Annotated in this window: 65 protein-coding genes; 31 read left to right on the forward strand and 34 right to left on the reverse strand. The window is 52.5% G+C overall.

Annotation, left to right across the window (positions count from 1 at the left end):
- Positions 1-26 precede the first annotated feature (26 nt).
- From ACAW87_RS22755 to ACAW87_RS22790, 8 genes are all read left to right on the forward strand, one after another.
- Positions 27-1661, forward strand: a complete 1635-nt coding sequence (locus ACAW87_RS22755; protein ID WP_370725954.1) for a hypothetical protein — start codon at positions 27-29, stop codon at positions 1659-1661.
- A 1-nt stretch (position 1662) separates the two neighbouring features.
- Positions 1663-2403 (forward strand): glycosyltransferase, encoded by a 741-nt coding sequence (locus ACAW87_RS22760; protein ID WP_370725955.1) that lies wholly within the window; start codon positions 1663-1665, stop codon positions 2401-2403.
- Between the two features lie 10 nt (positions 2404-2413).
- A complete protein-coding gene (locus ACAW87_RS22765; RefSeq protein WP_370725956.1) occupies positions 2414-3418 on the forward strand; it encodes an STELLO glycosyltransferase family protein in 1005 nt (334 codons plus the stop codon).
- A gap of 110 nt (positions 3419-3528) precedes the next feature.
- On the forward strand, positions 3529-4605 hold the full coding sequence (locus tag ACAW87_RS22770) for an NADH-quinone oxidoreductase subunit G (RefSeq protein WP_370725957.1): 1077 nt from the start codon (positions 3529-3531) through the stop codon (positions 4603-4605).
- A gap of 87 nt (positions 4606-4692) precedes the next feature.
- The gene (gene nuoH / locus ACAW87_RS22775; RefSeq protein WP_370725958.1) at positions 4693-5850 is read left to right on the forward strand and encodes an NADH-quinone oxidoreductase subunit NuoH; all 1158 of its coding nucleotides are present in this window, start codon (positions 4693-4695) and stop codon (positions 5848-5850) included.
- Between the two features lie 99 nt (positions 5851-5949).
- Entirely contained in the window at positions 5950-6510 is a 561-nt protein-coding gene (locus ACAW87_RS22780) for a NuoI/complex I 23 kDa subunit family protein (RefSeq protein ID WP_207329917.1), read from the forward strand.
- A gap of 119 nt (positions 6511-6629) precedes the next feature.
- The gene (locus ACAW87_RS22785; protein ID WP_370725959.1) at positions 6630-7187 is read left to right on the forward strand and encodes an NADH-quinone oxidoreductase subunit J family protein; all 558 of its coding nucleotides are present in this window, start codon (positions 6630-6632) and stop codon (positions 7185-7187) included.
- A gap of 62 nt (positions 7188-7249) precedes the next feature.
- Positions 7250-7381: a hypothetical protein gene (locus tag ACAW87_RS22790; RefSeq protein ID WP_370725960.1), complete on the forward strand. Its 132-nt coding sequence runs from the start codon at positions 7250-7252 to the stop codon at positions 7379-7381.
- A 147-nt stretch (positions 7382-7528) separates the two neighbouring features.
- On the opposite strand, the gene ACAW87_RS22795 is transcribed toward ACAW87_RS22790, so the two are convergent.
- Positions 7529-10513 (reverse strand): FAD-binding and (Fe-S)-binding domain-containing protein, encoded by a 2985-nt coding sequence (locus ACAW87_RS22795; protein WP_370725961.1) that lies wholly within the window; start codon positions 10511-10513, stop codon positions 7529-7531.
- A 499-nt stretch (positions 10514-11012) separates the two neighbouring features.
- On the opposite strand from ACAW87_RS22795, the gene ACAW87_RS22800 reads away from it, so the two are divergent.
- The 8 genes from ACAW87_RS22800 to ACAW87_RS22835 all read left to right on the forward strand — a co-directional run bounded on the left by ACAW87_RS22800 (position 11013) and on the right by ACAW87_RS22835 (position 32161).
- Positions 11013-14045 carry a SusC/RagA family TonB-linked outer membrane protein gene (locus tag ACAW87_RS22800; RefSeq protein ID WP_370725962.1) on the forward strand — a complete coding sequence of 1011 codons (3033 nt, stop codon included), beginning with the start codon at positions 11013-11015 and terminating at the stop codon, positions 14043-14045.
- Between the two features lie 60 nt (positions 14046-14105).
- Positions 14106-15575 (forward strand): RagB/SusD family nutrient uptake outer membrane protein, encoded by a 1470-nt coding sequence (locus ACAW87_RS22805; RefSeq protein ID WP_370725963.1) that lies wholly within the window; start codon positions 14106-14108, stop codon positions 15573-15575.
- A 123-nt stretch (positions 15576-15698) separates the two neighbouring features.
- Positions 15699-16262: a hypothetical protein gene (locus ACAW87_RS22810; RefSeq protein WP_370725964.1), complete on the forward strand. Its 564-nt coding sequence runs from the start codon at positions 15699-15701 to the stop codon at positions 16260-16262.
- 66 nt (positions 16263-16328) lie between these two features.
- Positions 16329-19694 (forward strand): VCBS repeat-containing protein, encoded by a 3366-nt coding sequence (locus ACAW87_RS22815; RefSeq protein ID WP_370725965.1) that lies wholly within the window; start codon positions 16329-16331, stop codon positions 19692-19694.
- A gap of 479 nt (positions 19695-20173) precedes the next feature.
- Positions 20174-23239 (forward strand): SusC/RagA family TonB-linked outer membrane protein, encoded by a 3066-nt coding sequence (locus ACAW87_RS22820; protein WP_370725966.1) that lies wholly within the window; start codon positions 20174-20176, stop codon positions 23237-23239.
- A 61-nt stretch (positions 23240-23300) separates the two neighbouring features.
- Positions 23301-24857 (forward strand): RagB/SusD family nutrient uptake outer membrane protein, encoded by a 1557-nt coding sequence (locus ACAW87_RS22825; protein WP_370725967.1) that lies wholly within the window; start codon positions 23301-23303, stop codon positions 24855-24857.
- A 244-nt stretch (positions 24858-25101) separates the two neighbouring features.
- Positions 25102-28605 (forward strand): VCBS repeat-containing protein, encoded by a 3504-nt coding sequence (locus ACAW87_RS22830; protein ID WP_370725968.1) that lies wholly within the window; start codon positions 25102-25104, stop codon positions 28603-28605.
- A gap of 151 nt (positions 28606-28756) precedes the next feature.
- Positions 28757-32161, forward strand: a complete 3405-nt coding sequence (locus tag ACAW87_RS22835; RefSeq protein ID WP_370725969.1) for a VCBS repeat-containing protein — start codon at positions 28757-28759, stop codon at positions 32159-32161.
- Positions 32162-32432: 271 nt separating this feature from the next.
- Here the strand turns inward: ACAW87_RS22835 and ACAW87_RS22840 are convergent, their stop codons facing one another.
- The 14 genes from ACAW87_RS22840 to ACAW87_RS22905 form a co-directional block, all read right to left on the reverse strand.
- Entirely contained in the window at positions 32433-33731 is a 1299-nt protein-coding gene (locus ACAW87_RS22840; protein WP_370725970.1) for a serine hydrolase, read from the reverse strand.
- 121 nt (positions 33732-33852) lie between these two features.
- Entirely contained in the window at positions 33853-35628 is a 1776-nt protein-coding gene (locus tag ACAW87_RS22845) for a hypothetical protein (protein ID WP_370725971.1), read from the reverse strand.
- A gap of 161 nt (positions 35629-35789) precedes the next feature.
- A complete protein-coding gene (locus ACAW87_RS22850) occupies positions 35790-37409 on the reverse strand; it encodes a RagB/SusD family nutrient uptake outer membrane protein (RefSeq protein ID WP_370725972.1) in 1620 nt (539 codons plus the stop codon).
- A 20-nt stretch (positions 37410-37429) separates the two neighbouring features.
- Positions 37430-40768: a SusC/RagA family TonB-linked outer membrane protein gene (locus ACAW87_RS22855; RefSeq protein ID WP_370725973.1), complete on the reverse strand. Its 3339-nt coding sequence runs from the start codon at positions 40766-40768 to the stop codon at positions 37430-37432.
- Positions 40769-40924: 156 nt separating this feature from the next.
- Entirely contained in the window at positions 40925-42013 is a 1089-nt protein-coding gene (locus ACAW87_RS22860; protein ID WP_370725974.1) for a FecR family protein, read from the reverse strand.
- 62 nt (positions 42014-42075) lie between these two features.
- The gene (locus ACAW87_RS22865; RefSeq protein ID WP_370725975.1) at positions 42076-42696 is read right to left on the reverse strand and encodes an RNA polymerase sigma factor; all 621 of its coding nucleotides are present in this window, start codon (positions 42694-42696) and stop codon (positions 42076-42078) included.
- A gap of 17 nt (positions 42697-42713) precedes the next feature.
- Complete coding sequence (locus ACAW87_RS22870) at positions 42714-43478, reverse strand: cupin domain-containing protein (protein WP_370725976.1); 765 nt, start codon at positions 43476-43478, stop codon at positions 42714-42716.
- Between the two features lie 225 nt (positions 43479-43703).
- On the reverse strand, positions 43704-45206 hold the full coding sequence (locus ACAW87_RS22875; RefSeq protein WP_370725977.1) for a glycoside hydrolase family 32 protein: 1503 nt from the start codon (positions 45204-45206) through the stop codon (positions 43704-43706).
- A 118-nt stretch (positions 45207-45324) separates the two neighbouring features.
- Positions 45325-46218, reverse strand: coding sequence for a carbohydrate kinase family protein (locus ACAW87_RS22880; RefSeq protein WP_370726017.1), 894 nt, complete (start codon positions 46216-46218; stop codon positions 45325-45327).
- On the reverse strand, positions 46218-47543 hold the full coding sequence (locus tag ACAW87_RS22885; RefSeq protein ID WP_370725978.1) for a sugar porter family MFS transporter: 1326 nt from the start codon (positions 47541-47543) through the stop codon (positions 46218-46220). The genes ACAW87_RS22880 and ACAW87_RS22885 overlap by 1 nt, the downstream gene beginning before the upstream one ends.
- Positions 47544-47900: 357 nt before the next feature.
- Positions 47901-50693, reverse strand: a complete 2793-nt coding sequence (locus ACAW87_RS22890) for a hybrid sensor histidine kinase/response regulator transcription factor (protein ID WP_370725979.1) — start codon at positions 50691-50693, stop codon at positions 47901-47903.
- Positions 50694-50797: 104 nt separating this feature from the next.
- The gene (locus ACAW87_RS22895; RefSeq protein ID WP_370725980.1) at positions 50798-51736 is read right to left on the reverse strand and encodes a 3-oxoacyl-ACP synthase III family protein; all 939 of its coding nucleotides are present in this window, start codon (positions 51734-51736) and stop codon (positions 50798-50800) included.
- 226 nt (positions 51737-51962) lie between these two features.
- The gene (locus ACAW87_RS22900) at positions 51963-53081 is read right to left on the reverse strand and encodes a glycosyltransferase (protein WP_370725981.1); all 1119 of its coding nucleotides are present in this window, start codon (positions 53079-53081) and stop codon (positions 51963-51965) included.
- Positions 53078-54181 carry a hypothetical protein gene (locus ACAW87_RS22905; protein ID WP_370725982.1) on the reverse strand — a complete coding sequence of 368 codons (1104 nt, stop codon included), beginning with the start codon at positions 54179-54181 and terminating at the stop codon, positions 53078-53080. The genes ACAW87_RS22900 and ACAW87_RS22905 overlap by 4 nt, the downstream gene beginning before the upstream one ends.
- A 181-nt stretch (positions 54182-54362) precedes the next feature.
- Between ACAW87_RS22905 and ACAW87_RS22910 the strand changes: the two genes are divergently transcribed.
- Positions 54363-55931, forward strand: coding sequence for a T9SS type B sorting domain-containing protein (locus tag ACAW87_RS22910; RefSeq protein ID WP_370725983.1), 1569 nt, complete (start codon positions 54363-54365; stop codon positions 55929-55931).
- A gap of 152 nt (positions 55932-56083) precedes the next feature.
- Here ACAW87_RS22910 and rimO read toward each other — a convergent pair whose 3' ends face one another.
- On the reverse strand, positions 56084-57424 hold the full coding sequence (gene rimO, locus ACAW87_RS22915) for a 30S ribosomal protein S12 methylthiotransferase RimO (RefSeq protein WP_370725984.1): 1341 nt from the start codon (positions 57422-57424) through the stop codon (positions 56084-56086).
- 185 nt (positions 57425-57609) lie between these two features.
- Between rimO and ACAW87_RS22920 the strand changes: the two genes are divergently transcribed.
- The gene (locus ACAW87_RS22920; protein ID WP_370725985.1) at positions 57610-57762 is read left to right on the forward strand and encodes a hypothetical protein; all 153 of its coding nucleotides are present in this window, start codon (positions 57610-57612) and stop codon (positions 57760-57762) included.
- Positions 57763-57852: 90 nt separating this feature from the next.
- Here ACAW87_RS22920 and ACAW87_RS22925 read toward each other — a convergent pair whose 3' ends face one another.
- The 9 genes from ACAW87_RS22925 to msrB all read right to left on the reverse strand — a co-directional run bounded on the left by ACAW87_RS22925 (position 57853) and on the right by msrB (position 69262).
- Entirely contained in the window at positions 57853-58263 is a 411-nt protein-coding gene (locus ACAW87_RS22925; protein WP_370725986.1) for an HNH endonuclease, read from the reverse strand.
- The gene (locus tag ACAW87_RS22930; protein WP_370725987.1) at positions 58260-58499 is read right to left on the reverse strand and encodes a hypothetical protein; all 240 of its coding nucleotides are present in this window, start codon (positions 58497-58499) and stop codon (positions 58260-58262) included. The genes ACAW87_RS22925 and ACAW87_RS22930 overlap by 4 nt, the downstream gene beginning before the upstream one ends.
- Positions 58500-58703: 204 nt before the next feature.
- Complete coding sequence (locus tag ACAW87_RS22935; RefSeq protein WP_370725988.1) at positions 58704-60479, reverse strand: ABC transporter ATP-binding protein; 1776 nt, start codon at positions 60477-60479, stop codon at positions 58704-58706.
- 127 nt (positions 60480-60606) lie between these two features.
- Positions 60607-62010: a sensor histidine kinase gene (locus tag ACAW87_RS22940; protein WP_370725989.1), complete on the reverse strand. Its 1404-nt coding sequence runs from the start codon at positions 62008-62010 to the stop codon at positions 60607-60609.
- Positions 62007-62699: a response regulator transcription factor gene (locus tag ACAW87_RS22945; protein ID WP_370725990.1), complete on the reverse strand. Its 693-nt coding sequence runs from the start codon at positions 62697-62699 to the stop codon at positions 62007-62009. The genes ACAW87_RS22940 and ACAW87_RS22945 overlap by 4 nt, the downstream gene beginning before the upstream one ends.
- 250 nt (positions 62700-62949) lie before the next feature.
- Positions 62950-66081 (reverse strand): efflux RND transporter permease subunit, encoded by a 3132-nt coding sequence (locus ACAW87_RS22950; RefSeq protein ID WP_370725991.1) that lies wholly within the window; start codon positions 66079-66081, stop codon positions 62950-62952.
- A 164-nt stretch (positions 66082-66245) separates the two neighbouring features.
- Entirely contained in the window at positions 66246-67331 is a 1086-nt protein-coding gene (locus ACAW87_RS22955) for an efflux RND transporter periplasmic adaptor subunit (protein WP_370725992.1), read from the reverse strand.
- A 7-nt stretch (positions 67332-67338) separates the two neighbouring features.
- Complete coding sequence (locus tag ACAW87_RS22960; protein ID WP_370725993.1) at positions 67339-68589, reverse strand: TolC family protein; 1251 nt, start codon at positions 68587-68589, stop codon at positions 67339-67341.
- 169 nt (positions 68590-68758) lie between these two features.
- Positions 68759-69262: a peptide-methionine (R)-S-oxide reductase MsrB gene (msrB, locus tag ACAW87_RS22965; RefSeq protein ID WP_370725994.1), complete on the reverse strand. Its 504-nt coding sequence runs from the start codon at positions 69260-69262 to the stop codon at positions 68759-68761.
- Between the two features lie 52 nt (positions 69263-69314).
- Here msrB and ACAW87_RS22970 point away from each other — a divergent pair, with 52 nt between their 5' ends.
- Positions 69315-69785 carry a RidA family protein gene (locus tag ACAW87_RS22970; protein WP_370725995.1) on the forward strand — a complete coding sequence of 157 codons (471 nt, stop codon included), beginning with the start codon at positions 69315-69317 and terminating at the stop codon, positions 69783-69785.
- 96 nt (positions 69786-69881) lie between these two features.
- Here the strand turns inward: ACAW87_RS22970 and ACAW87_RS22975 are convergent, their stop codons facing one another.
- The 4 genes from ACAW87_RS22975 to ACAW87_RS22990 form a co-directional block, all read right to left on the reverse strand.
- The gene (locus ACAW87_RS22975; RefSeq protein WP_370725996.1) at positions 69882-70502 is read right to left on the reverse strand and encodes a DUF4142 domain-containing protein; all 621 of its coding nucleotides are present in this window, start codon (positions 70500-70502) and stop codon (positions 69882-69884) included.
- A gap of 64 nt (positions 70503-70566) precedes the next feature.
- On the reverse strand, positions 70567-71454 hold the full coding sequence (locus tag ACAW87_RS22980) for a flavin reductase family protein (RefSeq protein WP_370725997.1): 888 nt from the start codon (positions 71452-71454) through the stop codon (positions 70567-70569).
- A 71-nt stretch (positions 71455-71525) separates the two neighbouring features.
- On the reverse strand, positions 71526-72218 hold the full coding sequence (locus ACAW87_RS22985; protein ID WP_370725998.1) for a hypothetical protein: 693 nt from the start codon (positions 72216-72218) through the stop codon (positions 71526-71528).
- Positions 72209-72727 (reverse strand): DUF6452 family protein, encoded by a 519-nt coding sequence (locus tag ACAW87_RS22990; protein WP_370725999.1) that lies wholly within the window; start codon positions 72725-72727, stop codon positions 72209-72211. Before ACAW87_RS22990 ends, ACAW87_RS22985 begins: the two co-directional genes overlap by 10 nt.
- A gap of 135 nt (positions 72728-72862) precedes the next feature.
- On the opposite strand from ACAW87_RS22990, the gene ACAW87_RS22995 reads away from it, so the two are divergent.
- A complete protein-coding gene (locus ACAW87_RS22995; RefSeq protein ID WP_370726000.1) occupies positions 72863-73564 on the forward strand; it encodes a 3-keto-disaccharide hydrolase in 702 nt (233 codons plus the stop codon).
- 96 nt (positions 73565-73660) lie between these two features.
- On the opposite strand, the gene ACAW87_RS23000 is transcribed toward ACAW87_RS22995, so the two are convergent.
- The 5 genes from ACAW87_RS23000 to ACAW87_RS23020 all read right to left on the reverse strand — a co-directional run bounded on the left by ACAW87_RS23000 (position 73661) and on the right by ACAW87_RS23020 (position 78321).
- Positions 73661-74509, reverse strand: coding sequence for a TlpA family protein disulfide reductase (locus tag ACAW87_RS23000; protein ID WP_370726001.1), 849 nt, complete (start codon positions 74507-74509; stop codon positions 73661-73663).
- 23 nt (positions 74510-74532) lie between these two features.
- A complete protein-coding gene (locus ACAW87_RS23005; RefSeq protein ID WP_370726002.1) occupies positions 74533-74928 on the reverse strand; it encodes a DUF1573 domain-containing protein in 396 nt (131 codons plus the stop codon).
- A 52-nt stretch (positions 74929-74980) separates the two neighbouring features.
- On the reverse strand, positions 74981-75607 hold the full coding sequence (locus tag ACAW87_RS23010; RefSeq protein WP_370726003.1) for a bacteriocin fulvocin C-related protein: 627 nt from the start codon (positions 75605-75607) through the stop codon (positions 74981-74983).
- 141 nt (positions 75608-75748) lie between these two features.
- Positions 75749-76831 (reverse strand): chorismate synthase, encoded by a 1083-nt coding sequence (gene aroC / locus ACAW87_RS23015; RefSeq protein ID WP_370726004.1) that lies wholly within the window; start codon positions 76829-76831, stop codon positions 75749-75751.
- Between the two features lie 107 nt (positions 76832-76938).
- Positions 76939-78321, reverse strand: coding sequence for a BatD family protein (locus tag ACAW87_RS23020; protein WP_370726005.1), 1383 nt, complete (start codon positions 78319-78321; stop codon positions 76939-76941).
- A 228-nt stretch (positions 78322-78549) separates the two neighbouring features.
- On the opposite strand from ACAW87_RS23020, the gene ACAW87_RS23025 reads away from it, so the two are divergent.
- From ACAW87_RS23025 to aspS, 11 genes are all read left to right on the forward strand, one after another.
- The gene (locus ACAW87_RS23025) at positions 78550-78768 is read left to right on the forward strand and encodes a hypothetical protein (protein WP_207329826.1); all 219 of its coding nucleotides are present in this window, start codon (positions 78550-78552) and stop codon (positions 78766-78768) included.
- A 301-nt stretch (positions 78769-79069) separates the two neighbouring features.
- Positions 79070-82477 (forward strand): preprotein translocase subunit SecA, encoded by a 3408-nt coding sequence (secA, locus tag ACAW87_RS23030; protein ID WP_370726006.1) that lies wholly within the window; start codon positions 79070-79072, stop codon positions 82475-82477.
- Between the two features lie 292 nt (positions 82478-82769).
- Entirely contained in the window at positions 82770-83096 is a 327-nt protein-coding gene (locus tag ACAW87_RS23035; RefSeq protein WP_370726007.1) for an ArsR/SmtB family transcription factor, read from the forward strand.
- 44 nt (positions 83097-83140) lie between these two features.
- A complete protein-coding gene (locus tag ACAW87_RS23040; RefSeq protein ID WP_370726008.1) occupies positions 83141-84052 on the forward strand; it encodes an arsenite methyltransferase in 912 nt (303 codons plus the stop codon).
- A gap of 11 nt (positions 84053-84063) precedes the next feature.
- Positions 84064-84513, forward strand: a complete 450-nt coding sequence (gene arsN2, locus ACAW87_RS23045) for an arsenic resistance N-acetyltransferase ArsN2 (protein ID WP_370726009.1) — start codon at positions 84064-84066, stop codon at positions 84511-84513.
- Between the two features lie 53 nt (positions 84514-84566).
- Positions 84567-84986, forward strand: coding sequence for an arsenate reductase ArsC (locus ACAW87_RS23050; protein WP_370726010.1), 420 nt, complete (start codon positions 84567-84569; stop codon positions 84984-84986).
- Positions 84986-86065: an ACR3 family arsenite efflux transporter gene (arsB, locus tag ACAW87_RS23055; protein WP_370726011.1), complete on the forward strand. Its 1080-nt coding sequence runs from the start codon at positions 84986-84988 to the stop codon at positions 86063-86065. The genes ACAW87_RS23050 and arsB overlap by 1 nt, the downstream gene beginning before the upstream one ends.
- A 35-nt stretch (positions 86066-86100) precedes the next feature.
- Entirely contained in the window at positions 86101-86604 is a 504-nt protein-coding gene (locus tag ACAW87_RS23060) for a peptide deformylase (RefSeq protein WP_370726012.1), read from the forward strand.
- Positions 86605-86741: 137 nt separating this feature from the next.
- Positions 86742-87344, forward strand: coding sequence for a NifU family protein (locus tag ACAW87_RS23065; protein ID WP_370726013.1), 603 nt, complete (start codon positions 86742-86744; stop codon positions 87342-87344).
- Between the two features lie 218 nt (positions 87345-87562).
- Positions 87563-89011, forward strand: a complete 1449-nt coding sequence (locus ACAW87_RS23070) for a DUF5723 family protein (RefSeq protein WP_370726014.1) — start codon at positions 87563-87565, stop codon at positions 89009-89011.
- Between the two features lie 155 nt (positions 89012-89166).
- Entirely contained in the window at positions 89167-90918 is a 1752-nt protein-coding gene (aspS, locus tag ACAW87_RS23075; RefSeq protein ID WP_370726015.1) for an aspartate--tRNA ligase, read from the forward strand.
- The last annotated feature ends 73 nt before the right edge of the window (positions 90919-90991 follow it).

Below are 90991 nucleotides of genomic sequence, written 5' to 3' on the forward strand. Positions count from 1 at the left end.
TTGCAATTCCATTACCACTACCCATTATGCCTACTGGACGAGTGAAGGATTTTGCGGGCATCCTTTTTGTACTGCTAAGTAGCTTAGTGCTGACCTATAAAATTACCCATCGTATCGACGTTGTTGCTACCGACGACGATGTCTATTTTCACAATGGGCTCATTGCTACCTGGCAACAGTTACCGCCCATTCAGATGGCTCCGCTATTTAGTGCCTGGTACCTCTTTATTCATCAGTTCACTGGCGACGTTATCAATACCTATTACGTAAGCTGTCTGTTGCTCTCTATAATACCCGGTCTTTTATTCTACAGTCTGCTACGGAGTTTGACAGTGAGTGTGCTAATCAGTGCCGCTCTGGCTATCTGTTTTTTATTTTCCCAGCTTAACCTGCCGTTGCAACCTAAAGTATCGGTTTTTACCATGCTTTTTCTGATGGTGGGTCTTATCATAGCCAATTATCAGAAAGGGCCGGTTACTAAGTTGACCACGGCTGCCGGTAGTGCCCTGTTGGCTGCCTATGGCCGCCCCGAATTTTTCCTCTCGTTCCTGCTACTCTGCTTGATTGCCTTAGGGTATTATGTCTGGCAACGCCGACGTACTGCTCAAAAGGTGCCCTATGCGTTGCTTGGCATTATGAGCATGGCGGCTTTGCTGGTCATTTTTTTGGGTTCGCCTCTGGCCGGAGGGCGGAGCATTATTGCTTTCGGGCAACATTTTGCGCTCAACTATTCGGTTTGGCACCCCGAAATCCCGGCTTCGCCCTGGATGCATTCATCCTTGTTTATCAAGCACGGCTTTGGCCGGGAGGTTACTTCTATGACCGACGCTTTTTTCCTGAATCCGGGTCTTTTCATGCAGCATATTGGTGCCAATGTGGTCAATTTGATCAAGATTACGGCGACCAACCTTTTCGATATACTCATCAATCCCTGGCTGTCGATGTTCGTTTTTCCCGGACGGCGCTATGTGCTGATTGCGTTGGCACTGTTGTTGGTTGGCCTGGTAAGCTGGCCTCAGACATGGCGGAGCGTACGGTTGCGAGTAGCTCAACACGGGTGGTACTGGCTGTGCGTAGCCGTAATGCTCGTTTCTTCCTATATATCCTGCGTTCTGATTTATCCGCGCGAGCATTATATCCTGTTTCAGATGATACTTTACCTGAGTGTAGCAGGAATTTTGCTTCATTCGGTTGTTTTTCGCCCCTTACCTGCTCTCCCTGAACTGGTTCGTTATGGTGCCTTTGGCGGTGTATTGCTCTTCTTTCTCCTGCCACACTGGCGGGTAGCGAACCAGCCTAAACCAACACCAACGGCCGATTTGTTGCATTTTCTGCAAAAAATACCGGTAAATGGTGGCATCAGCATGACCGGTAACGACCCGTTGATGTACAATCTTTATCTGGGCGACAACTGGCAATTTTGGTACCTTGAACGGTATTATCCTAAAAATATGAAGCAATTCTTCGAGCAGTTTAAGATCAATTGCATTCACATTCGGCCCGACATGCTGGAGACGTATAAAAATGACCCTTTCTTCACAAATTTGATCGCCAATCCGGCAATGCTGAATTTTGTCCGGTATAACACAGGCAAAGCTGACCAGTATGTATTGGTTAGAAACCAATCACTATCTCTAGCCTCTACTCCCCACCCTTACTGACGTGCTTTTCTACGAAAATAACTTCGCCATTGTAACACCGATGGCGAACGAAGAGAAAGAATTTGCTGAGTATACCTCGGCACTGGCCAACGAATTAGACAAGCTACAGTGCGGGTGCGTCTATATGGTAATTGACAGTGTTACCAAAGACCAAACCCTCGATCTGGCCAGAGCCCTGTCGGCGCGTGATAAGCGGTTCGTAACCATTTGGGCCCCCGAAAATCGAAATATTGTCGACGCTTACTTGCGGGGGTACCGTGAAGCCCTGAAAAATGGTCACGATATTATTATCGAAATGGACGCGGGCTTATCTCACGATCCACGGGCAATTCCAATGTTTCTGCGAGTACTGAACGAGGGCAATGAATGCGCCTTCGGTAGCCGGTTCATCAACGGGGGGTCAATATACCAGTCTAATTTCAAGCGTACATTCCTCTCGAAGATTGGCACCTATATGTCGAATATCTTGCTGGGAAGTAGTATGCAAGATATGACATCCGGTTTTCAGGGATTTCATGCCAGCACGGTAGCTGAGTTTACAGCCTATCCATTAAAATCGACGGCCCATTTTTACCAGACAGAATTACGTTACCTGCTACGTAAGAAGCGGTTTGCCGAGATTCCCATTCATTACCGTGCGCCTTCGCCCAGTGTGTCAGAAAAAGCGATTAAAAACTCATTGTCTACACTTTGGTATTACTTTAAGCTACGCCTTGCGGGCAAACCAGCGCTGATCGAGTAAGTAAAAAAATATGAACGATAATACATTTTTAGTCATCACCTCGATTTCGGCACCCAATGCCGTATTAACCGATTGTGCTGACCAGTCAGTAGCCCACGGCGTACAATTCGTAGTGATGGGCGATACCAAATCGCCCGCTCAGTTCGACCTGTCGGGATGCGATTTCTGGGATATTGATCGTCAGTTGACGTTGCCTTTTTCGTTGGTCAATGACCTGCCAACACGCCACTACGGTCGGAAAAACCTGGGGTATCTGGTAGCCATGCAACAGGGGGCCGAAGTGATTCTGGAAACCGACGATGACAACTACCCGCGCGCCCCTTTTTGGGAAAACCGGCAACGTACCCACTCTGCTCATAATCTTACCGAAACGGGTTGGACAAACGTCTATAAGTACTTTACCGATAAGCACATATGGCCACGCGGCTATGCGCTGGAACACCTGCATGACCCACTTCCCGAATTGCCGGGAATGACCGACGTGCTTTGCCCTATTCAACAGGGACTGGCCGACGAAAACCCCGACGTCGATGCCATTTATCGGCTGACGTTGCCGCTTCCGGTTTCCTTCGACAAACGGGATAACGTAGCTCTGGGGAATGGTGCCTGGTGTGCGTTTAACAGCCAGAATACCACCTGGTTCCCGGAAGCATTCCCGCTTTTGTATCTGCCATCGCACTGTAGTTTCCGGATGACCGACATCTGGCGTAGCTACGTAGCCCAACGGGTAGCCTGGACCTGTGGCTGGAGCATTCTGTTCCACAACGCCACCGTTTGGCAAGAGCGGAATGAGCATAACCTGATGCGCGATTTTGAAGATGAGGTTAGCGGCTACACACAGAACCTGAAGATTTGTAGTGACCTGGCGGCATTAGACTTGCCATTGGGGACCGAACATATTCACGATAACCTGCTGCGCTGCTATCAGTTACTAACCGATAAGAACTACGTGGGTAAGGCCGAAATGCCTCTGGTAGAAGCCTGGGTATCTGACCTCCGAAAGTTGGGTTTCTGACGGTTGAATCGTTATTTTTGCAATAAAGAAAAGTCGTTTGCCAGAGTAGACAACTTTTCTGTCGTTCTATAATTGGCTCCCCTTTTGGGCAAGCGAACTGCCTTCACAACATGGTTGATAATCAAGTTCAGTTAGTTAAAGTAACCGTCGACGGCATTGAGGTCGAAGTTGAACCGGGAACTACTATTCTTCAGGCAGCCCGTAAGATTGGTCCCGAAGTAGCACCGCCGGCTATGTGCTATTACGAACCCCTGAAAGGGAGTGGTGGTAAATGCCGCGCCTGCCTGGTACGAGTAGCAGCCGGATCGACCAAAGATCCCCGGCCTATGCCCAAGTTAGTTGCTTCGTGCATTACGCCTGTTCAAGATGGTATGGTAGTTGAGAACTTCTCGAATCCAGCCGTATTGGAAGCCCGTAAAGGGGTTGTCGAGTTCTTACTCATCAACCACCCGCTCGATTGCCCGGTGTGCGATCAGGCTGGCGAGTGCGACCTGCAAAACTTCGCGTTTGATCACGGTGCGGCACAAACCCGCTACGAAGAGGAACGCCGTACGTTCGAGAAAAAAGACATCGGGCCGTTCATTCAACTGCACATGACGCGCTGTATTCTGTGCTACCGTTGCGTGTATACCGCCGATCAGATCACCGAAAAACGGGTGCACGGCGTGCTGAACCGGGGGGATGCATCGGAGATAGGTACGTATATCGAAAAAGCGATCGATAATGATTTCTCGGGTAACGTGATCGACGTTTGTCCCGTAGGTGCCCTGACTGATAAAACGTATCGCTTTAAAAACCGGGTGTGGTTTACCAAGCCCGTTGATGCTCACCGCGACTGCCCAACCTGCTCGGGCAACGTATCGCTCTGGTATAGGGGCAACGAAGTAATTCGGGTAACGGCGCGCAAAAACGAATGGGGCGAGGTGAAAGAGTTTATCTGCAACACCTGTCGCTTCGACAAGAAAGAAACCACCGATTGGGTGATTGAAGGACCAACCAAGATCTCGCGGGCGTCGGTTATTTCAGCCAATAAGTACCGTAAAGATCTGACGGTCCCATCATTCGGAGCCAAACTGGCAGCTGCTCAGTACAAACCCATCGACGATGCGCGGGATACCTCACAATTAGATATCCAGCAATTACCACCCGAACGGTTTGCCCCAACACTTCCTTCGGCAAAAGAATAGATTTTAGACATTGGATTTTAGATATCAGACTTTTGTACAAGTAACGCTAGTCCAGCATCTAAAATCCAGCATCCATCGCCCTTACTAATGGATCTTACCATTCTCATCATTAGATCGCTCGTCATTCTGGCCATTTTCGGAATAACGCTGCTGATTGCCACTTACTCAACCTACGCAGAACGTAAGGTGGCGGCTTTTTTGCAGGATCGCATCGGGCCAAACCGCGCGGGACCGCTGGGTTTGCTTCAACCCATTGCCGATGCGGGTAAAATGTTCTTTAAAGAAGATTTTATCCCGGCACAGGCCAGCAAATGGCTGTTCATTCTAGGTCCTTGTTTGGCCATGCTTACTGCCCTGATGTCGAGCGCCGTTATTCCATTCGGCGATAGCATCCGCTACGGAAGTTACGACGTAGCTGTACAAGGCATTGATGTAAACGTGGGGATTCTCTACGTGTTTGGCGTGGTTTCGCTAGGTGTGTACGGCATCATGATTGGCGGTTGGGCCTCAAATAACAAATTCTCGTTGCTGGGTGCTATCCGGGCCGCTTCGCAGAACATTAGCTATGAAGTGGCGCTTGGCCTGTCGATTATTGCTATTCTGATGATGACCGGCTCGCTGTCGTTACGGCACATCGTGGATGAACAAGCTAACGTTTGGGAGTGGAACGTATTCACACAACCGCTGGGCTTTATTATTTTCCTGACCTGCGCCTTCGCCGAGTGTAACCGTACCCCGTTTGATTTGCCCGAGTGCGAAACAGAATTGGTGGGTGGTTACCACACCGAATACAGTTCTATGAAACTGGGCTTCTACCTGTTTTCGGAGTATATCAACATGTTTACGTCATCGGCAGTGATTTCAACGCTGTATTTCGGCGGGTTCCACTACCCGTTCATGACGCAGGTACACGATGCGCTGGTAGGTTCATTGGGTAACGTGGCCGGGCACAACGTGGCTACGCTGATCGGTACAGTCGTTTTCTTCGGTAAGATATTTTTCTTTATCTTCTTCTTTATGTGGGTACGTTGGACAGTGCCCCGGTTCCGCTACGATCAGTTGATGAACCTCGGCTGGAAATCGCTGATTCCGTTATCCATCCTGAACGTGATTCTAACGGGTGCCGGATTGCTCTACAACATAAAGTACGCAACCTGGTTAATTGTCATTGTGATGGTGGTATTAGCCGCTACCAACGCCATCAAAGCACCACGCCGACGCCCTGCTGTGTTGCCGCAAGTTTAACTAAGTTCAATGTCTAAAGTCTAACGTTCAATGTTGCGCTGCCAAGTGGCCAGAACAGGCTACATTGAACGTTAGACGTTGAACTTTAGACCGCTAAAAATGCTAACGAACCGATCAAAACAGGTCAGTAATAAAGAGATGACGCTGGCCGAGCGGATGTATCTGCCCGCCATTCTTGGTGGACTGGCCATCACGATCCGGCACTTCTTCATGAAGAAGGCGACCATTCAGTACCCCGAAGTAAAGCGGTATCTGGGACCAGTTTTCCGGGGTCATCACGTGCTGAAACGCGACGAACAGGGCCGTGAACGCTGCACAGCCTGCGGTCTGTGTGCCGTTGCCTGTCCGGCCGAAGCTATTTCTATGGTAGCTGCCGAGCGGAAAAAAGGGGAAGAAACGCTGTACCGCGAAGAGAAGTATGCCGCGGTGTACGAAATCAATATGTTGCGTTGCATCTTCTGCGGCCTCTGCGAAGAAGCTTGCCCCAAACAAGCTGTTTACCTTCGTCACGACCGGATGGTGCCCGTAGTAACCAGCCGCGACGGAGTGATCTACGGTAAAGATAAACTTGTTGAAAAACTCGACGACCGGTACGTTCGTAATAACCCGGATGTTAAAGCAACACCAACAGAGCCAACCCTGTCTCGTTCGGTAGCTTAATTGTGCGTTTGTAGTTTGTTGTGTGTGGTTTGTGGTTGCGCTGCTGAGTCACGAACTGGTAGCCTTGCCGCGCAACCACAAACCACAGACAACAAACCACAAACTATAAAGACAAACACATGAATCAATTCGACTCTTTCCTGGCTCACCTGAAGACGTTGACCGCCGCCGGTTATATGTTTTATGGTCTTGGTCTAGTTACCCTGCTGAGCGCGATCACGGTGGTGACGGCCCGTAACCCAATCCATAGCGTACTGGCGTTGATCTTTACGTTCTTCTGCCTCACAGGCCACTACATGTTGCTGAACGCTCAGTTTCTGGCGATCGTCAACATTATCGTATATGCCGGGGCTATCATGGTACTGTTTCTCTTCGCCATCATGTTCCTGAACCTGAAACAGGATGATGAAGAATCGAAAGTGACGCTGGCCAAAACCGCCGGTGTGATTGTAGGGGGCGTACTCATGGTATTGCTGCTCTCGATTTTCAATGCGGCCCCCGTGGGTACGTACAACCCAGGTACGTTCGACGCCCAGACCGGACTGGTCGAACGCCTCGGTATAGTGCTTTACAGCGATTATATTCTGCCGTTCGAGCTAGCCTCAGTGCTGTTTCTGATTGCTATGGTCGGCGCGGTTATGCTGGGTAAACGCGAATCGGGCGATCCGCATTTCTGAACACAACTGCACCGATTTTTACGTAACGAAAGCTGCCTAAGGGCAGCTTTTTTTTTATAAACATGACCACCAACGCACCTAAAACACTCCGCCTTCTTCTGGGCGACCAACTCAATAGTCAACACTCCTGGTTCAGGGAAGTGAACCCCAACGTCATTCGGTATGATTGGCATGATGTACCGCGTTTAGGATAAGATGAAGACCGCTGACAAAATCGCCATTCTGGAACAGGCGCAAACGTACCTGACACAACTAGAGACTCTGTAGCACAGCAATAACCTGGCAGAACGTACCTACAGAATAGTTGTCTGTGAAACGGTCTGGTGTTTTAGAGTTAAGGGTTATTTCAGTGCCTCGAACAAAATTTCGGCCGGGTGTTTGGCCGTGCGGTGGGCACCGTCGTGAATCTGATGACGGCACGACGTACCTGCGGCGGCAATGATTACGTCGTCGGCTTGCTTCCGAACGGTTGGCAGCAAGACCAATTCGCCAACTTGCATCGATACATCGTAGTGCTCTTTCTCATACCCGAAAGAACCCGCCATCCCGCAACAGCCCGAGGGAATAATCTCAACGGTGTAATTTTTGGGGAGTGATAAAATACGCTTACTTGGCACCAGCGACGAAACGGCTTTCTGCTGGCAATGTCCATGAAGCTTGATTAACCGTTTTTCATCCGTAAACAGGGTGGGGTCAATGCGGTTGGCATCCAGTTCGCGCGAAATGAACTCTTCAAAAGTCAGTGCATTTTGGGCCAGTGCACGCGCGTCGTCGGCCAGTGAAGCATCGACCAGATCAGGATATTCGTCGCGGAAGGTAAGAATGGCCGATGGTTCAATGCCTACCAGCGGTGTTTCGTCGGTGACAATGTCGCGCAAATCGCGCACGTTCCGGTCTGCCAGCGTTTTGGCGTATTTTAGCATACCCTTCGAGAGAGCCGCCCGTCCGCTTTCGCCGTGATTGGGAATAACTACGTTGTAGCCAAGTCGCTCCAGCAACATAATCGCTTTCTGCCCAACCTCAACATCGTTGAAATTGGTGAACTCATCACAAAACAAGTTTACTGTTTTCCGTCTGCTGTCTTCTGTTGCGCTGCTTTGGGGCGAAGCAACGGAAGACTGTAAACTGTAAACTGTAAACCATTTTTTAAGCGTCGTTTTCCCCATCAACGGCATGGTGCGGTCGGGGTGGAAACCGACGAGGCGGTTGGCAATGCGGCGGAGCGACGACGTACCCAGCACTGCATTCCAGGCCCAGGGTACGTAACTGGCGATGCCGGAAAGCCGGGCAAAATTGGCGATCAGCCGCGATCGGATGGGTACGCCATTGGCATCGTAGTAATGTTGCAGAAACTCCGCTTTCAGTTTGGCCACGTCAACGTTCGACGGGCACTCTGATTTGCAGGCTTTGCACGATAAACACAGGTCGTATACCTCCTTGATCTCTTTATGATCGAAGCGGTTTTCTTTCGGCGAGCGGGTCAGCATTTCACGCAGAATGTTGGCCCGGCCCCGTGTGGTGTCTTTTTCGTTGCGCGTAGCCATGTAGCTGGGGCACATTGTTCCACCCGACAGTTCTGTTTTCCGGCAATCGCCCGAGCCGTTGCACTGCTCAGCATGTTGCAGTACCGTCTGGTTGTTATACCGGAAATATGTCTCGAAGTCGGGCGTTTGCTGGTCGGCTTCGTAGCGTAGGTACGTATCCATCGGCGGTGTATCTACCACCTTACCCCGGTTAAAAATGCCTTCCGGATCCCAAAGGTGCTTTACCTGCCGCATGAGCTCGTAATTATGCGCACCCACCATTTGCGGAATAAACTCGCCGCGTAGCCGACCGTCGCCGTGTTCGCCCGAGAGCGAGCCGTTATACTTCTTCACCAGCGTAGCAATCTCTTCGGCAATCATCCTGAACTGACGATGCCCTTCGGCGGTCTTCAGGTTGATGATGGGCCGTAGATGCAATTCCCCCGAACCAGCGTGGGCATAGTGCACGGCCGCCATGTCGTTTACCGTCAGAATTTCGTTGAACTCCCGGATAAAGTCGGGTAGGTCGTGTACATCAACGGCGGTATCTTCAATAACGGCCACGGCTTTTTCGTCGCCGGGCAGGTTCCCCAACAGGCCGAGGCCAGCTTTGCGGAGAGTCCAGATCTTTTTGGTATCGTCGCCAAACAGCAGCGGATAGTGATAGCCCATGCCCGCCGCCCGCATTTCGGCTTCCATCTCGGCAGCTGTTGTCTCAATTTCTTCCCGCGTAGGTTTCGAGAGGTCAACAACCAGAATAATGGGGAAGCCGTCGGTTGGGGTTTTCTGGACGAAGAAGCTGTTTTTACGCTGTTCCGGGTTCGAGTCGGCCCGTTCCAGAATAATATCGTCGATCAGTTCAACAGCTTGGGGCTTATACTTCAAGGCAACCAGTGTGGCACGCAACGATTCATCGATGCTATGGCAATGCACACAAACTAGACCCTGCTCTTTAGGCGGTAGCGGCACCAGGTTCAGCTTGATCTCGGTCATGAAGCACAGTGTGCCTTCTGAACCGGCAATTAATTTGCAGAAGTTAAACGCCTCGCCGCCGGGTGTATAGGGTTCGCAGTTGAGTAACTCATCCAGCGCGTACCCCGTATTACGCCGTTCGATGCTTGCTTTCGGGAATTGGCTGCGTATTTCCTGCTGATTGGCCGGATTGGCCAGCATCGCGTTTGTTTTCAGCAGAATCTGATCGGCCAGCGTTGCGCTTCCGTTCTTGCGGCTTGCTTCACCAACGGACTTCATAAAATCCCAGCTGTTTTGACTGGAAAACTCCACTTCTGACCCATCAGACAGCAACGCTTTCACGGATAGCGTGTGCTCGCGGGTTGCCCGGTATACCACGGAGTTAGACCCGCAGGAATTGTTGCCGACCATGCCGCCAATCATGGCCCGGTTGGCTGTTGATGTTTCGGGGCCAAAATAGAGGCCGTATGGTTTCAAAAACAGGTTCAGTTCGTCGCGCACCACCCCCGGCTGAACACGTACCCAGCGCTCGTCCGGGTTGACTTCCAGAATCTTGGTGAAATACTTCGATACATCGACCACCACGCCGGCTCCTACTACCTGCCCGGCGAGCGACGTACCTGCGGTGCGGGGAATGAGCGATACTTTTTCCTGATGCGCTAATTGAATAAGCGCTTTCAGATCAGTAACAGATTTAGGAATAGCTACTGCCAACGGCATTTCCCGATAGGCCGAGGCGTCGGTGGCATAGAGTGTACGGAGTGTAGAGTCGGTAAAAAAGTCACCCTCAAACAAAGGAGGGGGCAACAGGGAAGGAGCAGTACGTGTCATGTGACCTGAACAGTCTCAGACGCTACTGATATAGGAGGTATCACCCGCGCCCAACGACTTAATTGAGGGCATAAATTTAACCATAACTGAGTCAAGTGCGAAATATAGCTAACTACTCAATATGACTATTTTTAGATAATAGTTGATCGTAATAATAAGATAATTAATTATAAATCAATGGTTTAGTGAGTATAAATGCGTCGTATGTAGGTTAATACTTATCGTGTTTCTGTATTATTCGAGGTTTTATTGAGTACTATTTTAGCCTTACCTCATCTCATATTGACCAAAAAGAATTTGTACCTAAAGAATTAATTCTTGTAATTTGTCGGTTCCTTCATCTATATACTCAATATTTTATGATTGAAGTGCTATAAAACGGAGGCTTACATGGTCTGATAAGCACCGAATGTAGCAGTTATACTTACCTTATTGGGTGGTACGGAAGAAGGAGTATTTATTACCACAAAAACTTTTACTAACCATTTTTAACAAACCTATGATGGACAATTCCTACTCAGTAGGTTACGCCACTATTACCAGGCGTATGCAGTCCGTTCGGTCGTCTCTTCAGTTGGGACTACTGTCGGTGCTCATGCTGTTTCTAATGCTGAGCAGCCAGTTATCGTTTGCGCAGGATAACAGCGTAACGGGTAAAGTATCAGACAATACCGCACGGGGTTTACCCGGCGTTAGTGTCAGTATTAAGGGTACCACACGGGGTACAAACTCAGATGCTGATGGAAACTTCAGGATCGCCGCTCCAGCCAACGCAGTGTTGGTATTCAGCTTTGTTGGCTTCGAAAGTCAGGATATCGCGATCGGTAACCGGTCGACGGTTAACGTGACCCTCCTCGAAGACAATAAAACGCTGAACGAGGTGGTTGTTATCGGTTACGGTACAGCCAAGAAAAAAGACCTGACCGGTGCTGTGAACACCATCGGTACAAAAGATTTTAATAAAGGCATTATCACGTCGCCTGAGCAACTGCTTCAGGGTCGGGTACCCGGTGTGGCTATTACGCAAAACAGCGGTGAGCCAGGTGGTGGTATCAACATTCGTATTCGGGGTACGTCGTCGGTTCGGAGTAACAACAACCCACTGTTCGTAGTGGATGGTGTGCCCTTGAGCGGTGGCGAAACATCGGCCGGTGGTGATAACTCAGGTATCGGTTCAACGGCAGCTAAAAACCCGCTGAACTTCATGAACCCGGAAGATATTGCCAGTGTCGACATCCTGAAAGATGCATCGGCAACCGCTATCTACGGTTCACGGGGGGCCAACGGTGTTGTGCTGATCACGACCAAAAAAGGCAAATCGGGTAAAGGCAGCCTCGAGTACTCTCCCTCGGTTGGTTTTGCTACGATTACTAAAAAATACGATCTGTTGAGTGCTGAGGAGTACGCCAAACTCCAGCCTACCCAGGATCAGGGTGCTCGCGTTGATTGGCAGGATGCCCTCTTCCGGACGGGTGTGACCAATCAGCAGAATCTGGCCTACGGTGGTGGCGATGGTGCCGGTGGCAACTACCGCTTCTCATTGGGTTACCTCGATCAGGAAGGTATCATGGAGCGTAGCAAAATGAACCGGGTATCAGGCTCGTTCAACGCCAACAAGAAGTTTATCAACAATAAACTGAACATTGGTGTACAGGTAACGCTGTCTGAAACGAAAGATGCCAACATTCCCGTAACAGACAACGCTGGTTATCAGGGTGACTTGTTGGGTGGTATTCTGAAGTCGAACCCAACACGGGCCATCTACAACGCTGACGGTACATTCAACCAATCTGTAAACATCGCTGAGCCAAACCCACTGGCGCTGATCGGTTTATCGAAAGACAACACCAAGACGCTGCGTACCCTGGGTAACATCAATGCTGAATATGAAATTTTAAGCGGCTTGAAGTTCAAGGTTGTTTACGGTTTTGATAAGTCAATGTCGTCGCGAAAAGCGGCTTTCTCACGTGACCTGCTGTATCAGGACATTCAGAAGGTTGGCCGTTTGATCATGAGTGATATCGAAATTGATAACACCCTGCTTGATGGCTACTTCACCTACGACAAAGAGTTTGGTAAAGTATCGGTAAACGCCCTGTTGGGTTATGAATACCAGAGCTTCGATAACTTCTTCAAGCGCACCACGGCTACTAACTTCCGTACGAGTAATCTTGATCTGATGATCAACAACGCGGCATCGGCCGATAACTCGAAAGGGTTCGGTAGTTTGCTGGCAAACTCGGCATCAACGCGCGACGAACTGCAATCGTACTTCGGTCGTGTAAACGTTGGCTTTGGCAAAGTGATGGGTACAGTTACCCTGCGTGCCGACGGTTCTACCCGTTTCGGTCCTGGCAAGCAAACGGGTTATTTCCCATCTGCAGCTGTTGCCTACAAACTGAGCGACGAAGCGTTCATCCCGAAGAATATTTTCTCTGACCTGAAAGTACGGGTAGGCTATGGTATAACGGGTAACCAGGAGATTCCGCATAACCTGTATCAGCAGCGTCAGCGGTATAGCGATTGGGGTGGTAATGCGGATGCAACTAACATCAGCGGCGGTGGCCTGAACGACGTAGCGTTCCCGAACCCAGATCTGAAATGGGAGCAAACAGCACAAACCAACATCGGTATCGACTTCGGTATTGCCGGTGGTCGTGTAACGGGTAACCTCGAATATTACTCGAAAAATACCACTGACTTATTGATTCAGGTGACGTCGGCTCAGCCTGCGCTTTCTCCATTCGTTTGGAAAAACCTGGATGCCAACGTAATCAATAAAGGAGTTGAGCTTGGTTTGAACGTAGCTGCCGTTGACAAGCCACAATTTGGCTGGGATGTGCAGTTCAACGTGGCCTACAACAAAAACGAAGTGCAGAACTTTGCCGGTCTGATCAATACGGGCGCTATCAGCGGTCAGGGTCTGACAGGTGCGTTTGCGCAGCGCATTGCTGAAGGGCAGCCTCTGTTCGCCTTCTTCCTGCGTGATTTCGGTGGCTATGATGAGAATGGGAACACCCTTTACCCAAGTGGTGACGTACAGAAGTTTTTGGGTAAAAGCCCACTGCCAACGTTCACGGGTGGTCTGACCAATAACTTCCGGTACAAGAACCTCAGCCTGAGCCTGTTCTTTAACGGTGTATTTGGTAACTACATCTATAATAATACCGCCAACGCTTACTTTACGAAAGGGTCGTATAACAACGGTCGTAATGTAACACGCGATATCCCAACGCTGGCTGAAGGTCCATTCAACGCCCCTGACGTATCGACCCGCTTCCTGGAGAATGGTTCGTTTGTTCGGTTGCAAAACGCCAGTTTGGGCTACCGTTTCAACACGGGTAATTCGGCGCTGTCGAACCTGCGCGTATTCGTAACAGGTCAAAACCTGTTCTTGGTCACCAACTATACCGGTCAGGACCCAGAAGTGAACACCAACAAATCGATCAATGGCGTACCATCGCTGGGTATCGATTACACGGCGTACCCACGTGCCCGTACGTTCACCATCGGTGCTAACCTTGCTTTTTAATCAGTAAACACGATAAACCAAATGACTAAGAGAGGATCTTTCAACCTCCTAACACTCGGTTTGAGTGTTGGACTTGCAACCCTGTCGGGTTGCACCGATCTGGTAGTACAAGAGAAGGATTCAGTGGTTGTAACACCTACTGACCCAACTAAACCAGACCCCAACTTTAACGCAACAGAAGCGCTTCGGTCGGCTTATATCGACTTGGGAGCTTATACTGACCAGGGTACCATGTATTCCTTGGGTCAGCATACGTCAGCTGAAATGATTCCGCCAACGCGGGGTGTAGACTGGGGAGACAATGGTGTTTGGCGTACCCTAGACCAGCATACCTGGGACCCAACGCACTCAAACGTACTGACGGCCTGGAACCAACTGAATCAGCGGGTATTTAAAGCCACGCAGTTGATTGGCTCAGGTAAAACAACGCCGCAGCAATTGGCCGAAGCTAAATTCCTGCGCGCCTGGAACATGTTCCACGTAATGGATTTCTGGGGTCAGGTACCATTCCGTGAACTGACGGAAGGGGTAGATGCGAATCCAAAGGTGAAAACACGGTCAGAAGCATTCGACTTCATCGTGAAAGACCTGACCGAAGCCTTACCTAACCTGCCCGAAGCTAAGCCAGCTATTCAGGAAAATACAGTAGCCTCAAAATCGGCCGCTAACTTCCTGTTGGCTCGTTTGTATTTGAACAAGGCCGTATACAAATCAGCGAAAGCGGAAGGTGGCTACACCTTCGATAAGGCTGATATGGATTTGGTTGTAAAATACGTAGATGCCATCACAGCAGCCGGGTTCTCATTGAGCTCCGACTACTACAAAACGTTCACCACAACAGGTGCCAACGAAGTTGTCTTCGCCAGTGGTGAAGGAACGCCTCAAAACCGTTGGATGATGACGCTGCACTACGATCAGAACCCATCGGGCTGGAATGGTTTTGCTACACTCGCTGACTTCTACGATAAGTTCGAAGCAACGGATGTTCGCAGAGGACAAGCGGCCAAGAAAGACGGTAAAGATTTCTCGGGCATCGGCAAAGGTTTCCTGATTGGTCAGCAGTTCAATGACAAAGGAGAAGCTATTACCGATAGCCGGTCTAAAAAGCCGTTGCAATTCTCGCGCGATGTAGCCTTAGCGGGTACACCAACCGAGAAAGGTATCCGGGTAATTAAGTACCACCCTGCCGATGCAGGTAAGTACATCCTGATGCGTTATGCCGATGCGTACCTGATGAAAGCGGAAGCTCTGCTTCGGAGCGGTAACGCGCCGGCGGCCCTTGCTCAGGTAAACGCCCTGCGTACTGTACGCAAAGCGTCTGCTCTGACTACGCTGACTACTGATGCAATGTTCGACGAAATTGGTCGTGAAACGTATTGGGAAGGTGGTAAGCGGACGGTTGAAGTTCGTTTTGAGAAGTTCCTGACCGGTACTGGTGTTGATCGCAAAGACCCCGGTACGGTACTGTTCCCGATTCCATCTGACGCTATCACGTCGAACCCGAACCTGAAACAGAACGCAGGTTATTAATCTGAATTCGTATTTTTGAGTACCAAAAAGGCTCGGCTCTGTCGAGCCTTTTTGGCTTTTAAGTATCCTGAAACCTATAAGATCTTGAAGACCTTATAGGTTTGTTTGCACAACTACCTGACTATGCGTACCACTACAATCGCCTTTGCCAGCTTATTTTTCATCTTCTTATTCTGCACTTGCTCCACCAAGCCCGACGCCGACGCGATCCATCAAACGCTGAAACCCGGCGAGGCCCGATTAGTGGTCAGTATGGATGGTGAATCGTTTTACGCCGATGATAGCCGCTTTAAAGGGGAGGTCACGATTACACCTCTCTCTATCCGACTCAACCTCTTCGACCAATACGAAAGCAATACAATGGTTACCCTGGGGGGAAGTGACCTATTTGATAAACGCCCCGTTACTCGGGTGATTACCATGGATGGGCAAAGCCTGAATAGCATTATGATTGGTAAAGTACGCGATAAGGCGCAACGCACCGGCGATGGGTTTATCATGACCGAGGGCACCGTCACCGTTGATCACCTATCAGAAGAGAAAATTATAATTCACTTTACCGGTAAGACCGGTAACTTTAATACAATGAATAACCCGGATACCTGGAAACGGCTTGATGGCTTGCTCGTATATCGAAAACCTGTTGTGACCGTGCCTTCAGGCGACAAACAGGCATTGTTTTATTAAACCTATAAGGTTTCCAAACCGCAGCGGCGGACCGCCTTATAGGTTTGGCGTACAGTAAACTGACCTATGAATACCACCATAATAGCGTACCTGAAGTTAACCACCTGCCTCTTTTTTAGTCTGTTCCTGACAGCCTGCTCGTCGAAAAAAAGCGACGCGCTGTTCGAGAAAATGGACAACGAAGCCATCGGGGTTACGTTTCAGAACAAGGTCGAAAACCAGGCCAACTTCAACATTTTCAACTACCGGAACTTCTATAACGGCGGCGGCGTGGGCGTGGGCGACCTGAACAACGATGGCCTACCCGATATTTTCTTCACCTCCAACATGGGGTCGAACAAGCTGTACCTGAACAAAGGAAAGTGGCAGTTCGACGATGTTACCGATAAAGCAAAGGTTGGCAGTAAGGGGAAATGGGGGACAGGCGTTGTCATGGTTGATATCAATAACGATGGTCGGCTCGATATCTACGTCTGCTATGCCGGTTACCAGAAAGGCGTTGACCAGCGGAAGGAACTGTATATTAATCAGGGTAACGGGCCCGACAACGTACCTACGTTTACCGAAGAAGCCGCGAAATATGGCCTCGACGATAACGGCTACACCACCCACGCCGCCTTTTTCGACTATGATAAAGACGGCGACCTTGACTGTTACATCCTGAACAACAGTTTCATTCCGGTCAACACGCTCAATTTTGAGAACAACCGGGACCTGCCAGCCGAAGAATGGCCGGTAAAAGATTTCCTGAAAGGCGGCGGCGACCGGCTAATGCGTAATGACAACGGTGTATTTCATGACGTTTCCAAAGAAGAAAATATCTACAGTAGCCTCATTGGCTTCGGGTTGGGGGTAACCATCGGCGATGTGAACGGCGATAATTGGCCCGACATCTACGTCTCGAATGATTTCTTCGAGAAAGACTACCTCTACATCAATCAGCACGACGCGGCGGGTCGGCATACCGGGTTTAAAGAGGAGATAGAACAGCGGATGAAGCACCTGAGCATTGCCTCGATGGGGGCCGATATGGCTGATATCAACAACGATGGCTATCCCGAGATTTTCACCACCGAAATGCAGCCCCGCGATGAGAAACGGCTGAAAACGACGACCTCGTTCGAGAATCATTATGTGGCTAATCTGAAGCGCGATAAGGGTTTCTACAACCAGCTTCAGCAAAACTGCCTGCAACTGAACAATCAGAACGGTACATTCAGCGAGATTGCCAACTATGCTGGTGTGGCCGCTAGTGACTGGAGTTGGGGTGCCTTGCTATTCGATGCCGACAACGATGGCTACAACGACATTTACGTCTGTAATGGGATTTACAACGATATTATTGATCAGGACTTTATCGACTTTTTCGCTAATGAACTGGCCCAGAAAATGGTGCTGTCGGGCAAGAAGCAGGAGTTTGATCAGATTGTGAAGAACATGCCCTCGCGGCCTATTCCGAATTACTTTTTCACGAACAACAAGAATTTACGCTTTACCGAAACCGGCGAAGCCATGGGGCTGGCCGATCCGTCATTCTCGAATGGAGCCGCCTATGCCGACCTTGATAACGATGGTGATCTGGATCTGGTGGTCAACAACGTGAATCAGCCTTGTTTTGTGTATCAGAACCATGCCGAAAAGCAGGCCGCGAGCAACCAGTTTCTGCGTGTGAAACTCAAGGGCGACAGGCAAAACACGTTTGCCATCGGCTCTAAAATAGAAGTCTTCTCAGGTAACCAGATTTTCAGCCGCTACATCGCCCCCTCGCGTGGTTTTCAGTCAAGCACCGAATATATCCAAACCATCGGCTTAGGGAGTGTAAGACAGCCCGATTCGGTGCGGATAACCTGGTACGACGATAGGGTAACTTTGATTCGCGCCCCTAAATCGGGAACAACCCTAACGTTGGCGCACAAAGACGCCAATTCGCTGGGTACGTTGCCCCTCGCCCCTCGCCCTTCGCCCCTCGCTCTTTTTACTAACGTACCCAGCACATTCGCCCCGCACGTGGAAAACCGGTACGAAGACTACTTCGACGAGCGGAACATTCCCATGAAGCTATCGTCGGAAGGGCCAAAGGCCGCTATTGGCGATGTGAATGGCGATGGACTTCAGGATGTGTATATCGGTGGTGCGAAAGGGCAGGGCGGACAACTTTACCTGCAAACAGCGGCTGGTTTTGCTAAATCAGATCAGGTGATTTTTAAGGAATTTAGCGATTTTGAAGATACGGCTGCCTTGCTTTTTGATGCTGATAAAGACGGTGACCTCGATCTGTTTGTCGGGAGTGGAGGTAACGAAGCACCGGAAGGGTCACGCGAGCTGATGAACCGGCTGTATACCAATGACGGCAAAGGCAACTTCGACCTAAACATGCGTGCCCTGCCCCGCACCGCCATGAACACGTCGGTAGCCATTCCATATGATTACGATAATGACGGCGACCTTGACCTGTTTGTGGGTAGCCGCAGTTATCCTAAACAGTACGGCGTGAGTCCGCCGAGCTTTCTGTTCCAGAATAACGGAGCCGGTGAATTCAGAGAGGTTTCCCGGCAAATTGCCCCTGATTTTTCTGACCTGGGTATGATCCGCGACGCTACATGGGCCGATCTGAACGGAGACGGTCGAAGCGAGTTAATTGTAGTTGGCGACTGGATGGGGCCGCAGGTTTTTGGGTACGCAGGCGGGCGTTTTGTGAGGCAAACGACAGGTCTGAACGACCTGACGGGCATGTGGGGAAGCGTGGCGGTGACCGATGTTGATGGCGACAAAGACAATGATCTGGTGATCGGCAATATCGGCGAAAATTTCTCGCTCAATGCCGATGCCGAACACCCGCTGAAATTGTGGGTCAATGACTTCGACAAAAACGGCATTCTTGACAAGATCATGACTAAAACCATCAACGGTCGGGACGTACCTGTGTTCCTGAAGCGCGAAATGGCCGATCAGTTTCCCTTCCTGAAAGCCAAGATCTTGAAGCACAGCGATTACGCCACCAAAACAATACAGGATCTGTTTCCGGCCAATGTGCTGGAGGCTGGCCAGCGAAATACGCTCACCTACCGGCGGTCAATTGTAGCCATAAATGATGGTAAAGGTTCGTTTACGGTACGTGACCTGCCTGCCGCTGTGCAGATGACTTGCGTAAATGCCATCGCCTGCGAAGACCTCAACAACGACGGCCGAAAAGATGTGGTGCTAGGCGGCAACTTCACCCACTTCACGCCGCAGCTTGGCATGATCGACGCCTGTCAGGGAATCGTGCTGCTAACTCAGCCGGGCGGTACGTTCAAGGTGTTGTCGAGCAAAGAAAGTGGCTACCTGACCAACGGAGAGGTAAAGCAGATCAGTCCGTTGATGATCAACAAGCAACGATATTTGCTAAGCCTAATCAATAATTCGATACCCTCGCTAGTTAAGCTGCGGTAGTGCTTTATAGTGCTGAAAAGGTGGGAGAAATTAAGGAAAGTGACTTGGCGTTGTACGTTGCCTCGCGAGCCTGTCGAAAGGCCTAGCTCGCGAAGCAACGTACAACGCCAAGCAGTTACCCTTCACATCTGCCCACTCCCTAGTGTGGCATAACTACTTCATAACTAAGGCCCTATCCAATAAGGATAGGGCCTCTTTGTGTCTTTTCTAGATAGTTTCCTGTACTATATAGACTGTCATTAAATAACATTTACCGTGTAATCACAGAATCAAGTTGAATAATTCGTGCTTCTTATTGTAATTTGCCCTATAGACCAACTTTGTTTTGTCCTGTTATAAAACAGAAGGAGTCAATACTCAACGTGACCTTTAGTCAAATGCTCCAGTATCAGTGTCACTGCTGCGTGGTTGATTTTGTCTGTTTATCTATAGAACAAGACGATAAATGGTCTACAAACCATTTTTCAAATCAACCATTTATGAACGACAAACCCTACTCAACAGTGGGTCAGGTTGTTGGCTCGGGTCGCAGACCGAATGCCGGCACGCTTGTTAACCTATGGAAAGCAGTATTTACGCTGCTGATGCTCTTTACTGTTTCCTGCGCGTTTGCACAGGAAACTGCCGTTACCGGAAAGGTGACTGAGGCTGGCGGTAGTATCGGCTTGCCCGGTGTGACCGTCCAGATCAAAGGACAGACGCGCGGAGCAACTACCGATGCCGACGGTAAATTCCGTCTGACAGAGGTAACACCTACATCGGTGCTGGTCTTCAGCTCGATTGGGTACGTTACGCAGGAGGTAACGGTAGGTAATCGCCAAACGATCGACATCACACTGGCCGAAGACAACAAAACCCTAAGCGAAGTGGTGGTTGTAGGCTACGGTACCCAACGCGTTAAAGACGCCACCGGCTCGGTAGTATCGGTAGGCACTCGCGATTTCAACAAAGGGGTAATTGCTACACCCGAACAATTACTTCAGGGCCGGGCTGCCGGTATTCAGATTACACCAGCCAGCGGTGAGCCGGGCGCAGGCGTGAACATCCGTATTCGCGGTACAACGTCGATCCGGTCAAACAACAACCCGCTCTATGTAGTGGACGGTGTGCCGCTCGATGGAGGCGATGTGTCAGACGGTGGTCGTGATTTCGGTACGGGTACGCAAACGGCCCGGAATCCGCTTACATTTTTGAACCCCGACGATATCGAGAATATTTCGGTGCTGAAAGATGCCTCATCAGCGGCTATCTATGGCGCACGGGGTGCCAACGGTGTGGTATTGATCACAACCCGGAAGGGCAAAGCTGGTCAGCGTACGTTGAATATCTCGGCTAATACCAGCGTCAGCTCACCGCTGAAACGCTATGATCTGCTGTCGGCTGCCGAATATCCAGCGGCTCTTCAAAGTGCAGGTGTGGCTATTACGCCCATCAACAGCGCATCGGCCAACACAAACTGGCAGGATCAAATTTTCCAGACGGGCGTATCGCAGAACTACAACCTGAGCTACGGCGGTGGAAACGATGATACCCGGTACAACTTCTCGCTGGGTTACTCCGATCAGCAGGGCATCATCAAGAAAGCGGGTCTACGCCGGATCACGGGCCGGATCAACGCTTCGCACGAGTTGTTCAATGATAAGGTGACGATCGATATGCAGCTGACAACAGCGGGCGTTCGTGACATCTACATTCCAAACGGTGATAATGCAGGTTACCAGGGAAACCTGATCGGCGCGGCTATTCAGGCGAACCCAACGTACCCAATTTATGACGCGCAGGGTCGCTACTACAACCCAGACGGATATGCGGGCAACGTACCCAACGGGGTGGCGTTCCGTAACCCGGTGTCGCTGCTTAATGGTATCGATGATACAGGAAATACGAGCCGTACATTGGGTAACGTGAGTGCTACCTGGCGCATTATCGAAGGCTTGTCGTACAAACTGAACGTGGGGCTCGACAATGCCGTATCGGAACGGCGTACGTCTATTCAGCGGAACCTGCCTGGTTTCAGCGAGTCAATTCCTCAAAATGCTGGTCGTGCTGTGATTCAGAACCGGTCGCGCCGCAGCCAACTGCTGGAACATACGCTGAACTTCAACCGGAAACTTGGTCCCGGCTCATTCGACGCCCTGTTGGGTTTTGCGTATCAAAAGTTTCAGAGTAAAGGCAGCTACGTACAGGCTCAGTTGTTTCAGCCAACAGCCGTTTTCCCGTACGCCAACAATATCACGGGCGTAAATAACTCAGGCCAAAATAAGGCGTTTGAAGCAGGATCTGATCTGTTGGAAAGCGAATTGCAGTCGTATTTCGGTCGCGTCAACTACAACATTAACGACAAATACCTGCTGACCGCCACGGTTCGGGTCGATGGTTCGTCGAAGTTCGGTCCGCAAAACAAATACGGTACATTCCCGTCATTTGCAGCGGGCTGGAACATTTCGGAAGAGGAATTCCTGAAAGGGAAAGGTGTTAACGTCAAGTTCCGGGCTAACTACGGTATCACGGGTAACCAGGAGTTCCCGGCCAACATTACCAACGTTCGCTACGCCTACGACGCCAACAACAACGCCACCAGCCGCGACCTGGTTGATAACCCGAACCTGCGCTGGGAGCAAACTCGCCAATTCGGTGCCGGTTTTGACCTCGGCTTCCTGGATGGTCGGTTGACCGCTACGATCGATTATTTCGATAAGAATACGACTGATCTGCTGTTCGAGGCGCTCTACGCTGCACCCGCACCGGCCCGCGCCCGCTGGATCAACCTGCCCGCCAACGTGACGAACCGGGGTGTTGAATTTGCCGTCAACTACGACGTTGTGCGTGGTGGTGATTTTACTTGGGATGTGTCGGCCAACGCCACATTCATCAAAAATGAAGTGTCTGATTTTAACGGCCTGTATAACGCGGGAGCTATCAACGGACAAGGTCTGTCGGGAGCTTACGCGCAACGGATCGTGGGCGGTCGGCCGCTGTTTTCGTTCTTCATGCCAACCTTTACCGGCTTCGACGAGCAGGGCTTTGGTACCTACACCGACCCAACGCTGCAACTCGAATACGTTGGCTCGGCTATTCCGACCTACAACTTTGGGTTGACCAATAACTTCAGCTACAAAGGCTGGGGACTGAATATGTTCATTACAGGTGCGGGGGGTAACTACCTCTACAACAATACCCGGAACGCCATTTTCGTGAAGGGTAACCTGGGTATTGGCCGGAATGTGACGCGCGACGTGGTTGATAATGGCGAAAACCGCCTGAACCCGCCCGTTGTATCGACACGCTTCCTCGAAAAAGGCGATTTCGTTCGCCTCTCGAACGTCGTGCTGAGCCGAGGTATTACCCTGCCGGCTACGTCGGGCATCCGCAACCTGCGCCTGTCGCTGACGGGTCAGAATCTGTTGTTGCTGACTGGATACACCGGTATCGATCCTGAAGTGAACACTAACAAAACGCTCGACGGTGTGCCATCACTGGGTATCGATTACACGTCGTTCCCGTCGGCCCGCACCTTTACGCTGGGCTTAAGTGCCAGTTTCTAAGCTACTCAAAGACCCGATTTGCTACTCAAAAATCGGTTGTCGTTTACTGCCATTAAATTCAATGAACACAAAAATCAACTTTTCGCTCTTGGCTGCCAGTGCTTTACTGGTGGCCGCGGCTGGCTGCACGAATCTGGAAGACCGTGTGCTCGACCGACCCACTACCATTGAGACCGGGGGCGCTTCGGCGAATCTGGAACAACTCCTCAACGGTGCTTACCAGCAATTGAACCCCCTGACCGACCAGGCGAATACGTATGCGATGGAAGAGCACTCATCTGATGAGATGATGGGGCCAACGCGTGGTACTGACTGGGATGACTTCGGAACCTGGCGGCGGTTGCACCAGCACACCTGGGATGCCACCCACAACCAGATCATTGCTGCCTGGAATCAGCTGAACACCGGTCTGTTCCGTACTACAGAGGTAACGGCGGCGGCGGCTACGGCCAACAACACGTCGGTGCAGGCACAGGCGCGTTTTCTGCGGGCGTTCTTCATGTTCAACATTGTAGACCTATACGGGCAGGTTCCGTTCCGGGAAGCAACCGACAGCTTCGATACGAACCCACGCGTATTGAGCCGTACAGAAGCCACGCAATTTATCATCGACGATCTGACCTACGCTATTGCCAACCTCCCGGCTACCAAAACGCCGGGCCGTGCCACGCGCGATGCGGCTCGTTTCCTGATGGCGAAAGTGTATCTGAACCGGGCCGTATTTACCGCCAGTCCGCAGACGCCGGCTGGTCCCTATACGTTCCCGGCGGCCGACATGAACCAGGTTATTGCTAACTGCGATGCCATTATCGCCAGCGGAAATTACTCGCTGGAGCCGGCTGGTCAGTACTTTGATAATTTTCACTGGGACAACACAACGCTATCGAACGAACTGATCTTCGTGATTCAGAACGAACGCGGTGCTGCCCTGGGTAGCGTACAGAACCGCTACCGGATGACGATGCACTACAACCAGCCATTTGGGGGTGGTTGGAACGGGTTCACCACGCTGGCTACGTTTTACCAAAGCTTTGAAACGACCGATCAGCGCCGGAGTGCGGCCATTCCCGGTATGACCGACACAACGGGTATTCGGGCTGGTTTTCTGACTGGTGTACAAACGGATAGAAACGGCCGCCAGTTAGTAGACCGGGCCGGTAACCCGCTGAATTTTACGCCACAACTGAACCTGTTGTATGCGGGCGAGGCAGAAGGTATTCGGGTTATCAAATACCCGATCGATCCGGTTCGTCCCGACAATCCGGGTAATGACTATGTGTTCTATCGCTACGCCGATGTGATGCTGATGAAAGCGGAAGCCATTTTGCGCGGTGGGACAGCTACGAGTGGCGCTACAGCCGCCAGTCTGGTGAACCAGCTTCGTACCACGCGGGGTGTAGCTGCCCTGGGCACGGTGACGCTCGAAAACCTACTGGCCGAGCGCGGTCGTGAACTATACTGGGAAGGCTGGCGCCGGAACGACATGATCCGCTTCGGCACCTTCACCCAGCCTTTCGATCAGAAGCCATCTGTAACGCCCGATTACCGCGCCGTGTACCCAATTCCGCAACAGGCACTCGACACCAACCCGAACCTGCGGCAGAATGTAGGGTACTAACCCATATGGTTGATATGTAGGGGCAGCCCATCGTGGCTGCCCGCCTCGCGAAAGCAACATTGTATAGTAAAAGAAGCCGTTACAGCAACATGTAGCGGCTTCTTTTGCTTTTCATGTCAAGTACGTTGCTTGTGAAAAGGTAAAGTAATGCATGTGTTTAGCGGTCGCTACCGCGCCCGAGAGCGGGCGGGCACGAGGGCCCGCCCCTACATATCTACCTTTCACTTAGTATCTTTACGTACCTATGAAACCCGCCGTATTTCTACTATTTGTTGCCATCTGTTCTAGCTGCCAGAATGGAGGCACGCTGTTCGAGAAAACCGACCCGGAGCAGACGGGCCTGTCGTTTGCCAATGTGTTGCAGGAAACCGAACAGGAAAATATTCTGGCATTCGAGTACTTCTATAACGGAGCCGGTGTGGCCGCTGGCGATCTGAATAACGATGGCCGCGTTGACCTGTATTTTACGGGCAATCAGGTACCAAACAAGCTGTTTCTGAACGAAGGCGATACGGCAAAATCGGGAACAGCCGCTCCGTTAAAATTCACGGATATTACGGAAAAAGCAGGCGTAACAGGGCGAACTGGTGGCTGGAAAACGGGCGTTACCCTGGCCGACGTCAACGCGGATGGCTGGCTCGATATATACGTCTGCTATTCAGGCATGCGCCCCGACTCGGTACGGCGCAACCAGCTGTTTATCAATACCACTAACGTACCTGGAAAGACACCGACCTTTACCGAAAAAGCGGCTGAATACGGCCTCGACGATTCGGGTTATTCGGTGCAGGCCAACTTCTTCGATTACGATCTCGACGGTGACCTCGACTGCTTCCTGATCAACCACAACCTGAAAAACTACCAGCGGAAGGAAGCCGCCACCATGCGTTCCGAACGTGATTACAATGCGGGTGATAAACTATTTCGGAATGATGGCGGTCACTTTGTCGATGTGTCGGAAGCGGAGGGCATCAAAGGAAATCCGCTGGGTTTTGGCTTGGGTATATCCGTAACTGATGCCAATGGCGATGGCTGGCCCGATGTGTACGTGGCCAACGACTTCGTAGAAGACGATTACCTGTATATCAACCAGCGAGGGGTGAGGGGTGAAGGGCGAGGGGTGAGGGGCGAAGGGCGAGGGGTGAAGGGTGAAGGGCGAGGGGTGAAGGGTGAAGGGCGAGGGGTGAAGGGTGAAGGGCGAGGTGTAACATCAAGCGGAGCCTCATCCCTCACTCCTCACTCCTCACCCCGCCCCCAGTCCCCCGCCTTTCGCGATGAACTGCGCGAGCGGATGGGGCACACGTCGTACTCGGCGATGGGGGTCGATATTGCCGATGTGAACAACGACGGGCTGACCGATATTTTCACGCTTGATATGTTGCCTGAAGACAATGCCCGGCAGAAACTGCTGATCTGGCCCGACAACTGGCAGGTGTATCAGGCACAGTTGAAAAACGGATTCTGGCACCAGAACATGCGAAATATGCTCCAGATCAACCAGCAAACGCCGTCTGGTTCGGGTCATTTCGCCGAGGTAGGTCAACTGGCGGGTGTAGCCGCTACCGACTGGAGTTGGGGCGCGCTGCTGGCCGATTTCGATCTGGACGGTCGGAAAGACCTGTTCGTTAGCAACGGTCTCGGTCGCGACCTGACCAACGCTGATTTCACTAAGTACCTCAGCGATCAGGAGCAGATGCAGCGGGGCACGTCGCTGCTCGATCAACTCAAGCAGATGCCTTCAACGCCGACCAAAAATTACATCTTCCGAAATACAAGCGGCCCCCAACCCGACAGTGTGGCGTTTCAAAACCGGCAGAAGGGGTGGGGTTTCGACGAGAATACCCGCTCGAACGGTTGCGCCTACGCCGACCTCGACAACGATGGCGATCTGGATTTGATCACCAACAACCTGAACGAGCCCGCCCGCATTTACCGCAACACCCAACGCGATCAGGAGGAAGGACATTTTCTGAAAATAAAGCTGAAAGGCCCCACCGGAAACCCGTTCGGCATTGGCGCCACAGTAACGGTCAACAATGCTGACCAAACCCAGATACAGGAGAACTACCCCACGCGCGGCTACCTCTCGGCCAGTCATGACGCCCTGCTGTTTGGGCTACCTGCCGCCGAAAAAGCTATAATCGTCCAGGTACGTTGGCCCGACGGACGAACCGACAACGTACCTGGCGTATCTGCCGACCGAACGGTGGTATGGGCGTATGACCCCACCCCCAGCCCCTCCCCTGAAAACCAGGGGAGGGGAGACGCCTCAGCCAAACTGCGGAGCATTGCTCCCCTCCCCTGGTTTTCAGGGGAGGGGCTGGGGGTGGGGTCATACGCCCACACCATCGCGCCGGTCAATGATTTTGAGCGGCAGTTGATGTTGCCTCAGCAGTATTCGTATGCCGGGCCGCGCATGGCCGTAGGCGACGTGAATGGCGATGGACAGCCCGATGCATACGTCTGCGGCACTCCCGAAAAGCCAGGTACGTTGCTCGTCAACAATGGCTCTGGCTTTACCCCGAGCCCACAGCCCTTTGCCCCTGGCTCTTCCCCCCGCAAGAATGCTGATGCGGTGCTGGCCGATTTTAACGGCGATAAGCGACCCGATCTGTTTGTGGTGAACGGCGGGTACAGCGTCCGTGATTTGAGTGAAATGCCCGATCAGCTTTGGCTCAACGAAAACGGTAAACTGATGCCTGCCGCGCTGCCCGACGATAAAATCAACGGCTCCTGCGTCACAGTAATCGACGTTGACCGCGATGGTGATCTCGACCTGTTCGTTGGTGGTCACGTTCGGCCAAACCGCTTTCCGCTGGCCGAAGAGAGTATGTTGCTGATCAACGACGGTCGCGCGCATTTTACGCCGAAATCGCTGGGTAAGCTGGGCCTCGTGACCGATGCCACTGCCACCGACGTCGACCGCGACGGCTGGCCCGATCTGGTTGTCGTAGGCGAATGGATGCCCGTAACGGTGCTTATCAATGCGCACAATCGCTCATTCACTAACTCGCCCATTCACTCATTGGCAGGTTGGTGGAACCGGATCGAAAAGGCTGATCTGGATGGTGATGGCGACGACGATTTGATCGTTGGCAACATTGGTCAGAACACCCAATTCCGGGCTACGGCCGCCGAACCAGCTTCGATGGTCTACGAAGATTTCGATCAGAACGGCGTGCTCGACTGCTTCATGACGTATTACATTCAGGGAAAACCATATCCCGCCCACACCCGCGACGAAATTGGCGATCAGGTAACAAGCCTCCGCCGAACATTCCAGACCTACGCTTCGTATTCAACCGCCACGCTCGACCAGTTCTTCGACCCGTCGGTGTTGGAACGGGCGCAGAAACTCGACATCAACGAAACCCGAACGCTGGTACTCGAAAACCGGAATGGCGAGTTCATTTCGCACAGCCTGCCACCCGCCGCGCAATACGCCCCTGTCTTCGCCATTCTGGCTGACGATCTGGACCATGATAACAAGAAAGACCTGGTGCTGATGGGGAATAACTCGAAACTCCGCCTCCGGCTGGGTAAAGTCGACGCGAACCACGGCCTGGTGTTGCGGAATAAGGGTAATTTTCAGTTTGAAACCGTCCCCATGACCCAATCCGGCCTATTCGTCAACGGCGATATCCGCGACATCAAACGCGTAGGAACGTTCATACTGATCGGCGAGTGCGACGGGCCATTGCGCTGTTACCTCACCGCATCGGCGGACCGCCCCAGCCCCTCTCCTTGAAATAAGGAGAGGGGAGCTACTCTACAGCAGCTTCGCTAATGAGCAGAGCTACGCCGAAGCGGCTCCCCTCTCCTTGTTTTCAGGAGAGGGGCTGGGGCGGTCCGCCGATGCGGTGAGGTGAAAACGCGCTAATAAACAACCCATCAATTCCTTGAAACGTACCCAATACATTTTCTCCCTGCTCATCTTCGCCACTATTTGGGGTTGTAAAACCACGCCGGATGAGCCACGGCTATTCGAGACGCTTGATTCGACAAAAACCGGTGTGACGTTCGTGAACCGCCTCACCAACACGCCGCAACTGAACATTATCGACTATCTCTACTTCTATAACGGCGCGGGTGTGTCGGCGGGCGACATCAACAACGACGGCCTAACCGACTTGTACTTTGTTTCGAATCAGGGGCCGAATAAGCTGTATCTGAACCGCACTAAAAAAGGAGAGTCGCCCCATTTTGACAATATAAGCACAAAAGCGAACGTACCTGGAAAAGCAGACTGGCAAACCGGAACGACGATGGCCGACGTGAACGGTGACGGCCTGCTTGATATCTACGTGTGTGCCGTGAGCGGCTTAAAAGGTGGGAATAACCAGGTGTCTACGAAAGGCCACAACGAACTTTATATTAACAACGGACCCGGCCCCGACGGTATTCCAACGTTTACCGAAGCAGCCGAAGCCTACGGATTGGCCTTCGCGGGTTTCTCGACGCAGGCTACCTTCTTCGACTACGACCACGATGGCGACCTCGACTGCTTTTTGCTCAATCATGCGGTGCATTCGGTTCGCTCGTACGACAAAGTCACGGCGCGTAATCAGGCCGATTCGCTGGCAGGTGATTTTCTATTCGAGAACCAGGGGCCTGGCAAACCGTTCGTCAACGTATCGGAGAAGGCGGGTATTTTTCAGGCACCGATGGGCTACGGGCTTGGCGTGGCCGTGGCCGATATGAACAACGATGGCTGGGAAGATATCTACGTGTCGAACGATTTCCACGAAGACGATTACCTCTATTTGAACAACCAGAAAGGGGGTTTTGTAAACGTGGCACCGCAGCGGTTGGGACATACCAGTCGCTTTTCGATGGGAAGCGATGCCGCCGATATCAACCACGACGGGTTCACCGATCTGGTCACGCTCGATATGTACCCGGAAGATGAAACCGTGGAAAAATCGTCGGCAGGTGAAGATCCGCTGGATATTTACACGTATAAACTGGCCTATGGCTACATGAATCAGTACAGCCGGAACTGCCTGCAACTGAATCAGAACGGCCAGCGGTTTGCCGAAATTGGTGCCCTCTCGGGTATTGCCGCGACCGATTGGAGCTGGTCGCCGTTGCTGGCTGATTATGACCTCGACGGACAAACCGATCTGTTTATTGCTAACGGTATTATCCGCCGCCCTAACGACCTTGATTACGTGAAGTATGTGTCGAACGATTCGGTACAGGCTGCCATGAACGGAGCGTTAGGTGGCACCCCGGCCGAGGCCTTGCAAAAAGCGATCAGTATTATGCCGGAAGGGAAGGTGCACAACTACCTCTATCGGGGCACGCCAGGTCTGGCCTTTCAGGACAAATCGCTGGTTTGGGGGTTCGATAAAGCCAACTGCGCCAGTGGAGCCGCCTACGCTGATCTGGATAACGATGGCGATCTGGATCTGATTACCAACAACCTGAACGAGCCTGCCGGTATCTACCTGAATCAAACAAACACGCTTTTTTCCGATCATACGTACCTGAGTGTTCAGCTACAGGGTGACGGAGGCAATACCGCCGGGGTAGGAGCGAGGGTTATTTTGCGTTACGGCGCAGGCGGTGATAGCGTGCAAGTGCAGCAACTGATGCCCACACGCGGTTTTCAATCGTCGGTAGAACCCCGCCTGAACTTTGGTTTGGGCACGCGCAAAACGATCGATTCGCTGATTGTGATCTGGCCAAATCAGCAGATGGAAGTGCGTACCAACGTACCTGTAAATCAGCAAATGACGCTGAAACAGACCGACGCCAAACTCGACGGGCATAGGTACGTTATTGCCCGACCAACCGTAGCCCGACAGTTTGTCGAGGCCGATTCTACGCTTGTTCCGTACCGTCATCGGGAGAACGTGCGCTACCTCGATTTTGCTCGTGAGTCGCTGATGCCGTTCAAAGTATCGACGGAAGGGCCGCGTCTGGCGGCGGGCGATGTAAACGGCGACGGGCTCGACGATGTCTATGCCGGTGGTGCGCGCGATCAGCCAGGTACGTTGCTGCTGCAAACTCAATCGGGCCGGTTTGTGGCCAGTCCTCAACCCGCCATCGCGGCCGATTCGGTATCGGAAGATGTAGATGCGCTCTTTTTCGATGCCGACGGTGACCGCGACCTTGATTTATACGTGGTGTCGGGCGGGAATGAATTTTCGAAAAACGACCCGCCGCTCGTCGACCGATTGTATATCAACAATGGGGGACAGTTTAGCCGATCAACGGGGTTACCAACCTTGGCGGGCAACAAAAGCTGTGTCCGCGCCGCTGATCTGGACGCCGACGGTGATCTGGATCTGTTTGTCGGTGGACGCGTATTGGCCAATCACTACGGCCAAACGCCCGATTCGTACCTGCTGATCAATAACGGAAAGGGCCGTTTCTCTATCGAAACCGAACAGCGCGCGCCCGGTCTTCGTTTGGCGGGCATGATCACCGATGCCGTTTGGGCCGATTTCAACAACGACCGTCAGCCCGATCTGGTGGTAACCGGCGATTGGATGGCCCCGCGGTTATTCCTGAACCAAAAAGGCAAGCTGACCGAAGTTGAAAAACCGTTTGGCGACGTACCCATGAGTGGTTTCTGGCAATGCCTTGCCGCCGCCGATTTCGACAAAGACGGCGATATTGACCTGATGGCGGGTAACCTGGGTCTGAACACCAAGTTCCGAAAAGGGCCTGACGGGCAACTGCACATGTGGGTGAAAGACCTCGACGGCAACCAAACCACCGATCAGATTCTGGCTTACAAACGCCCCGGTAACACCGACGACTGGTTTCCGGTAGCCACGAAAGACGAATTGGGTAAACAGATGCCGGGCATTATCAACCGGCGCTACGTAACCTACACCAGCATCGCCGGAAAGGCTGTTTCTGACATCTTCAACGCATCTGAGCTAGCCGACGCCGAAGAGCGAACCGTAGACCAGTTTGCCTCGGTGTACCTCGAAAACACGGCTGAAAAAGGCGAGTCGCCGTTATTTCAGGTACGTTCGCTACCCCTGTTGGCGCAGGTCTCAAAGGTGTTCGCTCTAACCACCTTCGACGCCGACGGTGACGGTGATCTGGACGTGCTGGGTGGCGGTAATTTCTACGGTGTAGGTACGTATCAGGGACGCTATGATGCCAGCAGTGGCTTCGTTTTGTACAATAATAAAGGTCAATTCACCGCTCCATCGCCCTACGATACCGGTTTTGTGCTAAACGGCGAAATTCGCTCCGTCGTACTAGCGCAAGGCGCTTCCGGGCAGTTTGTGCTGGTTGGGCAGAATGGGGGGCGGGTGCAGGGTTTTCGGGTTGGTAGGTAAGGAAAGAGAGGTTGTAGGTTTCTGCTAGTCGGCTTCGCGCTTCCGTGTATTACTTCGCGCTACGTGCCCTTCGACTCCCGAAGCTGGCGCGAGCATGTGCTCGTGCCTATAACTGGTAAGCATCTGCTTGCTGCCCGACAGGGCAATTGTAGCTGGATACTCATGCTCTCTCTCATTTTTTACCGTATTGCGCTTTCGCGCAGCAAGCGACTGCTTGCGACATAAAAGGCACGAGCACATGCTCGCGCCAGCTTCGCGGGCCGAAACGCCACTAATTATCAACCGTTTTCACTGTTGGCCGTTCATCGGTAACGCGCTTTTCGTAGGTGACCTTGAAGCGCGATAGATCGGGTTTGTGGGTACGTTTCCGGCGTAGCTCGTGCTGGTAGATCGTTTGGCCTAACTGGTACAGGAATGGCCAGCCAATGGTTTCGTCGTCGTATTTATCGTCGTTCAGAATGCCGTCGCTATTGACATAGATCACGGCGGTGAGCATGTACTCGACGTTGTTTTTGAAATCGGCTACGTACGACGCGTCGGTCAGGAAGCCATAGGCCCACCCTACTTTATTGAACACGCGAACACCATCGGGCATGGGGTGCAGGGTATCGCGGAAGAAGAACTTGACGTAGCTGTCGTAGTACACCTTCGGGTCATACTTGGGGTAATTCGTTTCGCCCGGCGTTTGCGATAAGTATTGGTACAGGAACGTATAATCGCCGGGGGTAAGATTGAACCGCTGCTTTTCAGGTACTGATTCTGGAAACATAGTCGATTGCAGGATCTGTTGCAGCGATTCCAGCGGGAGCTTGTTACGCATGGTGAAATCGAACGGTTGTTTCACCAGACTGTCCCCTGCGTAGTGGGCGTTGCCGAGACGGGCTACACGGCTAAAATCGAACGGATCAGTATTGTAGGCGGCGGGTTGGGCGTAAATGGTTGAGCCGTCTTTGTCGATGAACCGAACGGGGTTGGTATGGCGATTTTCCTCGGCACTCATACGCACGAAGCGGTGTGTAATCCGCGTGTCGGGGTAGCCCTTGGCATGTAAACTGCGGTTGATCTGCTGTTGCCCCACAAACTCGTACATGCGGCTGTAGGGGTCATTTTCACTAACCAGAAACGCTTTTTTGATGAGATGCGCCACCGACGGAAAGCCCGATTCCGCGCTTTTATCAGTCCATTCTTTCGTCTGCTTGCTATACGCGCTGTCGAACTGCATCGACGTGAATTTATTGATACGCGGGTTTTTCAGGCTGTTCAGTTTCTCCAGCGATAGCAGCGCCAGCGGCAGTTTCACCGTCGAGGCGGGGTTGAAATACTCGGTGCTATCGACCCGGAAATGGTAGTTGGTAAACGACGGCCGATTGGCCTTATCCCGGTTAATCTGCGTATAAATGATCTGCACCCGGTACTCATCGGGTCGTTGCATCACTTGCCGAAAAACGGGGTTCTTGTTTGTTTTAAGCAGATTTGTCAGGTACGTGTCTGTTCGTGCCTGGCCGTAGGTGGACAGCACTAAGCCATCGAGCAGTAGAAAATAGGCGAGGAGGGCGATAGGAAGGCGCATAACCCTAACTAACGCAAATTTTGGATACGATTGACGTGCGTTGGGAATGTTACTGACGTGTAAGAGCTTCGCGAAGCTCTCACACGTCAGCACCTACCTCGCGCAAGCAATACAGCAATAGTTACCCGATCGTGATCGTGTGCGTGAAAGGCGTCAGGCCGGTCAGGTACACATGCTGGCCTGGGGTGCGGAGAGTGCCGAAATGGGTGCCGTACAATTCACCTTCCAGGCCAGTAAGCTTCGTGTGCTGGAACGTACCCGGCCCGAACTGGATTGAATCGCTTCCGATGCTATACGTACCTGAGCCACTCTCGAGCGCGTAGTTTTCTGGTTCGCCGTCCAGCTTTTTCACACCTTTTAGCTTCCCGCCTTCGCCGAAGCAAAGTTCAACTACTACCCGCACGCCGGTAACGCCCGTGACGCTGAAAGCCAGCGTATTCGAGCCGTTCGCCTCTTCAACGCTGACGGTAACGGTCAGTTTATTGATGTTGCTCTTCGGCCGATGCTCGAAATCCATCTTGTTCCAGAACCGACCGTCGGTGCTGGGGCTGTGCTTGTAATCGCCGTTGGGTTTTTTGTATTGGGCTGGCAGGGGCTGGTAGTACGGCGCTTCGATGGTGCGTTGCAACACGTATTTATTCCCGATTTTCCGGATGCCTTCACTGTGAAAGTAGCCCGTGCTGAAAAAATCGGTCGAGAGGCGCAGGTAATTCAGAATGGCTTTGCCTTTGCGGAACGCGAAGATGTTCGGACTGTTGGCCCTGCCCGAAGCAATCACGATTGGAAAATCGGTTCCGCCAAACAGCGTAGTGGTCGTATCGTTCCGACGAATGCGGACCAGATTCGTTTCCTTGAAAAAACGCTCATACGTCACCGGCGGGCTTTTGGGGCTGGGTACCGCCTGTTTGAAGATCGGCTCTTCGAGGTAATAGGCCAGCAGATCTTTGCCAATCAGCTCGTCAAAGCCCGGCATCGACTTGATGAACTCCGCTATGGCCGCAAATTCAGGGTTTTTGTCATGAATGGCCATGAACGTATAATCCTGAAAATAGTGGTGATTCAGCAGGTTAATGGTTTGGTACTGATCCTGCCGACGTGACGCAGTCGACACCAGGTCGCCGTTGGGTTCGGTATGGTAATAAACAAGGTTCAGGTTCCGGCGAACGGGTTCCAGCAGTTTGGGCCGTTTTAGCAGGCTGGCCATCGTGATCAGCGACCGGTCGATCACTTCCGAATAGATCATGCTCCGCTCCAGATAGTTACCTTCGCTGTCGCAGTAAACACCTTCTGACAACCACTCGTCAATACGTTTCACGTACCCGGCGTTTGGGTAAAGGGCGTTGATCTTTGCCAATGCCCCCGACACCACCCAGCGGTGATTGGGCGTATGAATACCGCCCGTCCGCATGGCTTCGCCAGCCTTGACGATAAACTGTTTCAGCAAGCTTTTCACCCCGGTCAGCGCATCGTTGCTGTTGGTGTTCAGGATGGTGGCACCGGCGCAGAGCGGCTCCATGATAAAAGCCGTGTCGGGTGGTGACGACAAGTTGCCCAGATCGAGTGTACCGTCTTCATGCTGGGATTTAAGCAGAGCCCGAACGATCTTCTCCATGTAGGGTACCAGCGTATTTTTCTGGTAGTAGACCGACGTAGGTTCGCAATAAGCAGCGGACAGATTCGCCATATCGAACCCCAGTCGCCGCCTCACGGCCGTGATTTCCGGTGTCAACGCCAGTATCAACTTAGCGACTTCCTTTCCGTTAGCGTCGACAATTTTCTTGTAGAAATCGTCTGCAATGGGTAGCGGGGCGGCGATGCTTGCGTAGGGTGCCAGGCCAACGAGGGTGCCATAGGCGATACATTGCTTGAGGAAGAGTGCTCTGGAAAGTTGGGGCATGTTGAGTAGGGTGAAAGGTGGGGAAATATTGCTGACGCCTGGCCCTTCGACAGGCTCAGGGTGACAATTCACATCCAAATGTTCATGACGAACTTGAGTTGGATTGTCACCCTGAGCCTGTCGAAGGGCCAGGCGTCAGCAATTATGCAAATGCAATTAACTTAATATCCCGGATTCTGAACAAGGGCTGGGTTCACTACAAACGCACCCGTTGGAATCGGGAAGATACGCCTGTAGGCGCTGGCATCGGTTTTGAAACCCCATTTGCCTTCGTACTTACCAAACCGGATCATGTCGTTGCGGTGCCAGGTTTCCCAGGCGAATTCACGACACCGTTCTGCGTAAATGTCTTCCAGATTCACGCTGGTCAGGGTGGGCGACGTGGTGCGGTTTACGCGCAACTGGTTCATCAGCGACAGCGCTGTGTGGCCCAGCGTGGCAGTTCCTCCGCGCAGAATAGCCTCCGCTTTCATCAGAATAATGTCTGAATAGCGGAACACCGGCACGTCGTTGTTCTGGTTTCGTGAGGTCGATGTCGCATCGGGGAAGAATTTAATATTTCGATACCCCATGTTCCAGGCAATCTCATCGTTACCGAGGTCGTAGGTAGCCACATCTTGCCGGAGAATGATCGTTGGTGTCAGGTCGACCTGATAAGTGAATGGCGCGGCCCCGTCGGCACCCGTGTAGGTTTGGTCGTACCCTTTCTTGGTCGTTGTTACCCTCAATGGTGTGACCCCGTCATTCATGAATTGTAACCCTTTGAGCCACTGACCATTCCGAATGTCGCCGGCATCGTTGAAATAAGCGTAGTATTCGGGCAGCGTACTCTTCGGGGCGCTGGGGGTAAACGGCAGACCATATTTAGTTCTGGCTGACCGGGGAACGTCGTACCGGGCGTGGTACATCATGCCGTTGGTGCCTGGCATAGCACCCGCCGATGGATCGTAGGGAATAGCGAAAATGAATTCCTTCATCTGTGGCCCGTTGTTCGGGTAGAACATTTGCAGGTACGTTGACCGGGGTTCTATCGAATACAGCCGTGAATTGATCACACTGTCGCAGGCAATAATGGCGTCGTTGTACCGCTGCGTGCCGGTGTAATACTCGGCGTTGAGGTACATTTTAGCCAGTAAGGCAAAACCGGTGTACTTGTTGGCCCGCCCGTAAACAGCCTGACCAGACGCCCGGCTTAGATTGGGTAAGGCCATTTTTACTTCCCGCTCGATAAACGAGAACACCTGCGCTCTGGGGGTATTGGTGCGGGGGGTAAAGTCGCCGTAGGTGGTGTCGATGGGTACGTTGCCATACAAATCCATCATCATGAAATAGGCCAGGGCCCGCACCATCTTCAACTCGGCCAGATTCGTCGGCTTGCTGGGTGTCGAGGCGGGAATGGTGGTGTTCAGAATCGACAGTGCCTGGTTAGTAGTGCCGATAACCACCGAAAGCCAGTTCCAGGTGCTGTTTGTGGCACCGTGGTCTTTGGTCCAATCGTGGTAGTGGAGCATTCGGTAGCCCTGGTTATCATACCAGTTGCCACCCCGGGCGGGCAGAATAGATTCGTCGGTACTCAACGACTGCATGAACCAATAGTCGAGGGAGAAATTACCCCGGAGGGCGGCGTAGGGTGGCCCCGATGCCTGAATAAACTGCGTTGTGTTTTGTGGAAAAATATCGGGCGTCAACGACGTGCTGACGGGAACATTAACATCATGGCAGGCGGAAAGCAGGTACGTAAGCGATACCAGCAACGTGCCGAAGGAGAGTAATTTTTTCATTGTTTTGCTCGGCTAATGATTTAGAATGACACGTTTACACCTAACAGGAACGTCCGGGTTTTGGGGTAAAAGTTGTTGGAGTCAACGCCCGGCGCAAGCCCTCCCTGATTAACCTCAGGGTCAATTCCTTTGTAGTTGGTGATGACAAACGCATTGTTCACGGAGGTGTAAATCCGTACCGTTCTGAGGTACTGATTCAGGTTTTTGAGCGTGTAGCCCAGCGTGGCGTTATCGAGGCGAACGTAGCTGCCGTCTTCTATAAAGCGGCTTGAATATTTAAATGAGTTAACGTCGGTTGCTTTTTCGTCGGCCACATCAACTAGAATATTGGTGAACTGAGCCGTGCTGGGGCGGAATAGATCGGCGCGGGTGGCGTTGAAAATCTTGTTGCCAAATACACCCCTGAAAAACACGTTCAGATCGAGGTTGCCGTAGCGCAGGGTGTTTGTCCAGCCAACCAGTAGTTTAGGTTGCGGGCTGCCCAGATATCGGTAATCGGCCCCAATAACAGGCGTAGTGGTCAGGTTACCGTTCCGGCCAACATATTGCGACACCCCTTTGTCGTTCTTGCCAGCGTATTCGAGCGTGAAGAATTGCCCCAGTGGCATACCGGCTTTCAGAATTTGTAACGTGCTGCCCGTTTGTCCTCCACCTTCAGGCTGGGTGATCCTGACAGAGTCGCCACCTACAAAGAGCGGGTTGGTTAAGCTGTTGATTTTGTTCGAGTTATGCGCCAGGTTAAGGCCCGTCGACCAGCTGAATTTACCCGTTTGAACTGGTGTAGCATTCAGGCTGATCTCGATGCCTTTGTTGCTCATGTTACCTCCGTTGGCAATGATGCTGCCGGTAGGTACCAGCGCCGGATTAACGCGGTAGGCATAAATCATACCTGTTGTTTCCTTCTGGTATACTTCTACCGTGCCGCTCAGTTTGCCTTTCAGTACGCTGAAGTCAAGACCGATGTTGGCCGTGGCGGTTTTCTCCCATTGCAGGTTGGGGTTGGCGGCCTGCGTTGGGCCATAAGCGGCCGTTTGCACGCCGTTGTAGTAATACGTACCCAGGCTTCCCGAGATAAACTGCGCCGTATAGGCATTGAACCCCGACGAGTTACCCGTTACGCCGTAACTCGCCCGGAATTTCAGGTCGCTGAACAGGTTCTGGTTCTGCATGAACCCCTCCTGATCGATACGCCAGGCTACACCCGCCGCCGGGAAATACCCCCACTGGTTGTTCTCACCAAATACCGAGCTACCGTCTCGACGAATAGACCCCTGTATCAGGTACTTGTTTTTGTAATTGTAGTTCAATCGGGCAAAATCAGAGATCAGGCGCGTTTCCTGGTAAATGCCGTCGGGTCCGAAGTTGATGCGATACCCCGAAATGGCGTATGGGTTGCTCAGCGCAAAGTTGTTGTAGCCGATATTGTCGACGGGGAAGTTGGTGCTCGACGTCTGAAAACCATCGCCCGAGATGTTACCCTGCCACGAGTAACCCAGCACGGCGTTGATCGAGTGGTCGCCAAACTCTTTGTTCCAGGTTAAAAACGTCTCCAGTACCTTCCGGGTGGTCTGGTACGTGTTCCGCAGGGCCGAGCCGTTGGTGCCAAAGTTCAGCAGACTGTGTACGAGGGGCGGGTCGGGGTTGTTGTAAAAGTTGGCACTGTTGTATTGCGAGTAAGAACTGCCATACGATTCGCCATGCAACGAAGTGTTGTTCTGGTACGACAAATTCAGATCGTACGACAGGCCAAACGGCAATTGCACCTGCGTAAACAGTGAACCAACCAGTGTGTTGAACTTCGTGTTGTCTTTCGCATTGTTGATCATCGCCACCGGGTTGAAATAGCCGGTGTTCTGAAAGTTTTCGAAATAGCTCCCGTCGGGGTTGGTGACTGGCGAAACGGGCAGGTGGTTCACCATCTGTTCCAGCACGTTATTGCGCAGGGGGGTATTGTTGGCGTTGCTGTTTGAGTTGGTGATGTTGACACCAAACTTCACCTTGTCGTTGAAGGCCATCTGCTCGACGGCGAGGCGGGCAATAACCCGGTTCAGCGAGCTGCCCTGCAAAATGCCCTGCCGGTCGAGGTAGTTGATGCTGGCGCTGTAGGTGCTGTGGTCGGTACCGCCGCTGATCGAGACGTTGTGGTTCTGCGCCATGGCGGTACTGCGCTGAACAGCCGCTTGCCAGTCTGTATTGGCACCCAGATCGTCGGCAGGAGAAAAGGACTGGCCGTTGGCTGTCAGGAAAGCACGGAGTTGTGTAGCGTCCATCATAGCCAGTTTGCTGGATACTTTTTCCATGCCAACGTACCCACTGTAGGTAATCTGCGCCTGTCCTTTTTTGCCGCGTTTGGTGGTCACCATGATCACGCCATTGGCAGCCCGGTTTCCGTAGATGGCCGTTGCTGCGGCATCTTTCAGTACGTCGATCGAGGCAATATCATCGGGCGCAATGATCGAAATGTCGGCACCGGGCACGCCATCAATGACGTAGAAAGGCCCCTGCGAACTGTTGATGGTCGAGGCGCCGCGCAAAATAACGGCCGCTGGTGCGTTGGGGTCACCGCTGGCCGAAATGTTCAGACCGGGTACTTTACCCTGCAACAACTGGCCCACATCGCTGATGGCTCCCCGGTTTAATTCTTCGGGCTTAATGGTGCTCACGGCGCTGGTCAGGTTCTTCCGCGACTGTGTGCCGTAACCTACCACCACCACTTCGCTTAGTTGCTTGTTATCAACACCCAGCGCCACGTCGACCGTATTTCGGCTACCAACAACCACTTCCTGGGTAGTGTAGCCGATAAATGATAGGACGAGTGTAGCACTCGCATTGTCGTACTGGGTCGGAATGGTGAGGCGGTAATTGCCTTCTCCATCGGTCACGGTGCCGAGGCGTGTTCCTTTTAGCAATACGCTGACGCCGGGTAAGCCGCCGCCGTTGGTTCCGTCGGTGATGCGGCCCGAAAGGCTCCGGTCGGCTACCACTTTCGTTTCCGGCTGAGCAGCGGTTGGCCCGTTGCCATCGGTGGTGCTGGTGGCGGGGCTTTTGAACAGCGCGATCTGTTTGCCCGACAGCTCATAACCAATGCGCAGTGGCGTAAGCAGGTCGCTCAATAAGTTCTTCAACGTACCTGAGCGCGAAGCCAGTTTAACGCGCTGTTCGGCCTGAATCTCTTTGGGGTTGTAAATGAACCGGACGCTGGTGGTACGTTCCAGTTGAGCCAGCGCGCTCTTCAGGCTGGTGGTACTGGCTTTGATCAGCACTTGCTGGTCGAGCACTTCCTGCCCGTTTGCCACGTGAGCCATGGTGGTACTCACGAATAAACTAGCGATCAGGAGTTGAAAAACCGATAGTCTCATGAGTCGGATCAGGGACGGAGGTAGAGTATAGCGTTTATCCATGAGGTTTAACTTGTTAGTTACTCATGGATAGCGGGCACTTTATACAGATACTGTATACCGTGTAATTATTTTTATAAATAGTTGATAATATGATCCCGCTATACCCAAATATACCTATCTATTGTCACATCCGTTGCTATGAATGATAATCTGACCGTCAACGATTTCGTAGGTTGAATGGGAGATCAGGCAAACCAAGTTGAGCTTCTCGAACAACCCCTCCCCAGCCAGATTGGCTGTGATAAAACAGTTTTTGACCGTTTGTGAATCGTACGTAACCGCCAGACCATATGTCTTTTCGAGCTGGTCAAATACTTGAGCAATAGGCGCTTCGTCAAAGATGTACTCGCTGGCTATAACGGGTCGAAGAATAACCGGTTGCTGAACAACAGATTTCACCAGCCGGTCTTCTTTTTCATTGAAGGTTACCTGCTGATTGGCTGTCAGCACTACCCCAACCGACTCATTTTTCTGTAATTGCCGCGTCTGCCGCATGTCTTTACGCGTATAGACCGACACACGCCCGGAATGTACCTTGACCGTAGCGTTTTTCCCTTCGGTAGTTACCATAAACGACGTACCCAGTACCTGCGTTGAGATACGGTCGGCGTGTACCCAGAAAGGATGTTTTGGATTTTTAGTGATATTGAAAAAGGCCTTTCCGCTGAGGTATACTTCGCGTTGACTGGCCGCAAACTGTTTGGGGTAACGTAGCCGACTAGCCGGATACAAGGTCACCACGCTACTATCCTGAAGCGTCAACTGCTGCGGTTTTTGCTGCGTGTTTTCCACCTCGTAGTAGTTGCTAGTCAGTACCGGGCTGATCTCTGCCAGCCGGGTCTCTGTGGTTGAATCGGTTTGCGCGTTTAGCCACACGTAACCAATGCCCAAAACCAGTGCGAGCGATGCTGCTATCAAGGCTAATCGGCGGGTTGTTAGCAGGGAACGTACCTGGGGTTTGGTTTGCTGAACAATGGTCGACGACAGGTAGGCGAGTTCATCAACAGGAAGGTCGGTATTTTTCTCCTCCAGCGCGTACAGAAACGACCGGGCCAACTGTACTTTTCCGGCTGTTTCGGGATGCGCATCCAGAAACAGTAACCAAAATGCTTCGCTTTGTGGATCCCGATGAAGCACCCACTGCCGAAACTGCTCGTCGCGGGCAAACTCTTCAACACTGAATTTCTGGTAATCGGGATACATGGTACGTTATATGTCAGGTTGTTAATAGATGGCTGGAATAGCCCCTACATACTTGTTTTTGATCACAAATTTGAAAAGAGCCGACTTATCAGGCCTGTCAGCAAGAGCATGCCGCCCCAATGTTCGCGAAACGCTTTGAAAGCCACCTGTAGCAAATTCGAGACCGATTGGGGGTTAACGTCCATGATGGCCGCAATTTCGTCGCGTTCCAGGTTCTGGTAGAAACGCAGGTAAATAACTTCGCGCTGCCGTTTGGGTAGTTTGTTCAGCGCATCGGCAATGCGGTGGGTTGTTTCGGCCAGATTTTCCTGCTCAATCATCGACCACTCAGGCGAGAACTCCACGAAGCTGGCGTCATTGTCCAGATTGACGAATTCGTCATCTTTCAGAATTCGTTGCCGGTACCCTTCGCGAATCACCCGTTTTCTAACGCAACTCAGCAGATAAGCCCGCACACTGTCGGGCGTACTGATGCGGTCGCGGCGATTCCATATCTCGATAAAAACCTCCTGCACGCAGTCTTTCACGAAGTCTTCGTCCTGCACAAACTTGACTCCGTAGTTCTGCAACGGGTTGAAGTATTTCGTCAGCAGTTTGCCGAAGGCCAACTCGTTGCCACTTTTCAAGTGTTGCCAAAGCTGAATATCGGTATTGGCCGGGTGTTGGTTCGTGCGTAGCGCCATAAAACGAAGAGAAGGAATCACTCGAACTGGAAGGCAAAGTAAGTGCAGGGTTTCTGGCCGTTGTTGGTGATGTTATGCGGTACGTTCGATTCTAGGTACGTCAGGTCACCCGTTGTATTAGAAATCAGCTTACCATCGACGCTCGATTCGGCCGAGTTGTTGACCATGATCAGCATTTCGGCGGCGCGGTGCGTATGCGGCGGGTGGCTGTTCAGGCCACTTTTTAAGGTGGTTACATGCATTTCAAACCGTTTGGTCATGGCCGTGGCCCGGTCAAACATCCGCCGCACACCGCCTTTGTCGTGGGGTTGAAAAGGCACTTCTTTCCAGTCGATCATCAGTGAGCCGCCCGCCTTTTGTCCCCGCGCCAGATCAACCGGCTCTTTCGATTCGTAGCGCATTACGTAGTAAGTGGCCGGTACGTTGCCTTTGTTCTCGAAGCCATGTTCATCGCCGGGCATAATCAGGGCAACGCTGTTTGGTCCAAGTGTGGCGGTCTTGCCCGCAATGGTTACCGTCAGTTCACCGTCTTTGATAATGATTAACTCTTCATCATCGTGTTTATGGGCCGGATGCGGTGCCTGATTTGCCGCCAGCGTGGTGGTATGGACTTCCATGTGCTTGAAATCGGTGGCGCTGCCTTCCAGTAATTTACGCTGTTCGGTGCCCGGCTTCTTTACAACGGGGGCGTCTTTCCAGGCGTAAACGGTAGATGTAATCGGCTGGGCCATCAGCGAAACGGCCGGTAGCAGGCAAAGCAAGGCAACGAACAGGCGCGTCATTGTATGGAAGGTTTGGCGTACGTACCTCAAAGCAAGGGCAGGTGATGAATCTAATGGCTAAGCGGGTGCTGTTCAGCATTGCAAATGCTGAACTCAATAACCGCGCGTTTGTAACGCGCATTACAAGGCCTCATCTTTTGTCGGTAGCAAAGCACTGCGCGTTACAAACGCGCGGTTAGCAAGTTCAGCATTGCAAATGCTGAACAGCAATAATTATGCACATCGTTACTTCCCTGCCGCCATCAGCTTAGTGAAGGTCAATTTGGAAACCGAAATGCCCGTTGCTGATTTGATAAACAGCTTGTTCAATGGCTGGTTGGGGAAGAAAATATCCGTCATCACGGTCAGGCCACCATCGGCAAAGAGTTCAACGGAAGCCACATCAATCAACAAGTTAATTGACAGGCTATTATCCGTGGCAAAGCGGGGCGCTGTGTGGCGTTTACCAAAGCCTTTCTCAAAATCCGTCTTCCCCGCCTTCGACCGGTCGATGTAGTAGGAGTTGGTGCTTTTTTCGTAACCGACTACCAGTTCGTCGCCCTGTTCGTTGGCAAGCACAACGCTGAAATCGTTGGCTGCCGGAGCTGTTAGCACGAGTTTAGCCAGTTCTGCTTTACCTGTTTTGGCGGTCAGATCGAAGGTGCCTTTCACAGATACGTTGCTCAGCGTGGTGGTTTTGCCGTTTAGCTTGTCCAACTCTTTTACCGGCGTCGATGTTAGATACAATTCCTTGTCAACTTCCCTCAGACCCAGTTCGCGCGGAACGGTGATGGCGCTGCGCCAGGGGTCGGTAGGTACGTCGCGGGCGTATTGCCAGTTGCTCATCCAGCCCATCAGAATGGTCCGGTTACCGGTGTTCGAGAAGGTAACACCCGCGTAGTTGTCGGTGCCAAAATCCATCCATTTTGTTTGGGTGGAATACGGTTTGAAGGTTTTTCCATCGAAATCACCCACAAAATACTGCGTGGCCGACCCTCCGTTTGGTCCGCCGGGGTTGATGCTGACCAGCAGCACCCAGGCCGTTTTGCCGTTGTGGTTCATCGGCAGTAAATCCGGGCATTCCCACACGCCGCCATGTGCGCCTAGGTCGTTACCAAATTCACTTTCGCGGGTCCAGTTTTTCAGGTTCGGCGACGAATAAAAGGTAATCCGGTCTTTGGTGGCCAGGGTCATGATCCACTTTTTCTGGGGCTCAAACCACCGCACTTTCGGATCGCGGAAGTCGGTAATGCCAGGATTGGGCAGTACCGGGTTACCGTCGTACTTCGTCCAGGTTTTTCCTTCGTTGAGGCTATACGCCAGGCTCTGATACTGAAATTTGCTGGACTTGGCTTTTTCCAGTTTGTCGTTGTGGTGGGTGAAAATGGCCACCAGCGGAGCCTTACCGTTTTTGCCAAAACCACTCGTGTTATTCACGTCGACAACGGCGCTTCCCGAGAAAATCCAGCCGAGGCTATCGGGGTAGAGGGCAATGGGTTGTTCCTGCCAGCTGACCATGTCTTTGCTGGTAGCATGACCCCAGTGCATGGGTCCCCACACGGTAGCGTCGGGGTAATACTGGAAAAACAGGTGATACGTTCCGTTGAGGTACACCATCCCGTTAGGGTCGTTCATCCAGTGTGCCTTAGGCGAAAAATGAAACTGCGGCCGGTGCGGCTCTTTGCCCTGTGCCATCGAATTGATGCTAATTATGGTCAGTAAGCTACTGATAATGAGTATGTTTTTCATAGTGCGTTTTGGGGGTAATGCTGTATCAAAAAAGAAACGTGGACTATAAAAGCCCACGTTCTTACTCTTCCAACTACTGCATCATAGGTTACTAATAAAAAAACAACTGAAGGTTTTGTCAGGCTGTGGTAGCCATCGCGTATTGATCAAGAATAGTTTGTTCCGTGAAAGCAGGCGTTGCACCTTGTTGTGTGGCTACGTAGGCGCCGGCTGCACAGGCAAAGGCCAGTGTCTTTTGCGAGGTTTCGCCTTGCATCGTTTTATGGAGATAAGCCGCCAGAAATGCATCACCACATCCGATGGTATCTTCTACCTCGACGGGGAGCCCTTCCTGCCGGGTAAAACCAGACTCATCCAGAATAATGGCTCCGTCGTCGCCCAGGGTCACACACAGGGCTTCGAGGTTGAACCGGTCGCGCAGCTGCCGCATAGCCCGTTTCAGGTCAAGGTCGTGGCTGAACCAGTCTGACAGTTCCAGAATTTCGTGTTCGTTCAGCTTGGCGATGTCAGCCTGATACAGCAGCTCATCGACCGTGGCGCGGTCATAATGCGGGGCGCGAAGGTTCACGTCGAATACCTTACGAGGGGCTACGTCGAGCAGGGCTCTGAGCGTTTCGTAGGTACGTGAACTACGCGCGGCCAGGCTGCCATAAACGAACAGATCGCTTTGCTGCACCGTCTCCATCATGGCCGACGTGAGCTGAATATAATCCCAGGCAACGGGCTGTACAATGGTGTACGTCACATCGTTACTGTCGGATATATTGGCCTGTGCAACGCCTGTTGGGTACGTATCGCTTACCTGAATCAGATCTGTCGGCATGTTTTTCTGCTTCAGAAATTGCAACAGTTCACGCCCCAGTTCGTCGTCGCCTACGCTACTGATCAGCTGAGCATCCACGCCGAAGTTGCGAAGGTCTGCCGCTACGTTCATGGGTGCACCACCGGGCTGTTTGCTGGCAGGCAGCACGTCCCACAAGATTTCGCCAAAACAGGTTATCTTTTTCATGATTAGTGCGCGAAGACGGTACGTTCAATTTTTTCCAGACTAGTGCCCTTGGTTTCGGGCATAATGCGCAAGACGAAAATCAGTTGCAGCACCATCATGACCGTGAAAAACAGGAAGGTGTTGCCGCCACCCACTTTTTCAGAGAGGTACGGGAATGTAAACGTGATGATGGCTGCCATGATCCAGTGTGTGAAACTGCCCAGCGCCTGACCACTCGCCCTTACTTCGTTCGGAAAAATTTCGGAGATGAACACCCAGATAACGGCCCCTTGCGAGAAACCAAAGAAGGCGATGTAGCCGAACAGCAGGAACGGTACGGTCATGCCACTGAAATCTTCGGTGTAGAACGCCCGTGCCACCAGACCCAGCGTAACGATTAGCCCGACCGAGCCAATTTTCATCAGGGTCCGCCGACCGTAGCGGTCGATCAGGTTCATGGAAATCAGGGTAAAAATCAGGTTGATCAGGCCGATACCCGCCGACGACAGTAGCGACGAGCTTTTGCCGAGGCCTGTCATCTCAAAAATGCGCGGGGCGTAATAAATGATGGCGTTGATACCCGATACCTGATTGAACACGGCAAACAGCACAGCCAGCATCACGGGCGTTTTGTAGTTTCCCGAAAAGAGCCGGGCCGAAGCCGACAACTCCGTATTGCTCCGCTGAATGGCCAGCAGTGTATCTTTCGCCGTGTCGGGATCGATCATGTCCAGAATCTGCCGGGCCTCTTCTACCTGTCCCTTTTTCAGCAGCAACCAGCGCGGGCTTTCCGGAATCTTGAGTACCGTAGCCAGGAAAATCACTGACGGAAGGGCCTGTACACCCAGCATCCAGCGCCAGGGCTCAGTGCCCACATCGGCCAGGAGGTAATTGGAGAGGTAGGCCACCAGAATGCCCAGCACAATATTGAACTGGAACATACCCACCAGCCGACCCCGCGATTTAGGGGGCGAAATTTCGGTGATGTACATAGGCGCGGCCACCGACGAAGCCCCTACGCCCAGCCCGCCCAAAAAGCGGAAAATCAAAAAGATTGACCAGTTAGGAGCGAGCGCGGTACCAAGCGAGGCCAGCAAATACAGCACGGCAATCCAGAACAGCGTTTTCTTGCGACCGATCGACTCAGCCGGGATGCCGCCGGTCATCGAGCCAATCACCGTGCCGATGAGGGCAATGGAAACGGTCAGCCCGTGTTCCCACACGCTCAGTTGCCAAAGCGATTGCAGCGACTGTTCAACGCCGGAAATAACTGCGGTATCGAAACCGAAGAGAAACCCTCCGAGGGCGGCCGTGATCGACCAAAAGAAAATGCGCTGTTTCTGACTCATCTTTGACGGTAAAAACGCTCGAACCGGGCGTTGATTTCTAGTCAAAGCTAGCGCAGGTACATTAGAGAGACTTTCGGTAATCGTTCAATTTCTTTTGATAGAAAAGTATTGTATAAATAGTTGAATTTTAGTGTTTTATGCAATTTCTATAATTGACTGTTTTCTGTTTTTCAACGCGTTTTTCTGATTTTGTTACAGATGTTTATTCGCTTATTGCTGACGCACAGCCAAGGCCATGTATCAGTTACTGCTGGGTTTGTTTGCCAGTCGGCGGTGTCAGCGTCGCGGTAGAGGGTGGCTTCGTAGGTTTTGCCAGCAATCATATTGATCGTTTGGCCATCGTGAGTTAGGTAGCACTCACGCACCACCACTAACAGGCGCTTTGCGGTATTCGGAGGGCGTTTTCTGGGTATGTTGCTTGAAAAACGTGGTGAAATAAGCCGGTGAGTTGAAGCCCGTTTCGTCGGCGATCTCCGACATGGGTTTGTTGGTTTCGCGGAGCAGGTGCTTGGCGCGTTTCAGCCGGATTTCGGTCAGGTAATCCATCACGTTCATGTCGAGCAGGGCCTGTACTTTCCGGTATAGCTGCACCCGCGACAGACCCATATCACGGCTTAATTTCTCGACATTGAAGGCCGGATCGGTCAGGTTTTGCTCGATCAGGGCGGTCAGTTCGTTCAGAAATTTTTTGTCTTGTCGGCTGCCGCCTGTTCCCGATTGGGTCAGGAAATCAGAGGCGTAGCGGCGTTGCCATTTCGCACGGTTGGCCAGGGTAGTACGGATGGTCTCGATCAGGTACATTATGTTGAACGGCTTGGTGATGTAGGCATCGGCCCCCACGCGCGTGCCCTCGATGCGTTCTTCTACCTGTCCTTTGGCCGTGAGCAAAACCACCGGAATATGCGATGTGCGCAGATCTGCTTTTGCCCGTTGGGTGAATTGCAGACCCGATAATCCTGGTAGCGTGATGTCGCTGATAATCAGGTCAGGGATGATTTCCAGGGTACGTTCCCAGCCTTTCTCACCAGAAGCTTCGGCCACGATCTCGAACTCGCTGCCCAGCCGTGTACTCAGAAAAGCGCGCAGGTCGTCATTGTCTTCAATGACCAGCAATGTACCCAGCTGTTTCGTGGATTGCGTCGACTCGTCGGGGCTATCGTCTAAATCCAGATCAACCGGGAGTTGCTGGCGCGAAGGTGATCCCGTCATTTCGTCGGCCGACAGATGGGCATTTCCCAGCGGAAGCAACACCGTGAACGTCGTGCCCTGATCTTTCTTCGACTTCACGCTGAGTTCGCCCTGATGCAGTTGAATAAACTCCATCGACAGGGCCAGCCCCAGCCCTTTCGACAGGTTGAACGGTTTTGTGCCGCTGAAAAACAAATCGAACGCGTGGGTCTGTTCGTCGGGCGTCATGCCTTCGCCGTTATCCTGCACCTGAATCTGCACCTGCTTGTCGAGCACGGTGAGTCGAACGTGAATGAGCCCGCCCACCGGCGTGTATTTGAAGGCGTTGGAGAGTAGGTTGACAATGACTTTATCCAGCTTCTCGCCGTCGAACCAGACCGGAACGGCTTGTTTGGGGGCTATGAACTGAAGATCGATCCGCTGTTTTTTAGCTTTGGGCGAAAAGTCCTGCACAATGTCCTGAATAAAGGCCACCAGATCCTGCTCGGCGGTGTGGAGGCGTTGTTTGCCCGCGTCGGTTTTGCGGAGGTCAAGCATCTGGTCAACCAGCCGAAGCAACCGGTACGCGTTTTTCTGAACAAGCAGCAGGTTGCTTTTCAGGTCGTGCGGGCTTACCGTCTTTTTGGCAAGCAGGTCTTCAGTCGGCGTCAGAATCAGGCTGAGCGGCGTGTTGAACTCGTGGGAGATGTAGGAGTAGAACCGTAGCTTCTCTTCCGTCGCCAGCCGTGCCTGTGCCGATACGGTTTCGATCTTGTCTTTCTGATCCAGAATTTCCTGATTCTGACTTTCCAGCGTCCGGTAGGCGGTTTGTTTCGATCGGTAGAGGTACAGCGCCCAACCGCCGAGCAGCATCACCACCAGCAAACTGGCCAGCGTGAAATATAGCGCATACTGCTGCGAGGTATAAATCGTGTTCAGGTCGTTGATGCGCTGTTGTTGCCGTTCAATATCGACCTGCTGCTCAATGACTTTCTCGTTCTGCACCTTCATGATGCTGACGTTCGAGGAGTCGATGAGCGTGATAGGCAGCTTGTTTTCGCGCTTGAAGGGTTGCTTTTTCAGAATGGCCATCGCCGTTCTGATGGCTTCTTTCCCACCCGTTGGGTACAATACGGTAGCGCTCAGGATGCCCCGGTCAACCAGGTCGATGCCTTCGTTGGGGCCAGGCAACCCGTCGACGCCAATGATTTTTACCTGTTTTTCGAGCCCCAGTTGCTTGCACACGGTATACGCTTTCAGGGCAGTGCGGTCGTTTTGGGCAAAAATGAGGTGTATGGTCGGTGTGGCCGTGAGTAGGGCGCTGAGTTGTGGGGCAAAAGAGCGTTTGTCCCAGTCGCCTGCCAGCTTACTCACCAGCCGAATGCCGGAGCGTTTACTGATAGCCTCTACAAACCCCCGGTGCCGGTCAATATCGGCCGATGAACCCGGCGATTCGCCAATTTCAACCACGTTGCCCGTTCCTTTCAGGAGTTCATTGGCATAGATACCAGCCGTTCGGCCCACCTCCACATTGTCGGCACCCACATAGGCCGTGTACTGGTCGGAGTCAGTTCGACGGTCGAGAATAATGACGGGGATGCCCTGTTGGTACGCTTTTTCGGCGATGGGCGTGATGGGTCGGGCGGCGTTTGGCGACACGATCAGCAGGTCCACTTTCTCATCGATAAGCTGCTGAATCTGCCTGACCTGTTGTTCGCTCTGGCCCCCCGCATCTTTTATGATAAAGGTGACGTCGGAATGAAAGGCCAGTTCCTGATTCATGCCGGCGCGCATGGTTTTGCGCCAATTATCGGCCTCTGTGCGTTGCGAGAAACCGATGCGGTATGTTTTTTCGGGAGTAGTGGTCTGGCAACCGGTTGCAAAGAGATAAATTACGCCTCCGATCAGCCATAATTTTCTGACTGTAAATTCGCTCAGGTACGTAAAGCAATCTTGGGCTAACCCGGCGCGAAGACGATTCATGAACGGGGAACGATGGTTCTTGTATTGTCTAAATATAGTTTTTTATTCGATAAAGCTAAAATAGACAAATACGTAGTGGGGACATACACATGCCCCCAACGTACCTAGACTTCGATCAGCATGGCACCGTAGGAATAACCGCCACCAAAAACGGTTACCACGATGTTTTCGCCTTTTTTAAACGAATCCCAATGTTCGGAGAGGGCGATGGCACAACCGGCACAGCCTGTGTTGCCCAGATACTGAATGTTCGACAGCAGTTTTTCTTCGGGTAAACCCAGCGTTTGCATCACGTTCCGGCTTATACGCAGGTTAGCCTGATGCGGTAATACATAATCGACATCAGCGGCCGTGAGTCCGTAGCGATCCAGAATCTGAAGGCTGGCCTTTGGCATGTAAATGCAGGCATTCTGGAATACGTCGCGGCCGTAAGGCATAATTACGCCTTTCACCAGCGGTTGTAACACTACGGCTTCAACCCCTTTTCCGGCATGAGCGGCACCCCCTGTCAACAGCCCCTTGATGGTGAAATCGCCATCAGCCTGGCGTTCTTTCGTAATCAGCAGAGCAGCGGCACCGTCGCCCCACAGGTGACCTGAAACGGTATCCTGTTCGTTGTAATAGGCGGTGTTATGTTCCGAAACAACTACCAGCGCCCGACTTGCTTTGTTGAGCGCGAAGTACCCTTCAACAATTTCAATGGCATTGAGCAACGACGAACAGGCCGACGATACCGATACGGTTGGAATGTCAGCGATATTGAGGTGATGCTGTACAATATGGGCCAGCGTCACAATGGTATCGTGGGGCGTGTAGGTGGCACCAACGATCAGATCGACGGTTGAGAGGTCGGTTTTCGCCTGGAGACGAGATACGACTTCAATCGACATCGTGTTGGTATTCTCATCGGGGCTGGCCTTGCGGCGCTCACTAATTCCGGTCCGGGTGGTGATCCATTCGTCGGAAAGTCCGTTGAGTTGTGTAAAATGGTCATTGCCTACTATTTGCTCAGGCAAATAGTGACTGACTGAGTGAATAAACATGTGCCGGTTAACTTGGCTTCGAGGAGAACAACTGAAAATATCCCGAAAGTTAAAATCTTCTCAGAAGACGTGGTAGTTATAATAGGTATAATGCAATAATAATTAATAAAAGTACAACAGTTTCGACTGAATGGCCCTACATCGGGGAATGTGAGCCAATTCAGGTTTAGGATTACCCACTGCATTTTATCTGGCCACAAAGCAGGTATTTCCACAAAAGGCCGGGTTATCGAGTCAAGACCTGCTTGTAAAATGCCAGTAGCTTAACGGCTTCGGTAGTCCAATTGTAGTGCAGTATGACGGCTTCGCGGCCCCGTTTTCCCATAGCTTCTGCCTCATCAGGGTGATTGATCAGGTACGTTAACGCAGACGCCACAGCCTCGGCATTATACGGGTCGACGCAAAATCCGCACTGATGGCGTTCAACTACGTCGCGGTAAAGCGGAAAATCGGCAGTAATCACGGGCAACCCCAGCGCCATATATTCAAACAGCTTCGTTGTATACGATTCCGGGTAGTCGCCGATGGGTTTCAGCAGGGCCAATCCGGCAGTGGCCCCTTCAGCATAGGGCAGCGCTGTCTTCTGGTCGGTATATCCGTAAAATTGAAGTTGGGTACGTACCTGCTGATAGTTGATATTCTCTTCCAGTGCTTGCTGTGTAAACGTTTGTCGGCCAAATAGATGTACAAAAAAGTCGATGTGCTTTTCCTTGAGTTGAGCAAACGCCGCAAGCAGGGTGTCAACCGCCCGTTCCATGCTGAGCCAGCCAATGTAGAAAAACGTAGCCGGTTGTTTCAACGATAAATAGGGTCTGCGAAAGGGGTCCAGTAGGGGGAGCGAGGCGTAGTTGTAAATGACCGCCGAGGGTTTTTGCAGGTTGGTATAGGTGGTAAGGTAGCCGTGTTCAGTAAAAACGCAGTAGCAATACCGTCGGGCCATCTGATCCAGGGCGGCAAAGGCTTTCTCGAGCAGCCAGCCTCGGTTTTTGGCTTTCAAATGAAGTTTTTTGAACAGGTTTTCCTGCACTTCGTAAATCAGCCGGGCTCCCCGCAGCCGAAACAGAAACGCGAAAGGAATAAACTCAGGGACATAGAAATGCACTACGTCGGGCCGAATTCGCCAGCATTTCCAGACAATGAGCGGACAGGTGAGCAAGATGCGCCAAATCACTTGCTCGTAGTAAGGAAGGCGAATAAACTGCACCTTGGGAGCCACTATTGGATCGGCATCGGGAATAGCGCACCACACCTGGTAATCTGCCGCCAGTGTCGGACATTGTTTATACACAATGCGTGGATCGTGGGGGCGGTGAGCCGTGGTAACGTGCAGTACTTTAACAGTCATTTAAGGCCAAAAGTACGCAACTCCGTGTCGATCCGGGCATTCCACAGGCCCTGCACAGCCTGATTGATGCCGTGGTTGGTTTCGTCGTCATACTGTTGCTGCCGTAAGCCCAGGGCCCGGTACATCTCAATGTACCGATACTGAATGTTGCTGTTGTAATCATTCAGCGAAAGGCTGTCTGGGTTTATGCGTTTCCTGAAATCTTCCATGGCCAATCGTGCCAGGTCGAAGTGGCGTTGCTCATGGTTCAGGGCGTAGTCGTTATGACCAATCGATTTCACCCACGACTGACTTTTCAACATAAATACCTTCAGTTTGAGCCGTACATTGATTTTGCCGTCGGTTACGTCGCTATTGCCTTCATAGGCAACCCCCGGCATAATCTGGGCGGCGTAGCGGCTACCTGGAGTAGGCGTAGCCCGGAAATCGGCCCAGGTGAGTGGGCGGTCGGGGTCGTAAAAAACGGTGTCGCTGCTGGCGGGGGTCCGGGTAGTCACATTGGTGAAAATAACGTCTATTTTACCGGCGAGTGCAGGTACGTTGTCAGCTTCTTTGTTGATGAAATTGTTCAGGAATCGCAGTCCTTCGTTCACGCTTTGCCGAATCACTTTCTCTACCACCTGCGTTTGGCCTGGTGGCCGCTGATACCGCGCATTTCCCTGATACGTGATAAGCGATAACTGCTCGTCTTCGCGCTTCACATCGAAAGCGAGCGACAGGTTCAGCCGCCCGTTGATCTGCCCTTTCGAGTCAACGGTTTCGGTGAGGTTGCCAACGGTGATACGCAGCACAATGGGGCGAAGCGACCGGTTCTGTTTCAGGCTCCGGGCAATATAGGCGTAAATAGCCGGGGCTGTACCACCCTCAAGGTCAACCGGGGTGGTGGGCTTATCGGGGCGGGTAACCAGGCTGGCAAAAGGTGTGCGCTGAGGCCGTTTGTCCTGTACGCTTTCAATGTAAAAACCGGCCGGTGTAAACGGTAGTTTTTCGGGCTGAAGGGCAATAACGGCATTGTCGGGAGCAGCGGCAGGCCGAGCCCCGATCACGGGTAATAGCAGCGCAAACAGCAGAAAAAACCGGGCGATGGGCAGGATGGGCAAGGCGGAAAATAAATTAGCAGGTTGAATCAATAGTCATGAAATGCGCTACAAACAGCGCTACTGAATAAACGCGAAAACCGCGCCAAACGTGCTGTTCATGGCCTTAGTTGCGTACCGTATTTATCCGTGGTTTTTTGTACTTTTAGCAAGCCTATAGTGGCCTTACGTTCAGTCGCTTGTCATGCGTTCAAACCTGATGCTATCGGTAAGAACTCTGTATTTTTACGCTAACTCCCGGGGGCTTATCTGGCTGATCATTTTGTGGCAGGTGTTGACTTGTCCGGCAGCCGCGCAGGAATTGATTCCCAACGGGGGATTTGAAACGTACCGGAAATGCCCACGCGCCGACAATTTGCTCGAAGAAGCCGCGCCCTGGTATAATCCTAATCTGGCTACGCCCGACTTTTACAACTATTGCTTTCCCACAGATCAGATTGAAGTGGCCCCGCGTACCGGTAACGGGTTGGCCCGCCTGTTTCTGGATCAGGGTTGGGCCGAATACCTGGCCACGCCGCTGGTGAAACCGCTCGAAGCGGCCAAGTGCTACTATTTCGAAATGTGGGTCGCTTCCCGAAACCCCAACCAGTATATGCCCGAGACGATAGGCGCCCATTTTTCGGATAAAACCCTGACCAGCACCGCCAAAAATCTGTTGATTGCCAAGCCGCAAGTGCTTGATGTACAGGCCAAAACATTGACTGCTTCGTTTAAGTGGGAACGGGTGAGCGGTACGTTTGAAGCCAAAGGCGGAGAGCAGTTTGTTACGGTGGGCAGCTTCACCAAGCTCCCCGCTTTTCTGGGTTTCTACTACATCTTTGTCGACGATGTTTCGCTGTTGCCCATTGAGCTTGACCTCGGAAATGATACTACGCTATGTGGCCGACAGAGCACCCATCTATTACGGGCCAAAACGCCCGGCGCCACCGATTACCGCTGGAATGATGGCAGCACATCGGATACCTACCGGGTCACCAAACCCGGTAAATACTGGGTAACCGTCACCACGCCCTGCAAGGTGCTCAGCGACACAATTACGGTAGATTATGCCCTTGATTTCAGCCTGGGGCGCGATACAACGCTCTGCATTGGTCAGTCGCTGACGCTCGAAGGCCCCGCCGACGCATCTAATTACACCTGGCAGGACGGTTCAGATAAGCCGCGTTTTCTGGTAACGGAGGCCGGAAACTACCGTCTGTCGGTCAGCAAGGTCGGGTGCGTGGCAGCAGATACCATTGCGGTTGCTTTTATCAGGCCGCCGCAGCTGGAATTGGGCCTCGACAAAGCCCTGTGTGGAGCCGACGTGCACACCATCACGCCTGATTTTGCCGAGGGCACGTTTGCCTGGCTGGATGCGTTCGATCAGCCCGAGCGAACCGTAACCCGGTCAGGTACGTATCGGGCCACGGTGACCAATGCCTGCGCCACCCTGCGCGACTCAATCAGGATCGACTACGGCGAGTGTGGGTGTGTGATCTATACCCCCGACCTGTTCACACCCAATGCCGACGGTGTCAACGACGTGTTTCTGCCGCTAGCCTGCGGCGATATCACGATTCAGTCGCTTTCGGTGTTCAATCGATGGGGTGAGTTGATCTACCAAACCAGCAAAACACCCTTTCAGTGGGACGGTTCCGTCGGCGGATCGGTTGCCCCAACCGGCGTATATGCCTGGCAGATCGACTATGAACTGCGGCAAGACGAAAAGGTAAGCCAAAAGCAAAAGCAAGGCCGACTAATCGTAGCTTACTAAGGTTGTCCTACACCCGTTGTAACGTTATACAGCTTCGCGCTCTAGGTTGCTTCGCGCTGCGGTCGAAGGGCACGTAGCGCGAAGCAACCTAGAGCGCGAAGCTATGCCGTTTGTGCAGCGAAAGCGGGCCGGCAGCGTACCTGATGATTCCGTTACGCCAGCGCCGTTACGGGAACCTCCGTCACCACTTCACCGTATAGATCGAACGGTTGGGCGTCGGTGATACGTACCTGAGCGAAGTCGCCGAGGCGGACGTAAGTGTTTTTGGTGGCCGGTACCAGCACTTCGTTGTCGACTTCGGGCGAATCGAATTCCGTGCGGCCAATGAAATAACCGCCTTCTTTCCGGTCGAACAGCACTTTGTATGTCTGCCCGATTTTTTGCAGGTTGTTCTCGTGCGAAATGCCTTCCTGAATCTCCATGATGGCGTCGGCGCGTTCCTGCTTTACTTCGTCAGGTACGTTGTCGGGCATTGAGTAGGAGTGCGTCTGATCTTCGTGCGAGTAGGTGAACGTACCCAGCCGATCGAAGCGCATCCGGTTTACGAAGTCGAGCGTTTCCTCGAATAGCGCGTCGGTTTCGCCGGGGTGCCCCACAATCAGCGTCGTGCGCAGGTGAATACCCGGCACTTTTTCGCGAATGGTGTGCACCAGCTCTTCCGTTTTCTCGCGGGTAATTCCCCGGCGCATCAGCTTCAGCAACTCCGTTGAGCCGGTTTGCAGTGGCATATCGAGGTAGTTACACACGTTCGGCCGTTCGCGCATCACGTCGAGCACATCAAGGGGAAAACCCGACGGGTAGGCGTATTGCAACCGAATCCAGTCGATGCCTTCTACATCGGCCAGTTTGTCGACAAGTTCGGCGAGGTTACGTTTTTTGGCCAGGTCGAGGCCGTAATAGGTCAGGTCCTGGGCAATCAGAATGAGTTCTTTGGTACCGCGCCGGGCCAGCGATTTGGCCTCCATCACCAGTTCGTCCATCGGGCGCGACACGTGATGACCGCGCATGATCGGAATGGCGCAAAACGAGCAGGGCCGGTCGCAGCCTTCGGCAATTTTCAGATACGCGTAATGGGCGGGGGTTGTCAGCAAGCGTTCGCCAACGAGTTCGTGCTTGTAGTCGGCGCGCAGCGTTTTCAGCAGTCGGGGCAGTTCGTTGGTACCAAACCACGCATCGACGGTTGGCATTTCAATTTCCAACTCATCTTTGTAGCGGTGTGATAAACAGCCGGTTACGTACACTTTATCCACAACGCCTGCCTCTTTGGCGTCGACGTAGCGGAGGATGGTATTGATGCTTTCTTCTTTGGCATTGTCGATGAAGCCGCAGGTGTTGATCACCACAATGTTGGCGTCGTCCTTCTTCGACTCGTGGGTTACGGCCATGCCGTTGCCCTTCAATTGCGTGTACAGCGTCTCTGAATCGACCAGGTTTTTCGAGCAACCCAGCGTGACGATGTTGATTTTATTGGTAAGTAAGCCTTTGGTTTTCAAAACAAAATGAGATTGACCCTATCGTGGATAGGGTAACGCCTCTTTCCGCTTTCCAGTTTCAGGCGGCGACTCTTTTGGGGTGCGTCTAGTGACTTCGGTTAAAGCTGTGCACCGCAAAGAGCCATCGGCTCGGCTATGTTGTAGCGGTGGGTTTCAACCCGCCGACAAGGATCAGGTACGTACCCATGAGTCCCATCGGGACGGTTCATTTAGCGTTGCCCGCCAATATCGGCCGTCCCGACGGGACTTCTGGGCGGATGGTTGGCGAGGTCAGCGGGTTGAAACCCGCCGCTACAAGATCGTTCGAGCCGATGGCTCTTTTGGGAGGGGCCTGGTGATACTGGCAACGCACCTACGCGGTGGCCAGCTTTTCTTTGCGTTCGCCGATTTGTTGCCGCCACATGGCGTAGCCGAAGCTAGGCTACTACTTAAGGGTACAAATCCAGGTCGATGAGTTGCTGACGGAAAATGAGCCGGTCGACAGCATTGAATTTAAATAGCTTCCCGGTTGCCCTGCCAATATCCGTTTTGCCATAAATAGCACCGTTGTCCAGCTCGAAATGGTCGCTCCAGGAATCCTTCCTCGGGTTGTAGAAACGAATGAGCGATTCGCCATCTTCGCTGAAGGTGCCAATGTCAGAGCCTTTGTAATAATTACAGTCAGGGCAGCAGTACGCCAGATTGTTCAGGTCGTTTGTTCCCTCATGCTTGCGGCTTTTTATATGCTCAATATGGAATTTGTAGAGCGAAACCCGCTCCGACAGCAAGCAATATTCACACTGAGCATTAGCTCGTCTGGAGACCTCTCGTTTGACTGCCAGTGGAATAGATCGACTCACGCCTGAAGCATCTTTATAGCTCTGGCTTTTGCCAGCCCTACTATGCGGTTAAGCATAAGGTATTGCTCGACTTCGCTTTTCTCCTCCGCTGTAAGCGGGGTATCTTTCTGTTTATCCAGCAAAAAGTCGAGCCGTTTCTGATGCGTTCGTGATGGCTTGAAGTTGGCCACCTTTTGGGGGTCCATGCCGGCGATGAACGCGGAAACTTCGTCGAATACAGATGTTGGCCTGTCCATGTTCGTTCGTATCTGTTTTACACAAAGCTACCTGTTTAACTACATACCTGCAATCTGACATTACCCGCCAATATCGGCCGTCCCGACGGGACTTGTGGTTGTGTGGTTTGCCGGAACGGCGGGTTTCAACCCGCCGCTACAACATGGGTCGAGCCGATAGCTCTTTTGGGATACGTACCTGACCCTTATTCTTTGGCAACGTACCTACACCGTGGCCAGCTTCTCTTTTCGTTCGCCGATTTGCTGCCGCCACATGGCGTAGTAGAGGCCGCGTTGTTCGATGAGTTCGTTGTGGCCGCCCTGTTCTACGATATGTCCTTTTTCGAGAACGAAAATCCGGTCGGCGTGGAGGATCGTGCTGAGGCGGTGGGCAATCAGGATGGTCATGCGTTGGCTCGATTCTGAGAGCGACCGCACGGTGTTGGTGATCTCTTCTTCCGTCAGCGAGTCGAGGGCCGAGGTGGCTTCATCGAATACCAGCAGCGCGGGGTGGCGCAGCAGCGAACGGGCAATGCTGAGGCGTTGCTTTTCTCCACCCGACACCTTCACGCCGCCTTCGCCAATAACGGTATCCAAACCTTGCGGGGCGCGGGCCAGCAATGAATCGGCGGCGGCTTGGTGCAGGGCTTTCAGACAATCCTCATCGGTGGCGTTGGGGGCTACGAATTTCAGGTTTTCGCGAATGGTGCCGGCAAACAACTGCGTATCCTGCGTCACGAAACCGATCTGCTCGCGGAGTTCGTCGAGGTTGATGTCAGTACCGGGAATGCCATTGTACAGAATCTGACCGCTCATGGGCTGGTACAGACCCACCAGCAGTTTCACCAGCGTGGTTTTACCCGACCCCGACGGGCCAACGAAGGCGATGGTTTCGCCTACTTTCAGGTTGAACGAAATACCCGCCAGCGCAGGTACGTTGGCCGAAAGATGCTTGAACCGTACTTCGTCGAACGCGAGTTTTCCGATGCGGTTGATAGCCTTCGGGTGTTCCGGTTTTTTGTCGCGGGGCGTGTCGAGAATGCGCTGGAAATTGGCCAGCGATGCCTCGGTTTCGCGATACACGTTGATGATGTTGCCCAGTTCCTGCAACGGCCCGAAGATGGCGAACGAGTAGATGAACAGCGAGAAGAATTCGCCCACCGTGATTTTGCCCTGAACCACCAGAAACAGCATCAGCAGCATGATGGCGTTGCGCAGCAGGTTCACGAACGTACCCTGAATGAACGACAGCGACCGGATGTAGCGCACCTTTTTCAACTCCAGCTTCAGAATCTTGGTGGTGGTGCCATTCAGCCGTTCGGTTTCCTGTTGGGCCAATCCGAGACTCTTGACCAACTCGATGTTACGCAGGCTTTCGGTGGTCGATCCGGCGAGGGCGGTGGTTTCGGCCACGATGTTTTTCTGCACCACCTTGATTTTCTTGCTCAGTAGTGAACTCACAAAACCGAGCAGCGGAATGGTCAGGAAGTAGGCGGGGGCAATGGGCCAGTAAACCGTAGCGGCGTACCACATTACGAATACAATGCCCACCACCGAGGTAAACAGCACGTTCACAAACGACTGAATGAGCTTTTCCACATCGGTCCGCACTTTCTGCAAAATGCCTAGTGTTTCGCCCGACCGTTGATCTTCAAATACCTGATAGGGTAGTTCGAGCGAGTGGCGAAGGCCATCGGTATAGAGTTGCGCGCCCAGCCGTTGCGTGATCACGTTGACGTAGTAATCCTGAAAATTTTTGGCAATTCGGCTGACCATCGCCACGCCGAGCGCCTGCAAAATGAGCCAGCCCGCTCCCTGACTCAGGAAACCCCAGAAGTTGACGTCGCCCCAGCTTCCGCCCGGCTTCACCACATACTGGTCAATGATTTTGCGAAAAATGTAGGGATCGAGCAGCGAGAAAACCTGGTTGATCGATGCCAGCACAAGGGCGAGCGCCAGTAAACCCCAGTATTGACGCAGGTAACTGTATAATAACTTCATAATCGAGATTGGTCGGTGTACAGAGAGGATGGTCAGACCCTATTATTGAGCCGCCTTTCCTGAAACCCGCAAATGCCCGAAATAGTGGCACCGATTGTGTGAACGTACCTGACGCAGACACTACTTGTCAACTGCGTGGCTCCGTTGCCGGTTGATCTGTTGCCAACTGATGGGCCAGAACAACCGTAAACACGCTGCCTACGCCGTACGTGCTGTCAACGAGTAGCTGTCCACTATGAATGTCTATAATCCGCTGGCAAATCGATAATCCCAGTCCAAATCCCTTGTAGCTCAGGGCGTTCGATGCCCGGTGAAACGGCTCCAGAATAGCCGTTAATTCGTCGGCGTTAATGCCGATACCGTGGTCGATAAACGCAATACGGCAGTGCTGACTGTCGGTGGCGATCTGAACGCGAACCGTTTGGTCGGTCGAGTACTTGCAGGCGTTATCCATCAGGTTCAGAAAAACCTGCTTCAACAAGCTCTCATTGCCCAAAACCATTGTGTCGGTTTCCAACTCAGGAATAGTGGCATAGTCGATCTGAACGGTGTAGGTAGGGTAAGCGCGGAGCAATTCCTGCTGAGCTTCCAGCAACAGTTCTTCGATGCGTAATGGCAGCATGGCCGTCAGGTCGGCATCGTCGAGTGAGCGGGCCAGTACCAACAGGCTGTTCGAAAGGCTGATGAGCCGGTCGGTGTCGCCGGTGAGGTTGGTGAGAATGGCCTCGTGTTCGTCGGGCGAAAGTCGGCGGCGGAGGCCTAGTTGAATCTCTGATTTGAGGGCCGTGAGCGGGGTACGTAGTTCGTGCGAGGCGTGCGACACAAAGCTGCGTTGCTGTTTGAAAGCCCGTTCCAGTTGCCCCAATACTTTGTTGAAGTTGACCGCCAGTTGATCGATCTCGTCCTGCCGGTTGCCTTCGTCGAGCCGTTGCCGCAGGTTTGTCGAGGTAATGGTCTGCACCTGCCGGTTGATGCGGCCGATGGGTTGCAGCGACTGACCGGCGAAGAAAAGGCCCAGGCTCACGGTTAAGCCAATGCCGCCCAATAGTCCCCAGATCAGCGTTTGCCTTAGATTTTGCAGTTTACTCCGGCCAAACTGGTCGTAGGCCGAAGCCAGTACCACCAGCGATTTGCCCTGATCAGTGTAATACACGCCCACAAGTTCGTCGTCGCCATCGTGTATTTCAAGCTCGCCATGCTGCCGAACCTCATCAAGCAGCGAAGCCCGGTAATTGATAACCTTATCATCGACGCTCGAATAGATCAGGCGGTTTTGCGAATCGAAAACAAGTACCTTCTCGTTGATCAGCGCCGATAGAGTATTGCGGTCGATGATCTTCAGCAGGTTGTTGTCGATCTCTTTTACCTCAACCAGGAACCGGACTGTTGTGCGGGCTTTCCACTTCAGACGTTCGTAAAATTCCTCCTGCCGGTAGGTAGCTGAGACAATGTAGATCATGACCGAGAAAACGATCAGGATCGTGGCTACGATCAGCGAAAATTGCCCGGCAATTCGGTGGCGGATGGTCATAGCGGTTCATCGGTCAGCATATATCCCAAACCCGGTTTGGTGTGAATTAGCTTCGGCTCGAAGTTCCGGTCAATCTTTTTTCGCAGGTAATTGATGTACACTTCAACGATGTTGGTGCCGGGGTCGAAGGTGAAATTCCAGACGTACCTGTTCAGATCCATCTTCGATACAATTCGGCCCTGATGGCGGCTCAGGTACTCGAGCAAGGCAAACTCTTTGGCGGTCAGATCAATCGACACGCCCTGACGCGAGGCCATCCGGGCAGTGCAGTTGACGGTGAGGTCGGCTACCTGAATTACATCGTCCTTTGCCGTTTTCACCCGCTGTTCGGCGCGGCGCAAACAGGTGGCTACGCGGGCAATCAACTCCCGGATGTCGAATGGTTTCACTACATAATCATCAGCTCCCAGTTCAAGCCCCGTCACTTTATCGGCCACTTCGCCCAGGGCCGTCAGCATGATGATAGGCAGAAATGGTTTTTCGGCCCGCAGCGACCGGCACACCTCGAAGCCGTTCATACCGGGCAGGTTGATGTCCAGAATAACCAGGTCATACGCTTCCTGCAAGGCCAATGCGCGACCGCCATACCCATCGTGCGCAACCTCCGTTTTATAGTGTTCTTCAACCAGACTACGACCAATATTCTGCGCAATACGCTCGTCGTCTTCGATGATCAATATCTTTTTCATAATCGTTGTTGAATACTGGATATTGGATGCTGGATGTTGGACGTTGGATCCAGCATCCAATATCCAGTATCCAACCATCCACCACCCATTGAGTCAAAAAAATAGCTCCTGTTCATTACAGACAGGAGCTATCGATACCAAACAGTACTACGACCTACTACTTCTATTGGGAAAGAAAACCAACACATACACGAAGGTCTCGGATAAAGCAGCAACGGCGGCAGAAATCGGCTTAGAATTACCTTAGAAATCAATGCACTGGCTCAAGATCAGGTAGTTTGGTGGTGTGGCGGGCGTCGCGCCGATTGAAGAGGCGGTAGATAATCGGGAAAACGAGCAGCGTCAGCACGGTGGCCGTAATGAGCCCGCCAATGACCACGATCGCCAGCGGTTTCTGGGTTTCGGAGCCAATACCCGTCGATACTGCCGCTGGCAACAGGCCAATGGCAGCCATCATGGCGGTCATCACCACCGGACGTACCCGTGAGCGAACACCCTCCTGAATCGACTGGTCGAGCGAAAGCCGGTCGCGCCGGTTCTGGTTGAACACGCTGACCAGAATAACGCCGTTCTGAATACAGATACCGAAGAGCGCAATGAAGCCCACGCCCGCCGAAATGCCGAAGTTCATGCCGGTAGCGTGCAGGGCCATAATGCCCCCAATGAGCGCAAACGGCACGTTGATCAGCACCAGACCCGCGTCTTTGGCATTGCCGAACAAAATGAACAGAATGACGAAAATGGCCGCCAGACAAACGGGCACGACCTGCCCCAGCCGCTGGGTGGCACGTACCTGGTTTTCAAACTCACCCGTCCAGCTAATGCCGTAGCCTTTGGGCAGATTGGTCAGTTTTTGCTGCACCCGCTGCTGAGCGTCGGCGATGGTGCTGCCCAGGTCGCGTTCCCGCACCGAGAATTTCACCCCCACAAACCGCTGGTTATTATCACGATACACAAATGCCGGGCCGGTCAGCGTGTGGATGGTGGCAATCTCGCGGAGGGGAATTTTACTGCCCCGCATGGTGGGCACCATCAGCCGCATAATGTCGTCTTCGGTTCGGCGATACGCTTCGTCGTAACGTACCCGGATGTCGAACTTGCGCTCTCCTTCGTAGAGGGTCGAGGCCGTCTTGCCGCCAATGCCCATTTCAATAACGGCCTGCGCATCGGCGGTTGAAACGCCATACAGGGCCATTTTCCGGTCGTCGAACTGAACGCTGATTTCGGGCTGACCCACATTCCGCAGAATACCCACGTCTTTTACGCCAGGTACATCGCGAATGGCTTCCACAACCCGGTCGGCGTATCTTTCAAGCTCGGGCAGGTCGGTGCCGAAAATCTTGATGCCGTTGCTCGCCTTGAAGCCGGCTACCGCCTCGGCCACGTTGTCGATGATGGGCTGCGAATAGTTGTAATTGACGCCCTGATAGCTTTTCAGCTTTTTGTCCATTTCTTCGATCAACTCATCGACGGAGATGGTGCGCGTCCAGCTTTTCTTCGGCTCAAGGTCGACCTGAAACTGGCAGAAATAGAAGCCGTTGGGGTCTGTTCCGTCGTTGGATCGGCCGGTCTGTGAAAGCACCTGTTTTACTTCGGGAAACTCCTGCAGGTTGTCGCGGATCGTGTGCGCCATCTTCACGCTTTCGGGCAGCGACATGCTCATGGGCATCTCGGCCGTTACCCACAGCGCCCCTTCGTTGAGCGTCGGCAGAAATTCGGTGCCCAGCAGCGTAGCCGAGGCGAACGTAGCCACCATCAGCACCGACGCCAGCAGCAGGCTCAGTTTCCGCCGGGCATAACACCAGCCAAACCCCGCCATCACGATCCGGTCGAAGAAGTTGACCAACGGATTGTTCTTCTCCCGGACGTCTTTTTTGAGCAGAATGGCACACAGCACCGGCACCAGCGTGAGCGTAAAGAGCAACGCACCCAGCAGGGCAAAACCGAGTGTCCAGGCCAGTGGGGAAAACATCTTGCCTTCGACTTTCTGAAACGAGAAAATGGGGAGCAGCGCCGTGATGATGATCAGCTTCGAGAAAAAGACGGCCTTACCCAACTCACCACCCGTTTTCCGAATCAGGCCGAGTTTAGCCATCTGGTTGAACTTGGCCATGCCAACGCGATGCGCCCGGTGGTCGAGCGCTACGAATATGCCTTCGACCATCACCACCGCGCCATCGATGATGATCCCGAAATCGACCGCGCCCATCGACAGCAGGTTGGCCGACATACCGCGCAACCGCAGGCACATAAACGCAAACAGCAGCGCCAGCGGAATAATGATGGACACGATGATCGTTGTTCGCCAGTCGGCCATGAACAGGAAAACAACCACCGTAACCAGCACAATGCCTTCGATCAGGTTGTGCAGCACGGTCTGTGTACAGAACTCGATCAGGTTGTCGCGGTCGTAAAAAGTGACCAGCTTCACATCCGACGGCAGAATGCGCGTATTCAGCTCCTCGATTTTGGCCTTCACACGCCCCAGAATTTCGCTGGGGTTTTCGCCTTTCCGCATCACCACGATGCCTTCAACTACATCATCATTTTTGTTGAGCCCCACCTGACCCACCCGCGGCAGGTTCGACTCGGCCACCTCGGCTACGTTCTGCACCAGCACGGGGTTGCCGTTTAACTCTTCGATGAGCAGGTTCCCGATGTCGGCTACCGACGTAAGCAGGCCAATGCCCCGCACCACATACGCCTGTCCGTTGCGCTCGATCACGTCGCCGCCCACGTTGATGTTGCTGCGCGTAACGGCCTGGTACACTTCCAGCGGCGTAATGTCGTACTTGGCAAGCTGAGTGGGATTGACCCGAATCTCAAAAATCCGCTCACGCCCGCCAAACGCCACCACGTCGGCCACGCCCGGCACCGAGCGCAACTGCCGATCGATCACCCAGTTATGCAGCGTGAGCAAGTCGCGACTGTCGCGGTTGGGACTTTCGAGGGTAAACCGGAAAATCTCGCCCGTTGGGCCGTATGGCGGCTGAACGTCGGGGTCGACGCCTTCGGGTAGCGATACGGTCCGCAGTTGGTTGTTGACCTGTTGTCGGGCGAAAAAATCTTCGACATCGTCGTCGAAAATGATCTTGATCACCGAGAGGCCAAACATCGTGGTAGAGCGCACGTTGGTTTTCCGTTGCACCGAGTTCATGGCTACCTCGATGGGTACGGTCACAAAGCGTTCGATTTCTTCGGCTGAGCGGCCGTTCCATTCCGTCACCACGATAATCTGCGTGTTGGTTACGTCGGGGAAAGCCTCCAGCGGGGTGTTGAGGTAACTGACAACCCCGGCAATGACGAGGGCCGCCGTCAGGAAAAAAATGAAGAAGCGGTTCTTGAGTGAAAAACCAACTACGTTTCGGATGAAGCGATTCATAAAGAGGAGTAAAGAGGAAAGACGCTACCAGCAGTTTAAGACCTTCGTCAGTAAGTGGTCATTAGGCTGCGCCGTCATTAAGTGGTCATTAGGTGTAGGTAAGGGCTTGCTATAGCCTACACCTAATGACCACTTAATGACGGCGCAGCCTAATGACCATTCCCCTAATCATTCAGGGCGTCGTAAACCAGAAGCTGATTGCGCGAGATAACACGTTCGCCCGGTTTAAGCCCCGACCGGATATAGGCCACGTCGCCGAGCGATTTCAGCACGTCGACCTCGCGGGTTTCAATGTCGGACGGGCCGCGAAAGACTAGCACGTAATGCCGCGACCGATCGAAAATGATTGATTGCGCGGGCACGGTAGCCAACTGACCACCGTCTTCGTAGCGCAGCGTTACGGTGGCGTGCATCTCCGGCTTTAGCTTCAGTTTCGGGTTGTCGAGCCGAATCCGAACGGTGAGGGCTTTGGTCTGCGGGTCCAGAACAGTGTACAGCTTGTCTACGCGGCCGTTGAAACGCTCGTCGGGGTAACTCAGCGTTTGCACACTTGCCGCCATGCCTGCTTTCACCCGGCCAATGTCGCTTTCATTTACGTTGGCCAATACCCATACCTGCCGGATCTGACCAACCGTAAACAGATTGGTAGCGTTGTCGGACCGTAGCTGCATTTCGCGGTTTACGTTCTTCTCAATGATGTAGCCGTCGATGGGTGCCTTTACGGTGTAGGTAGACGATTTGCTGACGCCGTAGATCTGGTACACCTGTTTGATCCGGTTTACGTCTGCCTGTGCTTTTTCCAGCTCCTGCTGGGCAATCGTTACTTCGCGCTGTGAGTTTAGTTTGGTCTCGAACAGATCCTGAGCTACGCGTAAATTCTTCTGCGCCAGCAACAGATCGGCCTGCGCCTGTGAGTTCTGCCGCTCAAAATCGGCCACTTCACCCGACCGAATAGTGGCCAGCGTTTGGCCTTTACGCACAAAATCGCCCAGTTCTACATTGACGTTTTCGACGTTACCACCCACCAGCGGAAATACTTCAATGACCTGGTTGGCATCGGCTACCACTTTGCCCACCAACGTTAGTTCGCTGCGGAGGGGCTGGTTTACCACCGAGTCGACCTGAATACGGCTCATCATCGTATCCGAGAGCATAAACGCTCCCGCTTCGGCCACATCGATTTTAGGTTTGCACGAAACGGCCAGGGCTAAACTGCCCGCCAAAAGGGCATATGCAAGGATGATTTTCATAGTTGGATTATTTGAACAGGTCTTCACCAATGAGGTAGTTGAGTTCTTCGTACGCGCCCACGCGGTCTGCTTTGAGCCGATTCAGCTCCCGGATGCTCTGATTGTAGCTTTCAATCAGGTCCACAAACTCCAGAAGGCTGATATTGCCTTTCCGAAAGCTGATTACCACGCCCTGATTGAGTTGGTCGAACTGCTCGGTGAAACGCCCTTCGACCGAACGTACCCGGCGGTCGACTTCGCGCACTTTCTGAAGCGACGTCGACACCTCGTTGCTGATCTGGATGGCCTTTTGCCGTTGAATCTGCTGCTGGTAACTAACCTGGCTCCTCGCCGCCACAATAGCGCCCTGATTCCGGTTGAACAGCGGAATGTCGGTCGCGATGTTCAACCCCACGTAGTGCTGAATGTAGCTGCCCGCCTGATCGTAGGCCGCGCCCACACGAATGTCGGGCCGGGCTAATGCGCGTTGCAGGTTAAGGTTCAGCTCGGCCTGTCGACTCAGCGACTGGGTGGCCAGCAGGTCGGGCCGGGCGCGGAGGGCTATTGCCCGTAGGGTATCGTCGGTGAGGGTGGGCAGCACGTACCGAATCAGGGCATCGCCACGCACAATCGGGAAAACGGGCTGCTCGATGCCCAGCAGCGTACGGAGCGTTCGCTGATCGTCGGTTACCTGAAGCAGAATCTCGGTGCGGTCGTTTTCGATCTGAAAAAGCAACGCCTTCAGCCGGACCAGCTCCCGAAGCGACACGTTGTTTCGGTTGTATTCTTTTTCGTAGGCGTCGATGGTCGTTTGCAGAATCGTGATCTGCTGATCGAACCGGGCGATGGTCTGTTGCTGGAAGAAGACGGCGTAGAACCGGCTGCGCAACTCGAAGCGAAGGCTTCGGAGCAGGTCGAGCAGTTCGTACTGCGTTAGTTGGGCGGCTTCGGCGGCCAGGGCAATGCGTTTGTTGCGTTTGCCCGCCGTGTAAAGCAACTGCTGAACGGCGAAGGTCTTCTGCCCCTGCCGACCCACATCGAGCACCCGGCGGGTCTGGTTGTTGAACGAACTCAGCTCAACACTAACCGTGGGATTATCGATCAGGCTGGCCTGGATAATCTGTGCTTGTCCGGCGTTGATGCGGAATCGTTCGGCCAGCAGTAGCAGGTTGTTTCGCAGGAATAAACTATCGGCCTGTTGTCGGTTGAGGTGGAGCGAATCCTGCGCCAGCACCGACAAGGGGAGGTACGTTAAGAGAACAAGAAGGAGAAAGCGCATTTGGAAGGCTACAAAGTGAGTACAAGTTTCCGGCGAAAACGCCTCAAAACGCCTCAAAATGGCCTTAGAAAAAACTTAGAACATTATTTTGTGTCCTCAGCCTTCCGTCGCGCTGCTACATCACCATACTTGCCTAGAAGCAGCACAACTGAGGACGAAAGACTGAGAATTAGTTTGTAAATGCCATCGCCACGCCGTTCATGCAGTAACGCAGGCCGGTAGGGGCGGGGCCGTCGGTGAACACGTGGCCGAGGTGGGCGTCGCAGACGGCGCAACGTACCTCGGTTCGGTTGCCGTCGGGTTCGGTGTAGATGGCGTTGGCAATGATAGGGGCGTAGAAACTGGGCCAGCCGGTGTTCGACTCGAACTTGGTGGCCGACGAAAACAGCGGATTCCGGCAGCCTACGCAAACGAACGTACCTGATCGGTGTTCGTGCAACAAGTCGCTGCTGCCCGCCCACTCGGTGCCCCGGCCGCGCATGACCACATACTGCCCCCGTGTCAGAATGGATTCCCACTCGTCGTCTGTCTTCTCAACGCGCCGGTTTCCGGGCGAAGTTACACCCGGTGGCCGTTTGTGGGGAGGGCGCGGTGTGGCCACGTATCGGCCGTAAAGCCATATTCCCGCTACTAGCAAAAGAGCGACAGTCAGAAAGAGACGGTTTGAGTTCATAAATAGGGTGGTGGATATCCAGCATCCGGTCGTTCGCTAGTATTTATGGGGAATGGCAAAGTGGCTAAGTGACGAAATGACAACTGAAAAACGAAAAGCTTCTATATTTGGCCGAACAACAAACGGCCCGCAGGCTATCTCAATGGAATTTATTCATGCTACAAAGGTCGCTCCGGTGGGCGGTCATTACTCGCCTGCTGTGGTGCATAACGGCCTGGTTTACGTGTCAGGTATTTTGCCGGTAACCCCCTCAGGTGATCATTTAACGAATGCGCCGCTTGCCCTACAGGCCGAAACGGTCTTTTACACACTCAGAGCCATTCTGCTGGCGGCAAACAGCGCTCCCGATCAGGTACTTCAGGTACGTATCTACCTCACCGACGTGAACGATTGGGGCGACATCAATCGCTTATACGCCGCCTTTTTTGGTGACCATAAACCGGCTCGCGCTATTGTTCCCGTGCCTGCCCTGCACTACGGACTGCGTCTGGAACTGGAAGCTACGGCGGCTGTAATTTACTAAGTCTCGTCTGTCTGATCTTGCCATGAACGCAAAATCGGGTAACCGGCCAGGCTACCCGAATTGGGGTTACGTCAGGAATAGAAAGTGGAAGACGAGCTAGTTTAAGACGTTCGTTAGTTGCTTGATGGACTCAGTCTGCCCATCGAGCGATTTCCACGTCTTCTTTCCGTATGCTCTTACGGCATCTGTCGTACCATTATCATCCAAATCATCGGCTACATTGGCCGATTTTTTTGTGACTTTGCCCAACTCATCCAGATACTTCAGGTCAAATTCGGTACCGGCTTTCGTGTTTTTTAAATCATCTACCCGGTCTTTACCCTCCGACGTAAGCGTAGCGGGTAACTGCAAACCGAGTGTGCGAGACAGTTGCATTAACTCGTTATCTGCCTGCCGATTCTGGTCGATTGCCTGCCGGGCATATTGCTTCACTTGCGGATTTACCGCCCGTTGAAGGGCTATCTCGCTCAGGCTGCGGGCGGTTATGTTCATACCGGCCAGATCAACCATTTTCCCGGCCATTTCAACCGCATCGTCTTTGGCGTCTTTGCTGATGGCTGACGATTGGCTCTCGATTTTCTTCTGATTGGCGTCGTCTACTTTGTCGGTGCTGTCTTTAGTGCAGCTCGACATCAGGGTAAGCAAGCTTATGGCTAACAGGAAAAGGCCGACCGTGCTAATGCCGATCAGGCCCGAACGGGTTGCTGAATTTTTCATGGGTGTTCATTACGTTGTTATATGCCATGAACGTACCCGGAATCTGACTTGTTTTGAAGACTATTTACCGGGCAACCAGCAATAAGGTCAGCCATGCTTCGCGCACGTTATTCTGCGCCAGCAACTGCTGCGCCCGGTGATGCATCACATCGGGCAGGTATTGGCAACCGGAGCGGGCTTCAGCGGCCAGTTCCTGCAGGGTTGCCGTATCGCCGTAAGCCTGCACCTCATCGGGCGCGGGCATTGCCTCGAAACTGGCTAATTTCCCCAGGTCGTTGCCAGTCAGAATCTTGCTGTTGCGGATGGTTTCGGGCAATTGGTCGTAACCGATACCTGCTTTGGGCCGGGCTACTTCAAAGAGTGCATCGCCGTTGGCCCGCACGTACCAATCGGCACCCATGCGACCCACAAGGTCAATCTCGTGAGGATCAATCAGGCCTTTGTCTGTAAAAATGTCGTCGCGAAAATGACCCACCAACACCTCGACCAGCACTAACGTACCTGCACCGGGGGCTGTACCGGTTGGTATAACCTGACGCACTACGCATTCAAAGGCGGCAGGTGCTTCGGCCACCCGGGGTGGACGTACCTGACTTGACGGCGCTTCGGTAAAGCCCACTTTCTGGAACTCGTTAACGTGCCGGTCATACTCCGCACTCGACAGCGACATCTGTTCAACCATGCTGTAGCTAACGATGTTGATCACCACCTCACCCGTTTCTTCCAGATTCAGCAGCGTATGCTTTTTCTGTCCGTGTCTGTTCAGGTTGGGCGATAGCATCAGCATAGGCGGGTTAGAACCTACAACGTTAAAAAAGCTGTAGGGGCTCAGGTTTACGTGCCCTTCCTGGCTAATCGTGCTGGCAAAAGCAATGGGGCGTGGCCCAACGGCTCCAATCAAATACCGGTAAAACTCAAGGGGTGGCAGACTGTTGGCGGCAATCGTTTTCATGCTCTCGTAAACGCCGGTAGCCAACAGAAAGTTACCAATCGGCTGACCTCATCGAAGCAACATAAACGAATTTAAAGACGAATGATCAGATTGACCTGAAAGCTAACGGCCATACCAGTTCTGTTCTCGGCTTGCCAGTCGACTCCCGACATATGGGGGGCACGAAGGTTGTTCACCATGCCCATTCTTGTCAGGATAGTGCCTCGAACCAATGGCCGCATAGAAAGTCGGTTGCTGAGTGGAATGTCGGCTCCAATATGACCTTCGCCCCCCACTGCCAGCCCCGACCGCCTGCCAATAGTCTCCTGGTAGTCGCCAAAAGTGGGTCCACTGAAAAAGAACGATCCCTGCCCCGACCAGCCCGACAGCAGCCCGCCATAGCCCAGGATCAGCGTCGGGTACGTATGTTCAACGCCCACCCGGATATGAGCGCTGTGCCCGGCCTGATAGATGTTTCGCTGCACCGTGCCGCCATAGGCAACGTACCCAACATTGACATACACCGCCTGACCTGAATGCGAAAGTCGCTTATCAGGCAGATAGAGCGTGGCTGAAACCGGATAGATGTACGTTTTGGGCGAGTCATTGTTTAACGCTGAATAAGCAAACCAAACGCCTTGATACAGATCAAGACCAAGGCAGGGTCGGCGGGCTGCTTTATGCTTCGCCAGCGCGTCGGAATACAGAGGAATGGTGTCCTGCGCCTGACCGTTGATGGTGAAAAGCAATCCGACTAAAGCTAATAAATTGATTTTCAAAGCCATAGTAAGCCGACAGAGATTCCAGTGTTCGATTCTCTTATGAAAAAGGTGCGGGAACTGGTTGGAATAAAATCCACGCTGTTTAGTTTCCCTGCGGTGGTTTTTACAACCAGTGAATCGGCGAGCGGTGTATTATCGCTGTTTAGGGGAGGCAGAATCGTAACGGTATAGCCGCATTCGACATCCTCATAGGCAAATTTTCGGCGATAGTTGACCGTCACCGTATCGAGTCGGCCCGACCTGTTGAAGACATATTGCGCTCTATCGGCCGTTAAATTGAGGGGTAGATCCAATTGCCAGTATGTTCGGTTAGGAGCCGAAGTAGACTGAGGTAGTGTCATGGCAGGTGAACCGGGAGCTGTATTGAGGGCATACACGGCTGTCAGCGCAGGGGCTGTCTGCATGTTGATAGACAACTTCAGCCGTGGCTCATCTGAAGGGCCGCAGTTTTTTCGGCAACCGATCACCATACTGGCTATACCAATGATCACTAACACGTAGAGCCTGTTCATTGTAGTTGAGGAGATCTGAATGTGTAAGATTCCAGGTGACCCAAAAGGGTTGTAAGTGCGGCAAGAATACCCACGACGTAGGTGGAGTAGGAGGTTTCGCGCTTTTTTATCTTTATTGGTGAAAATACTATAGTCATGAAAAAAACATTTCATTCCGTAAGTCTTGTGTTGCTGGGTGCTGCCCTGCTTTCTGCCTTTGCACCCAAGCCCAAATGGGTCAGTCTGTTCGATGGGAAAACCATCACGGGCTGGCATAGCTACCATCAAACCGGCGTTGTAGGCTGGTCGGTTGAAGACGGGGCCATGACGCCCGATGGCACAGGAGGTGACCTGGTGTCGGACAAGGAGTACGAGAATTTTGACCTTGAGTTTGAGTTTAAGATTCCCAAAGGCAGCAATAGCGGCGTAATCTACAAAGTGCAGGATCGCGCCGACATTGTCAGCACCTACATGTCGGGGCCCGAGTATCAGGTGATTGATGATAAAGGTTTCGAGTGGTTCGATAATAACGGCAAGCGCATGCAGTTGGCCAACACACAACTCAGCGGTGCGGCCTACGATATGTATGAGCCAACCGATAAAGAACAGCTAAAAACGATTGGCGAATGGAACAAAGGCCGGATTGTGGTGAACAACAATCATATCGAACACTTCCTGAACGGTAAAAAAGTAGTCGATTACCAGTATGGCAGCGATGACTGGAAAGAAAAGCTGGCCAAAAGTAAATTTGCCAAATGGCCGTATGCTACGCCACATGCAAAAGGAAATATTGCTTTTCAATGCCACAGTCCCAAAGAAAAAGTATGGTACCGGAACGTACGTATTAAAGAATTATAGATGTTGAATTTTAGATACTGGACTTTGGAAGTTGGATGAACAGGACTACTTGCCGTGTTTTATCCAACATCCGAAGTCTACTATCCAACGTCTCTGTCAACGTACCTCGGCCAGTTCTCGCAGCGATTCATCGATTCCATCCAGTTGACCCCGATAAATAATTCGTTGAGAGGGGTCAATTATAATGACGGTAGGAAACGAATTTACTTTAAATAGAGATTGCAACTGTTTATTGTCGGCTAGTAACACAGGAAACGTATAGCCGTCTTTTTTGATAATTCGATCTGCCTGCCCCGGAGCATCGCGCAAAAGCGGAATATTTACAGCAAAAAATTTAATCTTCGAATTGTTGCCGTATTGGGTGTAATATTCCTGTAGGAGCGGAAATTTTTTGAAGCAGCTGACACATCCCGTATTCCAGAAATCGAGCACAACAAATTGACCCTTCAGTGAGGCCGACGATACTGTTCGTCCATCGCTCGTATGCAGGTCGAAAGGAGAAATTTGCTCATTAACTGCGCCCGTGTAAGTGCCGAAAAACGACTTGTTGGTCCAGAAATCGTACCCTGTCGTTGTTCCCCAAATCGTTGCCGCCACAAAGAGCGGAATGAAAACAGCTTTTTTCAGGCTGTTCGCGAACGTTAGAAACAGACCAGCAGCAATTCCGGTAAAATGTGCTAACGAACTCGGCAGCGCATAGAACGTATCGCTGAAATGTAAACTGTGCAGAAATATACAGATGAGTAACGGCGGTAAAGCGATTACACCAGCCATAGTTAGCCTTTGTTCAGAAGGTACTATATTTCTGAGCGAAAAATAAGTGAAGCCGCAGAAAACGAAGTTAGCAACGCTAAACTTAACGTGATGCCCTCCGTAGCCCCCCAGTGGGGTCAAGAGCATAAATAGCAGCAAAGAAGCAGCAGCAGTGAGCCAATATTTTTTCATGAAATTGTGCGGTTGATAACTAATCAGTTCAATGCTACAGTCAATTTCACAGCGTGAATAAAGGGTTTTTTGTCTACTTGAATAACAATATTTTTCAAAATAGTGCCAGTTAATTTTTCATCTACTTTACTGTTATAAGTAGCATTAACTATGCCATTTTGACCTGGTTTAAGACCTTCAGGTGATTTATTTACCGTAATACATCCGCAATCTCCTTTCACGCTGACTATTCTTACATAGTCGGTTGTTGGATTGGTCAGATTTACCGTAAATGGTACCTGATCGCCTTTTTTCAAGACGCCTAGATTGAGCGAGTCATTGACTACAAGCCCTTCCGTAGTTTGGGGTGACTGACACCCAAAAAAAATAAAGTATACCAGCAAAAAGCTGGTATACTTACACGCGTTGAATAACGTCATGGAGTACGAATCGATTAGCGATCTAAGGCTGTATTTCTGCTAGTGCGATTCGTTAAAAATTGACCGGCGATCTGTAGTCGCAGTGACCATTGCATACAGACAGCCAGAATGTGCCGCATCCCTGACCGCCACAGCCCGAAATAAACGTACAGTAGAAATCTTCCGCACACCAGGATGAGCCCGTTGCACAATCGCAACTCGAAGAGCTTGGTGGTGTTTTAACCATGGTTGCGGTGTCCCCTTTTTTGGTAGGCGACAGCGAGGCAACGATATCTTTCAGAACAGCCGGATCGAAAATTTCTTTCCCTTTCCGGGTCCATTCGCTCAGGAAGTTACTTGCTTCTTCCCGACGCATCGAAGGGTTGTAGGTCTCCGCATTCACATTGGCCAACAGCAAGTTAAGATGGTCTTTCTGCTCAATGGTGAGGGGTAATTCCTGCATTTTGCCAAGTACGCGTTTTTTAAAAACGAATACTTTCTCCGCTGCACTCAGCATGTCTGTAAACACGATCTTTTGTACTCGCGGATCATCAATCTGTTCTATCTCATGCACAAGGTCAAGGTTGACCCCGTCGGTGGCTAGAATAGAGGGCGTAGCCTCCTGAACGTTGCACCCCAGTAGACCTATCAAAAAGAAGGCTATGGAGAGAATAGGTAATCGGTTGCGTAAAAATGTCATAAAATGGGCTGTTAAACTGATAAATAAATTACACGTAAACGTTGGTAAACTAGCAGTTTACCTGCACTAAGTTAATGAATCAATGATTCAGTAAAGTAGTAAAACGCAAAAGAATTTATTTAACGGTTATTCCCATTAAAGTTACTTAGCTTTATTACTCAGGCTTCTTAGCCACATATCAACCAATACGAGCGCTGCCATAGCCTCGATGATGGGTACAGCCCGTGGCACCACGCAGGGGTCGTGGCGACCTTTGCCGCTGACAGTCACGTTGTTACCGTCGGAGTCGACGCTTTCCTGATCCTGCATGATAGTAGCTACTGGTTTGAAGGCTGTTCGGAAGTAGATAGTTTCGCCGTTTGAAATTCCTCCCTGAATCCCTCCTGAAAGATTTGTCCGGGTACGTACCTGACCGGCTTCATCCGTGTAGAATTCGTCGTTATGCTGCGAACCATACAATTCCGCACCAGCAAATCCGCTACCGTATTCAAATCCTTTCACCGCGTTGATACTCAGCATAGCTTTACCCAGTTCGGCATGGAGTTTATCAAAAACTGGTTCACCCCAGCCAGCAGGTACGCCCGTAATTACACAGTCGACTACGCCGCCGATACTGTCGCCATTTTTACGGGTCTCGTCAATGAGGGTAAACATGCGTTCAGCCGTTTCGGGGTCGGGGCACCGAACGGCGTTCTCTTCCGCTAGCGCCAGATTCATTTCCGTATACGCTTTCTCAAGTTTCAGTTTGCCTACCTGCGACACATAAGCCTGAATAGTAATGCCCTGTTGCTGCAACAGTAACTTAGCTATAGCGCCCGCCGCTACACGAGCCGCCGTTTCGCGTGCCGACGACCGCCCGCCGCCCCGATAATCGCGGGTGCCGTATTTGGTCTGGTAAGTATAGTCGGCATGGCTGGGCCGGAACTGCTTGGCAATGTGGCCATAGTCTTTACTCCGCTGATCGGTATTGCGAATGATGAGGGCAATGGGTGTGCCCTGGGTTACACCCTCGAACACGCCCGACAACACCTCAAATTCATCAGCTTCGCGGCGTTGCGTGGTAATGCGCGATTGCCCCGGTTTGCGCCGGTCAAGCTCGGCCTGAATAAAGTCGGTGTCGAAAGGCAGGCCCGCAGGGCACCCATCAATAGTAACGCCAATAGCCGCGCCATGCGACTCGCCGAAGGTGGCAATTTTAAAGAGTGTTCCGTAGGTGCTGCTCATAGGAGTTGAGAGATTAGAAGTAAGAGACAAGAAGCAAGAGTTGCTGACGCGAATTACACTAGCCTCAGCAACTCTTGCTTCTTGTCTCTTACTTCTAATCTCTTTTTTTATTTTCTAGCAAAAACAAACAACGTACCCAGAATCATCAGGATGATCAGGACGTTGGCGGCGGCCCGAACCAGTACGGGCCAGTTAATGAACTGTTCGGTGCTGTCGGTTTGCTCCAGACCCGCATAAATCGATGGACGACCGGCGCCATCGAGCGTATCGGAAGGAACAATGCCTTGCGCCAGGCCGTCGGATGGTTCCCCAACGTGAAGTATCGTTTGGGGGCGTAATGTATCGTACCGGCCTGATTGGGGGTCGAAGTAAACCCAGAAAAACCGTTCGGCCAACGCCAGATCGCCTTTTTGCTTCGGAATCAGGAAATAGCGAAATGTTTTATAGCCGCTGACCTGCTCATCAGAGCGGCCAATCTGCTCCTGTATCTGTGGTGGAAAAATGTCGACGTCGGTGTTCGAGCCATCTGCCTGAGGTGGTTGAATACCGGCAATATTTCCCCGCCCTTCAATCCGCAGATCGTAGCGAACCGATTGGCCGATCATGACCCGGTTCTGATCCACCTCGGCAACGAGCCGAAACTTACCTACCGATACAGGCCCTTGCGCTGATACCGTTGTTTGCTGCGGAAGCGGACGTACCTGGATGGTAACCGGTTGGCTGACAAACGTAGCCTGTTCTGCTTTTCGCATTGCCGGGTTTGCCCGAGGCGTTGATGTGCTGGCGGAGGCTGGAAGAGCCGGGGCCGGTGGCACCGATTGGCGGGTAACAACGAGCGATAGGGCAGGTAGCGTAATCTGCCGTGCCGCGCCGGTACGGGTAGCCAACGGGAAAAAAGTTGATTGGTAGATGCGGTATTCAAAATATTTCCGCCCGTTCAGTACAACAGGTTTGGTGACGAGCTCGGAAATATTATCGCTTTCCTCCCATGCGTTTACAGGCCTTAGTTGCCGAACCATGGCTGCTACCTGCCGCTCCAACTGGTCGAATTTGAGTTCGTACGGGTAATTTTCAGCGACGAAAAAAGATAACCGTATTTGTAGTCCTTCGCCCGTGTATACGGTTAACTGATTGACTGATGTTTGCAAAAAAGCCGCCATTTTATCCGTTTTCAGGCGTGCTAAGGCAGCGGCGGCGGCGGCCTCGGCTGGTGAGATAACGGCTCGAACGGTTAGCGTTACACCCGGCGATCGCACCGTTTGACCGTTGACCGTTAGTGTAAAGGGGGGGACTCTGATGGTGCCGGAGCGAGTGGCCAGGTACGTTTGTACAATAAGTTGCCCGGTTACCTCCTGCCCATCTTGTTCAGCTCGGGTTGTGCTGAAAGCAATGCCCTGTTTCACCAAGCCCGGTATATCCGGAAAGCTGATGCTCGGGCGATTTTCACTGTCGCGAACAAGTAACGAAATGGTAAACGGCCGTTCAATCAAAAAATCTGTTGAGCTGTAATCAATAACTAGTGGATTATCAACAGATTGACAAAAAGCGGGGCCGCCTTCATAGAAATATAATACAAGGAATACTACAAATACTGCAAGTCTCATGTAAATTTGTTGGCAACATTTAGGTAAGGCGCCCGTTACAATGATAGTGAGTATACCTGATTCAGCACCATAATTCCTCTACCTTACTTTTAACCAATAAACAACGAATGCAGTATGGCTTCCATGCTTGAATACGTTAAAATGATTCTGCAAAAGGTCAGTTTTGACCGTCAGTTGTTCGAAAAAGAATTGAAAAAGGCCCTCCATACGCTGGTGGGCGACGAAGTGAAACAGCTTAAGGCCTGGTGCTACGCTCAATTTGGCCGTATGTATCGTGTTGTGCTGAATCGCTGCTTCTCGCGGTACCGCTTTGGCCGAACCGGTCTGGCCTAACCCCTCCGTAGTCGTAATCAGCAAAGCCTTCTCATTCATGAGAAGGCTTTTTTTTGCCTGACAATCTGTCGTGTAAGTCAGGTTTGGGCTAGTTTTTGAATGTGCGTGGGGCGTGGCGCTTAGGGCGTGGGGTGGCTTCGCGTGAGCATTACCCCCTGCCCTAAGCGCCACGCCCCACGCCCCTCGTAACTATTCCCTTAGAACTACGGGCATTATCCGTTAATTTTGTAGAAAAGCAAACACGAGTTGGTAACGTTGCCTTTTTCATTGGCAGCGAGTTGAACCGGCCTTATCATACCCAATGAGTAATTTCATCACCAAGAGTATAGCCAAGATATTTGGCACCAAGTCGCAGAAAGATCTGAAAGAGCTGCTTCCTTATGTAGAGCAGATCAACGCTGAGTTTGCGCGACTGAAAGACATTAGCAATGACGAACTGCGTGCAGTATCGGCTCAGCTACGTACGCACATCGCTGATGAACTGAAAGGAATCGACGAGCAGATCGAAGGCTTACGCCAGCAGGTTGCCAACGACCTGGATATGGACGTAGACCACAAGCAGACGATTTTCACCCAAGTCGATCAGCTTGAGAAGGAACGCAACAAAGAACTGGAGCGCGTTCTGCTGGCGGTTTTGCCGCAGGCGTTTGCTGTGGTGAAAGAAACTGCCCGTCGGTTTGCGCAAAACGAAGAACTCGAAGTGTCGCTCACCGAGTTCGACATCGAGATTGCCCGTTTCCGCAAGAACGTGCGCATCGAAGGCGACAAGGCTTACTGGGCCAACACCTGGGATGCCGCCGGCAATACCATCAAGTGGGACATGGTCCACTACGATGTGCAGCTGATTGGTGGCGTAGTGCTTCATACCGGTAAAATTGCCGAGATGGCCACCGGTGAAGGTAAAACACTGGTGTCAACTCTGCCCGCTTTCCTGAACGCGCTGAGCGGTCGGGGTGTGCACATTGTAACGGTCAACGATTATCTGGCCAAGCGTGACTCAGAGTGGAATGGTCCGCTCTTCCAGTTCCACGGTCTGCGCGTCGACTGTATCGACCGGCACCAACCGAACTCCGAGCAGCGCAAAGCTGCCTACGCCGCTGACATTACGTACGGTACCAACAACGAATTTGGCTTCGATTACCTCCGCGACAATATGGCCCGCACGCCCGACGAACTCGTGCAGCGGAAACACCACTACGCCATGGTCGATGAGGTTGACTCCGTGCTGATTGATGACGCCCGGACGCCCCTGATCATTTCTGGACCGGTGCCGCGCGGCGACGAGCAGGACTATGCTGAATTGAAGCCCCGCGTGTCGCGCGTGGTGGAAGCGCAACGTCGCCTGGTGAGCGACTTGTTGATTGAAGCGAAGAAAAAACTGACCGCCAATCCTGAAGATAAAGAAGGTGGCCTGGCCTTGTTCCGCGCGTTCCGTGGCTTGCCCAAACTGAAACCGCTGATCAAATACCTCAGCGAAAATGGTGTTCGGCAGACGCTACAGAAAACCGAGTCGATCTATCTGGCCGAGAATCAGAAGTTGATGCCCGAAGCCGATTCGCCGCTGTACTTCACCATCGACGAGCGCAACAACAGCATTGACCTCACCGAAAAAGGCATCGACTTCATCACCGGATCGGGCGAAGACCCAAGCTTCTTCATCCTGCCCGATCTGTCGGTTGACCTAAACGCGATTGACAGACACAGCGATTTTACCGAGCAGGAAAAAATTCTTCACAAAGAAGGACTTATCCGTGATTACTCGGTGAAAACGCAGCGGATCAACACCGTGAATCAGTTGCTGAAAGCGTATTGTCTCTTCGAGAAAGATGTGGAATACATCATTCAGGAAGGCAAAGTAAAAATTGTGGATGAGCAGACGGGCCGGATCATGGAAGGTCGCCGTTGGTCAGACGGATTGCACCAGGCGGTGGAAGCGAAAGAAGGCGTAAAAGTAGAAGATGCCACGCAGACCTACGCGACGGTAACGCTCCAGAACTACTTCCGGATGTACCACAAGCTGTGTGGTATGACCGGTACGGCCGAAACAGAAGCCTCTGAATTCTGGCAGATTTACAAACTCGACGTGGTGGCCATTCCGACCAACCGCGCCATTAGCCGGAAAGACGAAGAAGATAAGGTGTACCGCTCGGTGCGCGAAAAATACAACGCCGTTGTCGACGAGATCGTAGAACTGGTGGCCAAAGGTCGTCCGGTACTGGTGGGTACAACGTCGGTAGAAAATTCGGAATTGTTGAGCCGCCTGCTGACGCTTCGCAAGATTCAGCATCAGGTCTTGAACGCTAAATACCACCAGCGCGAGGCCGAAATCGTGTCGGTAGCGGGTCAGCCCGGTACGGTGACGATTGCTACCAACATGGCTGGTCGTGGTACGGATATCAAACTAAATGCCGAATCGAAAGCGGCGGGTGGTCTGGCCATTATCGGTACTGAACGTCACGAATCGCGGCGGGTCGACCGGCAGTTACGCGGTCGGGCGGGTCGTCAGGGTGACCCGGGTACGTCGCAATTCTTTGTGTCGCTGGAAGATAGCCTGATGCGGTTGTTCGGATCAGAGCGGATCGCCAAGCTGATGGACCGGATGGGTCTGGAGGAGGGTGAAGTTATTCAGCACTCGATGATCACCAACTCGATCGAACGGGCGCAGAAGAAAGTCGAAGAAAACAACTTCGGCGTTCGGAAGCGGTTGCTCGAATATGATGACGTGATGAACTACCAGCGTACCGCCATCTACGATCGTCGCCGCAACGCCTTGTTCGGCGAACGCCTCCCGCTCGATATCGCCAACACGATGTATGACGTGGTTGAAGAGATTGTTGGTAACGCCGAAGGCGATTTTGATGTGGTGAAACTGCAATTGCTGACTGCCCTGAGCCTCGATACGAAAATGACCGACGCCGAATTTGCGCGGTTGAAAAATGCCGACCGCATTCAGCGTTTCTACGCCGAAGCTGAAGCCAGTTACCAAGCCAAAAACCACGCCATTGCCGACAAAGTAACGCCGGTACTGACGCAGGTACAGGAGCAGCAGGGCCAATTTATTCGCAACATTGTGGTGCCGTTTACCGATGGTCTCCACGAAATGCAGGTAGTGGCCGAATTGGCCAAGTCGGTTGAAACGGGTGGCCGTGAGGTGATCACCGAAATGGAAAAATCGGTGGTGCTGTCATTGATCGATCAGGAGTGGAAAGAGCACCTTCGCGAGATGGACGATCTGAAGCAGTCGGTGCAGAACGCCGTATTCGAGCAGAAAGACCCCTTGCTGGTCTATAAGTTCGAGTCGATCGAGTTGTTCAAGCGGTTCCTGAACAAAGTAAACTTCGATACCATTAGCTTCCTGACCAAAGCCGACATTCCGGCTCAGGATGAGCAGGAAGTGCAGCAGGAGATTCAGTCGGCACCGGCGGAGCGCCGCCCCGAGCCAATGCCCGAACTGCACACCAACATGGAAGACTTCGACGACGAGCATCTGGCCAGTGGTCCTGAAGAGTACGCTCGTCGGATGGCACAGAACAACGCGATGGGAGCCGGTGCCCCGCCGATGCCGAAGCAGCAGCCGATCCGCAATTCAAAGATTGACCGCAATGCCCGCGTGAATGTTCAGTACGGTGACGGTACGATCAAGAAAGATGTGAAATTCAAAAGCGTTGAAAACGACGTGATGAGTGGCAAGGCCATGATTATTGATTAGGAGAACCTACAAACCTATAAGGTCTTTTCGAGACCTTGTAGGTTTAAGCACAGAACGCCCCAAAGTAGCTCGCGCCAACCGCGCCAGCTGCTTCGGGGCGTTCTGCGTTAAATCAGTTGTCAATTTACACTACAGGCAAGCGAGTGCGCGGAGGGTAATCAAACGGGGTTGAGCCGTTTCAAACGCATGCTACGCCCTGGAAGGGCGTAGCATGCGTTCTTCGTAGCAACCAACCGATTTATTAATTCAATCGTAATATTGCGATTGATAAGATCACTTGTACCTTTGTGTCATGGGCGCTACGAAAACGGAAGTATTCACGGAGAAGCAAAACCGGATAGCCGATCTGGCGAAGGCGTTTGCGCATCCGGCGCGGGTAGCCATTTTGCAACACCTCGCCAAAACGCAGTCGTGCGTATGCGGTGACCTGGTTGATGTGCTTCCCTTGTCACAGGCTACTGTGTCGCAGCATCTAAAAGAGCTGAGTCGAATTGGCATTATCAAGGGCAGCGTAAATCCACCGAGGGTTTGTTACTGCATCAACGAATTGGTTTGGGCGGAAGCAGAAGTTGCTTTCGGGGAATTGCTGACTCAGTTCAAGGTGAAAAGTTGCTGTTAAATTTTTTACCCATATTCATCGTAATAATACAATCAATAAAAGCTATGCAAACGGAAAATCAATTGAAAGAACTGGTGCGGGATACCTACACCACCGTAGCCGATCAGTCGCGTGAAATGAACGCAGCTTCCTGCTGCGGCGTAGGCGGGTGCTCACCACTCGATGATGCGGCCATCATGGCCGACGATTACACGCATCTGGCCGGGTACGTTCCCGATGCCGATCTGGGTTTAGGCTGTGGATTACCCACGCAATTCGCGCAAATCAAACCCGGTGATACGGTTATCGACCTCGGCTCTGGCGCTGGTAACGACTGCTTTGTGGCCCGTCACGAAACCGGTCCGACGGGTAAGGTGATCGGTATCGATTTCACGCCCGCCATGATTGAGCGGGCCCGTCGCAACGCCGATACACTGGGCTTCAACAACGTAGAATTCCGGGCGGGCGATATTGAGCAAATGCCCGTTGCCGATAATGTTGCCGATGTGGTAGTGAGCAACTGTGTGCTGAATCTGGTGCCTAACAAAGCCAACGTGCTGGCCGAGATTGCCCGCGTGTTGAAGCCCGGCGGTCATTTCAGTATTTCCGACATTGTGTTGCAGGGCGATCTGCCCGGCGGTCTGCGTCAGGCGGCCGAGATGTATGCGGGTTGCGTATCCGGTGCCATTCAGCACGACGAGTACCTGCGGCTGATTCAGGAAGCAGGCTTCACGCAGATTACGATTCAGAAAAGCAAAACCATTCACCTACCCGACTCGATACTGGCCAACTACCTGTCGACCGATGACATCGCTACGTACCGGCAAGGCGGCGTGGGTATTGTCAGCGTGACGGTCTACGCCGAAAAGCCAGGTATGTCTACGCCAACTGAAGCGACGGCCAAATTGAAAATCAACCTGATTGATCTGACCAACTCATCAGCGCAAGCCTGCACACCGGGCGGCGGCTGTTGCTAATCAACGAACTGATGACCTACCGACGAGCCACCCCCGCCGACCGCCCCGCGCTGATCAATCTGCTGATACAGGCTGATTTGCTAACCGATGATTTGCCTGATGAGCTAGGTACGTTCACGCTTGCATTCGATCATGATACGCTGGCCGGTGCGGCGGGCGTAGAAGGTTTTGGTACCGTAGGACTGCTTCGCTCAGTAGCTGTTTCGTCCGTTTATCAGGCTCAACGAATTGGTCGTCAGTTGATTGATGCATCTGTGGAGTTGGCGGCTAATCAGGGTATTCAGGAATTGTATCTGATCACGACTACGGCCGATGGCTATTTCGACCGGTTAGGTTTCGAGCGAGTCGAGCGGGGTAAAGTACCTGAAGCGATTGCCAAAACGCGTCAATTCAGCGACCTATGCCCCGCCTCGTCGGTCGTGATGAAAAAGGAGGTAGTGCCGAAGCTCCAGCTTCGGTAGTTAGATTAGAAACTATTAATGACTACCGAAGCTGGAGCTTCGGCACTACACATATGAAACGAATCTTAGTACTTTGCACGGGTAACTCAACCCGCAGCCAGATGACGCATGGCTATCTGCAACACTTTGCCGGCGATAAAGCCGAAGTGCTCAGCGCTGGCGTTGAAACCCACGGCCTGAATCCCCGCGCCGTGAAAACAATGGCCGACGATGGCCTGGATATCAGCCACCATACCTCGAACCACGTTGACGAGTATGCGCACCTGGCGATCGATCATGTGATCACGGTTTGTGACAGCGCCGCCGAACGCTGCCCAATCTGGATCGGTAAGACCAACCGGTTGCACCATAATTTCGAAGATCCGTCGAAAGTTACCGGCCCCGACGAAGAAAGCGTCATGGCTAACTACGCCCGCATCCGCGATCAGATCAAAGCTTTTTCGCAGGAGTTTATCCGGAAAAATATCGGCTGATGAAAACCGATAATCTGTTGGCCGGTACCACGGTATCATCGCGCCCCAAACTTTCGTTTCTCGATCGCTGGCTGACGGCCTGGATTTTCGGGGCTATGGCGCTGGGCGTTTTGCTGAGTAACATTTTTCCGCAAATCGAGCAAACACTGAATCAGTATCAGTCTGGCACCACCAACATTCCGCTGGCTATTGGGCTGGTGCTGATGATGTACCCGCCGCTGGCTAAGGTGCGCTACGATCGGTTGGGCGAGGTGTTTCGGAATACGAAGATCCTGACTCTATCGCTGGTGCAAAACTGGCTGATTGGGCCTGTACTTATGTTTGGCCTCGCCGTGTTGCTGCTGCCCGACAAGCCCGATTACATGACCGGCCTCATCATGATCGGTATTGCCCGCTGCATTGCCATGGTCATTGTCTGGAACGATCTGGCCCTTGGCGATCGCGATTACGTGGCTGGCCTGGTAGCGTTCAACAGCGTATTTCAGGTGCTTTTTTACTCGATTTACGCCTATGTGTTCATCACAGTGCTACCGCCATTAGTTGGCCTGAAAGGCGCCATCGTCGATGTCAGCATCGCGCAGATTGCGGAAAGCGTGGCCATTTATCTGGGTTTACCATTTGCGGCGGGTATGCTGTCGCGGTTTGTTTTGGTGCGGGCCAAAGGGCTCAACTGGTACGAGAAAACATTTCTGCCCGCCATTAGCCCAATTACGCTAGTGGCGCTGCTGTTCACCATTGTGCTGATGTTCAGCTTGAAGGGCAAACTGATTGTGCAGATTCCGTTCGATGTACTGCGTATAGCGTTGCCGCTGGTGATCTACTTCATAGTTATGTTCTTCATGGCTTTTTACCTGGCCAAACGCGCAGGTGCCGATTACCCAAAAAGCACGTCGCTGGCCTTCACGGCGGCGGGTAACAACTTCGAGTTGGGTATCGCCGTAGCTATCGCTGTTTTCGGTATCAACTCAGGCGCTGCCTTCGCCGCCGTTGTGGGACCACTGATCGAAGTGCCCGTATTGATTCTCCTTGTCAATGTAGCGTTAAAGCAACGATCAACATTTCCAGCTTTTAAGGGGTAAAACCCGGTGAGATCTTACCCCCCGTAAAACCTTCTATGAAAACACTAGCCGATCTGTTACTTCTGGGCGACCCGCGCCTGTACGAAGTTTGTGAACCCGTTCGGGCTGATGAGCAGCCGCTGATAGCGGGCTGGGTTGCCGATTTGCACAACGTGATGCAGGAGGTGCGTACCCGCTACGGTTTCGGCCGGGCCATCGCTGCCCCACAACTCGGCATCATGAAACGGCTGATATACATGAATATCGAGCCTCCCGCCGGACGTGGCCCTGTAGTGTTTGTTAATCCCACGCTGACCAACCTGAGCAACGAACAGTTCGAGTTATGGGATGATTGCATGAGTTTTCCGAGTTTGCTGGTTCGCGTTAGTCGTCACAAATCGTTGACGGTCAATTACTTTGATGAGTACTTTACGCCTCAACAATGGCATATGAGCGATGATCTGTCGGAGTTGATTCAGCACGAATACGATCACCTCGACGGTGTTCTCTGCACCATGCGCGCAGTGGATGACAAGGCATTTCAATATCGAGTGCTTTGAAGTCAGTTTCAGGTTTCAGGTTTCAAGTGCGCTGCTTTTCACCAGTAGGGTAGGCAAGCAGCGCACTTGAAACCTGAAACTTGAAACCTGAAACTGACTTCACGCGTTAAAGATCAAAACGTTTAAACGTACCTGATATGCAAGCTGCCCTGCGTCCGCCGGTGTCTATATATACGGAGCAAAGTCCGAATCCCAACTCGATGAAGTTCGTACTCAACCGCGAACTTGTTCCCGATGGCCTTTCATTTGATTATGCCGAGCCGTCGGAAGCCCTGAAAGAAGGCAAAAATTCACCTCTTGCCGTCGCCCTATTTGGTATCGACGATGTACGTCGCGTGTTTATTGCGGGTAATTTCGTAACGCTTACCAAGAACGAAGATATCGATTGGGGTGAGATCATGTTTGAGGTGAAAGTCTTCCTGAAAGAGTACTTCGAGGCCGACAAACCCGTATTTGTAAAACGCACGATTGATCTGAACAGTACCCGTGTTGAGGCTGATTCAGAAACCGTTCAGCAGATCAAAGCTGCACTGGATCAATATGTTCGCCCGGCGGTAGAGTCTGATGGTGGCGCGATTAATTTCCACGCTTTTGACGAAGAAACCGGTACCGTGAAAGTACTCTTACAGGGTTCATGCAGCGGTTGCCCCTCGTCGACCCTGACTTTGAAAGCCGGTATCGAAAACTTGCTGACCCGCCTGGTCCCTGGTGTGAAAACCGTAGAAGCGGAGGGAGTGTAACAGTGGGTTTGTTGTTTGTGGTGTGTAGTTTGTTGTTGCGTTGCAAGTCAACAATTTTGTGCGTAGCAACGCAACAACAAACTACACACCACAAACAACAAACTAAAATTACCTGACTCGCCAATGCGCTTTAGACGCGTTGGCGTTTTTTATTTGTGCTTACTTAAACGTCTATAGGTCATTAGTGCGTTTCAGTAGTTGACTTAACAACATCACCATTGATTACCTACGCTCTATCATTCCGCTCCATCTGGCTTAGCTTATTGGGCCTACTTCCTCTGGCTTCCTCTGCCCAAAATTTGCTTGGTTTAACAACCAGCCCCAACGGCGGCATCCATCGGGCTTATCAAAATCCAGCCTGGCTGGCCGATTCACCGCATCGGTTCTATCTGAGTTTCGGGGCCGTAAATATCCATGCCAACAACAATTTCGTTCGGTACAAAGCACCATTCTCGCTCCTGCGGTTGGTGACCGGCCAAGTGCCCGACCAATACCGGCAGGCCAATGGCGGGGTCCAGTTTGAGGATAGTTACACCGAAGAGATTCAGAACGGAAAGCCTAAAAACGGTACCGTTTGGGGCGAATTTAGGGGGCCGGCCTTGCAAGTGGCGCTGGGCGAACGCACCGTTCTTGGCCTATCGTCGCGGTTGCGGGCGAGTGGGCAGGTTTGGGGTGCTTCAGAACAGCTCGTCTCGGCGTTGCGGGCTAGTTTGAGCAGCGATGTCTTCTATAGCATTCCAACGACGAACAACGCTTTTAGTACCAATACAAACACTTATGCCGAGGCGGCGGTAAGCCTGGGACATACGGTGTTTAATGAAGAAGGCCGGAGCCTGATGATCGGCGTAACGGCAAAATATCTGGTGGGATTTACGTCGGGATACTTTGTCAATGAGGGGCTTACCTACGAAATTTTGCCTGACCCGCTGGTGCAGAGCCGGGGTTATATGAACGTGAAAGAGTTGGTTGGTGAGTTTGGGTATACGACGTACCTGCAAAATGAAAATCTGTCGCTGCGTTCGTTGGTGAATGGCAATCCACCCGGCCGGGGCGTGGGTTTCGATTTGGGCGTAGCCTACCGGATGCAACCTGACCCCTACGGATCGACGCTAAAGATGGGGCTGGCCTTGATCGATATTGGTGCCGTCAAATACACCGGTGATGCCTATAAAATCAATAAGCAAAACTTGCGGTTCGTCAGCGAAGATTTCAATGAGGTGCGTAACAGCGAGCAGGTCATCAATGTGATCCGCGAAAAACTACAGGTCGATCCGTCTAATAATATCGGCTCGTTCAATAGTGGCTTACCTACCTCGCTGAACCTAAACCTGGACTATCAACGCCCGAACGGGATAGGCCTGCAATTAGCCTATTGGCAGGATATGCGGGGTACCAGCGCCGTAGCCATGCACCAACCCTCTGTGTTGGCCGTTGTGCCCCGGTTCGATCGGCAGTGGGCGGGTGCTTCTCTCCCTATTTCATACGTTAACGGAACGGCGCAGGTGGGTCTTTCGCTCCGTGTCGGCCCATTTTGGGCTGGTTCCGACAATATTTTCGGGCTTCTGGGCACTAGTAAAAATGGCATTGCTCCCCGTGGTGTCGACATCTATCTTGGGTTCGCCATGGGCTTTGGCTCGCGGGAGGGTTACGATAATGACAACGACTAGCCAGTCGGGTTGGAGAACCCTGTCAATCTGCCTATTTTTGCCGAATTAAGAATCAAGAAGTAAGACGCAAGAAGTAAGAATGGCTCTGTAGTATGCCGTTTAGGTATTCCGCGAAGGCACTCTTGTTTCTTGCGTCTATTTTCTTAACTCTATTTATGCTAAGAACACATACCTGTGGCGAACTGCGTTCGTCGGATATTGATAAAACGGTTACCCTCAGTGGCTGGGTACAAACCATTCGGGATAAAGGCGGCGTGCTCTGGATCGATCTACGCGATCGGTACGGCATCACGCAGGTCATTCTGGAAGAGGGCGTCACCGATGCTGACCTGTTCAGAACAGCCCGCACTTTGGGCCGCGAATTTGTGGTTCAGGCAACGGGCGCGGTAACCGAACGGCAGTCGAAAAATCCGAACATTCCAACCGGCGATATCGAGGTACGTCCCACGGCACTGACGGTGCTGAACCCGGCTAAACTGCCGCCGTTCCTGATCGAAGACGATACCGACGGAGGCGATGATCTACGGCTGCGCTACCGGTATCTTGACTTACGTCGTAATCCCGTTCGCCGCAACCTGGAGCTGCGTCATCAGGTAGCCCGCCGTACCCGTGAATACATGGACGGTCAGGATTTCATCGAGGTGGAAACGCCGGTGCTGATCAAATCAACGCCTGAGGGAGCCCGCGACTTTGTGGTGCCGAGCCGCATGAATCCAGGCGAGTTCTATGCCTTGCCACAGTCGCCGCAGACGTTCAAGCAACTGCTGATGGTATCGGGTTTCGACCGGTACTACCAGATCGTGAAGTGTTTCCGCGACGAAGACCTGCGCGCTGATCGGCAGCCCGAGTTCACGCAGATCGACTGCGAAATGTCGTTTGTGGAGCAGGAAGACATCCTGAATATGTTCGAGGGTCTGACCCGTCACCTGTTTAAAACGGTGAAGAACATCGACCTGCCCGAAGTACCCCGCATGACCTATGCCGACGCCATGCGCCTGTACGGTTCCGACAAGCCCGATATCCGGTTCGATATGCGGTTTGTTGAACTCACCGAACAGGTACAGGGAAAAGGCTTCCCCGTATTCGATAGCGCCGAACTGGTCGTGGGTATCTGCGCTACCGGTGCGGCTACGTATACGCGCAAGCAGATGGACGAGCTGACCGAGTGGGTAAAACGCCCGCAAATTGGTGCTAAAGGCCTGATCTATGCCCGCGTGGGTGAAGACGGTACCGTAAAATCGTCGGTTGACAAGTTCTATTCAGACGATGAGCGAAAGGCTTGGGCGACTACGTTCAACGCCAAACCCGGTGATCTGCTGTTGATCATGGCGGGTGAAGCCAACAAGGCGCGTAAGCAGTTGAACGAACTGCGTCTGGAAATGGGTACCCGTCTGGGCCTGCGTAACCCCGACGATTATAAAGTGCTGTGGGTACTCGATTTCCCGCTGCTCGAATACGGTGAAGAAGAGGCCCGTTGGTTTGCCATGCACCATCCGTTCACGTCGCCCAAACCCGAAGATATTCCGCTCCTCGACACCGATCCGGGTGCCGTTCGGGCCAACGCGTATGACCTGGTCATCAATGGCACTGAAGTAGGCGGTGGATCAATCCGGATCTTCAACCGGGAGCTACAGGCGCGTATGTTCAGCCTGCTTGGCTTTTCGGATGAAGAAGCGAAAAATCAGTTTGGCTTTCTGATGGATGCGTTTGAGTTTGGTGCGCCGCCCCACGGTGGTATCGCCTTTGGTTTCGACCGGCTCTGCTCGCTCTTCGGTGGTGTCGACAGCATCCGTGACTTCATTGCTTTCCCGAAAAACAACGCCGGCCGCGACGTCATGATCGATTCACCATCCGTCATCTCGGATAAGCAACTCGACGAGTTGAAGATCAAGACAACGGTAGCGTAAGGGTTGTAAACGGCGTAGCCCCCCGCCCTAAAGGGAGCCCGCTGGCGCGTGAGCAGTAATCACGCGCCAGCGG

Source organism: Fibrella aquatica (assembly GCF_041321135.1).
GTDB classification, from domain to species: domain Bacteria; phylum Bacteroidota; class Bacteroidia; order Cytophagales; family Spirosomataceae; genus Fibrella; species Fibrella aquatica.

What these genes read in the sequence shown, in the direction of transcription:
- ACAW87_RS22845 (WP_370725971.1), bottom strand. Translation starts at nt 35,628, where the DNA reads ATGCCCCAACTTTCCAGAGCACTCTTCCTCAAGCAATGTATCGCCTAT.
- ACAW87_RS23040 (WP_370726008.1), top strand. Translation starts at nt 83,141, where the DNA reads ATGCAAACGGAAAATCAATTGAAAGAACTGGTGCGGGATACCTACACC.
- ACAW87_RS23000 (WP_370726001.1), bottom strand. Translation starts at nt 74,509, where the DNA reads ATGAAAAAATATTGGCTCACTGCTGCTGCTTCTTTGCTGCTATTTATG.
- ACAW87_RS22885 (WP_370725978.1), bottom strand. Translation starts at nt 47,543, where the DNA reads ATGAGTCAGAAACAGCGCATTTTCTTTTGGTCGATCACGGCCGCCCTC.
- ACAW87_RS22985 (WP_370725998.1), bottom strand. Translation starts at nt 72,218, where the DNA reads ATGGCTTTGAAAATCAATTTATTAGCTTTAGTCGGATTGCTTTTCACC.
- ACAW87_RS22755 (WP_370725954.1), top strand. Translation starts at nt 27, where the DNA reads ATGCCTACTGGACGAGTGAAGGATTTTGCGGGCATCCTTTTTGTACTG.
- ACAW87_RS22895 (WP_370725980.1), bottom strand. Translation starts at nt 51,736, where the DNA reads ATGTTTATTCACTCAGTCAGTCACTATTTGCCTGAGCAAATAGTAGGC.
- ACAW87_RS22850 (WP_370725972.1), bottom strand. Translation starts at nt 37,409, where the DNA reads ATGAAAAAATTACTCTCCTTCGGCACGTTGCTGGTATCGCTTACGTAC.
- ACAW87_RS22820 (WP_370725966.1), top strand. Translation starts at nt 20,174, where the DNA reads ATGAACGACAAACCCTACTCAACAGTGGGTCAGGTTGTTGGCTCGGGT.
- ACAW87_RS22960 (WP_370725993.1), bottom strand. Translation starts at nt 68,589, where the DNA reads ATGCGCTTTCTCCTTCTTGTTCTCTTAACGTACCTCCCCTTGTCGGTG.
- ACAW87_RS22790 (WP_370725960.1), top strand. Translation starts at nt 7,250, where the DNA reads ATGACCACCAACGCACCTAAAACACTCCGCCTTCTTCTGGGCGACCAA.
- ACAW87_RS22785 (WP_370725959.1), top strand. Translation starts at nt 6,630, where the DNA reads ATGAATCAATTCGACTCTTTCCTGGCTCACCTGAAGACGTTGACCGCC.
- arsN2 (WP_370726009.1), top strand. Translation starts at nt 84,064, where the DNA reads ATGACCTACCGACGAGCCACCCCCGCCGACCGCCCCGCGCTGATCAAT.
- ACAW87_RS22950 (WP_370725991.1), bottom strand. Translation starts at nt 66,081, where the DNA reads ATGAATCGCTTCATCCGAAACGTAGTTGGTTTTTCACTCAAGAACCGC.
- ACAW87_RS22990 (WP_370725999.1), bottom strand. Translation starts at nt 72,727, where the DNA reads ATGAACAGGCTCTACGTGTTAGTGATCATTGGTATAGCCAGTATGGTG.
- ACAW87_RS22815 (WP_370725965.1), top strand. Translation starts at nt 16,329, where the DNA reads ATGAATACCACCATAATAGCGTACCTGAAGTTAACCACCTGCCTCTTT.
- ACAW87_RS22980 (WP_370725997.1), bottom strand. Translation starts at nt 71,454, where the DNA reads ATGAAAACGATTGCCGCCAACAGTCTGCCACCCCTTGAGTTTTACCGG.
- ACAW87_RS22910 (WP_370725983.1), top strand. Translation starts at nt 54,363, where the DNA reads ATGCGTTCAAACCTGATGCTATCGGTAAGAACTCTGTATTTTTACGCT.
- ACAW87_RS22930 (WP_370725987.1), bottom strand. Translation starts at nt 58,499, where the DNA reads ATGGACAGGCCAACATCTGTATTCGACGAAGTTTCCGCGTTCATCGCC.
- ACAW87_RS22940 (WP_370725989.1), bottom strand. Translation starts at nt 62,010, where the DNA reads ATGACCATCCGCCACCGAATTGCCGGGCAATTTTCGCTGATCGTAGCC.
- ACAW87_RS22890 (WP_370725979.1), bottom strand. Translation starts at nt 50,693, where the DNA reads ATGAATCGTCTTCGCGCCGGGTTAGCCCAAGATTGCTTTACGTACCTG.
- ACAW87_RS22875 (WP_370725977.1), bottom strand. Translation starts at nt 45,206, where the DNA reads ATGAAAAACATACTCATTATCAGTAGCTTACTGACCATAATTAGCATC.
- ACAW87_RS22770 (WP_370725957.1), top strand. Translation starts at nt 3,529, where the DNA reads ATGGTTGATAATCAAGTTCAGTTAGTTAAAGTAACCGTCGACGGCATT.
- ACAW87_RS22970 (WP_370725995.1), top strand. Translation starts at nt 69,315, where the DNA reads ATGGCAAAGTGGCTAAGTGACGAAATGACAACTGAAAAACGAAAAGCT.
- ACAW87_RS22860 (WP_370725974.1), bottom strand. Translation starts at nt 42,013, where the DNA reads ATGTATCCCGATTACCAGAAATTCAGTGTTGAAGAGTTTGCCCGCGAC.
- ACAW87_RS22975 (WP_370725996.1), bottom strand. Translation starts at nt 70,502, where the DNA reads ATGAAAAATTCAGCAACCCGTTCGGGCCTGATCGGCATTAGCACGGTC.
- ACAW87_RS22955 (WP_370725992.1), bottom strand. Translation starts at nt 67,331, where the DNA reads ATGAAAATCATCCTTGCATATGCCCTTTTGGCGGGCAGTTTAGCCCTG.
- msrB (WP_370725994.1), bottom strand. Translation starts at nt 69,262, where the DNA reads ATGAACTCAAACCGTCTCTTTCTGACTGTCGCTCTTTTGCTAGTAGCG.
- ACAW87_RS22995 (WP_370726000.1), top strand. Translation starts at nt 72,863, where the DNA reads ATGAAAAAAACATTTCATTCCGTAAGTCTTGTGTTGCTGGGTGCTGCC.
- ACAW87_RS22840 (WP_370725970.1), bottom strand. Translation starts at nt 33,731, where the DNA reads ATGCGCCTTCCTATCGCCCTCCTCGCCTATTTTCTACTGCTCGATGGC.
- ACAW87_RS22865 (WP_370725975.1), bottom strand. Translation starts at nt 42,696, where the DNA reads ATGGCGCTACGCACGAACCAACACCCGGCCAATACCGATATTCAGCTT.
- ACAW87_RS22810 (WP_370725964.1), top strand. Translation starts at nt 15,699, where the DNA reads ATGCGTACCACTACAATCGCCTTTGCCAGCTTATTTTTCATCTTCTTA.
- ACAW87_RS22795 (WP_370725961.1), bottom strand. Translation starts at nt 10,513, where the DNA reads ATGACACGTACTGCTCCTTCCCTGTTGCCCCCTCCTTTGTTTGAGGGT.
- ACAW87_RS22855 (WP_370725973.1), bottom strand. Translation starts at nt 40,768, where the DNA reads ATGAGACTATCGGTTTTTCAACTCCTGATCGCTAGTTTATTCGTGAGT.
- arsB (WP_370726011.1), top strand. Translation starts at nt 84,986, where the DNA reads ATGAAAACCGATAATCTGTTGGCCGGTACCACGGTATCATCGCGCCCC.
- ACAW87_RS22900 (WP_370725981.1), bottom strand. Translation starts at nt 53,081, where the DNA reads ATGACTGTTAAAGTACTGCACGTTACCACGGCTCACCGCCCCCACGAT.
- ACAW87_RS22920 (WP_370725985.1), top strand. Translation starts at nt 57,610, where the DNA reads ATGAGTCCCATCGGGACGGTTCATTTAGCGTTGCCCGCCAATATCGGC.
- ACAW87_RS22800 (WP_370725962.1), top strand. Translation starts at nt 11,013, where the DNA reads ATGATGGACAATTCCTACTCAGTAGGTTACGCCACTATTACCAGGCGT.
- ACAW87_RS23025 (WP_207329826.1), top strand. Translation starts at nt 78,550, where the DNA reads ATGGCTTCCATGCTTGAATACGTTAAAATGATTCTGCAAAAGGTCAGT.
- secA (WP_370726006.1), top strand. Translation starts at nt 79,070, where the DNA reads ATGAGTAATTTCATCACCAAGAGTATAGCCAAGATATTTGGCACCAAG.
- ACAW87_RS23010 (WP_370726003.1), bottom strand. Translation starts at nt 75,607, where the DNA reads ATGACATTTTTACGCAACCGATTACCTATTCTCTCCATAGCCTTCTTT.
- ACAW87_RS23005 (WP_370726002.1), bottom strand. Translation starts at nt 74,928, where the DNA reads ATGACGTTATTCAACGCGTGTAAGTATACCAGCTTTTTGCTGGTATAC.
- ACAW87_RS22945 (WP_370725990.1), bottom strand. Translation starts at nt 62,699, where the DNA reads ATGAAAAAGATATTGATCATCGAAGACGACGAGCGTATTGCGCAGAAT.
- ACAW87_RS22935 (WP_370725988.1), bottom strand. Translation starts at nt 60,479, where the DNA reads ATGAAGTTATTATACAGTTACCTGCGTCAATACTGGGGTTTACTGGCG.
- ACAW87_RS23050 (WP_370726010.1), top strand. Translation starts at nt 84,567, where the DNA reads ATGAAACGAATCTTAGTACTTTGCACGGGTAACTCAACCCGCAGCCAG.
- ACAW87_RS23060 (WP_370726012.1), top strand. Translation starts at nt 86,101, where the DNA reads ATGAAAACACTAGCCGATCTGTTACTTCTGGGCGACCCGCGCCTGTAC.
- nuoH (WP_370725958.1), top strand. Translation starts at nt 4,693, where the DNA reads ATGGATCTTACCATTCTCATCATTAGATCGCTCGTCATTCTGGCCATT.
- aspS (WP_370726015.1), top strand. Translation starts at nt 89,167, where the DNA reads ATGCTAAGAACACATACCTGTGGCGAACTGCGTTCGTCGGATATTGAT.
- ACAW87_RS23065 (WP_370726013.1), top strand. Translation starts at nt 86,742, where the DNA reads ATGCAAGCTGCCCTGCGTCCGCCGGTGTCTATATATACGGAGCAAAGT.
- ACAW87_RS22830 (WP_370725968.1), top strand. Translation starts at nt 25,102, where the DNA reads ATGAAACCCGCCGTATTTCTACTATTTGTTGCCATCTGTTCTAGCTGC.
- ACAW87_RS23035 (WP_370726007.1), top strand. Translation starts at nt 82,770, where the DNA reads ATGGGCGCTACGAAAACGGAAGTATTCACGGAGAAGCAAAACCGGATA.
- ACAW87_RS22825 (WP_370725967.1), top strand. Translation starts at nt 23,301, where the DNA reads ATGAACACAAAAATCAACTTTTCGCTCTTGGCTGCCAGTGCTTTACTG.
- ACAW87_RS22870 (WP_370725976.1), bottom strand. Translation starts at nt 43,478, where the DNA reads ATGACGCGCCTGTTCGTTGCCTTGCTTTGCCTGCTACCGGCCGTTTCG.
- ACAW87_RS22780 (WP_207329917.1), top strand. Translation starts at nt 5,950, where the DNA reads ATGCTAACGAACCGATCAAAACAGGTCAGTAATAAAGAGATGACGCTG.
- ACAW87_RS22765 (WP_370725956.1), top strand. Translation starts at nt 2,414, where the DNA reads ATGAACGATAATACATTTTTAGTCATCACCTCGATTTCGGCACCCAAT.
- aroC (WP_370726004.1), bottom strand. Translation starts at nt 76,831, where the DNA reads ATGAGCAGCACCTACGGAACACTCTTTAAAATTGCCACCTTCGGCGAG.